The organism is Bifidobacterium pseudolongum subsp. pseudolongum DSM 20099, assembly GCF_000771225.1.
GTDB classification, from domain to species: Bacteria; Actinomycetota; Actinomycetes; order Actinomycetales; family Bifidobacteriaceae; genus Bifidobacterium; species Bifidobacterium pseudolongum.
Genome location: NZ_JDTZ01000010.1, coordinates 1 through 115,343, shown reverse-complemented (window position 1 = coordinate 115,343; position 115,343 = coordinate 1). Strand labels below are relative to the sequence as shown.

Annotated in this window: 92 protein-coding genes, 3 tRNA genes and 1 pseudogene (1 of these 96 running past the window's edge); 25 read left to right on the top strand and 71 right to left on the bottom strand. The window is 61.5% G+C overall.

The genetic code is table 11. From position 1 onward, the window contains the following. Window positions 1–488: the beginning of a sugar transferase gene (locus OU02_RS06950; RefSeq protein WP_033489530.1), read on the bottom strand. The gene continues 1,048 nt to the left of window position 1, outside the view; the window shows 488 of its 1,536 coding nt (coding positions 1–488); it begins with the start codon at window positions 486–488; its stop codon lies off the left edge, out of view. A gap of 476 nt (window positions 489–964) precedes the next feature. On the opposite strand from OU02_RS06950, the gene OU02_RS06945 reads away from it, so the two are divergent. Together OU02_RS06945 and OU02_RS06940 are read left to right on the top strand one after the other, a co-directional pair. After that, a complete protein-coding gene (locus OU02_RS06945) occupies window positions 965–1,312 on the top strand; it encodes a hypothetical protein (RefSeq protein WP_238552139.1) in 348 nt (115 codons plus the stop codon). A gap of 116 nt (window positions 1,313–1,428) precedes the next feature. Continuing rightward, entirely contained in the window at window positions 1,429–2,940 is a 1,512-nt protein-coding gene (locus OU02_RS06940; protein WP_051918311.1) for an MDR family MFS transporter, read from the top strand. Between the two features lie 37 nt (window positions 2,941–2,977). On the opposite strand, the gene OU02_RS06935 is transcribed toward OU02_RS06940, so the two are convergent. Both OU02_RS06935 and OU02_RS06930 read right to left on the bottom strand, forming a co-directional pair. Next, complete coding sequence (locus OU02_RS06935) at window positions 2,978–4,309, bottom strand: Nramp family divalent metal transporter (protein WP_152593165.1); 1,332 nt, start codon at window positions 4,307–4,309, stop codon at window positions 2,978–2,980. A gap of 75 nt (window positions 4,310–4,384) precedes the next feature. Then, on the bottom strand, window positions 4,385–5,131 hold the full coding sequence (locus OU02_RS06930) for an HNH endonuclease family protein (protein WP_033489529.1): 747 nt from the start codon (window positions 5,129–5,131) through the stop codon (window positions 4,385–4,387). Window positions 5,132–5,528: 397 nt separating this feature from the next. On the opposite strand from OU02_RS06930, the gene OU02_RS08405 reads away from it, so the two are divergent. The 3 genes from OU02_RS08405 (at window position 5,529) to pdxT (ending at window position 8,314) form a co-directional block, all read left to right on the top strand. Further along, window positions 5,529–6,416: a hypothetical protein gene (locus OU02_RS08405; protein WP_130095561.1), complete on the top strand. Its 888-nt coding sequence runs from the start codon at window positions 5,529–5,531 to the stop codon at window positions 6,414–6,416. A gap of 368 nt (window positions 6,417–6,784) precedes the next feature. Then, entirely contained in the window at window positions 6,785–7,660 is an 876-nt protein-coding gene (gene pdxS, locus OU02_RS06920) for a pyridoxal 5'-phosphate synthase lyase subunit PdxS (protein WP_033489528.1), read from the top strand. A gap of 3 nt (window positions 7,661–7,663) precedes the next feature. Next, window positions 7,664–8,314, top strand: a complete 651-nt coding sequence (gene pdxT, locus OU02_RS06915) for a pyridoxal 5'-phosphate synthase glutaminase subunit PdxT (protein WP_033489527.1) — start codon at window positions 7,664–7,666, stop codon at window positions 8,312–8,314. 72 nt (window positions 8,315–8,386) lie between these two features. Here pdxT and OU02_RS06910 read toward each other — a convergent pair whose 3' ends face one another. After that, window positions 8,387–11,938, bottom strand: a complete 3,552-nt coding sequence (locus tag OU02_RS06910; RefSeq protein ID WP_033489526.1) for a thiol reductant ABC exporter subunit CydD/CydC — start codon at window positions 11,936–11,938, stop codon at window positions 8,387–8,389. Window positions 11,939–12,199: 261 nt separating this feature from the next. Here OU02_RS06910 and OU02_RS06905 point away from each other — a divergent pair, with 261 nt between their 5' ends. Next, a complete protein-coding gene (locus tag OU02_RS06905) occupies window positions 12,200–14,014 on the top strand; it encodes an AMP-dependent synthetase/ligase (RefSeq protein WP_033489525.1) in 1,815 nt (604 codons plus the stop codon). A 31-nt stretch (window positions 14,015–14,045) separates the two neighbouring features. Here OU02_RS06905 and OU02_RS06900 read toward each other — a convergent pair whose 3' ends face one another. Continuing rightward, entirely contained in the window at window positions 14,046–15,455 is a 1,410-nt protein-coding gene (locus OU02_RS06900) for a Maf family protein (protein WP_033489524.1), read from the bottom strand. 188 nt (window positions 15,456–15,643) lie between these two features. Between OU02_RS06900 and OU02_RS06895 the strand changes: the two genes are divergently transcribed. The 4 genes from OU02_RS06895 (at window position 15,644) to OU02_RS06880 (ending at window position 19,843) form a co-directional block, all read left to right on the top strand. After that, complete coding sequence (locus OU02_RS06895) at window positions 15,644–16,207, top strand: arsenate reductase/protein-tyrosine-phosphatase family protein (RefSeq protein WP_033489523.1); 564 nt, start codon at window positions 15,644–15,646, stop codon at window positions 16,205–16,207. Between the two features lie 137 nt (window positions 16,208–16,344). After that, a complete protein-coding gene (locus tag OU02_RS06890; protein ID WP_033489522.1) occupies window positions 16,345–17,163 on the top strand; it encodes a DUF4422 domain-containing protein in 819 nt (272 codons plus the stop codon). Between the two features lie 160 nt (window positions 17,164–17,323). Continuing rightward, window positions 17,324–18,367 carry a glycosyltransferase gene (locus OU02_RS08400; RefSeq protein ID WP_051918313.1) on the top strand — a complete coding sequence of 348 codons (1,044 nt, stop codon included), beginning with the start codon at window positions 17,324–17,326 and terminating at the stop codon, window positions 18,365–18,367. A 186-nt stretch (window positions 18,368–18,553) separates the two neighbouring features. Further along, the gene (locus OU02_RS06880; protein ID WP_033489521.1) at window positions 18,554–19,843 is read left to right on the top strand and encodes an O-antigen ligase family protein; all 1,290 of its coding nucleotides are present in this window, start codon (window positions 18,554–18,556) and stop codon (window positions 19,841–19,843) included. Here the strand turns inward: OU02_RS06880 and OU02_RS06875 are convergent. The 10 genes from OU02_RS06875 to OU02_RS06820 form a co-directional block, all read right to left on the bottom strand. Further along, window positions 19,819–20,835, bottom strand: a complete 1,017-nt coding sequence (locus tag OU02_RS06875; RefSeq protein WP_160248857.1) for a glycosyltransferase family 2 protein — start codon at window positions 20,833–20,835, stop codon at window positions 19,819–19,821. The two genes, OU02_RS06880 and OU02_RS06875, sit on opposite strands and share 25 nt — an antisense overlap. 38 nt (window positions 20,836–20,873) lie before the next feature. Further along, on the bottom strand, window positions 20,874–22,298 hold the full coding sequence (locus tag OU02_RS06870; protein WP_033489519.1) for a lipopolysaccharide biosynthesis protein: 1,425 nt from the start codon (window positions 22,296–22,298) through the stop codon (window positions 20,874–20,876). Window positions 22,299–22,358: 60 nt separating this feature from the next. After that, on the bottom strand, window positions 22,359–23,402 hold the full coding sequence (locus OU02_RS06865; RefSeq protein ID WP_033489518.1) for a polysaccharide pyruvyl transferase family protein: 1,044 nt from the start codon (window positions 23,400–23,402) through the stop codon (window positions 22,359–22,361). Window positions 23,403–23,428: 26 nt separating this feature from the next. Then, entirely contained in the window at window positions 23,429–24,409 is a 981-nt protein-coding gene (locus OU02_RS06860) for a capsular polysaccharide synthesis protein (protein ID WP_033489516.1), read from the bottom strand. After that, window positions 24,396–25,274, bottom strand: a complete 879-nt coding sequence (locus OU02_RS06855) for a beta-1,6-N-acetylglucosaminyltransferase (protein ID WP_033489515.1) — start codon at window positions 25,272–25,274, stop codon at window positions 24,396–24,398. Before OU02_RS06855 ends, OU02_RS06860 begins: the two co-directional genes overlap by 14 nt. Then, window positions 25,271–26,290, bottom strand: a complete 1,020-nt coding sequence (locus OU02_RS06850) for a capsular polysaccharide synthesis protein (RefSeq protein WP_033489514.1) — start codon at window positions 26,288–26,290, stop codon at window positions 25,271–25,273. The genes OU02_RS06855 and OU02_RS06850 overlap by 4 nt, the downstream gene beginning before the upstream one ends. A gap of 19 nt (window positions 26,291–26,309) precedes the next feature. After that, a complete protein-coding gene (locus OU02_RS08395) occupies window positions 26,310–27,248 on the bottom strand; it encodes a glycosyltransferase family 2 protein (protein WP_051918314.1) in 939 nt (312 codons plus the stop codon). Between the two features lie 51 nt (window positions 27,249–27,299). Next, window positions 27,300–28,496, bottom strand: a complete 1,197-nt coding sequence (locus OU02_RS08390; RefSeq protein ID WP_152593164.1) for an acyltransferase family protein — start codon at window positions 28,494–28,496, stop codon at window positions 27,300–27,302. Between the two features lie 227 nt (window positions 28,497–28,723). Next, window positions 28,724–32,914 carry an Ig-like domain-containing protein gene (locus OU02_RS08385; protein WP_051918316.1) on the bottom strand — a complete coding sequence of 1,397 codons (4,191 nt, stop codon included), beginning with the start codon at window positions 32,912–32,914 and terminating at the stop codon, window positions 28,724–28,726. A 415-nt stretch (window positions 32,915–33,329) separates the two neighbouring features. Beyond that, on the bottom strand, window positions 33,330–34,802 hold the full coding sequence (locus OU02_RS06820; RefSeq protein WP_238552009.1) for a DUF4012 domain-containing protein: 1,473 nt from the start codon (window positions 34,800–34,802) through the stop codon (window positions 33,330–33,332). A gap of 66 nt (window positions 34,803–34,868) precedes the next feature. Between OU02_RS06820 and OU02_RS09070 the strand changes: the two genes are divergently transcribed. Further along, window positions 34,869–35,174 (top strand): hypothetical protein, encoded by a 306-nt coding sequence (locus OU02_RS09070; protein ID WP_238552012.1) that lies wholly within the window; start codon window positions 34,869–34,871, stop codon window positions 35,172–35,174. 60 nt (window positions 35,175–35,234) lie between these two features. Here the strand turns inward: OU02_RS09070 and OU02_RS06815 are convergent, their stop codons facing one another. The 7 genes from OU02_RS06815 to OU02_RS06785 form a co-directional block, all read right to left on the bottom strand. After that, window positions 35,235–36,719 (bottom strand): tyrosine-protein kinase domain-containing protein, encoded by a 1,485-nt coding sequence (locus OU02_RS06815; RefSeq protein ID WP_051918317.1) that lies wholly within the window; start codon window positions 36,717–36,719, stop codon window positions 35,235–35,237. 130 nt (window positions 36,720–36,849) lie between these two features. After that, window positions 36,850–37,836 (bottom strand): homoserine kinase, encoded by a 987-nt coding sequence (gene thrB, locus OU02_RS06810; RefSeq protein WP_033489513.1) that lies wholly within the window; start codon window positions 37,834–37,836, stop codon window positions 36,850–36,852. A gap of 64 nt (window positions 37,837–37,900) precedes the next feature. Beyond that, a complete protein-coding gene (locus tag OU02_RS06805) occupies window positions 37,901–39,211 on the bottom strand; it encodes a homoserine dehydrogenase (RefSeq protein ID WP_033489512.1) in 1,311 nt (436 codons plus the stop codon). A 102-nt stretch (window positions 39,212–39,313) separates the two neighbouring features. Next, complete coding sequence (locus OU02_RS06800) at window positions 39,314–40,885, bottom strand: diaminopimelate decarboxylase family protein (RefSeq protein ID WP_033489511.1); 1,572 nt, start codon at window positions 40,883–40,885, stop codon at window positions 39,314–39,316. Window positions 40,886–40,897: 12 nt separating this feature from the next. After that, window positions 40,898–42,694 carry an arginine--tRNA ligase gene (argS, locus tag OU02_RS06795; RefSeq protein WP_033489510.1) on the bottom strand — a complete coding sequence of 599 codons (1,797 nt, stop codon included), beginning with the start codon at window positions 42,692–42,694 and terminating at the stop codon, window positions 40,898–40,900. Window positions 42,695–42,770: 76 nt separating this feature from the next. Beyond that, complete coding sequence (locus OU02_RS06790; RefSeq protein ID WP_033489509.1) at window positions 42,771–43,172, bottom strand: Rid family detoxifying hydrolase; 402 nt, start codon at window positions 43,170–43,172, stop codon at window positions 42,771–42,773. 138 nt (window positions 43,173–43,310) lie between these two features. Then, window positions 43,311–43,386: transfer RNA gene (locus OU02_RS06785), tRNA-Arg, on the bottom strand. Window positions 43,387–43,490: 104 nt separating this feature from the next. Here OU02_RS06785 and OU02_RS06780 point away from each other — a divergent pair. Beyond that, window positions 43,491–44,135 carry a CYTH domain-containing protein gene (locus OU02_RS06780; protein WP_129898912.1) on the top strand — a complete coding sequence of 215 codons (645 nt, stop codon included), beginning with the start codon at window positions 43,491–43,493 and terminating at the stop codon, window positions 44,133–44,135. Between the two features lie 6 nt (window positions 44,136–44,141). Here OU02_RS06780 and OU02_RS06775 read toward each other — a convergent pair whose 3' ends face one another. From OU02_RS06775 to OU02_RS06765, 3 genes are all read right to left on the bottom strand, one after another. Further along, on the bottom strand, window positions 44,142–45,092 hold the full coding sequence (locus tag OU02_RS06775) for a tetratricopeptide repeat protein (RefSeq protein ID WP_033489507.1): 951 nt from the start codon (window positions 45,090–45,092) through the stop codon (window positions 44,142–44,144). Window positions 45,093–45,180: 88 nt separating this feature from the next. Then, window positions 45,181–46,185: a DUF8094 domain-containing protein gene (locus OU02_RS06770; RefSeq protein ID WP_033489506.1), complete on the bottom strand. Its 1,005-nt coding sequence runs from the start codon at window positions 46,183–46,185 to the stop codon at window positions 45,181–45,183. Continuing rightward, window positions 46,185–47,381, bottom strand: a complete 1,197-nt coding sequence (locus tag OU02_RS06765) for a hypothetical protein (RefSeq protein ID WP_051918318.1) — start codon at window positions 47,379–47,381, stop codon at window positions 46,185–46,187. Before OU02_RS06765 ends, OU02_RS06770 begins: the two co-directional genes overlap by 1 nt. A 124-nt stretch (window positions 47,382–47,505) precedes the next feature. On the opposite strand from OU02_RS06765, the gene OU02_RS06760 reads away from it, so the two are divergent. Next, window positions 47,506–48,441 (top strand): FKBP-type peptidyl-prolyl cis-trans isomerase, encoded by a 936-nt coding sequence (locus tag OU02_RS06760; RefSeq protein WP_033489505.1) that lies wholly within the window; start codon window positions 47,506–47,508, stop codon window positions 48,439–48,441. A 39-nt stretch (window positions 48,442–48,480) separates the two neighbouring features. On the opposite strand, the gene nucS is transcribed toward OU02_RS06760, so the two are convergent. The 10 genes from nucS to OU02_RS06710 form a co-directional block, all read right to left on the bottom strand. Then, complete coding sequence (gene nucS / locus OU02_RS06755; RefSeq protein ID WP_033489504.1) at window positions 48,481–49,185, bottom strand: endonuclease NucS; 705 nt, start codon at window positions 49,183–49,185, stop codon at window positions 48,481–48,483. 101 nt (window positions 49,186–49,286) lie between these two features. Beyond that, on the bottom strand, window positions 49,287–49,586 hold the full coding sequence (locus OU02_RS06750; protein ID WP_033489503.1) for a F0F1 ATP synthase subunit epsilon: 300 nt from the start codon (window positions 49,584–49,586) through the stop codon (window positions 49,287–49,289). A 2-nt stretch (window positions 49,587–49,588) separates the two neighbouring features. After that, entirely contained in the window at window positions 49,589–51,076 is a 1,488-nt protein-coding gene (atpD, locus tag OU02_RS06745) for a F0F1 ATP synthase subunit beta (RefSeq protein ID WP_033489502.1), read from the bottom strand. A 9-nt stretch (window positions 51,077–51,085) separates the two neighbouring features. Beyond that, window positions 51,086–52,006 carry a F0F1 ATP synthase subunit gamma gene (locus OU02_RS06740; RefSeq protein WP_033489501.1) on the bottom strand — a complete coding sequence of 307 codons (921 nt, stop codon included), beginning with the start codon at window positions 52,004–52,006 and terminating at the stop codon, window positions 51,086–51,088. 3 nt (window positions 52,007–52,009) lie between these two features. After that, a complete protein-coding gene (gene atpA / locus OU02_RS06735; protein ID WP_033489500.1) occupies window positions 52,010–53,671 on the bottom strand; it encodes a F0F1 ATP synthase subunit alpha in 1,662 nt (553 codons plus the stop codon). A 76-nt stretch (window positions 53,672–53,747) separates the two neighbouring features. Continuing rightward, window positions 53,748–54,581 carry a F0F1 ATP synthase subunit delta gene (locus OU02_RS06730; protein WP_033489499.1) on the bottom strand — a complete coding sequence of 278 codons (834 nt, stop codon included), beginning with the start codon at window positions 54,579–54,581 and terminating at the stop codon, window positions 53,748–53,750. A gap of 30 nt (window positions 54,582–54,611) precedes the next feature. Further along, on the bottom strand, window positions 54,612–55,136 hold the full coding sequence (locus OU02_RS06725; protein ID WP_180326990.1) for a F0F1 ATP synthase subunit B: 525 nt from the start codon (window positions 55,134–55,136) through the stop codon (window positions 54,612–54,614). A 61-nt stretch (window positions 55,137–55,197) separates the two neighbouring features. After that, window positions 55,198–55,428 carry an ATP synthase F0 subunit C gene (atpE, locus tag OU02_RS06720; RefSeq protein WP_004219171.1) on the bottom strand — a complete coding sequence of 77 codons (231 nt, stop codon included), beginning with the start codon at window positions 55,426–55,428 and terminating at the stop codon, window positions 55,198–55,200. Between the two features lie 56 nt (window positions 55,429–55,484). Next, the gene (atpB, locus tag OU02_RS06715; RefSeq protein ID WP_033489497.1) at window positions 55,485–56,297 is read right to left on the bottom strand and encodes a F0F1 ATP synthase subunit A; all 813 of its coding nucleotides are present in this window, start codon (window positions 56,295–56,297) and stop codon (window positions 55,485–55,487) included. A 221-nt stretch (window positions 56,298–56,518) separates the two neighbouring features. Continuing rightward, window positions 56,519–57,553 carry a homoserine O-succinyltransferase gene (locus tag OU02_RS06710; RefSeq protein WP_033489496.1) on the bottom strand — a complete coding sequence of 345 codons (1,035 nt, stop codon included), beginning with the start codon at window positions 57,551–57,553 and terminating at the stop codon, window positions 56,519–56,521. 144 nt (window positions 57,554–57,697) lie between these two features. Here OU02_RS06710 and OU02_RS06705 point away from each other — a divergent pair. Both OU02_RS06705 and frc read left to right on the top strand, forming a co-directional pair. Then, window positions 57,698–57,771 (top strand) — tRNA-Met (locus OU02_RS06705). A gap of 451 nt (window positions 57,772–58,222) precedes the next feature. After that, window positions 58,223–59,557, top strand: a complete 1,335-nt coding sequence (gene frc / locus OU02_RS06700; protein ID WP_033489495.1) for a formyl-CoA transferase — start codon at window positions 58,223–58,225, stop codon at window positions 59,555–59,557. 557 nt (window positions 59,558–60,114) lie between these two features. Here the strand turns inward: frc and OU02_RS06695 are convergent. From OU02_RS06695 to OU02_RS06680, 4 genes are all read right to left on the bottom strand, one after another. Beyond that, entirely contained in the window at window positions 60,115–61,218 is a 1,104-nt protein-coding gene (locus OU02_RS06695) for an AEC family transporter (protein WP_033489494.1), read from the bottom strand. A gap of 108 nt (window positions 61,219–61,326) precedes the next feature. Continuing rightward, the gene (gene oxc / locus OU02_RS06690) at window positions 61,327–63,099 is read right to left on the bottom strand and encodes an oxalyl-CoA decarboxylase (protein ID WP_033489493.1); all 1,773 of its coding nucleotides are present in this window, start codon (window positions 63,097–63,099) and stop codon (window positions 61,327–61,329) included. Window positions 63,100–63,173: 74 nt separating this feature from the next. Further along, window positions 63,174–64,682 (bottom strand): chloride channel protein, encoded by a 1,509-nt coding sequence (locus OU02_RS06685; protein WP_238552015.1) that lies wholly within the window; start codon window positions 64,680–64,682, stop codon window positions 63,174–63,176. Between the two features lie 106 nt (window positions 64,683–64,788). Then, window positions 64,789–66,756 (bottom strand): hypothetical protein, encoded by a 1,968-nt coding sequence (locus OU02_RS06680; RefSeq protein ID WP_152593163.1) that lies wholly within the window; start codon window positions 66,754–66,756, stop codon window positions 64,789–64,791. 300 nt (window positions 66,757–67,056) lie between these two features. Between OU02_RS06680 and OU02_RS06675 the strand changes: the two genes are divergently transcribed. Further along, window positions 67,057–69,222, top strand: a complete 2,166-nt coding sequence (locus tag OU02_RS06675; protein ID WP_033489492.1) for a maltotransferase domain-containing protein — start codon at window positions 67,057–67,059, stop codon at window positions 69,220–69,222. An 87-nt stretch (window positions 69,223–69,309) separates the two neighbouring features. Continuing rightward, complete coding sequence (locus tag OU02_RS06670; protein ID WP_033489491.1) at window positions 69,310–69,831, top strand: inorganic diphosphatase; 522 nt, start codon at window positions 69,310–69,312, stop codon at window positions 69,829–69,831. A gap of 119 nt (window positions 69,832–69,950) precedes the next feature. Here the strand turns inward: OU02_RS06670 and OU02_RS06665 are convergent, their stop codons facing one another. Continuing rightward, the gene (locus OU02_RS06665) at window positions 69,951–70,682 is read right to left on the bottom strand and encodes a hypothetical protein (protein ID WP_033489490.1); all 732 of its coding nucleotides are present in this window, start codon (window positions 70,680–70,682) and stop codon (window positions 69,951–69,953) included. A gap of 267 nt (window positions 70,683–70,949) precedes the next feature. Here OU02_RS06665 and OU02_RS06660 point away from each other — a divergent pair, with 267 nt between their 5' ends. The 4 genes from OU02_RS06660 to valS all read left to right on the top strand — a co-directional run bounded on the left by OU02_RS06660 (window position 70,950) and on the right by valS (window position 76,899). Next, a complete protein-coding gene (locus tag OU02_RS06660; protein WP_338069889.1) occupies window positions 70,950–71,714 on the top strand; it encodes a response regulator transcription factor in 765 nt (254 codons plus the stop codon). Between the two features lie 75 nt (window positions 71,715–71,789). After that, window positions 71,790–72,533 carry an endonuclease III gene (nth, locus tag OU02_RS06655; protein WP_033489488.1) on the top strand — a complete coding sequence of 248 codons (744 nt, stop codon included), beginning with the start codon at window positions 71,790–71,792 and terminating at the stop codon, window positions 72,531–72,533. Between the two features lie 11 nt (window positions 72,534–72,544). Further along, window positions 72,545–74,065, top strand: a complete 1,521-nt coding sequence (locus OU02_RS06650) for an ABC transporter substrate-binding protein (RefSeq protein WP_033489487.1) — start codon at window positions 72,545–72,547, stop codon at window positions 74,063–74,065. A gap of 71 nt (window positions 74,066–74,136) precedes the next feature. Beyond that, window positions 74,137–76,899: a valine--tRNA ligase gene (gene valS / locus OU02_RS06645; protein WP_033489486.1), complete on the top strand. Its 2,763-nt coding sequence runs from the start codon at window positions 74,137–74,139 to the stop codon at window positions 76,897–76,899. Window positions 76,900–76,987: 88 nt separating this feature from the next. On the opposite strand, the gene OU02_RS06640 is transcribed toward valS, so the two are convergent. The 14 genes and pseudogenes from OU02_RS06640 to OU02_RS06580 all read right to left on the bottom strand — a co-directional run bounded on the left by OU02_RS06640 (window position 76,988) and on the right by OU02_RS06580 (window position 91,135). After that, a complete protein-coding gene (locus OU02_RS06640) occupies window positions 76,988–78,985 on the bottom strand; it encodes a tubuliform spidroin (protein ID WP_130095576.1) in 1,998 nt (665 codons plus the stop codon). A gap of 42 nt (window positions 78,986–79,027) precedes the next feature. Then, a complete protein-coding gene (locus tag OU02_RS06635) occupies window positions 79,028–79,426 on the bottom strand; it encodes a chorismate mutase (protein ID WP_026643856.1) in 399 nt (132 codons plus the stop codon). A 25-nt stretch (window positions 79,427–79,451) separates the two neighbouring features. Next, window positions 79,452–79,907, bottom strand: coding sequence for an Lrp/AsnC family transcriptional regulator (locus OU02_RS06630; RefSeq protein ID WP_033489485.1), 456 nt, complete (start codon window positions 79,905–79,907; stop codon window positions 79,452–79,454). Window positions 79,908–80,112: 205 nt separating this feature from the next. Next, a complete protein-coding gene (gene rho, locus OU02_RS06625) occupies window positions 80,113–82,011 on the bottom strand; it encodes a transcription termination factor Rho (RefSeq protein WP_033489484.1) in 1,899 nt (632 codons plus the stop codon). Between the two features lie 240 nt (window positions 82,012–82,251). Further along, window positions 82,252–83,841: an NAD(P)/FAD-dependent oxidoreductase gene (locus OU02_RS06620; RefSeq protein WP_033489483.1), complete on the bottom strand. Its 1,590-nt coding sequence runs from the start codon at window positions 83,839–83,841 to the stop codon at window positions 82,252–82,254. A gap of 193 nt (window positions 83,842–84,034) precedes the next feature. Further along, window positions 84,035–84,346, bottom strand: a complete 312-nt coding sequence (locus OU02_RS06615) for a DUF2469 domain-containing protein (RefSeq protein ID WP_022858892.1) — start codon at window positions 84,344–84,346, stop codon at window positions 84,035–84,037. Between the two features lie 24 nt (window positions 84,347–84,370). Continuing rightward, a complete protein-coding gene (locus OU02_RS06610; protein ID WP_120359761.1) occupies window positions 84,371–85,408 on the bottom strand; it encodes a GNAT family N-acetyltransferase in 1,038 nt (345 codons plus the stop codon). Window positions 85,409–85,579: 171 nt separating this feature from the next. Then, window positions 85,580–87,079 (bottom strand): Asp-tRNA(Asn)/Glu-tRNA(Gln) amidotransferase subunit GatB, encoded by a 1,500-nt coding sequence (gene gatB, locus OU02_RS06605; RefSeq protein WP_033489482.1) that lies wholly within the window; start codon window positions 87,077–87,079, stop codon window positions 85,580–85,582. A gap of 19 nt (window positions 87,080–87,098) precedes the next feature. Then, complete coding sequence (gatA, locus tag OU02_RS06600) at window positions 87,099–88,637, bottom strand: Asp-tRNA(Asn)/Glu-tRNA(Gln) amidotransferase subunit GatA (RefSeq protein ID WP_033489481.1); 1,539 nt, start codon at window positions 88,635–88,637, stop codon at window positions 87,099–87,101. Window position 88,638: 1 nt separating this feature from the next. Then, window positions 88,639–88,935, bottom strand: a complete 297-nt coding sequence (gene gatC / locus OU02_RS06595) for an Asp-tRNA(Asn)/Glu-tRNA(Gln) amidotransferase subunit GatC (protein ID WP_033489480.1) — start codon at window positions 88,933–88,935, stop codon at window positions 88,639–88,641. A gap of 96 nt (window positions 88,936–89,031) precedes the next feature. Continuing rightward, window positions 89,032–89,424, bottom strand: a complete 393-nt coding sequence (locus tag OU02_RS06590; RefSeq protein WP_033489479.1) for a hypothetical protein — start codon at window positions 89,422–89,424, stop codon at window positions 89,032–89,034. A 143-nt stretch (window positions 89,425–89,567) separates the two neighbouring features. After that, entirely contained in the window at window positions 89,568–90,011 is a 444-nt protein-coding gene (locus tag OU02_RS09145) for an ATP-binding cassette domain-containing protein (protein ID WP_274518169.1), read from the bottom strand. Window positions 90,012–90,159: 148 nt separating this feature from the next. Continuing rightward, window positions 90,160–90,321 (bottom strand): annotated as a pseudogene (locus OU02_RS09140) (ATP-binding cassette domain-containing protein); the annotation flags it as partial. Between the two features lie 43 nt (window positions 90,322–90,364). Then, entirely contained in the window at window positions 90,365–91,135 is a 771-nt protein-coding gene (locus tag OU02_RS06580; RefSeq protein WP_033489478.1) for a TrmH family RNA methyltransferase, read from the bottom strand. A 208-nt stretch (window positions 91,136–91,343) separates the two neighbouring features. Between OU02_RS06580 and OU02_RS06575 the strand changes: the two genes are divergently transcribed. Beyond that, window positions 91,344–92,159, top strand: coding sequence for a PDDEXK family nuclease (locus OU02_RS06575; RefSeq protein ID WP_051918322.1), 816 nt, complete (start codon window positions 91,344–91,346; stop codon window positions 92,157–92,159). A gap of 118 nt (window positions 92,160–92,277) precedes the next feature. Here the strand turns inward: OU02_RS06575 and OU02_RS06570 are convergent, their stop codons facing one another. The 17 genes from OU02_RS06570 to rpsF all read right to left on the bottom strand — a co-directional run bounded on the left by OU02_RS06570 (window position 92,278) and on the right by rpsF (window position 111,582). Beyond that, complete coding sequence (locus OU02_RS06570) at window positions 92,278–92,898, bottom strand: type I phosphoribosyltransferase (RefSeq protein WP_033489559.1); 621 nt, start codon at window positions 92,896–92,898, stop codon at window positions 92,278–92,280. A 33-nt stretch (window positions 92,899–92,931) separates the two neighbouring features. Next, window positions 92,932–94,317, bottom strand: a complete 1,386-nt coding sequence (locus OU02_RS06565; RefSeq protein WP_033489477.1) for an HAD family hydrolase — start codon at window positions 94,315–94,317, stop codon at window positions 92,932–92,934. 118 nt (window positions 94,318–94,435) lie between these two features. Continuing rightward, window positions 94,436–97,117: an ATP-dependent chaperone ClpB gene (gene clpB, locus OU02_RS06560; protein WP_033489476.1), complete on the bottom strand. Its 2,682-nt coding sequence runs from the start codon at window positions 97,115–97,117 to the stop codon at window positions 94,436–94,438. A gap of 474 nt (window positions 97,118–97,591) precedes the next feature. After that, complete coding sequence (locus OU02_RS06555) at window positions 97,592–98,410, bottom strand: fumarylacetoacetate hydrolase family protein (RefSeq protein ID WP_033489475.1); 819 nt, start codon at window positions 98,408–98,410, stop codon at window positions 97,592–97,594. Window positions 98,411–98,420: 10 nt separating this feature from the next. Next, on the bottom strand, window positions 98,421–98,975 hold the full coding sequence (locus OU02_RS06550) for a transposase (protein WP_238552019.1): 555 nt from the start codon (window positions 98,973–98,975) through the stop codon (window positions 98,421–98,423). A 397-nt stretch (window positions 98,976–99,372) separates the two neighbouring features. Next, window positions 99,373–100,848: a SpaA isopeptide-forming pilin-related protein gene (locus OU02_RS06545; RefSeq protein ID WP_033489474.1), complete on the bottom strand. Its 1,476-nt coding sequence runs from the start codon at window positions 100,846–100,848 to the stop codon at window positions 99,373–99,375. A gap of 198 nt (window positions 100,849–101,046) precedes the next feature. Beyond that, window positions 101,047–103,788 (bottom strand): DUF7604 domain-containing protein, encoded by a 2,742-nt coding sequence (locus OU02_RS06540; RefSeq protein WP_080720537.1) that lies wholly within the window; start codon window positions 103,786–103,788, stop codon window positions 101,047–101,049. Between the two features lie 377 nt (window positions 103,789–104,165). After that, the gene (locus OU02_RS06535) at window positions 104,166–105,176 is read right to left on the bottom strand and encodes a class C sortase (RefSeq protein ID WP_033489472.1); all 1,011 of its coding nucleotides are present in this window, start codon (window positions 105,174–105,176) and stop codon (window positions 104,166–104,168) included. Between the two features lie 219 nt (window positions 105,177–105,395). Beyond that, entirely contained in the window at window positions 105,396–106,241 is an 846-nt protein-coding gene (locus OU02_RS06530) for a YggS family pyridoxal phosphate-dependent enzyme (RefSeq protein ID WP_033489471.1), read from the bottom strand. 155 nt (window positions 106,242–106,396) lie between these two features. Then, window positions 106,397–107,473 carry a tRNA glutamyl-Q(34) synthetase GluQRS gene (gene gluQRS / locus OU02_RS06525; RefSeq protein WP_033489470.1) on the bottom strand — a complete coding sequence of 359 codons (1,077 nt, stop codon included), beginning with the start codon at window positions 107,471–107,473 and terminating at the stop codon, window positions 106,397–106,399. Further along, window positions 107,474–108,355, bottom strand: a complete 882-nt coding sequence (locus OU02_RS06520; protein ID WP_080720538.1) for a DUF3152 domain-containing protein — start codon at window positions 108,353–108,355, stop codon at window positions 107,474–107,476. It lies immediately after the preceding gene. Between the two features lie 115 nt (window positions 108,356–108,470). Further along, a complete protein-coding gene (locus OU02_RS06515; RefSeq protein ID WP_033489469.1) occupies window positions 108,471–109,205 on the bottom strand; it encodes an MIP/aquaporin family protein in 735 nt (244 codons plus the stop codon). A gap of 230 nt (window positions 109,206–109,435) precedes the next feature. After that, window positions 109,436–109,509, bottom strand: a tRNA-Lys gene (locus OU02_RS06510). A gap of 356 nt (window positions 109,510–109,865) precedes the next feature. Next, entirely contained in the window at window positions 109,866–110,312 is a 447-nt protein-coding gene (rplI, locus tag OU02_RS06505; protein ID WP_022858967.1) for a 50S ribosomal protein L9, read from the bottom strand. Window positions 110,313–110,331: 19 nt separating this feature from the next. After that, on the bottom strand, window positions 110,332–110,580 hold the full coding sequence (rpsR, locus tag OU02_RS06500; protein WP_022858968.1) for a 30S ribosomal protein S18: 249 nt from the start codon (window positions 110,578–110,580) through the stop codon (window positions 110,332–110,334). Between the two features lie 67 nt (window positions 110,581–110,647). Then, window positions 110,648–111,253 carry a single-stranded DNA-binding protein gene (locus OU02_RS06495; protein WP_033489468.1) on the bottom strand — a complete coding sequence of 202 codons (606 nt, stop codon included), beginning with the start codon at window positions 111,251–111,253 and terminating at the stop codon, window positions 110,648–110,650. Window positions 111,254–111,294: 41 nt separating this feature from the next. Beyond that, complete coding sequence (rpsF, locus tag OU02_RS06490) at window positions 111,295–111,582, bottom strand: 30S ribosomal protein S6 (protein ID WP_033489467.1); 288 nt, start codon at window positions 111,580–111,582, stop codon at window positions 111,295–111,297. Window positions 111,583–111,803: 221 nt separating this feature from the next. On the opposite strand from rpsF, the gene OU02_RS06485 reads away from it, so the two are divergent. The 3 genes from OU02_RS06485 to OU02_RS06475 all read left to right on the top strand — a co-directional run bounded on the left by OU02_RS06485 (window position 111,804) and on the right by OU02_RS06475 (window position 115,117). Next, window positions 111,804–112,817 (top strand): ribose-phosphate diphosphokinase, encoded by a 1,014-nt coding sequence (locus tag OU02_RS06485; RefSeq protein WP_033489466.1) that lies wholly within the window; start codon window positions 111,804–111,806, stop codon window positions 112,815–112,817. 164 nt (window positions 112,818–112,981) lie between these two features. Beyond that, window positions 112,982–113,647, top strand: coding sequence for a signal peptidase I (lepB, locus tag OU02_RS06480; RefSeq protein WP_152593162.1), 666 nt, complete (start codon window positions 112,982–112,984; stop codon window positions 113,645–113,647). A 129-nt stretch (window positions 113,648–113,776) separates the two neighbouring features. After that, window positions 113,777–115,117, top strand: coding sequence for an ISL3 family transposase (locus OU02_RS06475; protein ID WP_481170238.1), 1,341 nt, complete (start codon window positions 113,777–113,779; stop codon window positions 115,115–115,117). Window positions 115,118–115,343: the final 226 nt, after the last annotated feature.

Below are 115,343 nucleotides of genomic sequence, written 5' to 3'. Positions count from 1 at the left end.
TAGTCACCTTTGCGGTGACGGTAGGTAAGAAAGCGGCGAGCCACAAAACGCACAATCATTTCGGCCACCCATACGCACAACGATGTCATGCATACCGAGAAGAACGAGACATTCGTCTGCACAATGAAATTGAGCGCGCATACCGCCACCCAGCTGAACGCCGTCGCCTTAAGCAGCAGGATATTGAGCTGATACCCGTCTGCGAACACATGCCTATGGTAGACGCCGGAGGAATGAGCACAGAACACCCAGATGATTGCGCACACCGCGACATACAGGTACACACTGATGGGGAGGTTGAGCTGCAGTCGTGTGGTGAACAAATCCATCTCTTTGCGCAGGAACATCACCAAAAGCCCTACGCAGAAATACACCACTGCGTCGAAGACCATGAGTGCAAGATTCAATACAAGTCGCCAATGCAGCACTTTGGCGGACTGACGCTCCACTTTCCGTGCGAGCTGTGCGTCGCTTTTCTCTTGTGTCATATCTCCTCCTCGCCTGCTCGCACAGCACTCAGGCCTTTTCCGTTGTCGCACATGGCAGCACCCGCTTTGCGCATAACAAGCCAATACTACCGTGCCCCCCTGCCTTAAATTGCACACCTTTGCACATTCCGCATGTTCATTACGGTTTCTCAGTAGGTGAAGCAGCGTGTACGCCGTTTACAATACGAATTGGGCGAAGTATAGGTTCATGACCATCGTATGTACAACGTGGCACTTTCCAAAGGAGATCCGTGATGGAACAGACACAAGGCAACACTGGTTCGTTCAATGCCGTGGAATACGGCCCGGGCCAAGCCGCCCGCGACGCCGAGCATGACGCGCTCAAGACCAACGAGCTTGCGGAACCCCAGGCGCTCACTACGGATCCACTGACCGCCGCGGCCACACCAGACAGCGCCGTGATGCCCGAACCATCGTCCGATGACACCGTCACCGGCGAGTTCGCTGCGACCGAAATGGAGAGCACCGAAGACGACGAAGCAATCGCCGACGAAGAACTGCGCCAGTTCGAAAAGCGCATCGACGACATCCTCTCGACTGGAGAACTCGACGAAACATTGCGCGTGATCGATGCCGAGGGTGTGGCGCAAGTGCTCCCCGTGCTCGATTCCGAACCGATTTCGCATCTGCTCGAAGGCATCGAGGAAATCGGCGGACGAGCCAATGTGTTCGTCCGCACCGCGGACGGCATCGCCGTGCTCAACGTGGTGGAATACAGTCCGGAAGACCAAGGCGCACAGCAGGCGGATGATACTCCAACCGGTGAAACACCGGCAGTGAACGCCGAGGCTGCAACAGAGTGAGTCTTCCACAACCGCCGAAACCAGGACGTCCTTACACCCGTGACGTGCACCACGACCCTGAGCCGAAGAGGCACGAAGGTCGCATAGCAGGCCTCTCCACCGTACTCACTGGTGAGATGTCCTACCGCAATGGCCACTTGACCAAGCCGGCGTTCATCTCGCTCGCCGTCCTTACCTTCATCACCTTCGTTGGCAACTTCACGCAGCTGCAGCTCAGCGCCGCACTGCCGACGATTGTGGATGAGTTCAACATCACCGTGACGACCGGCCAGTGGCTCACCTCAATCTTCCAGCTCACGATGGGCGTGATGGTGCCGCTCACCGCGTTCTTCACACGCCGCTTCTCCACAAGGCAGATCGTCATCGCCTCCATGGTGATTTTCACGCTCGGTTCGCTGCTTGCCTGGGTCGGCACGAGTTTCGTGCTCGTGCTGCTGGGCCGTCTTCTGGAAGCCATCGGCACCGGCGTCATGTGGCCGGTGCTGCAGATCTCCGTGTTCACGATCTTCCCGCTCGACCGTCGTGGCATGGCCATGGGTACCGTGGGCATGGCAATGAGTGTGGCTCCAGCAATCGGTCCCACCTTGGGCGGTCTGCAGACCGATGCCAACGGATGGCGCTCGATCTTCTTCACGCTCACTGTCATTGGCGTGGTCTCACTGGCGTTGTGCATCTTTGGGCTACGCAATTTCGGGGCGAGCGACAAGGCCGCCAAGGCGGACTTCTTTTCGGTCGCGCTCTCCATCTTCGGCTTCGGTGGCCTCATGTTCGGCTTCACGAACATCCAGGCGTATCCGTTCACACATCCAATCGTCTGGCTCCCCATGCTCATCGGCATCGTGGGCATCATCTGGTTCGTTCTGCGCCAGAGCCGCAGTTCCAAACGTTTCATGGAAGGCAAGCAGTCGCAGCCGGCGCTCCTCGACCTGCGTGTGTTGCGCAATGCGAGCTTCAGCATGGGCACGGCGATCGCGGCCATGAGCTTCTTCGCATTCAGCTCCATCGTGGTGCTCATGCCGCTGTACATCCAGAACTGCCGCGGGTATTCCGCCACCGTCAGTGGTCTCGTCATGCTGCCCGGCGCGTTGGGGCAGGCGATCTCGCAGTTCTTTGGCGGCAAGGCGCTCGACCGCTTTGGTGCACGCCCAGTCGCGCTGATGGGCACCATCACCCTGTTCATCGGCACCGCCATGATGAGCACGGTATCGATCACTTCATGGATCTGGTGGGTCTCCATCTGTCAGTTCATCCGGCAGATCGGCATGGGTTTTGTGATGATGCCGCTGACCACTTGGTCGCTCAACTGCTTGGAACCCGACCAGGTGTCCGCGGGTTCGGCTGTGACCAACACCGTGCGGCAGATCGCCGGTGCCATCGGCGCGCCGGTGCTCATCCTGCTCATGTCGGTCATCGCGGCCGCCAAGATGGAGACGATGGGCGCAACCGGTCAGGGAGCCATCCTCGCGAACATTATCGGTATTCAGTGGGCATTGCGCATCAGCGCATTGATCTGCCTAACCATGGTGTTCATGGTGCTGTTCGGCGTGCATGGCAACGGCGCCGGATCAGCACACGATGTGGCGCGCCGCGCAATCGGCCGTGTACGTCACCATCACGCCGCCAACTGATTTCAGTCAAAGCCCCTGCCACGGCAGGGGTTTTGTGTCACGCTTTGCCCATCAGTGTGAGCACGATGAGCACGGCGTTGAGCGCGATAATCAGCGCCACGACCGCCAGACAGACGATGTGCTTGATACGCCCATCCGCGTATTGACCCATCAACGTGCGGTCGTGCGTGTAGCGCATCAGTGGAATGATTGCGAACGGAATGCCGATGGACAGCACCACCTGGCCCACAATCAGCGCTTCGGTCGGATTGTTGGCGAGCGCAAGCACCACAAGCGCCGGCACGAGCGTGGCCACGCGGCACGCCCACATCGGCACGTCCACGCGCAGCAGTCCCTTCATGATCTCCGAGCCAGCGTAGGTGCCGACGGATGTGGATGAGAGCGACGACGCGAGCAGACCGATAGAGAAAATGGTGCCGACAACAGGCCCCAGCACCTGCGCAATCGCGTGTTGCGCGCCCTCGATCGTGTCGGTGCCCGTCATACCGTAGAGCGAATTCGCGGCGAGCACAAGCAGCGCGATGTTCACCGTGCCGGCGATCGCGAGCGCCCACACGACGTCGATGCGGCTGCCGTGTATCATCTCGCGCACGCTCGGCCTGTCTGTGCCTGCGCCGAAGTGGTCGTTCACGAGTGTGGAATGCAGATAGATCGCGTGCGGCATCACGGTCGCGCCCAGCATCGATGTGGCCATCAGCACCGACGACCCGTCGGAGAACCGCGGAATCAATCCCTCCGCCACGGCAAGCGGATTGGGCGGGTCGATGAACAGGCCGGCGATGAACCCAAAGGTGATCACGAGCAGCAGGCCGATGACAAGCCGTTCGAAGATCTTGTGCGTCTCACCGCCCTGGAACAGCAGCAGCACCGTGGAGACGGCGCCGATGATGCACCCGCCCAGCAGCATGGGTATGCCGAATAGCAGATTCAACGCAATGGCACCGCCGATGACTTCGGCGAGGTCGGTGGCGATGGCAATGACCTCGGCCTGCATGAAGAACAGGAAACGCCCGGCCGTGCCCATGCGCTGCCCGAGGATCTGCGGCAGGCTCTTGCCGGTGACGATGCCGAGTTTCGCCGCCTGATATTGGATCAGCACGCTCATGCAGTTGGCCACAACGAGCACCCACACCAACAGGTAGCCATATTTCGCGCCGGAGGTGAGATTTGCTGCCACGTTGCCTGGGTCCACGTAGGCCACCGCCGCCACAAACGCCGGCCCAAGCATGCTGGCGAGCGCGTGCGCCGGTTTCTCCGGCTTGCCGTTCGCTTTGCGCTCGATCGCAATGTCTTGGTCCGCCTCGGCTTGCAATGCGAGCGCGTCGATGTCCGCCGGTGGTGTGCTCTGTTGCTTGCTTTCGCTCATCATGCATCACGACTCCTCGACTACCGCAGCCTATCTTCGGATTCCATTGTGACGAATCATCGTGGTTTCGCGCGCCGCTCAATCATTGGGAATCGCCTGCCCCGGGCATGAGTGCAGCACGCTGAGCATCGCACGCTTCTCCTGCGTCGTCACGCTCAGGCCATACTTGTCTTTCACACCGATCTGCCGCGCCACGTAATCGCACCGGTAGTCGCCGTTCGTCGGCAGCCAGTATGCGGCTGAGGCGGCGCCTTTCTCTTGGTTCGCCGGTCCGTCCACCGCGAGCAAATTGTAGAGGTCGTTGCCGAACCGGAACCGCTTCTGCTGGCTCCAGTCGCGCGCACCGGACTGCCACGCGTTCTGCAGCGCCACCACATGGTCGATCTGCACGGCCGAGCTGGTGGTCTGCCCACGCTGGAAGTGGATCGTCTTGCCTGTATACGGGTCCGCGAGCACGCCCGACTTGACTTTGCACCCGCCGAGCTTCGTGTATTTCACGCCGGTCAGGTCGCGTGCGAGCACGTCTTCGCGCACGTCGCAGCCATTGCCGTCGTCGTCCGTTTCGCGGTATCCGAACAGTTCGCGGTCATAGCCTGCCGTGGAGACGTTGTCATCCACCGGCAGTTTCTGCAGCGTCTCCGCCGCTGTGCCCGTGGCATGGTATTGCCCGGTCAGTTCCGCGAATTTCGGGCTGATGCGCGGCAGAATCACCCCAATCGTCACACCGATCACTATGGCGATCACGAGCAGGATCAACACGCGCTCAGCCACACTGGAACTGTTGAAGTAGTTGCGGCCGAAATGCTTGGAACGTCTACGAGTCATGCGCTCTACTGTCGCGCGAATCGTGCGGAAAATCAAGCTGCGTGGCGCGGGTCCGCGATGCGCGCACACGTGGGCATGCACAATGCGCGTACAACCGCGGGATAGCAGCGTCAATTCCCACCCATGCGGTAAGAAAGTGCGCACAGGTGCGAAATACCCTTCTTTCTGCCCCATTGATGCCCGGCGCTGCGCACACAACTGAATACTGGTGTCGTTATCTGCCGGCTATGCACCTCCGTGCAACGTGCCAAGTGGACACTATTGGCGCATGATGTGGATTGGTTGTGCATCCGGGCGATTCTTTCCACAATCATCAGGGTGATTCGACCGTCCAACCACAACGCATGCTCGTGCTTGCACATGGTGGAAGAACTTTCTAGGTTCATCAACCATGAACATGACAAGAACACAGACGCAACTCAACGATATACGCACACGTACTATCCGCCAATGCAAAGAGGCGCATATCACGCAGCCGTTGTGCGGGGCAACCGCCCTCAAAATATACGGATCCGAGTTCCCCTTTACCGACGAGCCGGATACGTTCCATGTGCCGGATAAGTTCCATGTAATGGTTCGCGACGCCTCACACCGTCGGCGGGCTCCCCATGTGAAAGCCCATACATGGAAGCAATTGGAGCCGACGGACATTCTATACACCGAGGGACTGCAGGTCCTGTCACCGGAAGCCACTGCGGTGACCTTGGCCGGCACACTCAACATCATGCAGCAGGTGATGCTTCTGGAGGCCATGGTCCGCAATCAGTTGTTCACTTTCCCCATGTTTGCCGATTATGCGCATAAGCGAACATTCCATGGGAAAAAGCGGACATTGGCAGCATTGAAACTCTATCAAGATGGCAGTGCCTCCATGACTGAGACTGCATTGCGCCTGGAACTGAACAGACGTGGCGTACCAAGATTGGTTTTGAATTATGTGGTACCAAATGTCTGGTATCCCAATGGTGCTCCTATCACATTCGACCTTGCCCTCCCTGAAATGAAGATCGCATGGGAATACCAAGGAGACCATCACCGCACTGATAAAGCTCAATACCGTCGGGATGCGTACAAAGGCAACTTGGCCCGGTCGAAAAACTGGACCTTATTCGACGTCACCTATGATGATCTACGCAATCAGCAACGGCTCAACGAGCTTGCCCTGCAGGCAGCCGTGATCATCGCCCAGCGCACTGGCACCGTCCCACGTATGGATATCCTCACGCTGCAACAATTGGCGGACAGGCGACGCGTATTTTGGAAACGCTCATCTTCTGGGACCTGACCATGCGGAGAACGTGAAATTGGGAGCATACGGATTTGCGCATGCCTGTCAGATAGCAGTTCTTGTTCCCCTCCATGTGCAAGGAGAGTCTGAGCAACGCGGCAGAAAGAGTGCCAGTTCGCGGTTGTGCGCGTTTTGCAAGCACACAACCGCGAACTAAGCCCCGTATCTACAACTTATGCACCCGCACTCCCCCGACGCGTCCCCACGGTCTTATCGGTCATGGTGTGCCGACATTCCCCGTTCAGTATCAGAACACGCAGCACACGGAGACCGCGCCGGTGTGGTATTTCTCGAAACAGTGCCACGCACCGCGCGCGGCATGCAAGTTCACATAGGCGCATAGAAGGAACCAGAGAGAAAAGCTCATGGAGACTACCCGTAACGAACTCAACAAGAATCTCGCCCAGATGCTCAAGGGCGGCGTCATCATGGATGTCACCACGCCCGAGCAGGCGCGCATCGCGGAAGACGCGGGCGCTTGCGCCGTCATGGCGCTCGAGCGCATTCCCGCAGACATCCGCGCGGCCGGCGGCGTGAGCCGCATGAGCGACCCCGCCATGATCCGCGGCATCCAGGAAGCCGTCTCCATCCCGGTCATGGCGAAGGTGCGCATCGGCCACATTGCCGAAGCGCGCATCCTGCAGGCGATCGAGATCGATTACATCGACGAGTCCGAGGTGCTCTCCCCCGCCGATGACGTCTACCACATCGACAAAACCCAGTTCGACGTGCCGTTCGTCTGCGGTGCGAAGAACCTGGGCGAAGCGCTGCGCCGCATCGAAGAGGGCGCGTCGATGATCCGCACGAAAGGCGAGCCCGGCACTGGCGACGTGATCCAGGCCGTGCGTCACATGCGCACGATGAACCGCCAGATCCGCGAACTCGTCTCCCTGCGCGACGACGAGGTGTACGAGGCAGCGAAGCAGCTCGCCGTGCCGTATGATCTCGCGAAGTATGTGCACGACAAAGGCCGTCTGCCGGTCGTCAACTTCGCCGCCGGCGGCGTCGCCACGCCCGCCGACGCGGCGCTCATGATGGAACTCGGTGCCGAAGGCGTGTTCGTCGGCTCGGGCATCTTCAAGTCCGGCGATCCGGCTAAGCGCGCCGCCGCAATCGTGCAGGCGACCGCCAACTGGCAGGACGCCGACCTGCTCGCCCGTCTGTCCGCCGACCTCGGCGAGGCGATGGTGGGCATCAATGAGGAAGAGATTGACATCATCATGGCCCAGCGCGGCGAGTGACCCATGGTTGTTGACGTTGCATATATCTCGAAAGAGCATTCCGACGACCTGAGGCACGCCCCCGGCTCAGTCACCGGCATCCTCGCCGTGCAGGGCGCATTCGCCGAACACGCCGCGATGCTCGACCAGCTCGGCGCCCCATGGCGCCTGTTGCGCGCGGCCGAGGATTTCGACGAGTCGATCGGCCGCGTGATTCTGCCCGGTGGGGAAAGCACGACGCAAGGAAAACTGCTGCGCTCCACCGGCCTATTCGAGCCGATTGCCGCGCACATCGCCGCCGGCAAACCGGTCTTCGGCACGTGCGCGGGCATGATCCTGCTCGCCCGCAGACTTGAGAACGACGACAATGTGTATTTCGGCGCGCTTGACGCCACCGTGCGCCGCAATGCGTACGGCCGTCAGCTCGGGTCGTTCGCCGCGGAAGAAACCGTACGCACGTTCGATACGCAGGGAGAGCCGAGCGGTGAGATCGCCGATTTCCCGCTCGTGTTCATCCGCGGCCCGTTTGTGGCCGAGGTCGGTCTAAACGCGCGTGTGATGGCCTCGACCCGCGGCAACGCTGTCGCCCTGCAACAGGGCAATATCATCGCCACGGCGTTCCATCCAGAAATCACCGACGACCCGCGCATCCACGAGTATTTCCTCAGTCTGTAGACAGCGCACGCAGGCATAAAGGGTGGGGGTTGTACGCAGCTGCGTACAACCCCCACCCTTTATGCTACATGACTACATATGCAGCACCTCGTCGGCGATTTTCATTGTGGAGGCACGATGCGAGACAAGCACGACGGCGGCATCGCGCTCCGATACAAGCTCATTGATCGACTGCAGGATATACGCCTCGTTGAGCGCGTCCAGGCGGCTCGTCGGCTCATCGAACAGATACAGGTCCGCATGCCGCAGGAACATGCGCGCCAAACCGATGCGCTGGCGCTCGCCTTCCGAAAGACGGCCGCCGAGCTCGCCGACCGGCGTCTCGATGCCCTGCGGCAGGCTCTCGACAAGCGGCAGGATCGACGCCTTGCGTAGGGCCTCACGCAGCTCGTCGTCGCCCGCCTGCGCGTCGGCGATGCGCAGGTTGCTCGCAATGGTGCCGTCGAACAGGTAGGTCTCCTGGCTCATCATCGTCTGCAGGCGGCGGCGTGCGCGTGCGTCCACGCCCGGCAGCGCGTCCCCGGATATCGTCACCGCGCCCTGCTGCGGGTCCCAGTACCGCATGAGCAGCTTGAGCAGCGTCGATTTGCCGCGGCCCGACGGCCCCTGCAGACCGAGGATTCCCGAAACGGGCACGTCGAGCGTCATATTGCGCAGCACGGGCGTGCGCGCGCCGTACGCGAATGTGACCTGCTCCATGCGCATGCCGTTGTATTCCGGTTCGAGCGCGCCGAGTTCCTCGACCGCGGGCTCTTCGTCCATCAGCGCGAAGAGGCGCCGCGCCGACGCGAATGTCTGCGTCAGGCTCGCCGGCAGTGCGCTCAGCGCGAGCGTGGGGCCGAATGAACTGACGACGAGCACCATCGCCGTCACATTGCGCGCGGCCATCGCCATATCGTCGCGGCTCGCGAGCACGGCGAGCAACGCCGCGCACACCGTGACCAGCACGATGATCACATGGTCGAATCCACCGAACACGCCGTTGCGCTCACTCAGCTCCACCCGCTGGCCCCACAGCGCGCGCGACCGCCGGTCGATGCGTGCAAGACGCGCACGGCCCTGTCCAAATCGGATGATCTGCTCAAGGCCGCGCATGTCATCGAGCACGTCGTCGTCAAGGCTTGCACTCTGCTTGCGGATGCGCGCGCCAACCCCGTGCAACGCCCGCGCGAACCACGCCGGCACAGCCACGCCGATCAGCAGATGCGCCACCACGAGCAGCACCGCGAACCAGGGGCTCAGGAACAGCAGGGCGAGGGCGTACACGACTGTAGTGGCCAGCGCGATCACGGTCGGCGAGATGGTGTGCGCGAAGAAGATCTCGAGCAGTTCCACGTCTGTGGTGACCATGGAGATGAGGTCTCCCTTGCCTTTGCCGGTCAGTTTAGCGGGGGCGAGCCGGCGCAATGCGGCGAACATCTGCCCGCGGAACAACGCGAGCAAACGGAACGCCAGATTGTGGTTCATGTACTGTTCGCAATACCGCATGGCACCGCGGATCAGCGCGCACACCACCATGAACGCGACGGCCCAGCCCACGGACAGACCCCAGACGGGCCGCTCAGCCGCCGCGCACAGCGCCATGACACCGAACACCGGCAGGAAGGTCGCGGCAAGATGCCCGAGTGTGCCGAAGCAGCACGCCAGCACCATGAGCGGCCGCAGATCGCCCACCTGCCCCAGCAGCCGGCGCACGAGCTGGAAGGTCGTCATCGGCGTGCACTGTGTGTGCGCACTCTCTGGTTGTTTCACATTGTGTTCCACAGTGTTTGATGCAGGTGCCGCCGCATACGCAATGCCGCAGTTGCGCGCACGCTGCCCCACCTGCTCCACCGACGCCTGCGCGCGGAACATCGTGGCGTATTGGCCGCCTTGGGCCATGAGTTCGGCGTGCGTGCCGGTTTCCGCGCACGCGCCATGGTCGAACACGGCGATGGCATCGGCGTCCACGGCGTCGGCGAGCCGGTGCGTCACGAGGATGACGGTTTTGTGCTCGGCCAGCTCGTGCACGGTGCGCATGATGAGCCGTTCGCTTTCGGCATCCACACTGCTCGTGGCCTCGTCGAAGATCATGATAGGCGCGTCATGCAACAACGCGCGCGCCACGGCGACGCGCTGGCGCTGGCCGCCGGAAAGATTCGCCGCATCCTGTTCGATGCGCATGTCGAGTCCTTGCGGATGGGCATCCACCATATCGAGCACATGGGCGCGTGCGAGCGCATCGCGCAATTCGCTCTCCAAGGCGCCGGGGCACGCCATCAGCAGATTCTCGCGCAACGTGCCGGCGAAGAGGTGGCTGCGCGCGCCGACAATCGAGACGGCGCCGGTCAGCGCGCGTTCGCTCAACTCGCGCAGTTCTACATTCTCGATGCGCAGCGCGCCGGAATACCCCTCAAGTTCGCCTGCGATGAGCGCGGCAAGCGTGGATTTGCCCGACCCGGATTCACCGACGACCGCGGTGAGCGAACGCGCGGGCATCGACAGCGTGACGTCGCGCAACGCCGGCGTGTCGGATCCGGCATAGGTGAATCCCAGGCCGCGCGCCGTCACATCGAGCACACTCTGCGGCAGCTGACGGTCGCCATATGCACGGTCCGGCTCATCCAGCAGCGCGAAGATGCGTTTGGTGGAGGTCATGCCGTTCATCGCCACATGGAAATACGAGCCAAGCTGGCGCAGTGGCAGGAAGAAGTCTACAGAGACAAGGATCACGAACAGTACACCCGCCATGCCGAGCACAGGGCCGTTGAACACGTGCAGGAACGGCATCGACGAGGCGAATGCGGTATGCCCCTCGTGTACGAACTGCCAGAGCGCGGTGCCGATGCCGGCCGCGGCACCGCCGTACGCCACCATGTCCATCGCGGTGAGCGAACGCAGTTGGATCTGCAGCACGCGCATCGTCATCACGCGGAAGTCCTCGGCGTTCCTGTCCATCTGTTCAGCGGCGCGTGCGTCGGCGTCAAAGGTCTTCAGCGTTTCGAGCCCCTGCAGGTTGTCGAGGAACACCGACCCCATGTCGGTGTACTTGCCCCAGTACTTTTTGAACGTCTTCGCCGTGGTCATAGCGATGGCGCCCACGATCACGATGATGAGCGGCGCACAGACGAGCAGCACCACAGCGGTGGGCATGTTGAGCGGGGCGATCGCCGCAAACAGTGTGAGCGGCGCGAGAATCGCAAAACCGAGCTGCGGCAGGAACAACTCGAAGAAACTCTGGATCTGGTCCACGCCTTCGCCGGTGAGCTGTACCACGTCGGCGGTGCGCTGCGCATACGACGGGCCGAGGCGCAGCATCTTGCGGTAGAGCTCCGAACGCAGCCCGAGCTTCACACGTTCGGCGGCTTCGGTGCCGAGTCTGGTGGCGAAGTGGTGCGCGAGGAACCGCACCGTGGCAATGGCGAGCGTCGCAATGGCGATCAACATGAACCCGGAAGGCCCGGAGATGCCGATGGACTGCAGCGCGCTGTGTACGCTCGTCTGCGGGAAGAGTGATGCGACGAGCACGGTCACAGTGCCGGCGAGCGCGATGTCCGCCACAAGCCCAATCCACAGGCAGATGATCTTGCCCGCCACGAGCCCGCGTACACCGGGCACGAGCGAGAACAGCCGTTTGTCTACCATTGCGCCTCTTTCCATCCCTACAGTCCACATACTGGACCTGTCAATGAGCATGAATCCAGCGGCCAATCTAGCAGGAATCCGGCGCGGGCAACAGACCCCTGTGGGGAAAACCACAGCATTGGACACAAAGGGGACATCTTGTTGTATGGAACTACAAAGCGCGCTTCGAGTGTCTTGTTTCTTTGTACAACGCGGTGCACGGCGCACACGGTTACGATGGCGTAGGCTACGCACCCGTATACATCGACAGGACACCCGCTCATGCTCACTGAATTCACCACGCCCGGCCCCGCACTCACCGTGGACGATGACGCCACCATCTACTCGCTGCTCACCACACGTCTGGAAACCAGCGCAGAGAACGCGCCGCTCGCACAGAACAAGGAGGCCGACGGGTCGTGGAGCACGATGACCGCCGTGGAGTTCAACGACCACGTGCGCGCGATCGCCAAAGGCCTCATCCAGTTCGGCATCGGCAAGGGAGACGCCGTCAGCATCTTCTCGGCGACGCGCATCGAATGGGGGCTGCTCGACTTCGCGCTGGCGGCCATCGGCGCGGTGTCCGTGCCGATCTACGACACCGATTCCGCGGCACAGGCCCAGCGCATCCTCAATGATTCGGCGGTCAAACTGGCGATCGCCGACAATCAGGAGCGCTTCGACCGTCTTGATTCCGTGCTCGACGCGTGCCCGGCGCTCGAGCGCATCCTCATGCTCGACGCGCACGCCGTCAACGCGCTCGAAGGGCTCGGCGTCATGGTCTCGGACGAAGAGCTCGACGAGCGGATTGGCTCCGTACACGCCGATGACCTGGCGACGATCGTCTACACATCCGGCTCGACCGGCACACCGAAGGGCGCCGAACTCACCCACCGCAACTTCACGAGCATCACGCGCGCGGCCCAGAACTGTGTGCCGGAAGTGATCACCGGCGAAGCGCGCCTGCTGCTGTTCCTGCCGCTCGCCCACTGCTTCGCGCGCATGATCCAGTACTTCACGATCGGCTCCGCAGAAGGCGTGGTGGGCTATCTGCCCAATACGAAGACACTGCCGCGCGACATGCAGGTGTTCCAGCCGACGTTCCTGCTCGGTGTGCCCCGCGTGTTCGAGAAAGTGTACAACGCGGCCTCCCGCAAAGCCGGCACCGGATGGAAGGGCCGCATGTTCGCCAAGGCGGCACAGGCGGCGATCGAATGGTCGACGATGCAGCAGGCGGGAGAACGCCCGAGCGCGAAGCAGCGCGCCGAACACGCCATGTATGAGACGAGCGTGTACCGCACGATCCGCAGCGCGTTCGGTCCGAAGATCAAGTACCTCGCTTCGGGTGGCGCGCCGATCACGCTCGACCTGCTGCATTTCTTCAACGGCATTGGATTGACGATGATCCAGGGCTACGGCTTGACGGAAACGGCGGCACCGTTCACGTTCACGCGCGTGGCCGACAACAAGATCGGCACGGTGGGGCAGCCAGTTCCGGGTGCATCAGTGCGCATCGCGCCAAGCGGCGAGCTCGAGGTGCGCGGGCAGAACGTGTTCGTGGGCTACCATCACCTGCCCGAGAAAACCGCCGAGGTGTTCACCGCAGACGGCTGGCTGCGCACCGGCGATCTGGCGTCGATCGACGACGAAGGGCATATCACGCTCACCGGTCGCGCCAAGGACATCATCATCACGGCAGGTGGCAAGAACGTGGCGCCGATCCCGATGGAACAGGAAATCGCGAAATGCCCGATTGTGGAGCATGCGGTTGTCGTCGGCGACAACCGGCCATTTGTGGCGGCCGTGGTGACGCTCGATCCCGAAGGGCTGGCGCAGTGGTTGCCGACGCAGAAACTCGCCGCGGACCTCAGCCTCGAAGAGGCCGCCGCGCTGCCTGAAGTGCACGCCGAGATCCAGCGGTACGTGGACCGCGCCAACGCCGACGTCTCCCGCGCGGAATCAGTGCGCAAATTCATCGTGCTACCCGTACAGTTCACACAAGACAACAAGTGCCTCACGCCTTCGATGAAGGTTGTGCGGCCGAAGGCGAATGAGGTGTTCGCTAGGGAGATCGATAAGGAGATCTACGGGCGGTGAACCGCTGATTGGGCGAGTGAAGTCAAAGGGCTCACTCGCCCTTATGCTCAGCGGCCAATGCGCGCAGGCGCCGCGCGAAACTTGGCCAGTCGGTGCGCATCGCGGTGAGCAGCTTGCGGTCGGGCACCTCATCGATCGGCACCCATACAATCTCCATGCTCTCGTCGTCGTTCGCCTTGGGGTGCACCTTGTGAACCGGCTTCTCGAACGCGAACACCGTGGTATAGCTCCACGGGCCATGATCCTCGCAATATGAGCCGACCACTTCGATGTCTTCGGGCGTGATGTTCGCTTCCTCAAACGATTCACGTAGCGCGCCCTCGATAGTGTTCTCACCATCGGCGATGGCACCGCCGGGAATCCCCCATGTGCCACCCTCCGCGCTCCACGCCGCGCGGTGTTGCATCACGATGTGTGTTACCTCGCCGGTCTGTGCATCCCTGCGTGCGAGCAATACACCAGCAGCACCGTTGGTGCCCCAGTGCTTGCGGCCGCACGCACACTCAACCCAGCCATCGCCGGGCTGGCGCACATTCTCTTTCGGGGGCAGCTTGCCACCGTTGTCCGGCGCAGCCTCTTCAAAACGCTCATCACGCGTCACATTCCACAGGTCAGTCCACTCGACGCCCAACTGTTCGGTCAACTGGCGGGCAAGCGGCAGGCTTAGGCCGATGATGCCGCTGGGGTCGCCTTCAATGCCCTCGATGAATGCGCCACCGAAACCATCGAGCGTGAATGATCCGGCCACTTCAAGGGGTTCGCCGGTGGCGATGTACCGCTCGATCATCGCGTCCGAGAACTCGCTGAAGTGCAACGTCGCTTTGCTTGCGCCCTTCGCCACACGGCCGGTCGCGAAATCAATCAGGCAATGGCCGGTCCACAGCTCTCCGGCCGCACCGCTCATCCGGCGCAGGCGTTCGCGCGCGACTTCTGGCGTATGCGGTTTGCCATACGCTTTGCCATCGAGCAAAAACATCGAATCGCAACCCAAAATGAGCGGTCCCACCCCGGCAGCGGTCAGCCCGCGCCCTTCAGCGGCGAGCGCCTGCTGCAGTGGTTCCTCGGTGCGCGGAATCCGCACACGGGAAAAATCGCGGGTCTGCGTTTCGGCACGAGCATTGTCGGCGAGCGCCGCGGCCGGATCGTCCGCAGCCACGGCGTCAAGCGGACGGCCGGTCACGCGCTCCCCCGTCGCTTCGCGCGCGGTCTTGGCGACCGCAAGATAGGCCTCGTATACGGCGAGCGCCTTGGCCTCGGCAAGCAGCATCACCTTAGTATCGATCGGCAGCTCGTCCACAGAGATGCCCTGTTTGTCGGCCGCTCTGGCGAGCACGGCGTCTTCGTCCACATGCGACACGCGAATGGTGGGGCAGATGCCGGCATGGAACAGGATGTCGCGGCGCGGCTTGGATTTCGAAGCGAGAATCAGCGGTATGGTCATGGTTTACAGACTACTGTGATGGGCATATGTACGCACATGGGCCGACAGACGGTTCCAAAAGATTATTTTGACACCAACAGTTTTCACCTGTCTTCTGCTGTCAGCTCGTCTTTTCATATCCACTTTGTTCGCTAATGTTGACTCAGTCATCAATGACGACCACTGCCCCATCTTGCGAAAGGACCCACATGAAAGTGCTGTTCGTGTGCACCGGCAACATCTGTCGTTCACCGATGGGCGAGCTCATGTTCCCACTGTTCTTTCATGATGATTCAGTCACTGCGGACAGTGCCGGCGTCCTGGGACTCGTCAACAGCCCGATCGATCCATCGAGCGAACGTCTTATGAATCAGGACGGCATCGACGCCTCTGTCTTTCGTTCAAAACGTATAACGCCGCAGATTGCGATGAGCAGCGATCTCATCCTGTGCTTCACAGAGCATCAACGCAAAAAGATCGTTGAGCTTGCGCCACGCAGTCGCAGTCGCACATTCTTGCTGACCGATTTTGCCGATTTGTGCACGTATTGCCGCGACAACAACATGATTCACGGAGACACCCTTGAAGCCCGTCTCGACTCGGTGCTGACGAACGCCTCCTTGGTACGCCCTATGCTGCCGAAGGCGCGCGAGATTGATGATCCATACCAGCGGGACTTCCCTGCGTTCGAAACCGCCCATGAACAGATCGGCGAGGCCTTCGCAAGTATCGCCAGCGCACTTGAACCCGCACGAGGCGCACACGCGCACTGAAAGAGTCCTATATGCGAACGTTCGCACCAATGAGCGGTTGTGATACCTTTCCCAGACGTATAAACATACATAGTCCGCTGCTCGCCGGCATGGGCAAACAGCCTTTTACGTCTTAAGCATCCACTACCGTTACATACATGGCATATTCGTCTGAGAGCAGCGGAGGGGGCATCACCATTGGCATTGCGATGCATAAGCCATACCCTATTCCCCAGGGCGACATCTATCTTCCGATTCATGTCGGCGCCGCACTGCACCCAGATGTTCTGACTGCCGAGCAAGGTGACAACACAGGTGACAACATTTCCACACTGAACCCTTATTTCTGCGAACTCACCGCCCTGTACTGGCTATGGAAGAACAACACCAGCGACTATAAGGGGCTGGTGCATTACCGCCGCTACTTCGCCATCCCCAGCTTCCTCAAACGGCATGCCGGGAATCGGTATGACCGCATCATCCAGGGACCTGAGCTGGAGCAGATCCTTGCCTCCAACCCAGTTGTGCTGCCCAAGAAGCGCCATTATTTCATTGAGACGATCTATTCGCATTACGCACATACGATGTACTCCGACCACCTCGATATCGCACAGTCGGTGTTGCAGGACATGGCCCCAGAATACCTCGATGAGTGGCGTGAGCTCATGGGCAGGCGCAGCGCCCACATCTTCAACATGATGATCATGGACCGTGAGCACTTTGACGCTTACTGTGCATGGGTGTTCCCGATCCTCTTCGAAATCACGACGAGGCTCTCCCCCGAGCAGTACGATTCATTCCATGCCCGTTATCCGGGACGCATCAGCGAAAACCTGCTCAACGTATGGATCATGCACAACCACATTCAGTTCAAGGAACTGCCCACGACCTTTACCGAACCCGTCAACTGGTGGAAGAAAGGCACAAGCTTCCTCAAAGCGAAGTTCTTCAAGAAACGCTATACCGGCAGTTTCTGACGCCGATGTTTGATGCCTATGCACAACATACACAGTTTGCCTGATGGGGCCAGCAAATTCAGCACATCCATCAATTTGGCAGTACCCATACTGCTGGCACACTTCCCGGCATCTGCGATAAGGCAACTGTTCAATCGCAAAGCAATGACAAGGATTTGATATGACTGTTTTTTTCATCTGCGAACAATCCATCAGCACCCATGACGCCGGCGAAAAAGCACGAGACGATCTTACGACAGTCCTGCAATCAATGAACGCCAAGCCCCTCACCATCCATCGGTGTCGGGAAAAAGGCAAAATCGATCGGTTGTTGTCCATTCCGATGGTCCGTCATGATTGGTCTTCCGTCGCCGCCCATGTGCAGAAAGGCGACACACTTGTCATACAGTATCCACCACAAATGTATCCGAAAGTGTCACTCGCCGCGCTGCCATCACTCCGGGCAATGAAGAACAATGGCGCCAAGTTATGTTTTTTCATACATGACATCGATTGTCTTCGCGGGAACTCCGCAGAGGGCCCCGATGCGCAATGGCTGGCGAATGCCGATGTCATCATCGCACATAACCAAGTCATGATAGATCGCCTCCGTACACTCAATCTCTCATGCCCTATGGTTGATTTGCAGATATTCGACTATTTGGCCGATGACAACATTCCAAATGATTCCATCAACCGTGTTCCCGGAATCGCCATAGCAGGTAATCTCAATCGCAATAAATCTGGTTATATCTATCATCTCGCCCACGACTTCCCATCTGCGAACTTCCAACTGTTTGGACCTAATTTCGATGGGGATGCCATAGAGCGGCAATGGTATCATGGCTCAGTGAGCCCGGAAGAGCTGCCAAAAGCAATGAACGCCCAGTTCGGGCTGGTTTGGGATGGAGACAGCCTACAAACGTGCACAGGTCGTTTTGGGGAATACCTTCGTTTCAACAATCCACATAAACTCTCCCTGTATCTAGCTTCAGGCATGCCAGTATTCATCTGGGACCAAGCAGCCGAAGCGCAATTCGTGGAGCGCAACCATCTCGGTTTTGCGATATCCTCAATCGCTGACGCTGTATATATGGCCGAGAACATTGATGCCGATATTTACAAGACATATCAAAAAAACGTGAGTGCTATGCAAAAACGACTACATCGGGGATTCTACACAACACATGCACTACAGCAAGCATTCGCAACACTGCGACCATAATAGAATATATCGCGACCATCTAATACTGATCCGCATCAATGGCAAAGGAACGAGGCGAGCATGGCATCACGAACCCCCTGGGCATGCAAGCGCAAACCGGCTTTCACAAGAGTACTCAGACGAGCATTCGCCTTCGGCACCATTCCATCTCCGCGTTGACTGCGATACGAGTATCGATAGATTGACATGAACTTACCACACCAGAACACATCTCGAGAGAGCACCGTCGGCGGCTTCCGCACCATGCAAGCCGTGCAAACAAAAGGACGCGGCGCATTCAACACACTCTGCAACTACCTTATTCTTTTCTTCGTTTTTTTGTACCAATATGTATCTAAAGGCGACTATTCTGATTCGTTAGCTGATTTAGTCGCAGTTATAGCAATAATCCTTGCGTTGATTCAAATAACCGCAATGTTAATTGGCGGGACTTTTTATATCAACAATACATATCAAAATACGTCTCATTATTATCTATTCCTGCTGATTCTTTTTATATTCTCATTTTTCTATTTCTTCTGTCAACGCAGATTTGATTTAGTGGTAGGTCTTCTGGTTTGCGTGGCTTTGCACAATTGGGACATCGATTCCTTTTTCAAGGCAACGGGCATCCTATCCAGCATCATGTATGGATCGCATCTATTGCTGTACCGGCTAGGCTATATTCAAGAACATGCGAGGATTATGGATCGGGCCACTGACAACGGAACGATATACCGGTACGCGATTGGATTCGATCATCCAAACTTTACCGCACCATTTATCCTGCTTATCCTCGCTTCCGCCATTGGTTGCCGCCGAACTTCTCAACGCCTCATCTTCGGGGCGATTGGATTCCTGTACTCCATCATCAGTTACGAATATACCAACTCGCGGACAGCGCTGGCAGCGACCCTGTTTGCCATTGTCATACTACTATTCAGCTTCTTCATCAAGAGCCCGCATCTGTACGTTTTATTCCCAGTCACCACAATCGCCTCAGTCGGGCTCATGCTCTATCTTGCATTCGCATACCACGATGACCCAACGGTGAACTTCCGCTGGTCACAGCGCCCCTCAATCATTTACAATTTATTCCAAGACTATGGACTATCGCTATACGGAAACGAAGAACTTAATACGATAAATCGTGAAACCGGAGGTTCAATAGATAATTATTGGTTTAATCTATTATTCTCATATGGTATTATAATTACAATCGTAGTATTTGTTCTTCTATACATTCTGTGCAAAACATCATGTCGTCACAATTCACCCAACATGGTTTGGGTTGTAGTGATGTATATGGTATATGGCATGTCAGAGCATCATGTATTTGACTACGGGTTTAGCATACTATCGATTCTCATTTTCATGCCGATAGTATATCCACTCTTCTTCGCTCAAACCGGAGACAATCGCAAGATAGCCAAACGCATGCCCCGAAGCAGACGCCAAAACCGGCAAAGACGTCAGCAATCTCCAAGCTGGCGATGACGAAGACCACATATCACGCGCATCATTGTGTAGCTCTTCATCCGCAGTGCGATGATTGAAAGACGCTTCGACCACGTGAACGCATGCAGCGAAATGTTGCGCAGCGCCTTTGAGTACATCGGATCTTCCAGCAATTGACGGAATTGATGCCGCCTCTCAGTTTCATTGGCAGGGTTCATCGGATTGAACACATAATGCAACATCAGAAGAAGTAAATAGAAAGCGACATACTCATCAAACAATGTACTCAACGAGTGATCATGCGCATCACGAATGACACATGAGAAATAATCTAGATATGTACTTATTTTTTTAGAATAATCTGGTTTATATGCTGTGACCAGTGATTGTGCATTTCTGTCATACCGATAGCAAATCGCGTCAACAAATCCGACACTTCGACTGTAGCGTACGGCATCAAACATGAACATCGTATCCTCGATGAACAGGGTTTCATCAAAGCACACCCGTTCATCGTTCAGAAAAGCCCGAAGGAATATTTTCCCCCATGCCGTCCCCGTTCCAAGATCGACCCGCAATGTGCTATACAGGTAATCCCTGGTATCTTTCCCCGCATACACACGGTCCTGCGCAGCAAGATGACAACGCTCGGTCCCATTATGCATGACTTTTTCATAGGCGCCTTGCACAATCTGATTCCCATGCAGATTCCCGAAACGCACCAGCTTTTCCATGCCGTCGGCAACAAGTTCATCATCGGCATCCAAGAACGTGGTCCACTTTCCTACCGCATTACGGATTCCGGCATTACGTGCAGCGGCAAGGCCAGCATGGTCAATGACTTCGGACCGGACATGGTTGTGCGCATAGCTCCGAACTACATCGTGGAGTTCCGATGCGGGCTCTCCATCAAATATGACGACGGTCTCATGCGAAATCCGTATATTCACCGTACTATCCAATGCCCTACGTAGCACCTCTTCCGGAGTATGCCAGACAGGTATCACGATGCTCAGCTCAATGGTATTCATGCTGCTGTTTTCCTTCTCTCCGTATTCCTCAATCCACATCAAGCTCGACGCCTCCTGTACCGACGCCATATGTCCTTTCCTATGGGGACGAGCTGCGCCGCCTGTAGACCACATATCGCGATGCATGTCGCAGCCAGAATAAACGGCAGCGCCGGGATGTCCATCGTTCGCAACACCGCTTGCACAAGTAGGATGATCTCCGTGCAAAGCACATTAAGCCAGTCGATGGAAAAAGCCATGATCTTACGCGAATCCTTGACGCGCAGAATCAATACCACCAAATTTCCTAGCAGCATTGCAATGGTCGTTCCAGGCAATCCCATCCACTTGATCAGCAATGGGGTGGCGATCATCGTGACCAATGCACCTGCCGCTGTCGTAATGAACAAAAACATGGTCTTCATGTTTGAGGTATACAGCGACGCGAAAAACGAGCTCAGAATATTATACAACACTGCAATAATCATTATTGGGACCAGTGTCCAAGCGGCGTAAAATTCTTTTTGCAACATAAACGAAGCAATCCACGGAACCACAAGAATGAGAGCCGAAGCCAATACAACACCCATTGCATGGAAAATCTTAAATACCACGCTGAAGAACTTGTCGACTCCTTCTTTTTTGAACTCCTGAAATGCGGAAAGTGTCCATGCAGAAAGGAACACTTGGCTCAGCAGATTGATGATGTTCGGGATTTTGCTTGCTGCCGCAAACAGTCCGGATAGCCCAATACCGAGCATGCCGATAATGAAATACCGGTTGACATTGCTGTTGATCCACCAAGAGAGGGCATTCGGAACTAAAGGGATTGAATACGACAACATTCGACGGATATATACACGATTCAGATCTTGACGCTCAAATCGAATGTACCGGTATTCCCTTCCACCAATGACGAATACCAGTATGCCCAACGAGGCGCCGGCGATCACCGCATAGAAATATCCATGTACCCCGAGATTGGCCGGGCCGATGAAGACCCATGCCAACAATCCCGAAGTGAGCGAAGACGCCGCCGATGAAATAGGAATGAGCTTGATTTGATTGAGTCCTCGCGCCACGTAGCCAAAGAAGCCTTGAAAAGCGCTCGCCACATAAGTCAAAAAGAACAGCCAACGATAATCATCAAGACCGCCGAAAATATTGAGGGAAAGCGTCGGCAACAGCGCCCCCACAATAACGCAGCTCATCACGGTCACCCCAAAGCCGATGGTGACATATTCCCGCTGATGCTTGCTGTCATCAATGGCATAGCGGAGCACCGCTTCCGAAATCTGCAACGTCGCCAATGGCAACAGCAGGTTCACTGTTGTCGAAGCCACATCGGTTATGCCGAATTCCGATGAGGTCATGTAGAACGTATACAGCGGAACCAACAGAAATGTAATCAGTTTCGTTGCTACGGTATTGCATGCGAAGAGCAGTATATTGACAAGCAGATTCTTGTACTTTCCTACTGCCATCCCTGCACCCTTCCGGTATGATCCATCATTCTCATTTCATGTGCCGCCGCATCCGCATCCTCACACACCACGTCGCGACAACGCTTCCGCCAATCTCAACAGACCAGCATACGATGCTTCTACAACCTCCTCAACGGATTCCCTCGTACCATATTCATTGCGGAATACGGCAAGTTTTTCACGGTAAGGGATTGGGTTGATTTCACATCCGTATACGAGCCCGAGAATGCATGCATGCATTCGAGCCGACACGATGTAGTCAGTGTGCCGCAGAGCCTGAACAAAGTCAGCTAGATCCACACCGGTCCGCGCATAGGCTTCAATACCGTAGCGCGCGCTCAATGCCTCAGCCACATGTTCCGGATACGCCTTGTCACCCATGATGGTCGACGTGACCGTCACAGGAAGGCCGGACTTCCGTACGAGGAATTGTTTCGCCAAATATCCAATATATTCATCCTCGTCACGCAAATTGAGATCACGGAAACGCCTCGTGTCATATGCGACCGGTACGCACATAGATTGAACGCGTTTGCTTGCGCTATCTTGGGTGGGATGCACTTTGGCATAGGAAAAAACCACATCCGGCGCATAGTCAACGCGCAAACCACATATTTGACGTAGTTGAGTTTCCGTCGCATGATCACGGACAGACACATATTCGCACGTGCGCAACGCATCGCCGTAACGCCGAGAACTTATCCCCCCAATCAAATCCCCACTGACACCAGTGACGAATACGGGAATCCCCGTTTCCTCCAATGCATGCACCCATGACACGAATGCAGAATTGAAGCCCCAATGGCTTGCCAGCAGTTCTCCGCCGCCGATCACTGCCGCATCGATACGCCCAACACTTCCAAGTATGTTGGTGATGCGTTTCCTGTTCTCATGATCCATCAACCGCGGTATACGCATGGCTATTCGTGGGACGATGTTCTTGGGGTCAACCGACCAGCTCCACCGATCCTCCACCCGTTCCTCATAGGGGGCTTGTGCAACTTCGAACCCTTGGCCGCGCAAGAAGTTCACCAAGACGGACTCAATGGCCTGATCGCCGATATTATCCGTCTGGCCTTGGTTGATCACCAGTATTCTGCTCATCGTACCGACTCCTTACCTAAGGCCGCTCATGGCAGCAACACCGAAGCTAACGTCGGAGTTCCATCCTTAGCAATCTTTGGATATTCGCCCTTCCATGTCAACTTATAGACAAAGGTGGAACCCTCTTCGATACGCCGCAACACTGTGGAATCAAACGGCAAACCCTGCATAAGGTAATCACTCAGCTGTTCACAGCATGCATTGTTAGCCGGTACACTCGCGTATTCCTGCATGCCGCCGATTAAGTCTTCACGCGCTATCTTCGCAAGATAGGAAAAAAGGAAATAATCAATAAGTGTATCGTAGTGCTCCCAATAATATAGGAAACATTCATATATAAATGAGTACGTTACCGATTCTCGCTGCGAGCCAAGGAAATATGCCTGCCATTCCGTGCAATCGCATGCGACTGCATCCCGAATGGCATTTGGCTTTATCCCTTTGACATTATAAATCGGTAGCGTAAACACCTCTTCTGGGATATCATGCACGACAAGCATGGATACGTCAATCCACAATCCGCCCTGCTGTGCCAGCAAACCTGCCCGCAAGACGTCCGCGAACTGTTGTTGCGGCATCTCTCCATTTTCGTATCGTTCGATAAAATGCTGCGGAAGGTCACAGTATTTCTTATAATTCTTAAGTGTGACCAATCGGATTTCATGGCCGTTGGCATGCTGCCCAATGCGTTCAATCATCCCCTTGACGAATGACGGCGCTTGATCGATTCCCTGAAGCCAACATAACCAAATCACGCCTACATCTTTATGGTTGGCGTTCACCGGTGGCCGATTTCGATATTGCTGTATTTGCTTTACAAAAAAACGTCGCGCCCATTTCATGATATATCGCTCTTTGAGGCTCAGTATATGACGAGAAAATGGTTTATGAAGACGTAATGAAATAGGCCGATCGACAACAGCACATAGCTCAAGCACCGCATAATACGGAGAGAACACGCGCGCATGCCGGAGAAAACGCGCCATCAACTCGTTACCGCGCCCCATCACCACTCACCCGCTCTTCCAATGCCGTATAGACTTCTTTGGACTGAGGAAGCATGAACTTGCGCGCGAACAATATATGAGGCTGCCGCAATGCACCCCAGTCCTCCATCCCAATCGCCCTTGGGGACGAGTCATGCTTTGAGAACCACTGCCATTCCATGAATCGCAGATTCCCGACTTTAGAAATCGTATTCTTAAGCGGCGAATCCCGTAGCTCAGCGAGCACGAACACCTCATCGCAGCAGTATGTCCAACGGTATCGTTTGAGGATACTTTCCTTTCGACTTACCAAAACCGCCACAGCTTCATCGGTCAGACTCACCCAATTGATATGTTTCTGCAGTTGTTCCTTGTCTGAAAAGCGACGAACTCCAAACATTTTTTGGACATAACATGAGGCGAAATCAATGTACTTCCATAGATTTCTTTTTTTCCCGACTACGGTATTCTGCAAAAGATGATACTGATCAAAGCGCATGCGGAAACGAGGAGGCTCTTCCTCGATGGAAATATAATTCTCACCGTTATGGCTTTCCAGAAATCTATTTATATAATCATTACTTTTTACCGGATAATCTACTCCAGATAATAGATGATAATAATCATATTGCCCGGGATGCCTGTATGCCGCTTCAAAAAGTCGCATCTCGACTTCAATTTGGCTGCTTCCACCCCAGACGACTTTCTGGGACGGCAGTATCGTCAGCGTACTTTTCTCGACGACATGGTTGATATCCTCATCTTGAAGTGGGAATCGGCTATCAATGTGCAAGAAAATATCATTGCGTCTATCATCAAGGGCACGAAGCAACCTACGCAGTTCCTGGGGACGATCGTGAGCCATGATCAGATATGCCTGCTTCACCGCACATCTCCTTCCACGTCGCTGGATGCCTCATACCCTGATTTCATGGCATCACACGCCGACAGCAATCGCAGGAGCTCACGACACTTGTCACGTTGCCGCTCATCTAGATGCCGGCTCCCCTTATAGATCCATGTATCTTCGGCCCACAACTGTTTGCGGACAGCCTCCTCATTCAAAGCGACCTGTTGATCAACCATGATCATAAGCTGTTCACATTTTGTGTTGTTGCTGGGTACTCGCTTGTAAGATTGCGAAACAGCGGGTATATCTCTTGCGATAGATGCAAGATAATACGAAGCGAAGTAATTGACTAGAGTTTCATATCTCCGCATGTAATCTTCGAGCAAATCAAGCATAGCTTTACAGAACAATGCATGCGGCTGTGCAGCCATGAAGTACGCTTGCCATTGTCTTCCATCCGGGATAAGGGCATCATAAGGGAATGGCTCCAAGTTCTTCACCGACCACATCGGATATTCCAAGATATCTTCACCGGCGAGGCGAAGCTGATACACAGTGGCATCCACCCAGATGCCCCCATAACGCTCCAATAACGCGAATTTGATATAGTCAGTCAGCAACGCGGCATTCACTGTGCCAGCTTCATATCTATGCAATATGAACTCTGGGATATCAACATATTGTCGCACTGTTGCCAGATCAACGATCTCGAGAGGTCTATTCGGATTGTGCTTACGTACAGAATCAATGTACATGCGGCAATCCTCAGGCATCTCATCAGCGCCCTGCAACCATACCGTCCAAATCACCGCTTCATCCGGATTCCGGAATGGACGAGCGGTCTCGGACATGTCCTGCCAGCGACGCAGAACCGGAGTGAATTCCCGGAGGAACCAAGATCTGAGCCGCGCGGTCTGTTTCTCATTGATATGACGCACAAACGGATGGCCCAATCCAAGCATCTTCCTTCCGACGCGTGCGATACCATCCGAGAAAAGATAGGCACCTCCCACACGGGCGTTGATGATGATACGGCGCAAACTGTTGTTCATATGTTCTCCTCCTCCCACATCATCTATCGCGTACACCGGCCAGGATGCTCATCATCGCCAGTGGCGCGTACAGGCCTTTCTTAGCCCATGTGCTCCAGGTACCCGAATGGAAGAAGAACCGTCTGCCCAATTTCCTAACCTCACGAGTTCGGATATGCCTGTCCGGAAGCGCCAATCCATTCCGGATTGCCAATAATAAGTACCGATCGATACATGAATACATGATGCCGCAGATATTCCGTCGAACACTTTTCGGAGCGCCATGCAACGCCGTGAGCAACTCGGCGTATACGCATGCTTTTGTATACAGCAAGCGCTCCGGATCCCACGTGTGTACGTTGCTGTTCGGATTGTCACGATGCACAAGAAAAGCGGGGGTGTGCTGGGTGCGTATGCGGTTGGTTCGATTGAATGCGAGCATACGGAACGCCGTTTCCACATCCTGTTCACGATACTCGGGGAAGCGTATATCGGCACGCTTGAGATACTCGGTGCGGTAAAGTGACGACCAGAATTCAAGTTCCGGCAGACCATCTTTGATTGGAGATTCCGGCTGCACGACCCGTGCATCGGCGCCTTCCATATCGGTCATGGTCTTCGGCAGATAGAAGATGTCGACCCCCTCTGCCCCAGGGGCCGCGATCAGCGTCCTGATGTCTGCGATTGCGGTATCGGTGAAATAATCATCGGCATCAAGAAACGCAATCCATTCTCCATGCGCTTCATGGATACCGGTATTGCGCGCTGCCCCCGCGCCACGGTTCGGGGTATGGATGATGCGGATCCGCGGATGCACGGCGGAGATTTCGTCGAGGTATGCACCGCTTCCATCCGTCGAACCATCATCCACGATGATCCATTCGGCGTCGGCGTCCATCTGCGGCACGATTGCATCCACGGCACGGTCGATGACCTTTCCCGCGTTATATGCGGGCGTGATGATGGAAATCAAAGGCATATGCGTACTCTTCACTGTATTTGACATGTATCCGTATGTGCGTAGGGATGGCTAGCGATTCTCCGCCGCTTGCCGTTGGGAGCGCCTATGCGCAATCGCAACCCATGCAGCACGTATTCGCTCATACCCCCTCCCCTTATGCCTATCTATCGTCAATGCAAATAGCAACTGCCGAACCATATCAAGTAGAAGACACGCGAAAAACACACCCACGATGGTAAGCGCACCCATGAGAATAGGCATTGATGATGTATACATCTTTGGCACACCAAGATAGTGGGTCCAAGCTTGATAAATGGCCGGTTGAAAATGAATCAGGTAGACACCGAATGCGGACGCCGCCATCACATTGATGATGCGATTATGGAATTCCCTACGCTCCACAAGCAGGAACAGACCGAAACCAATCATCATCATAGGCAGTTTCCAGTGATCGAATATGAAAGACTGCATCTTCGCCATTTTCCCTGTCATCATGAACAGTGTATTCGTTACGGCCCAATACAGCAGTACGACGGCGAAACCCACACCGATCAGCTGCCAGCACCTTCGTGTAGTAAATGGTTCCATATACCAGCGATAGTATGCAATCAGCACAAACCAATAGATAAATACAAAAACACTTGATTCCGTCAAATCAAAGGCAAATTTGGGAATGAGCGAGAGTACACCCCACAATACCAAGCATGCGATGGCAAGCTTTTTGTGGGCGTTTTCGCCAAGCGCGCGCACTCCCTGAATCAGGAAAGGCATGAAGAGAAGGAACAGCGCATAACTTGTCGGATACCACCACATATTGAGGCTGATAGGGAAAATGGATTTCGCAGTAATCGAGAGCATACTCCCGGTGTACAACCCTTGTTTATGCAAGAAATAGGTCACCACGAGCAATGTCAGACTCCAGAACAACAGTTCGCGTTCGAGCAGCCATATTCGTTTCAGCGAATCGTTCAACGTCTCGCACCGATCAAGCAAAAACCATACCGAAATGGTGAAGAATATGAAGTTTCCAATCCATCCACCACTCATATATATCATCTGATACACAAATTTATTGAATGATATAGGTTGAGAAGCAATCCATAATCCTTGGTTCCCGCCGCGGACATAATGGAAACCGACGATCATCAGCATGGAAACCAATCGCAGCAATTCGATGCTTGAATTCCGTTGTCTCTTCGGCGCCACCCCCGTATGTTTCCCTGAAACCACACGCCCTCCTTTGATATCTGTTGGAATATTCGCCAACTCGTTCCATGAATCTCTACGAATATAGGATTACACGGAGTATCTGACCCATTCGTCTCAATCGGTGCCAGTGCAAGTTGTTGCAGCTGTATTACGCGAATACAGCATATGGGGCATCAAATATCCGCCCTATATGCTGTATTTACGAGTCAGGCTGCACATCTTCCCCACAATGCAGGGAAGACCATCAAGCCGGTCTTCCCTGTATTGCGTGGTGTTGGTTGGGTTTAGTTGAGGTGGTTGTGCATGCGGTACAGGAACGCGGCGGTCTGCTCACGGTTGACCGGCTTGTCCGGCGAGAACCCGCCAGCACCATCACCAGCCGTGATACCCACCGACGCGGCCCACAACACACCATTGGCCGCCCAATGCCCCTCGCCCACATCCTTGAACCTACGGTAATCCGCAGCCGACGGACGATACGAGGACGCATCCACGTCACCATGACCCGCAGCGAACCGCTGCAGGAACGCAGCCATCTCCGCACGCGAGCACACACGGTCCGGCGAGAACCCACCGGCGCCATCACCCGACGTGATACCCACCGACGCGGCCCACAGGATCGCCTGCGCCGCCCAATGCGACGCATCCACATCCTTGAACCTACGGTAATCCGCAGCCGACGGACGATACGACGCCGTCGCCGCATTGCCCTCCGACACCGACAAGCGATACAGGAACGCCGCCATCTCCGCACGCGTCAACTCACCCGACGGATAGAACATCCCGTTATTGCCCGAAGCCACACCAGCGGACGCGGCCCACTCAATACCCTCAAAGAACGGATGAGACACCGGCACATCCTTAAACGACGCATCAGACTTCACAACCGTCAACACGATCGAAGCCGACTTGCCGCCTGCGGTAACCGTGATGGCCGTCGTTCCGGGATTCTTCGCCGTGACGACGCCGGAACCAGACACCGTCGCAACAGACGTATCGGAAGAGCTCCAAGCCAACGTACCAACTGTTGCGTTCGCAGGAGAGACCTGCGCCTTGAGCTGGAGGGTCTCATTACTTTGGATAGACGCTTCATTGTTGGAGATGCCGTTGCCGGTGATCGCCACGGACTGAACCGCGACACCATCCGGCTGGACCGTCACGATGATCGACGCGGACTTGCCACCAGCGGTCGCCGTGATACCGGCATTGCCCGCAGCCACACCACGCACATTGCCATCCGCATCCACCGTCGCCACAGCCGAATTCGTCGACTTCCACGACACCGCACGATCCGTCGCATCCGCCGGCAACACCGTCGCCGACAACGCCAGACCAGCACCGACCTTGATCGACGCACGGTTACCCGACACACCAGTACCAGAAATCGACACCGACGACACCGGGACAATAACCGGCTCATCCTTGATCACCGTCACCGACACCGAAGCGGACTTGCCGCCCGCGGTCGCCGTGACCGTGGCCATGCCGGCCTGGACAGCCGTGACCTTGCCCGAAGCATCCACCGTCGCCACCGACGTGTCCGAAGACTTCCACGACACCGCACGATCCGTCGCATTCGCAGGGGCAACAGTCGCCGAAAGCTGCTTCGAAGCACTCTCCTTGAGCTCAAAATCACCACCGGCAATCGACACCGACGACACCGGAACAACCGTCACACACGGCGCGACAGAACCGACCGTACCGTTCTCGACGATGACATTCGCGCCGCTCGCGGTGTAGTTCTTCTTGCCGTTGTTGTCCCAATTGCCTGCACCATTGTTGAACACAAACTCAACCTGGCCGCCTTCGGTGCCTTCGATCGTGTACTTGACATAGCCATCGCAAGCCGCTTCCATCTTCACACCCGGAGCAGTCGTCCAGGTGCCGGTGCCGATGCGGTAATGCAGATAGGTCGAGTTCGCGCCGAAGTTGCTCGCCGGGTAGTAGATGGTCGTGTCATGGACAACCGGCGCTTCACCGGTCACATTCACGGTCACGGAGTCCGACTTACCGCCAACGGCGGCGGTGATTGTCGCGGTTCCCTTCGCAAGGCCCTGCACAACACCGTTCTTGACAACGGCGACCTTCTCGTTCGAAGAGGTCCACTTGACCGGCTTGTTCGCCGCCGAGGCTGGGGCCACAGTGGCGGTGAGCTGGGTCGTCGCGCCATTGGCGAGGTCAAGGTTGACCGTACCGCTCGGGCTGATCTTCACGGAGTCGACGGTCACGGCGAGGCAGGACGCTTCTTCCCACTTGCCGTTCGTGATGTTGCCATCCCAGACATAGGAGCCGTCGATCAGCAGACCCGCGGCATCCACGTGGTCGCCCGGATTTTCGGTCGCCGTATCACCGGGGAACTTGTTGCCGGGGATTTCACCTGCGCCGCCGTTGTTGAAGATGACACGGATCGGGTCGTCTCCGGCCTTGTCGATGATCTCTTCCGGAATCTCGTAGACCTGATCGGCGGTGCCGTCGCATGCCCCGGATTCGGCCGTCATCAGTTCGCCCGGCCACGCCGCGTTCTGGATGACGGAGCCAGCAGGAGCGTTGTTGTCGACGTACACGTATGCATAGATCTTGTTCCATGCCGCCGGCTTCTTCGCATAGGCCGTGTAGCTGACAGTGGCGTTCGGGTCCTTCTTGGTGAAGGTCTCGGAAGCGGTGATCTGCTTGCCGTCGGCATCAGTACCCGTAAGAGTCACGATGATCTGCGTGTTGACGGCGCTCTTCGCGCCGATGGTGATCTTCTGGCCATCGGTGAACGAACCGGAATCGCCTTCGGAGGTGCTGTAACGCGCGTTGTTGACGTTGCGTGCGGTCAGTGTCACCTGCGTGGTGTCGGTCTTGAAGGACTTCGCACCGGTCACGGCGAGCGAGGCGCGCGGCGAGTTCGACGCGTTGTAGAACACGTGCACCTTGCCGCTCTTGACCTCACCGGAGGTGATCTTCTTGTTGTTGACGACGAGCTTGCCGCCATAGACCTGATCGACGTATTCGCCGTTGTCGAGCGTCGTGTCCATGCCGACGAGGCTCTTGTCGCCGTCCATGTTGACGACGGTCATGCCATCGTTGTTCGGGTTGCCGTCGGTCTTGTAACGCTCGATCATCAGGCAGTTGTTGTTGCCCTGGCAGTTGCGCAGATATTCGGCGTTGCCTTCCATCGCGTTACGGAACTTGTTGACGTTCACGACTTCGGGATGCTTCCACTCGTCGTCACCAGCGTCACCGAGTGATGAAACCTCAGCGAAGCGTGGATTCGACCCGCCCGACCCCTGCGGACGGTTGAAGAACAGCGGGGCTCCGCCCTTGCGGGAACCGACGATACCCCAGCCCATGCGAATCTGCCATGCGGACAGCTGCGATGAATACTCATTCGTATTCGCATAGGTATCGTGCGATTCGACCCAGGTCACGAGCTGGTTATCACGCACGCCGGTGCCTTGCAGACTGCCGAGACGCCCGGAGCTGATGTTCTTGTCCTGCATCGCGGCACGGATCTCATTGCCGTAATGCGATGCAGTGTTACCGCCGCCATTCGTCGAGTACTTGTCGAACAACGCCGGGTAGGCCGGGGCATTGAGCCCTTGGTCGCCCTGGAGCACCTCGCCGTACTGGTACTGCGCGCCATTCGGCAGAATCGTGTCATAATACGGCGAATACCTGTCGAACTCGTTCGGGAGCTCGATGTGCTTCGCGGCGTCATAGCGAAAACCATCGATGCCATCGGCTACCGCGCGAGTCAGGTAGTCCTTCATGCGGTTGGCGACTTCCTGGTTCTCGGTGTTGAGATCCCACAGGCTCAGCAGATGGCAGTGTGTGACCTGCCAGCGGTTGCTGTAGTTGATGGCAGTGCCGTTGTCACCGCAACCGCCCTCCTGCCGCGTGTGGAAGAAGCTCGAATTCTTCCAGTCACCTTGAATGGCGTTCCAATCGGCGGTGAAGTGGTTGATGACGGCGTCGGCGATGACACGGATGCCATGCTTGTGCGCCTCCGCGGTCATCTCCTTGATTTCCTGTTCGGTGCCGATGACCTTGTTGCCGATGCCTGTGCCGGAGGGCTGGTACACGTAATACCAGTTCTCGGTGAATTGCATACCCTCCACAGGACCCTTGATCGTGCTGATCGGGACCGTCTGGATTGAAGTGTAGCCGGCGTCTGCGATTTCATCCATATGCGCCTTGATCGTATTCGCCGACCACATCCACGCATGCAAAATCGCACCGTAATCCATTTCCTTCGACAGGCCATTGGATTCACGGGCCGCTTCGAACTGCGCATTGCCGAGTGTACGGTCATAGCTCGTCGTCGGCCCATTCGCGGCAAATGCCGCAGGGGCCGTAACCGCGCCGAGCGCCATGCCGCCGGCGAGCGTTGCAAGCGCAGAAATGCTCGCGACCGCCTTGGCCATGAACCTGCGCCCTCCCGAATGCTTGCTCTTCCCGAGATTCTTCTCGGTCTCAGACAGAGGTGTCATGCCACTGTCTCCTTTTCTTCTCTAGAAATAAGGGACTGTTCTTTCCTTATCGCCAACCGTCCACATAGCCGGCCGGCAATGCACATGCTCGCCCGCCATGAACAATATGCATGTTCCGTAAGCGACCAAACACTTCAGTTGACACAATCATTGTGCAACCATTCGCATATTGCTCATTATAGACATATCAACCACTAATTCCAAGCAGAGGATTCACATATCGCAAACGATGTCATTACATGAGCACAGCGTTATACAGGCAAATGGCGAGGCATAGACCATTTCTCAACGACGTAAGCGTTTACCCTTCCCGTAGGCGCTGACGCGTTCCAACATGCCCCTATACGAAGAGGTGCAGGGCTACACACGCATGTAGCCCTGCACCTCTCGTCATCTGCGACGAAACCCTAGGTGGTCATTTGGTGTCGCATTTTGGATCAAGATAGGTGATGCCGTCATCCACCCATCCCATTGGTGTCTGATCGATTGTCAAGGGGGCAGTCGCTTTTGTTGAGACACGCACGTCAAAGGTGAACGTTGCGATCTGCCCGGGATTGACCTGCACATACGTCTCATAGGCGTTCACACCGTCGATTGTCGTTTCCTTGACCGCGTCGACTTTGCCGCCGAGCTGCATGAGATTGCTGATCGAACCGCCTTGAGGAGCGTAGAACAGGATTTTCTCCATGGCCTTGCCGGTGTTGTCGCTGTTGTTACCGGTGATGTACCAAGGCAGTGATTTCGCTTCTTCCTCGGTCATCGTGTTGTGCACCATGAACTCGACGTGGTACAGATCACCATCATCGCAGTTCACACGCTGGATCTTCGCCTCGCGCTTGATGTACCAACCCATCTTGGAGGGGTTCTGCTCAGTCAAGTAGATGCCAACGGATGGATTGGTCTCGCTGCTCGGGATCTGTCCGGTGAACCCAGCGGCCTGAATGCCTTGCTCGGCGCGCTCATCGAACGCATACATCGTGAAATGGCGGCCTTTCGCCATGGTTCCCAGCATTTCGCCGGTTTTGTACAGTTTGCCCATATCCATGTGCGAGAACATCGATTTCATCGCCTGACCGGCTACAACGCCGAACAATACGTCGGTCTCATTCTCCGGGTACTTCTGGTACACGGTGTTCATCAGGAATTCCGCGGTGTTTTCACCGGTCAGCACAGTGCCATCTGGCAACGTCACATTACCATTGATTGCAATGAGCTGCTGCAAAAAGACCGGATCGACCATGATCACGCCGTCAAGGGGCACACTCTGTCCCCACGGTGTACGGTTCCATACGGATTGCATGGCGACCGCTGAATCCGCGGTGTTCGGGAAGACGGCCAAATCACGGATATCAAATGACATGTGCAATGGCCCCTCGTCGGTGAACACCCGCTTCATGTCTTCGGAATGATCACCAATGCCATACGGCAGATAGTCGCCATTCGACCGGAAATCACCGATATGCACCGTGCCATTCGATGTGGTCAGGTCGCCAACGGAACCGATGAGGCCACCCGAGGAGCGCATTTCGGAAGGCGTCATCGCCATGACGGCATACGTGCGCTGCTGTCCATCACCCAAAAGCGTGGGCAGGATCTGGAATGTGTTCGACAGCGCATTCACCCGGTCGGCGAGGTCGTTGAGCTGCGTCTCCCCTTTGCTGTATGCGGAGCGAATCATGCCGATACCCGGTGTGGGGAGCGCGTCATAGTCACGCACCTGACGTTGGAACGATGCGTTGGCTTGCTTCAATGGCTCCACTGCGTCGATGATCGGCTGCAGGTTCACACCGTCGTCCCCATTGGCGATCTGTGCATCGCTCAATGTCTTCAACACATCCACAAACTGTGGGATCGAATCCTGGACGATGCCGTCGATGGTGGTTGTCATGCCTTGGACAGTGGCGATGTCAGTGCCAATGAACGGCATCTTCGCCGCCGCATTCCATAATCCACCATGGGCGATGTCCACGGCCTGCCGGGTTTCATGGGCGATTTGCGGAAGCGCATCACCCGCATTGGCCAGTGTCTCGGCATCTCCGGAAGAGAGTTTCGAAAGCATGGCAATCGCATTGTTTTCGTGGGCCTGCACCTGCTTCGCCTGCTTGCCCAACTGGAGTCCCACCACTCCCGCGATGGCCAGTATGAGCACGACAACGGTGAGGACACCCACAACCCACGGCCACACACGGCGGCGGTGATGGTGGCGATGGCGACGGTGGTGCTGTTGCTGCGTGTGCGCTTGCGACATGCTGCTCCTTAGGCATTACAAAAACCGCGGATTTCCTGAACCACAAGAAATCCGCGGGAAAACATGGCCCTACTACTTCAGCGAGAAGCGGCGCTTCTTGCGGTGGTCCACGGTACGGTTCGAGTAATAGTAGTAATAGTTGCTGTGTTCGAGTGACTTCTTCGATTCACGAGCGCAGTTGAAGATGACGCCATTCACTGGCAGATCAAGCGTGGTGAGTTCGTCGGAAATCTCGCGCAGATCACGTTTGAGTGTCTGGTCACGGCGACAGACCATGACCAGGGAACCGCCACGACGCACGAAGATGACGGCGTCGTTCGCCACAACCATAGGTGCGGTGTCAACAAGCACGTAATCGTAGCGCTCCAAGGCATTGTTGAGCAGCTCGACCATGATTGGGGAGTTGAGCAATGTCGAGGCATTCGGCGGTTTCGGACCGGCCGGCATGATATGCAGGTTCGGCTTCCAATAGCGCTGCACAACGTCTTTGACTGATGCCTGACCGGAAAGCACGTGGGTCAGTCCGGCAGCGCCGTCAAGGTCAAGCTTTTTGGACACGGAAGGATGACGCAAATCGGCATCGATGAGCAGTACCTTCGCGCCGTTTTCGGCAAGGGCGGCGGCGACATTGACCGACATTGTAGTCTTACCTTCGCTCGCACCAGTGGACGTGACAACAATAAGGCGGCAGTTCGTGTCTTCCACTGGTGCCATGAACGACAGATTTGTGCGGATACGGCGGAAATCCTCAGCGACCGGGCTGCCGGGTTCACTGACCACGACGGGCTTCGTGCTGTTGAGCACTTCCTCTTCGGCGATGCGGCCGATAATCGGTGCATCGATGAACTCACCGACCTCATCGCCATCCTGGATGCGCTTGGACAGCACATCCTTGAGCAAGGCGGCAAACACGCCAAGAACCAGTCCGCCAACAATGCCAATGAGGATATTGAGCTTCCACTTCGGTGAACTCGGCGAACTCGGTACGGTCGCCGGCTGGACGACCGACAATTTGACGGACGAACGCGAACCAGAGGCATACAGTGTATTCTCAACGACCGAGCTCAACGACTTTGCGACACCATTTGCGATGTTCGCCGCTTGAGCCGGATCACTGTCCGTCACCGAGATGTTGACGAATGCGGTGTTGGTGGGGTTGGTGACGCTGATCTGCCCCTTGAGTTGCCCCACCGTCGTATGGAGGCCAAGGTCATCGATGACGGGCTGAAGCACCGATTGTGTTGTGGTGAGTGCCGGATACGACTTGATCTGGCTCATGATGTATGAGCTGCCGCTGTTCTGCTCGGACGAATTCGCAGTGCCGTCCGACGAATCGTTGTATGTCGCGAACAACTGGGTGGTTGTCGAGTATTGCACCGGCGATATTGCAGTTAGTGCGATTACCGCACCAAGCACAACAAAAAAGGTGATGATAATCGTAATGACGTGCTTGCGTAGAATGCCGAAGAGCCCGGATAGCGTCATGCCGTCACTTTCCGGCTTGGCGCCAACACCGGCTTGGCCGGAGGCTTGCTGCTCCATCATGTTTTCAGCCATCGAGGTGTATTCCCATCTGAGCGGTGAGACCCTACCGCACCGAGCGCCCTTCACAGCGCGGAACGCGGTTGCCGGTCCTGTCTCTTGAATTCAGCTTTTTTATACTAGCTTTTACGCTCGACGCAATTGATTACAGCCGTGCGACCTGCACGCCCTGCGTGTCGGTGGCGAGGTGCAGCACCTTCCAGTGCCCGGATTCGAGCTGTTCGTGGGCCACGGCGTCGATTGCGCTGTTGGCGTCGCCGTTGTGCAGCACGAGCACGCAAGGGCCGGCGCCAGAGACCATCGCGGCGAACCCGTTCGCGCGCATCAGCGTGATCAGGCGCGCCGAAGGCTCCATGAGCGGGCCGCGGTACGCCTGGTGCAGCTTGTCTTCGGTGGCTTCCATCAGCAGGTCGTTCGGATCGCGCGGGCTCGTCAGCACAGCCGGGTTCATCGCGCCGATCAGCAGCGCGGCGCGCGAGACGTTGAACACGGCGTCGGCGAACGGCACAATCGTCGGCAGCGCCTCGCGCGCCTTGCTCGTGGAGAGTTCGAAATCGGGGATGAACACCGAGGCCGTGACATCAGGGCCCACCAAGTAGTTCACCGACCGGAAGAGCGCGGGGGGCGTGGTGCCGTCCGGCTGAGCCACGCCATCACCCGGCTGCGTCCACGAGACCGTCATACCGCCGTAGACCGCGGGCGCCACGTTGTCCGGGTGCCCTTCAAGCTGCGCCGCGTAATCGAAGATCACATCGCGGTCAAGTTCGCCCTCGTGACTGAAGGCATAGGCCGCCGCGATGCCGGCTACAATCGCCTCGGCCGAGGACCCCATGCCGCGTGCCTGCGGAATGCGGTTGTGCGCCTCCAGGATGAATCCGGTCTTGCTCAGGCCGAAGCGCGAGCATGCACGGCGGAACGTGGAGACGACCAAATGCGACTCGTCGCGCGGCAGCGTGTCCGCGCCCTCGCCGTCAATGATCACTTGCGCGGCCATGTTGAGCGGGTCGGAGCTCAGCGTGAACTCCAGCTCGTCGTGGTAGTCCAACGCGAGTCCCACGGTGTCGAATCCAGAGCCGAGGTTAGCGCTGGTCGCGGGCACACGCACGTGCACCTTGCGGGTAACCGGATCCATCGGGAAAATCCTGCCTTACTAGTCAGTCTGTGATTGGGTCAATCGCCGGTGGGCGGCTGCGCGGTCAGTCGAGCACGCGCAGGATCGACGGCTCGCCGGTCACGCAGTCGAGTTCGCAGACCTCGGCCACGGTGGCGCGCAGCGTGTTCTCGTCGGTCATGTGCGTCACGAGGCGCAGCTGCTGGATCTCGCCGTCGTAGCCCGGGTCCTTGAGCGTGGGCTTGAGGTCCTGGTTCACGCCGTTGATCGAGACGCCGTTCTTCGCGAAGACGGCGGAGATCTTGGCGAGCACGCCGGGGTTGTCGTGGATCAGGAAGCGCACGGCGAACGCGGCCTTCGACGCGCTCAGCGGCGCGATCGGATAGTCGTTGTACATGCGGATCGCCGGGCCGGTGCAACCGGCGGCAATGTGGCGCGCGACGGTCACGATGTCACCCACGACGGCGGAGGCGGTCGGCGCACCGCCGGCGCCGCGGCCGTAGAACATCAGGTCGTCGGCGTATTCGGCGCGCAGGAACACGGCGTTGAACGAGCCGCGCACCGAGGCAAGCGGGTGCTCCTGCTTGATGAGTGCCGGGTAGACGCGCGCGGAGACGCCATCGTCGGTCTTGTCGACAACGGCGAGCAGCTTGATGACGCGCCCTTCGGCGGTGGCCGCGGCGATGTCGTCCGCGGTGATGCGCGTGATACCCTCGACGGTCACGTCGTCAATGCCGACGTTTGTGTGGAAGCCGAGCGTGGCCATGATCGCGGCCTTGTTGGCGGCGTCGTAGCCTTCGATGTCGCCGGTCGGGTCGGCCTCGGCGTAGCCCTTGGCCTGCGCGTCCTTGAGCGCCACGTCGAAATCGAGGCCCTTCGTGGTCATCTCGTCGAGGATGTAGTTCGTGGTGCCGTTGACGATGCCGAGCATGTCTTTGACCTGGTCGCCGACGAGCGATTCGCGCAAGGGGCGCACAATCGGGATCGCGCCGCCCACGGCCGCTTCGAAGTAGATGTCGACGTTGTTGTCTTCGGCCGTCTTGTACAGTTCCGGTCCGTACTTGGCAAGCAGCGCCTTGTTGGCGGTCACAACGGACGCGCCGTTCTTCATCGCCTCAAGCACGAACGTGCGGGCCACGCCCGTGCCGCCGATCAGCTCGACGACGATGTCCGCGTTCTTGACGACGGACATCGTGTCGGAAGTCAGCAGCGACTTCTCGATCCACGGAAAATCGACTTCCTCCGGGTCGAGGCACGCCACGCCGGACAGTTCGATTGGGCGCCCGATGCGCTTCGCGAGCTCGTCCTTCTGCTCCACGAGCAGACGCGCGGTCTGCGAGCCGACGGTCCCTGCCCCAAGCAGGCCCACTCGAATCGGTGCATTGTTCTGTGCCACTGTCCGTTCCTTTCGTGCGGCGGTTGATGCTGGTGCTCATTGTACGGGCAACGCGCGAGGATGCGCGCCGCCCGTCCATAATGATTGGTCTGCCTGTCTGGATCACTCGCTCACGTCGAGGTCGAGCAGGTCCTCCACGGTCTGCCGGCGCATCATCAGATGCGCGCCGGTGGAATCGACGCCGACGACCGCGGGGATGAGCGCCTGGTTGTAATTGCTGGCCATCGTGCGGCCGTACGCGCCGGTCACCGGCATAGCGAGCACATCGCCGCGGCGGATGTCGCTCGGCAGTTGCGCGTTCTTCACCACGATGTCCCCCGACTCGCAGTGCATGCCGACGACGCGCGAAAGCCGCGTGCCACCGCGCGGGTCACGGTTCGCCACGACCGCCGTGTAATCCGCGCCGTACAGCGCGGGGCGGATGTTGTCGCTCATGCCGCCGTCGACGGAGACGTACGTGCGTTCGGTGATCGGCGCGCCGGTTTCGTCCGTGGAGTCGCCGCTGAGTTCGACCGTCTTGACGGTGCCGACGCGGTAGAGCGTCACGCCGGCCGGCGCCACGATCCAACGGCCCGGTTCGAACGAGATGACGGGCATGGGCATGCCGAGCAGGCGGTTCGTCTGTGCCACAGCCGTGGCCAAGCGGTCGAGTTCCTGCTCGATGTCCATCGAATCCTCGCCGTCGGTGTAGGCCACCGAGTAGCCGCCGCCCAAGTCCACTTCGGGCAGCGTGTAGCCGTTGGTGGCGTAGAAGGTCTTGCGCAGCAGCATCATGCGGCGCGCGGCGTGGATGAACGCGTCGGCGTCGTGGATGTTCGAGCCGATGTGCGAGTGGATGCCCACGAGCTCGAGTTCGCTGTCGTGTTTCGCGATCTCGCGCAGCACCGCGACGGCCGGCCCGTTCGCCACGAGTTCCATCGCGGCGGCGAGCATCCTGTCGCCTTCGGTCACGCTTGCGGCGTTGAGGTCGTATGGGTAGCGGATGTCGTGGCGCAGCTCCTTGCCGTCCTCCTGAGCGCGCGTTTGGGAGACAATCGCGTTCGCGGCGGCCGGCGAGACGTCTTCGAGCGAACTGATGCCGTCCACAATCGTCGTATCGGCGCCCGCTGGCAACAGTGCGATGCCGAACTTCTGGTCTTCATGCGCGGTCGAGATGAACTCGTGGCCTCCCGCGTGGATGCCGGTCGTGACGCGCAGCATGACCCGCGCGCGCTTGCCCAGCCGGCGCGCGATCGCGGCGATGCGCGCCGGTTCATCCGGCTCGTCGATCACGATCTTCGCGAAGCCTTCGGTGATCGCGAGCTCGATCTCCGCGTCCGACTTGTTGTTGCCATGCAGCACAAGACGGCGCCCCGGCACGCCGGCGGCGAGCGCGATGCGCATCTCCCCCATCGTGCATGTGTCGACATACAGCCCGGCTTCGGTGACGATGCGCGCCATCTCTTTGGAGAGGAACGCCTTGCCCGCATAGCTCACGTGCGTCGTCGTCGTGCTGAATGCGTGCGCGGTGGCTTCGGTGAAACGCCGTGCGCGCGCACGCACTTCGTCGAGGTCGAGCACGTAGAGCGGCGAACCGAAGTCGTCAAGCAGTTGCGTGGCGGTGATGCCGTGGAATTCGATGGCGCCCTGCGCGTTGCGCGCGGTGGCCGCGGGCCAGATCGGGGTGATGCCCATGGTGTTCCTCTCTCACATCTTGTCTGGCGCGGACACGCCGAGCAGGTCGAGTCCTGCGGCGATGACGGTCTGCACGGCGTCGTTGAGTCGCAGGCGCGCGGCGGAGCGTGCGGGCTCCGGGCATTTGGCGATGCGCGTGGCTTCGCGTGTCGCTTCGTCGGCGCGCTCCTCCGGTTCGGTGAGCGCCACGGGCACGACGCGCTCCACGTTGTACCACTTGTGGTAGGCGGCGGCCAGATCTTCCAGATAGTGCGCGATGCGGTGCGGGGCGCGCATGTCGCCGGCCTGCGTGAGCGCGGCGGGCCATTGCGCGAGCAGTGCGAGAACCTCGCCGTCGGCCTCGGTGTCGAGGAGCGCGAGGTCGGCGCCTTCGCGCGTGATGTTCGCGGCGGCCGCGTTGCGGTCCACGTTGCAGGAGCGCGCGTGCGCGTACTGCACGTAGTAGACCGGGTTGTCGTTGGAGTGCGAGGCGAGCAGGTCGAGGTCGATGTCGACGGGCGAGTTGTAGTCGGTGCGCGCGAGCGAATAGCGTGACGCGTCAACGCCGATCGCGTCGATGAGGTCGTCGATCGTGACGACGTTGCCGGCGCGCTTGCTCATGCGCACGGCCTTGCCGTCCTTCATGACGTTGACGAGCTGGCCTATGAGGATCTGCATGTTCTCGCCCGGCTTGTCACCGAACGCGGCGCACATGGCCATCATGCGGCCGATGTAACCGTGGTGGTCGGCGCCGAGCATGTAGATCGCCACGTCCGCCGGATGGTCCTTGCGGTGGCGCTTGTTGCGGTAGTAGGCGATGTCGGCGGCGAAATACGCGTAATTGCCGTCGGATTTGATGATGACGCGGTCCTTGTCGTCGCCGTGTTTCGTCGATGCGAACCATGTGGCGCCGTCCTGTTCGTAGATGTCGCCGCGTGCGCGCAGGTCGGCGATCGCCTTCTCGACCTCGCCGTCTTCGTACAGGCTGTTCTCGTGGAACCAGACGTCAAACTTGACGCGGAACTCCTGCATCGAATGGCGGATTTCGTCGAACATCATCGGCACGGCGCGCTTGCGGAACTCTTCGCGCTGCGCGGAGTCGCCTTCGCCGAGCGGCTCGCCTTTCTCGTCGGTGCCACCGTCGACGCGCGGCAGATTGAGGATGTCTACGCCGTCGGCGTTCGCTTCGACAATCACGCGGCGCGCGATCTCGTCGATGTAGGCGCCCTTGTAGCCGTCGACGGGCGTGGGTTCGCCGTGGGCGGCGGCGACGAGCGACTTGGCGAAGCGGTTGATCTGCTCGCCGTGGTCGTTGAAATAGTATTCGCGCACGACTTCGGCGCCGTTCGCCTCAAGTACGCGGGCCATCGAATCACCGACGGCCGCCCAACGCGTGCCGCCGATGTGGATCGGGCCGGTCGGGTTGGCGGAAACGAATTCGAGATTGAGTGTTTTGCCGCTCAAGTGCTCGTTCCTGCCGAAGTTCGCGCCATCGGCGAGCACTTGATCCACCACGGCTGCGGCGGACGCGGAGTCAAGGGTGATGTTAATGAAGCCAGGACCTGCGACTTCCACTGCAGCGATGCCGTCGGCGTCGTTCATCAGTGTCTGGAACGCCTCGGCGAGCTCGCGCGGTTTCATGCCGGCCTTCTTGGCGAGCTGCATGGCGGCGTTGGAAGCCCAATCGCCGTGCGCGCGGTCTTTTGGTCGCATCACTGCGAACTTGGCGGGTTCCGGGATTTGGTCGGCGGTCAGATTGCCTGCTTTTCCGCTTGCAACAAGCTCTTGGGCAACACCGTATATCAGGTCACTTAATGCTTCTGGACTCATGGTGACAAGTCTAGCGGGAGAGCAGACAGGAAACGGCGGCCGCACGCGGCCATGGACAACCGCGTGCGGCGTGCGGTCACTCCTCGTCGGGGCTCACCGCGATTACGTCGATTTCGACGAGTGCGCCCTTGGGGATCATATTGTTGCCGAACGCGACGCGCGCGGGCTTGACGGTGGCGGTGAACGCCTTGGCGTACACGGCGTCCACGTCGGCGAAATCCTCCACGTTGCGCAGATAGATCGTGGCGCGGCACACATGTTCGAAGCCACAGCCGGCGGCGTCGAGGATGTGCTTGATGTTCTTGAGCGCGCGGTCGGCCTGTTCGGCGGCGGTCACGCCGTCGAGTTCGCCGGTGGCCGGGTCGATGCCGAGCTGGCCCGAGACGAACACGAAACCGTTCGCTTTCACGGCCTGGCTGTATGCGCCGAGCGCGGCCGGCGCTTCGGAAGTGGCGATTGCCTGGAGTTTTTCGTACATTGCGGTTCCTTTCGTAAGGCTCATGCAGTCGGCATTGTACGGTCCGCATTGTTGCGTGCAAGTGGCATCGGCCACGTTGTGGGCATCCCTTCACCACAGGCAGCGCCCCATTGCAGCAGGTGGTGTGTTGATCCAAGATGGTGGGCTCGATGGGATTCGAACCCACGACCTTTCGCTCCGGAGGCGAACGCTCTATCCACTGAGCTACGAGCCCGCACCACTGCCCTACTTTACACGAACGGCGGACGTGCATGGCGCACCGTGTTCACTTCGTGCATGGATTGCGGCGGTTTTCGTCTTGGACATTACACTGGGATTATGGCAATGGATATGGGCGACATCAGTGGAACGAGTGACTTTCAGTTTGCACGGCGTTTCTTTTGCCGCGAACTGCCGGCCGAGTTCGACGACGGCGACGCCCCCACACTGATCGTGCAAAGCTATTTTGTGCACACAGGCGACTATGCGCTGCGCATACGGCTCCAGACGCACTCGGTGCGTGTGCCGATGAGCGCGCAACTCGACCCGAAAGAGGTGCTTGAACAGTACCGCGACGATTTCCGCGAAGCCACACTCACCGTCAAGGGCCCGTCGCGCGGCGGCACGCGCTATGAGGCCCAGCGCAGCATCGATTCGCGCATCGGTGCGGAAATCATGCTGCGCGGAGGTGACCTCATCATCAAAAACCGTACAACCGCATGGATCGGCGCCGACGGATGGAACATCGACGTGTTCGGGGGCGCGAACGCCCCGCTTGTGATCGCCGAAGCGGAGCGCAGCACACCGGTGACGAATCTGATCATCCCGCGCTTTTGCATCACCGAGATCACGGACCAGTCGCGCTTCAGCAACGACAGTCTCTCGTGGAGGCCGTTCAGTCAGTGGAGCAGCGGGTTCGAGCGTGAATTGCGCGAGACGGGCCCGCAGTTCCAGCAGGTCTTCGGCACCAACACCCTCGAATAGTCGCGCTCAGTACATGAGGGTGGCGAGGCGGCGGCGTGCGGCGGTCAGGCGCTCGTCGGACGGCTCGGGGATCAGGAAGTACTCGAGCAGGCGCTGGCGCACCGGCTCGAGGTCGGCGCGGTGCGTGCCGGCGAAGTCGAGCAGACGGCTGAACGCATCCTGGATCTGCCCGCCGATCATGTCCACGTCGGCGACCGCAAGCTGTGCCTGCACATCGTCGGGATGCGCGGCGGCGGCCTCGCGCACCTCGCGCACGTCCGCGTTGGCGGAACGCGCGAGCAGCAGCGCCTTGGCACGCTCGCGCTGGGCAAGCGTATCGGACGGGTCCGCTTCGAGCACCTGCTCGTATGCGGCCGCGGCACCGGCATAGTCGCCGGACTGCGCCAAGCGGTGCGCTTCGGCGTGCGCGGCCGGCACTTGCGGTTCGGTCTGCTGCGCGGAGGCATCGCCGTCGGAAGGCTCGATGTACGGCGCCGTGCCGGTCACGCCAGCCTGCGCAGCCACCTGCACGAGCTGCGGTAGCACCTGCGAGGTGATCTGCGTGAGCTCCTCGTTGGAAGGCACGCCCTGCAGGATCGGCATGGGGCGGCCGCCGATGAGCGCGAACAGCGCCGGTGCGCCTTGCACGCCGAAGGCTTGGGCGATCGCCGGATTCTTGGCCATGTCGACGCGCGCGAGCTGCAGCTGGCCGTTCATCGAGTTGACAGCGTCGCCGAGCGCCTGCGCCATGGGGAACAGGCGGTCGTCGGTCGGCACCCACATGAGCATCACAATCGGGAAGGTGGCGGACGATTGCACCACCGATTCGAAGTTGGTTTCGGAGACGTCGATCACATAGCCGCCGGCAGCCGGTGCTCCCCCGGCCTGCCCAGGCTCCGCCTTGACCTGATGCTGGAGCGCCGTCAGATCGACCGCGCCTGCGAGCGAAATGCCCGGTTTGAATTCCTTGTCTGCCATATTGCCTCTTTTCTGCGCGGCGAAGCGTTCGCCGCCTGATTGCACATGTGCCTCAAGTCTACTGGCCGGCCAGCTCAGCCGGCGTGGCTCAGACGGCCTCCACCTTGACCGGCTGGCGTTCGGCGCCCACCGTGGTGATCTGCGCGCCCGATTTGGCCGGTGGAATGTACATGGCGATCACGTTCACGTACGTCACCTTCATCGTGCTCGTGGCCTTGCCGTCACCGAACAGCGCGCGCTCCGAATCCGAGGCGGGCAGGGACTCACGCCCCTCGCCCGCGGCGCGCGTCCACACCGAGTTGATCTGCGCCACGACCAGATCGCCGCCTTCCGAGGAACGCATGATCTGCATCTGGCCGTCCACCGGCGTGAACGTCTGCTCCTGCGACCCCTTGTTGCGTTCCATGCCCTGCTGCACGGTCTGCGAAAGGTTCTGCAGATCCTGCCGGAAGTAATCGTCGGCGAAATCGCCCGCATATTGGCTCTTCGTGCCGTTCTGCAGCACGTCCGCGTACCGCTGCACGGCCTGTTCGGGGGTCATCACCAGGTTCTCGTCGGTGGGGTGCCCCATCTGCGAGCCGATGCTCGGCACGGTGAACTTGGGCATCTCCACGCCTTGGAACAGGCGGGCCACGCCCCACAGTTTGTAGTTTTCGCGCGCGTCGCCCTGCGTGAAGACGAGCAGGCGCTTGGACTGCTGGTCTTCGGTGGTCGTGGTGATCGAGAACACGCTGCGCGGCCAGCCGTTGTCGGTGGGGATCACGGTCTGCGTGATGTCGGTGGGGATCGTGGTCTTGGGGTCGAGCTTGCCGGTTTTCTGCGCCACCTGCAGTTCGCTCGTGCGGATCTCCAGTTCGGGGCCCGACATCGCCTGCCCAAGGTTCGCTGGGTTCTTCCGCTCGTTGCAATCCTCGATTGTCTTGAGCAGCGCCGCGCGCATCTCCTTCTCCTGGTCTTCGGTCAGGTCGGGGTTCGCGCTTGCGGATTCGGTCGGCGCGCTCACCGTGGGGAGCTGCCCTTCGCACGCCGCCAGCGAGACGGTCATACCCAATGCGATCACCGCGGCTGCAACAGCCAGTGGACTACGTTTCATCACTCGTTCTCCTTGCCCTCGGACTGGTCCGCGCTGGGCTGCTGTTCGTCTCCGGCCGCCGGTTCGGCGCCCACTTCCTGCGCGAGGCGCGCGAAGTACGCCTGCAGCTCGTCGGCCGAAATGACCGACGTCGTCTCACCTTCGGCTTCGTGCTCCACCGTCTCGTCGCCGGCGGCCAGGTTCGCGTGCTCGGCCACGATGTTGCGCGCGCCGGGGTCGACCACGGTGGGCGCGCCCTGCTGCCCGGACTCGTCTTTGGCGGCGCTGGCATGGCGGCCGTGGCGGGCCGAGCCCTTCGCCCCCGCCTTCTTCGGGCGCGGCTTGAGCGCCGCGAACGTGCCGACGAGCGCCGCGCCGATCGTCGGCTCATCGGCGGACTTCGCCGCCTTGGGCTTGGCTTGCGCAGACTCCGCCTGCTTCTTGCGACGGGTGTGCGGCTCCATCGCGAAGACGGATGCGGAGAGCACCGCGAGCACCGCGCACAGGCCACCGCCGAAATACCACGGCAGTGCGAAGTCAGGCACGCGTTGGCGCACCCACTGCATGCTCAGATCCGCGCTCGGTGCCTTGGTGCCGAAGTCGATGAGCATGACCTGCGCCGGCTGCGCGTTGTTAAGGTGCATGGTTGTGGATGTGCTGCCGCATTCGACCTGCGACCACATGTCGGAATCAGCGAACGCGACCTGGTTCTGCGAAGTGGATGCGGTGCCTTTGGCCTGTTCCTCGCTTGTGGAGAGCGTCTGCCACGTGTCCAGGCCGGTCACGCGCACGTATGGTTCGCCGGCGAGCCACCCGGACACGTCTTTCGCCGACCCGACAGCCATGCACACCTGTGGTTCGGTTTGGGCCTGTTGGTCTTGCGAAGTTTGCTGATTTTGTGAATCTTCTGCCGCGTCTGCGCCGGCTTCGGTGCCACTTGACGACGCGGTTTTGCCATTGTCCGCGCTCACGGTGACGGCTGTGTCAACGAGGTCGAGCACGCCCGGGTCGATGACGACGTATTGTGTGCTGTGCGCCTGCGCGGTGGCGGTGATGTTGCGGCTGGGCTTCCAAACCGTTGAATTCAGTACGCCAAACACAATGCATGCCACGGCGAGCAATCCGAAGATGGGAGTGACGACGCCACGCATGATCCATGCGCGCCGTGTCGGCTTGGTGTGTTTGCGCGGCTGTTCCTGCGCCTCTTGGTCTGTCATCACGTGTCCCATTCTACAAAGTCGGCCCGGTGCCGGTCCGCGGTATGGCGGTGCACGCAAATCATGCCGGGACGATACTGTTATGGCTATGCATTCAACTTCTTCTTCCATAGTAACTGTTCTCATGCGCACCGCCGCGGCCGTATGCACCGCCGCGATGTGTATTTCGCTCGCGGCGTGTGGCGGCGATGACGCGAAGACCTCCGCCGGTCCGCAGAAACTGCCGCAGCTCACGGGCGTGACCGCCAAGGGCACGCCGGGAAAGAAGCCGGAAATCTCGTTCAAGACTCCGCTCTCGGTGGAAAACAATGCGACCGCCGTGTTGCAGGAGGGCGATGGCGAGGCGCTCAAGAATGGCGACCGCCTGTGCCTGCAGCTCACGCAGTACAGCCTCAAGACCGGCGAAGAGATCGCCACCACATGGGATTCCAATGTGCCGGAGTGCTCGCTCGTGTTCAATGAAGCGGATGAGCCGGGCAGCGCTGAAAGCGCCACGCTCGCGCAGATCGCGAACGCCACGCTCAAGGGCAAGAAGCTCAATACCACGTTTGGCGTCGGCATCAACGACGGCAGTGGCGACGCCCAGAACTATCTGCTTGTGGCCACGCCGGTCTCGCAGTCGACGGACCTGACCAAGGCCGAAGGCAAGAAGGTCAAGGACGTGCCCGCCGACCTGCCGAAGGTCACCACCGCCGCAGACGGCAAGCCGTCGATCGACATGAACGGCTACAAGGGCAGCGACAAGCTCGTGGCGCAGACCCTCATCGAAGGCGATGGCCCGGAGATCACCAGCAGCACGTATGCCGCCGTGGTCAAGTACACCGGCTGGCTGCTTGACGGCAAGCAGTTCGATTCGTCATGGGACCGCGGCGACACCTTCACTGCCACGCTCAACGGCGGTGTGATCCAGGGATGGACCGAAGGCCTGCGCGGCAAGAAGGTCGGCTCCCAGGTGCTGCTCGTCGTGCCGCCGGACCTCGGCTACGGAGACAAGGAGCAGGGTGAGATTCCCGCGAACTCGACGCTCGTCTTCGTCGTCGACATCCTCGCGAAGTACTGATCCTCACCGGTCCTCTCCCCTCACGGCTCCCTGCGTTTGTCAGAACAGACGCAGGGAGCCGTCTTCTACGCCACGCATGTCGTCGTAATCGAGCAGCAGGCATTCGAAGCCGCGGTCCGTGGCGAGCGTGCGCGCCTGCGGTGTGATCGTCTGGGCGGCGAAGATGCCGCGCACCGGCGCGAGCAGCGGATCCCTGTTGAGCAGTTCGCAGTACCGCGTGAGCTGTTCGACCCCGTCGATGCCGCCGTGGCGTTTGATCTCGATCGCCACATGCACGCCGTTGCCGTCGATCGCCATGATGTCGACCGGCCCGATCGCCGTCGGGTATTCGCGGCGCACCAGTGTGGCGCCTTCGCCGATGCGCTCGATCTGTTCGGCGAGGTAACGCTGCAGGTGGTCTTCCACGCCGTCTTTGATCAGTCCCGGGTCTTCCCCCAAGTCATACGTCTCGTCGGAATAGATGTGCTGCAGCGTCACTTCAAGAATGTCGGTGGATTTGGTCGCTGCCGCGCGGATCACCTTCTGCGGCACTTCGGTGGAGGGGTCGTCGTCGGCGTGGTCGGGTGTGATGTCGGTGATCGTGCACGGCGACGCCATCCAGTTGAGCGGCTTGTACGAGCCGAGTTCCGAGAAGATGAGCAGACTGTTGTCCGCTTTGATCAGCAGCACGCGGCGTGCCATGGGGAGTGTGGCTTGCAGCCGGCCGGTGTATTCGGCGCTGCAGTCGGCAACAATGATTCGCATGAGGCACCACCATAGTGGAAAAGCCGCACATGCAAAAGGCGGGCGTTGGATTCCGTGGGGAATCCAACGCCCGCCTCACATCATGCCCAGCGGTGTGTGCGTCACTGGATGCCGGTCTCGTCGACCGGGATGTTCTGCATCGGCCGCCCCTGCTCCACGACCACGGTCAGCTTGTTCGAATCGAACGAGATGAACCCGTCGGTCACTTCGAACGAATGCTTCGCGCCGTTCGGTTCGGTGACGACGAGCGGGCCTTCCTGGATGACCGAAAGCACCGGTTCGTGGCCGGGCAGAATACCGAGCCCGCCCGCATAGGCGGGCACGAGCACCGCCTTCGCCGTGCCGCTCCAAATGGGGTGCTCAGCGGAGACGATGTTCACGTCCATCGTTGTGCCGGCCATGATCAGTCACCGTATTCCTTCTGCATCTTGTGCCACTTCTTCTCGAGGTCGTCGATGCCGCCGATGCCGGAGAACGCCTGCTCGGGCACGTTGTCATACACACCGTCGCAGATGCGCGTGAACGCCTCGATCGTCTCTTCCGCGGGCACATACGAGCCGGGCACACCGGTGAACTTCTCGGCCACGTAGAAGTTCTGGCCGAGGAACTGCTCGATCTTGCGGGCGCGGTTGACGATCGTCTTGTCTTCCTCGCCGAGCTCGTCGATGCCGATGAGGGCGATGATGTCCTGCAGTTCCTTGTTGCGCTGCAGGATCGCCTTCACGCGGTTCGCGCAGTCGTAGTGCGCCTGGCCCACGTAGCGCGGATCGAGGATGCGCGAGGTGGAGGCCAGCGGGTCGACGGCCGGGTAGATGCCCTTCGACGCGATGTCACGCGAAAGCTCGGTCGTCGCGTCCAAGTGGGCAAAGGTCGTGGCCGGGGCCGGGTCGGTGTAATCGTCGGCGGGCACGTAGATCGCCTGCAGCGAAGTGATTGAGTGGCCACGCGTCGAGGTGATGCGCTCCTGGAGCGAACCCATCTCGTCGGCGAGGTTCGGCTGGTAGCCCACGGCGGAAGGCATGCGGCCCAGCAGCGTGGAGACCTCGGAACCGGCCTGCGTGAAGCGGAAGATGTTGTCGATGAACAACAGCACGTCCTGATTCTCCACGTCGCGGAAGTACTCGGCCATCGTCAGTGCGGTCAACGGCACGCGCAGACGGGTGCCCGGCTGTTCGTCCATCTGGCCGAACACAAGCGCGGTCTTCTCGAGCACGCCCGCCTCGTCCATTTCGCCGATGAGGTCGTTGCCTTCACGCGTGCGTTCGCCGACGCCGGCGAACACGGAGACGCCGCCATGGTTCTGCGCCACACGCTGGATCATCTCCTGGATGAGCACGGTCTTGCCCACGCCTGCGCCGCCGAACAGACCGATCTTGCCGCCCTGCACGTACGGGGTGAGCAAATCGATGACCTTGATGCCCGTTTCGAACATCTGGGTCTTCGATTCGAGCTGGTCGAACGCCGGCGGGTTGCGGTGGATGGGCCACCGCTCCTTGATCTCGATCTTCTCGTTGGGCTTCTTGTTGAGGATGTGGCCGGCCACGTCGAACACATGGCCCTTCGTCACGTCACCGACCGGCACCTCGATCGGGCCGCCGGTGTCGTGCACCGCGGCGCCACGCACCAGGCCGTCTGTCGATTTGAGCGCCACGCAGCGCGCGGTCGAATCGCCCATATGCTGCTCGACCTCGAGCATGATCGTGACGTGGCTCTGCTCGCCTTCCTCCTGCTGGCCCATCTGGTTGATCTCCACGGTCAGCGCATTGTAGATATCCGGCATGTGACCGACAGGGAACTCCACGTCGATGACCGATCCCTGGATACGCGTCACGTGACCGACGATGGGCTCGACGGCCTCGTCGGAAGTCGCTGTAGTCTGCTTCTCAGCCATTTCGCGTTCCTACTCTTCCTTTTTGTTCAACGCATCGGCGCTGCCGATGATTTCGGTAAGTTCCTGGGTGATCGATGCCTGGCGCGAAGCATTGAGCTTGCGGGTCAGGTCGTTGATCAGATCACGCGCGTTCTCTGTTGCGGTATGCATGGCGTTCTGCCGGCAGGCCACTTCGGAAGCCGCGGCTTCCAGCAGGCATTCGTGGATGCGTGAACGCACATACTTAGGCAGCACCGCGTCGAGCACCTCATCGAGGCTCGGCTCGAACGAATACAGCGGCATCACATGCTGTGACTCCAGCATGTCCGGACCGCCCGCCGCATGCTCATCGGATTTGATGATCTCCACGGGCAGCATGCGCAGCACGCGCACCTTCTGCACCACCATGTTGATGAACTCGGTGTACACGATGTAGAGCTCACAGACGCCGCCGTTGTCGGCGGGTGTCATGTACGCGTCCAGCAGGGCGCGCGAGATTGCGTCTGCGACTTCGACGCCAGGCTTCTCGGTATCGCCTTCCCACGTCTGTGCCAAGGGGCGGTTGCGGTACTTGTAGTACGACACACCGCGGCGCCCATAGACGAACAGTTCCGGCTCCTTGCCTGCCCCCTCCAGTCGGTTGAGCAGATCTTCGGTCTCGCGAATGATCGACGAAGTGTACGCGCCGGCCATACCGCGGTCCGCCGTCAGGGCAAGCACGGCAACACGAGGGTTGTCTTCTTCCTTCCTGACGATCGGATGCGCGATATGGGAGTGAGATACCAGTGTCTGGACGGCATCGAAAATCGCATCAGTGTACGGCTTCGCGTTGAGCGCCACCTCACGGGCCTGCGCGATGTGCGAAGCCGCGATCATCTCCTGGGCATTGAAGATCTTCTCCAATGAACCCGTGGAAACGATTCTGCTCTTTAATGCGAGTTGCGATGCCATAGGTTACTTCTTTTCTGCGCTCTTGGCCGCAGGCGCCTTGCGGCTCTGGGCCTTGATCTGCTCCTGGTCGACCGGCGTGGCGCCCTTCGGCACCGGCTTCTTGTCGACGAGCGGCTTGCCGGCCTTGGTGACGTACGTCTCACGGAAGGCGTTCACGGCCTTGTCGAGGGCCGCTTCGGTCTCCTTGGTGAAATCGCCGGTGTCGCGAATGGTCTTGAGGATGTCGGTGTTGCTGCTCACGTATTCGAGCAGGCCGCGTTCGAACGGCAGCACGTCGACGATCTCCAGATCGTCGAGCTTGCCGTTCGTGCCGGCCCACACCGAAACGACTTCCTGCTCCATCGAGTATGGCGAGAACTGCGGCTGCTTGAGCAGCTCGGTCAGGCGCGCGCCCCGGTTGAGCTGGGCCTTCGACGCTGCATCCAGGTCGGACGCGAACATGGCGAAGGATTCAAGCGAGCGGTACCGTGCCAGCGAGATCTTCAGCGTGCCGGAGACCTTCTTCAGCGCCTTCGTCTGCGCGGCGCCACCAACTCGGGAAACCGAGATGCCCACGTCCACTGCGGGGCGCTGGCCGGCGTTGAACAGGTCGGACTGCAGGAAGATCTGTCCGTCGGTGATCGAGATCACGTTCGTCGGGATGTACGCGGAGACGTCGTTCGCCTTCGTCTCGACGATCGGCAGGCCGGTCATCGAACCGCCGCCCAGATCGTCGGAGACACGCGCGCAGCGTTCCAGCAGGCGCGAATGCAGGTAGAAGACGTCGCCCGGGTACGCTTCACGCCCCGGCGGGCGGCGCAGCAGCAGCGAGATCGAACGGTACGCTTCAGCCTGCTTCGACAGGTCGTCGAACACGATGAGCACGTCTTTGCCGTGGTACATCCAGTGCTGGCCGATGGCCGAGCCGGTGTACGGGGCGATGTATTTGAAGCCTGCGGAATCGGACGCCGGGGAGGCCACGATTGTGGTGTATTCCATGGCGCCGGCCTCTTCGAGGCTCTGCTTGACTGAGGCGATCGTGGAGCCCTTCTGGCCGATGGCCACGTAGATGCAACGCACCTGCTTCTTCGGGTCGCCGGACTCCCAGTTCGTCTTCTGGTTGATGATTGTGTCGATCGCGATGGCGGTCTTGCCCGTCTGGCGGTCGCCGATGATGAGCTGGCGCTGGCCGCGGCCGATCGGCGTCATCGCGTCGATCGCCTTGAGGCCGGTGGACATTGGCTCATCGACCGGGTGGCGGTGCATCACGTCGGGCGCCTGCGCCTCGAGGATACGGCGGCCTTCGCTCTTGATCTCGCCAAGGCCATCGATCGGGTTGCCCAGTGGGTCGACGACACGGCCCAGGAACCCGTCACCGACCGGCACCGAAAGCACTTCGCCGGTGCGGCGCACTTCCTGCCCCTCTTCGATGCCGACGAAATCGCCGAGGATAACCACGCCGATTTCGCGGGCGTCCAGATTGAACGCCAGGCCAAGGGTGCCGTCCTCGAAGGTCAGCAGCTCGTTAGCCATGCAACCAGGCAGTCCCGTCACGTGCGCAATGCCGTCACCAGCGGTGGCGACGTGGCCCACTTCCTGGGTCGGCGTGTCGGATGGCTTGTACGAATCGACAAAGTCATCGAGCGCCTTGCGTATCGTGGCGGGATCAATGGTCAATTCTGCCATGATCACTCCTTAGTGTTGTGTATACATTCGCTTGCGGTCCGCGCGCGGCGCGGGGCCTGCATGACGCGCTGCGGCGTCAGTCGTTGGTTCCGGCTTTCACCTTACGCTTGAGATTCTGCAATTGCGCGATCACCGTGTTGTCGGTGACTTCATCGCCCACCTGAATGCGCATGCCGCCCATGACCGTCTCGTCGACGACAGAGTGGATGTGCACGGGGCGCCCGACCTTCTTCGAATAGATCTGCGCGAGTCGTTCGGACTGCGCGTCGGTCAGCGGCGCCGCGGTGGTCACCGTGACCATCGATTCGCCCATATGCCGGGAGAATTTGTTGATGAGCCACTGGATCGTCTCGAGATAACGGCGGTTGCGCGGGTTGCGCGTGCTGTGCGTGGCGAGCCTGACCGTGATCTTGTTGAAGTTCCCGTTGCCGATGAGCGCGTGCAGCAGGTCGTACCGGGCCTGAATCGGACTGTCCGCGTTGGACAGGTCCGCGCGGACGACCGGCAGGTTGAGCAGCGCGGATTGCAGTTCGGCAAGTTCGATGGACACACGCAGCGTGACACCGTCCTTGTCTGCCTGGTACATCATCGCGTCCACCGCGAAGTCCTCCACGGCGTTGTCGATGTCGTACGCACGGCTCCAGCTGCGCGAGACGAGATCGGTCATGATTTCCATCGTCATCGGCTGCACTCTGCCGCCGATGAGCTCGTCGAGCAGCTTCACCTTGTCCGCCACGGGCCGGCCGGGATCGGTCAGCGCGCGCTGCAGACGCGGATTATGGTCGAGCGTGCAGGTGATGCCGAACAGTTCGTCGCCGATCTGCCAGGCGTCGTCACCGGATGCGCGCAGTTTCGCGGCAAACGAATCACGCGATTCGCGATCGGCCACTCGTGATGCCTCTCCTCGCATCTGGTCACCTCCCTTCCTTGCGGATTGGCGCTACTTGTTCTCGCCCTGCTCCATGTCGGAGATCATCTGGTCGATCATGTCCGACTGCATGGCGCTGTCTTTGAGTTCGGAACCAAGAATCTTCTCAGCGAGCGAAGTCGCCAGCGTGCCGACTTCACCCTTGAGACTCACCATGGCCTTCTGCTGCTGCGATTCCAGCGAACGCTGGGCGTTCGCCGTGATCTGCGCGGCCTCGGTCTCGGCGCGCGAACGCGCGTCGGCGATGATGTGCGACGCCTCGGCGCGCGCATCGTCACGGATCTTGGAAGCCTCCACGCGGGCGGTGCTCAGCTGGGCCTGGTACTTCTTCTTCGCTTCGTCCGCGTCTTTCTGGGCCTGCTCCGCCTTGGCGATGCCACCCTCGATCTTCGCGGCGCGTTCATCGAATATGGACTGGAACTTCGGCAGGAAGAACTTGTAGAAGAACGCGGCCACGATCAACAGGATGATCAGCGACCACACGATGTCATAGACCTTGGGGATGAACAAATCAACGCCTTCGGCGGCCATGGTCACCATGATGCCCTCCTCCTTTCATGTCCTGGTTGGAATTGCTTCGTGTCTCAGATCCGTTCGATCACTGGAAGATGAACGCGGCGACGAAGCCGAGCAGTGCCAGAACCTCGACGAACGCGAGACCGAGGAACATCAGCGTCTGCAGACGGCCGCCAAGTTCAGGCTGGCGCGCCGTGCTTTCGATCGTCTTGCCGATCAGGATGCCCAGACCGATGCCAGGACCAATGGCTGCGAGACCATAGCCGACGACGTTCAGGTTGCCCGCAACCTCAGCGAGGGTAACGATATCCATGGTTGTTTCCTTTCTGGTTATTGCCTTGTGGCAACACATTTGTTATTGGCCGGCGGTCAGTCGATCTCCGGATAGCTCATGTTGATGTACGCGGTGGTCAGGATCGCGAAGATGTAGGCCTGCAGGCACGCCACAAGCACCTCGAACAGGTACATGAACAGACCCGCTGCGAAGGTGACGACGCCGAACGGCATCATGACCTTGTTCACCACGTCGATCAGGAAATACTGCGTGGCCGAAAGGCACAGCGCAAGAATCAAATGGCCCGAAACCATGTTGGCGAACAGTCGGATCGTCAGCGAGAACGGGCGGATCACCAGCAGCTCAAGCAGCTGGATCGGGCTCAGCAGAATGTAGATCGGCCACGGCACGCCCTTCGGGAAGAGCTCGTCGCGCAGGAAGTGCCCGAGGCCCTTTTCGCGGATGCCGGCAATCCAATACTGCACAAAGCACCACATGGCGAACACGAGCGGCAAGGTGATCGTCGCGCTCGCCGCGATGTTCATGCCGGGGACCTCGCCGCACAGGTTGAAAACGAGCAGCGTGAGGAACACGGTGGTGATCATCGGCACATAGCGCTTGCCGCGCACTTCGCCCATCACCTGGTACACGATGTCGTTCTTCACGAAATCGATGACCCACTCCACCGCGCTCTGCCAGCGGCCTGGGATCAGCTTCGCGCGCGCCGCGGTGATGCCGAGCACCAACAGCATGATGACCGTGGCGAGGATGCGCACAAAGATGATGCGGTTGATGGCGAACGGGGTGCCCTCGAACAGAATCTCCGGGGGAAGAAAGTCTTCAATGCTTGGCATTTCCATCGATGCCTCTGCAAGCGTGGCTGCGCCCGCGGCGAATACATCAACCATTCATGCCTCCTGAATCCGAATGTTCTGCTGTTAGTCTAATCCAAGTTGTTCCGCGAATGTGACGGCAAGATTTCCATGCAAGACGCAGCCGCGTCTCGCTGCGCGCGTCCGGCGTGTCGTTGTTCATCTTCTCGTCTTCACGGTTCCTTCAGAACTCGTCGCAACGTGATTATTGGCTCGCCAGTGGACATCTGGCGCAACGGGGAGCGTATCGGTCGCTCTTAGCGAACGATGAGCCCGTAGCCGTCGTCGAGGAACGGGCGGAAGCCGTCTTCGCGCGGCGGGCATGGCGCATGGCGCACCACATGGTCGGTGCCGAGCTTGCCCTGCGCGCGCAATCCGGGGACTTCGGTCAGGTCGTACGGCGTCATCTGGTACACCCAGTTGATCCAGTTGCGCCACAGCAGGTTCGCGTGCGCGCGCCACGAGAACAGCGGTGCGATCCGCGGGTCGTCGTGGGGGAAGTAATTGCACGGAAACGGCACGTTTGTCAGTCCGCGCTTCATATCGCGCTCGTATTCTTCTGCGAGCGTATATTTGCCGTACTCCCAGTGGCCGAGCGCGAACACCTCGCTGAAATCGCGCGTGGAGATCAGGCCGGGGCCGGACTCGGGACCCCACGTCAGCACCTGCAGTTCGGGGCGTGCCGCGATGTCGCGTTCGTCGACACCCGCGACGCGCGAATGCGGCTGCAGCGCGATCTCGTCGAAGCCGTTGGTGAGGAAGCAGTATTCGTCCTGCAGGAACTGCGGGAACACGCCGAACAGTTTCTCGTCGAGGTCCACTTTGCGTACGCCATACCGGTGGCGCAGCGCGCCCATCGCGCCCCAGCACAGGTACATCGTGGAAAAGACGTGGCTTGCGGCCCAGTCGAGGATGCGCCGGAACTCGTCCCAGTAGTCCACCTGCTCGAACGGCAGGTGTTCCACCGGTGCGCCGGTCACGATCAGGCCGTCGTAATAATTGTCCGCGAACGACTCAAGCGGTTCGTAGAACTTCACCAGGTGATCCGCGCTCACGTGCGTCGATTCGTGCGTGCTCGTCTTCATGAAGTCGATCTCGACCTGCAGCGGCGATTTCGAGATCAGGCGCAGCAACTGCGTCTCCGTCTCGATCTTCTTGGGCATGAGGTTGAGGATCACCATCTTGAGCGGGCGCACACGCTGGCGTTCCGCCTCGGGCTTTTCGAGCGCGAAGATGCGCTCGGAGTCGAGGATCGCGCGCGCAGGCAGGCCACCGGGAATCTTGATAGGCATGCTCTTCATTATCTGCGCGCGCCTGACGAGCGCCCGGCAAGTGTTCACTGCGCGGACCGAATGGTGGAATATGGCGCGACACGCCGAGTATTGACATAACGCTGCATCTGAGTATGCTTAATAGAGCTGTTCAAAAACAGCCGGCGCGGGGTGGAGCAGCTCGGTAGCTCGCTGGGCTCATAACCCAGAGGTCCAAGGTTCAAATCCTTGCCCCGCTACTAGCACAAGCTGGGAACCATAAGGTTCCCAGCTTTTTTGTTTGCAGCGGATGTCAAAGGCGATTGATGGCTGTTGGGGCTGGCAACAGCCGGCCGCGGCTGGCAGCTAGACACCGACAGTCATCAGCCACACCCCACATGACCGTTGGTGTCTAAGGAGCCGACATCCACAGCCATCAACTGCACTCCATATGGGTGTCCATGTCTGGTGGGCAGACACCGACGAGCATCGATTATGTCCCACGTGACCGTTGGTGTCTAGGGAGCAGAGATCCACAGCCACCTCCATGGCCATCTTCGCAGTCGATATCGCGCACAAACCAGCGCGCACATAACGCATTTATGGCGGCAAGCTGAATAGTTCAGCCCAGTAGCTGAATCGCTTAGGACAATTGGATGAACTGCGTATATTGAAGCTGACTGGCTATATATCTATATTTAAGGAGTTCATATGGCTGACGCTACTAACACCGCCCCTCTTGCGGGCATCAAGGTCATCGACTGGACCCAGGTGCAGTCTGGCCCTTCGTGCACCCAGATGCTGGCTTGGCTGGGCGCAGAAGTCATCAAGCTCGAGAAGGTCAAGGGCGGCGACCCGACCCGTAACGAGATGAATGATGTCGACGGCTCCTATTCGCTGTACTTCCTGCAGCTCAACGCCAACAAGAAGTCGATCACGCTGGATATGAAGGATCCGGAAGGCAAGAAGATCCTGACCGATCTGCTCAAAGACGCCGACGTCTTTGTCGAGAACATCGGCCCTGGCGACGTGGAGAAGCTCGGCTTCGGCTGGGACGAGGTCCACAAGATCAACCCGAAGCTGATCATGGCTTCGCTGAAAGGCTTCAACCGGGGCAGCCGCTTCGAGCATGTCAAGGCCTTCGAGCCGGTCGCGCAGTGCGCGGGCGGCGCGGCCTCCACGACCGGCTGGTGGGAAGGCGACAAGAACATCCCGACCCAGTCCGGCGCGGCGCTCGGTGATTCGAACACCGGCATGCACCTGCTCATCGGCATCCTGACCGCACTGCTGCAGCGTGAGCGCACGGGTGAAGGCGTCTTCGTCTACCAGTCCATGCAAAACGCGGTGCTCAACCTGTGCCGTATCAAGCTGCGTGATCAGCTCATCCTCGACCATCTGCATCAGCTGTCGTACTACGACTGCTATCCGGGCTACAAGTTCGGCAAGGCGATTCCGCGTGCGGCCAACGCCGAAGGTGGCCTCGTGCTCGGCTGGTGCTACCGTGCGAAGGGCTGGGAGACCGACCCGAACGCGTACGTGTACATCGTGATCCAGCAGTCGCAGAAGGGCTTCGAGAACTTCTGCAACGCTATGGGCTTCCAGGATTGGCTCACCGATCCGAAGTTCAGCACGCCGAACGCGCGCGACGAGCACAAGCAGGAAGTGTACAAGCGCGTTGAGCAGTACACGATGCAGTACGACAAGTACACGCTGACCAAGGAACTCGGTGCGAAGGGCGTCCCGGTCGGCCCGGTGCTCGATTGGAACGAGCTCGAGAACGACCCCGACCTGAACTCCGACGGTACGCTCATCACGATCGACCAGGGCGATGCCCGTGGCACGTTCAAGACGATCGGCATGCCGTTCACGCTGAGCAACTACACGCCTGACTACCAGCGTGCACCGAAGCTCGGCGAGAACAACGAGGAGATCCTGACCTCCCTCGGCTACACCGAGGACCAGATCAAGGAGCTCGCGGAGAAGGGCGTCATCGGCGGCAACGATGGCGTCAAGGCGGACCTTGTGGCCGCCCCGGCCAACGACTGATCCGTCAGTCTGACCGACTCTTCCTATAATGAATGGTGCCTGTGCATCCGTGGTGGTGCACAGGCACCATTCATATATATAGTCATAAGGATTAGCCACGGCAATGCCGCCGTTCACTCGGGATGGCTGTGCATGTCTAAGGTCAACCATGGTTTGTCGCCGGAATTGCTCTGCACAGCTGTAGGTGTCTAAGGTCAACCATGGAAGTCCATCGCAGCGGCTTGAGATGGACGTAGATTGCTGAGCCTAGACACCGAGTGCCGTCAATCGAGGGTGATATGGCTGTTGGTGGCTGGACATCGATGTCCGCGTCCATGGCGGTGGCATAAACGGCGAATTCAGCGTACGCATCAGCCCCGCCGCTACGGGTAGTGTTCTTTCTGCTACGGGTAGTGCCTCCTTGGGTAACAACCACGTACAATCGTTGAAAAACCAAGGTTTTTAGTGATGTAGAAATTGGCAGAGCACTACCCGTAGCAAAGAGGCTCCCAGCACAAAAGGGCTCCCCGCCAATGTGGCGGGGAGCCCCAAGATGATGGATACCGTTTAGCGCACCATCAGTGGACACACAGCGGCACGAGCCAGATCCACAGCAGGCAGGTGACGGCGAACACAACGGTCGAAACCGCTGTCGTGGAGGCGCCTTCCTTGACGTAGATGTTGTAACGGCTCGAGATGATGATGCCGGAGAACGCCGGCGGGAGCGCGACGGCCATGACAAGCATCGAGAGCTTGTTGACGTCGTGGCCCATGCCGCACAGCAGGCCAATGCCGAGGAACGCGGCAGGGGTCAGGATCAGGCGGTAGAAGGTGTTCCAAATCGTCTCCCAACCGAGCGAGAACTTGACGGTCGAAAGCGCCAGACCAGCGGCGAGCACGGCCACGCCGGAGTTCGCCTTGGCGATCAGGTCGAAGGTCGGGGCCACCTGGTCAGGTACACGCACGCCGATGAGCACGAGCACGATGGCGAGCAACGGGGCCCAGCAGACCGGCTGCTTCAACGCGTTGACGAGCGCGGCGAGGTTGCTGTTCTTCTTCTTGCCCATGTTGGAGGACTTGGAGACCATGACTTCGGCGTTCTTGTCTTTCGTGGCGTCTTTGGTAGGGTCGACGGCCACGTCGGCCTTCGGCTCCTTGACCGTCACTTCGCCCTTGGCGGTCGTGGTGACTGCGGCGGAGAGCTTGGCGCGGTCCTTGGCCTGGCCGAGGTTGATCAGATACATGCCGATCGGGATGGTCACGGCGTTCACCACGATCGAGATGATCGCGATGACGAGGTTGGTGCTCACGGTGTCGCCATAGATAGGATCAAGCACGGCGAAGCCGAGGAAGCCGATCGTCGGCGAACCGGCGATCAGGGCGCACACGGCCGCTTCCTGGATGCTGTGCTTGAACATGAGGCGACACAGGTAGTAGCTGAGCATGAACATGACGATGATGCCGACGAATCCGAGGATCGTCAGTGTGGTGTCTTGGGCGAGCTCCTCACGGGTCGCCTTGACGATGGAGATGAACAATGCGGCCGGCAGTGCGATGTTGAGCACGACCTTGTTGAGGCCCTGTCGCTGATCGTCGTCGAAATAGCTGAGCTTGCCGCAGACATATCCCAACGCCATGATGACGATGATCGGGATGATGTCGTTAACCAAAATCTGTACCATGATGAAAACTTTCTTCTCTTCGATGGCGGATGCCCAGGGCGATGGGGCGCCGCGGCCATGACGTCAGTAGGGCCGCGGCGTACCCTGCCGCCCCATATCAGGCATCGATCACATATGTGCGCCTTCGATGTATGGGTCAGAGGTCACCTCGGAGGTCGCGAGCGGACCCACGACCGGCTTCGGATTGAGGTTGCTGATGTGGCCGGATTCCTTGCCGGCGTAGTCAGCGAGCTGCACATGCACGAAGCTCGGCTTGCCGGAGGCGACCGCCTCGCCGACCATCTGCTCGACTTCATCCGGCGTGGTGGCGTAATAGCCCTTGCCGCCGAACGCCTCGATCATCTTCTCATAATGGGCGTCGTAGGTCAGGGTGAGCGGCGAGGGGTCGCCGTCCTTGCCGAGGTTCTCGAAATCACCACGGTAGATGCCGCCGTTGTTGAGCACCACGAAGGTGATCGGCAGGTTGTAGCGGCATGCCACTTCGACTTCCATGCCGTCGAATCCGAAACCGGAGTCGCCGCCGATGTACAGCACCTTTTTGCCGGTCGCCACAGCGGCGCCGATCGAATAGCCGACGGCGCAGCCCATGACGCCCCACGTGCCGCAGTCAAGGCGGTGACGGGGCTGGTAGATGTCGATGATGTTGCGGCAGTCATCGAGCGTGTTGGCGCCTTCGTTGGTGAGGATGACGTCCTTGTTCTGGTCGTAGACCTTCTTGATCGCGCCGAGCGCGTCGTAATGACCCATCGGCACCTTGCCGGAGTTGAGGCGCGCGGCAAACTTCTCGTCGTTCTTCTGGGAGTCGGCCTGAATGGCGCCGAGCCACTCCTGGGATGCCTTGAACGGGGTCTTCTCAAGGCCGGCGTTGAGCATCGTCATGGCGGACTTGATGTCGCCGACGACCGGGCACGCGATCGGACGTGCGTTCTCGATCTCGTTCGGGTCAATCTCAATCTGGATGAACTTGACGTTCGGATTCCATTCCTTGCCTTCGCCGAAGTTCAGCATCCAGTTGAGGCGGGCGCCCACGAGCAGCACCACGTCGGCGGTGCGCAGCGCGAGACCACGGGCGCTGGCGGTGCAATGCGGGTCGTCGTCCGGGATGAGGCCCTTGGCCATCGACATGGGCTGGAACGGGATGTCGGTCTTCGAGACGAACTCCTGCAGCTCGTCTTCGGCCTGCGCGAGCGCGGCGCCCTTGCCCACGAGCATGAGCGGGTTCTTGGCTTCGCTCAGCAGCTTGAGTGCCTCGTCGATCGACGCCTGCGCCGGAGGCATGACCGGGTTCGGCTGGTTCGCGGTCCACAGCTTGGCCGCGGCCTCATCCTTGTCCATCGTCTGTGCCACGGCGTCATCCGGGAAGTCGATGTAGACGGCGCCCGGGCGGCCGGAGCATGCGATGTGCATGGCGCGGGCCACGGCGAGCGGGATGTCCTCGATCTTGTCGATGCGGAAGGATTCCTTGCAGAAGGCCTTCGCGTAGTTCATCTGGTCGAGGCCCTCGTATTCGCCTTCGTGCATGTCGACGACGTTGCGGGTCGAGGAACCGCCGATCATGATGACCGGGAAACCATTGGTGGTGGCCTCGAGCATGGCGGCGAGCCCATTGAGGAAGCCTGGGGCGGAGACGGTCAATGCCACGGCCGGCTTGCCGGTCAGGAAGCCCTCGGCCGCGGCTGCGTTGACCGCGTCCTCCTCGTGGCGCATGCCGATGTAGCGCATGCCCATGCCCTGCGCGATACGCGCGAAATCGGTCACCGGGATGCCGACGACACCGTACATGTTCTTGATGCCGTTCGCCATGAGCGTCTGGGCCAGGTAGTGCGGCGAATCGGTGAGATTCTGCTCCGGAGCCTGGGTGGTTGTTGTTTCGTCAGTCATGAACTTTCCTCCTATCGGAACGTTGCTACCCCGATTCTAAGGTTGTTCACGCTGGTTCGATTCAAGGAAAGCGCTTAGCGTATTTTATGCTCAGCGCTATGTTGTTCCTCGTTGTGGCGCGTGCGGCGGCGCTGTTCGCGAATCGCCTCGCTTTGCGCGGCCAGCTCAGCCGAACCGGCGACATGATGCAACGCCGTGGCGGCGGCCATCACGAAATCGGTGAATCCGGCATCATCATGCACTTCATTGCTCGCCACGGCGGCGCGGACATTGGAGAAGAATCGATGCCAGCCCGACCGTGCGAGCACATCGATGCTCGCCCCATACATGCCCACCGGGTAGCCGAAGAGGAATGCAATGGCCACACCCACTGCGAGGAACGGGAACATGCCCCATCCGAAAATCTCACAGCCCAGCAGCACCGCCGACATCGGGCAGCGGTTGAACGCCGCGAGGAAGCAGATCGAACCGAGTGCCGCGCCGAACAGCGGTTCGATGCCGGTCATGGCGAAGCAGGCCGAGCCCAGCAGGCCGCCGATGCAGAACGACGGCATGATCTCGCCGCCTTTGAACCACATGCCGAGGCACAGCACGGTCAGCAGCATCTTGATGGCGAAGTCGAACGACAGGTCGGGCATGTTGAGCACATCGTTGAGCATCATGCCGCCCGAACCGGTGAAACGCCACCAGCCGAACATGCTGACGAGCGCCGCGAACAACAGGCCACCCGCGATCACCCATACATAATAATTGCGCCGGATGCGCATGGTGAGCGCCTGCAGCAGGCGTATGGCGATGGCGAACACACTGCCCGCCACGGCCGCGGCGATGCCGACGACGATGCACGCGCCGATGACGCGCCATGAGACCGACGGCACAGGCACGGTGCTGATGACGTCCCCGATGCCGAAATGATTGGAGATGAGGAAGGCGATGAAGCATGCGATGAGCATGGAGACCACATACTGCAGCTGCGTGAACCGCATGAGCTCGAGCACGAGCATGCACGAACCCAACGGGGCGAAGAACAGTGCCGAAAACGCCGCGGCCATGCCGGTCGACGCGATGTAACGGTTGATTTCGTAGGTGTCGTCGTGGTTCTCGCGGCGCAGGATGTTGTGCAGGCGGAACGGCCTGGCGATCGTTGAGCCCAGGCTTGCGCCGATCTGCAAGGCGCCGGCCTCCTTGCCCACCGAACCTCCGGCCATGATCGTCATGCCCGTGGAGAACAGGATGCCCGGCGCGAGCAGTGCGCTCAGATGGTCGCCTGCGCGCATCTTCTCGATGACCGCGTCCGTCGTCAGGTTGAGCGGCAGTTTCCACCATTTGTACATGAGCAATTGCATGACGCCCATCACCGGCAGCAGCCAGATGAGCCACGGAGCGCGTTCGAAGAGGTGGCGCGCCGCGCCCACGAACAGGCACAGCACGATCGACGCGAACCCGCATGCCACACCGCACAGGCACGCGAACAGGACGTGCCGCGCCACCTGCGCCCAGTCGAACCGGGCAGGCAGCTGAACGTCCTGCCGCGTGGAGCCGGCCTGCTGGGCGGTGCGCGGTGCTTGTGTCTTCGTGCTCATGTCATCCTCTGTTTGCGCCATGCGGGCGCGTGTGTTCCTAGCTACCACGTATCTTACTGTCGCGCGCTCAGCCGCGGCCCCGCTCCCTCTGACAGCGTGACACGGCTCAATCCCCGTCTTCGAGCTCCCGCTTGTGCCGGATCACGAGGATCACCGCCGCGAGCAATGTGAGCAGCCCCAAGGTGATGGGCCATGCATTGCTCACGCCGGTTGCGGCGAGCGCCGGCGCCTGCGAGCGCGGCGCCTCGGCTTCGGGCTTCCGCTCTGGCTCCGGCGTGGCTTCGGGGACGCTCTGTGGCACGGGTTCCATCTGCACCCGCACGCGTTCCTGCGGGTCGGCGTATGAGCTGGTGGCGTCCTGGACACGGCCGTCTCCGGCGAATTCCCAGACGAACACGTACCAGCCGGGCCTTTCTGCGAGGATCTCCACAGGCTCGCCATATGCGTCCGGCGCCCCTGCCCCGACATGGATTTCACCGTTGACGGCCTCGTATTCCCATGTGCCGATGAGTGTGTGGTGGTCGTCTTCTTCCGGCTCCTGCGCGTCGGCGGGTTCGTATGCGCTGTCGGCCCACCACACGCGCACCTGTGCAAATGGCGCGTCGGTGTCTATGCCGTGCTCGTCGCTGCCGGCCCAGTCGCCGTGCTCGTCCGGGAATCCACTGACGTGTATCACGTCGGCGATCTGCGCGCCCGGCTGCACGGTGGATTCCACGACGCGCGACGCCACGGTGAGCGGTGCGCGCACGGCGTGCGTTTCGTTCGGCTCCATGAATGGGGTGATCACGTCGCCCGTGAGCAATGCGCGCACGTCACTGCTCTGCCGTTCGCGTTCGATCGCCCAGACCCATGTGCCGAATCCGCCATGTTCGGCGAGGTAGGGTTCGTCCGAACCCGGCTCGCGCATGCCCTGCACATGCACTGTCTGCCCGCTGGAATCGAATGTGGCTTCGGCGAACGCGCACGGCTCGTAGCCGGTGCGCGCCAGCTGCTCGAGGAATTCGGGCGCGGCGGCGTGCGCGTTGGGCACATACCGCTCCCCCAACGCGTGTATGGGCAGACCGCCGAAATACCAGCCGCGTGCGTGGATTTGCGCGCCGCGTGGCCATGCGCCGCTGCCAGACAATGCGCTGACCTGCACGTCGTCGGTCACCGGCGCGCCGGTGTCGATTGATTTGGGTGAGGTCCGCGTGGTGATTGTGGGGTTGAATGAATAGCGCACCGGTATGGTGACCTCGTCGATCGCCTGCATATGGCCGCCGCCGAGCGTGACCATGTCTTGGGTGCTGATGATGCGGTCGATGGACGGCACGGTCGCGCTGCCGGTCACGGTCACCGGGCCATCGCCGGTGGCGTGCCATGTGATGACGGTCGTATAGTCACCCGATGTGCCGGTGACCGTGGTCGACCCGTTGCCGAAGCGCGCCGGTCCGTCGATGGTGAGGGTGAATGGCACGCCGGCCACTGTCCCTCCATTGCCGTTGCGGATATGCAGGCGGACATTGCCGGTGCGCGTGACGGGGTCGTACTCCAGTTCCGCCGTCATCGTCTCCGGTACGAGCTGCGGCGCTTCGGCGAGCAGTTCGTCCACCCGCTCGAACAACCGCGGGTATTGCCGCAGTGTCTCGCGGTTCGCGCCCCACCCCGCGCTGCCGGTCGTGTCATCGAACGCGTCGTGCACGATGATTGCGAGCGCCGTCTGTGTGTAGTCGCTGTTGTGCACATGCTGGTATTTGCGCAGCAGTGCCGCGATCCGCCGGTTTTGCGGCGAATCGGGCAGTGGCGAGACCGCGTTGACCCGCAGGCTCGTGGGTCTGGTTTGCTCGATGCAGTAGTATCGTCCGCCTGCCGAATCGTAACCGATCGGGCCGATCCAATAGGTGGAACCGTTGTGTGTATAGAGGAAATAGTCCTCGGATTTGGCCGTGGCCAATGTTTCGCCCGGCGCGGCCACCGCCGCACTCCATGGTGCCGCCAAGGCCAATGCCACCGCCACGCAGGCCGCCAATGCCGCGAGGAACCGCCTGTGCAACGGTTCCGCTGGCCGGGGTTGTTGTGTGCCATATGCCGTCATGATAATCCTTTCCGTAGCTCCATTGCCAAATCCATGGGCGGCCCGCTCCGTTGCGGGGCCCGATGCATGTGCCATCGAGCATGGCGCCGCAGCCCTTGGGACGAAAGCGGGAAGGGGTGGTGTGGTCGGACGGCCGAAGGAATCCCGAAATGTGGATACAGTGTGGTGTGGAGGAGCAAACAACCCATCCACATAGCGCCTAATTACTGCACGGATTATCCACATTCGTTCCATATAAAAGCCCAAATAGCGGAACCGTTTACACCTCTGTAACGCCATTCATTCGTTCATGCTCCTACAATGGCAGCCATGAGAGAAACCACCAGCGCCGAAGAGCGCACTCAGGACCAATCCACCACAGCAACCCGCACCGCGCGCAAACCGCGCACCGCCGCCAAGAGCCGTACCAAGACTTCCGCGAAGGCTTCGGGCGCCATGCCGCCCACACCCATCGCCGCCAAGGAGCCGAACCTGTTCGGCCGCGTCAACATCCTTGATGTGCGCCCCGACGCGCAGGATGCCGTGTTCCCCGCCCGCGTGGAGCTCGGCGAACCTTTCACCGTGAGCGCACAGGTGTTCCTCGAAGGCCGCGCCACCGTGCGCGCGACCGCCGTACTGAAGAACCCGCGCGGCCGCGTGATGGCCCGCGTGCCGATGACCCAAGCCAATGCCGGCCTTGACATCTGGACCGCCATGCTGCAGGCCGGTTCCCCCACCGACCTGGCGCCGTGGGACGACGGCTTCGCCGACGTGCTCGGCCAGCTCGGCAACTGGAAGGTCGCCATTGAAGGCTGGGCCGACACCTACACCGATTGGGTGCGTGACGCCACCGCCCGAGTGAACGCCGACGCCGGCAGTGCCGACGCCGAAGGCGCGATCGTGCGCGGCTCCGAGATCCTCACGCGCTGGGCCGCCACGCGCGACGCCGGCTTGGACGCCACACAGCGCAAGATGCTGCGCGAGACCGCCAAGCAGATGCTCGACGCGACGATCCCCGCCGCCGAACGCCTCGCCATCGCGCAGATCGATGAGATCGAGGCCCTGCACACCACCAATCCGCTGCGCGACGGACTGACCGCGGGCCGCGACCGCGTGTTCCACGTGGAACGCCCCAAGTCGAGCTGCAGCGCGTGGTACCAGTTCTCCCCCCGCTCCGAAGGCGCCACCGTCAACGAACGCGGCGAAACAGTGCCCGGCACGCTGCGCACCGCCATCAGCGGACTTGAGCGCGCCAAAAGCGAAGGCTTCACCATCGCTTACCTGCCCGCCGTCTTCCCCATCGACCACAGCGCGCCGGACGCGCGCCTGTTCGCGGTCGGCACCGCGGCCGGCGGCCACGACACCGTGGACCCCGAGCTTGGTTCGATGGACGATTTCAAGGCCTTCTGCGCACGCGCGCATGAGCTCGGGCTCGAAGTGGCCCTCGGCCTACCGCTGCGCTGCGCACCCGCCCACCCGTGGGTGGCCGCGCACCCCGAATGGTTCCGCCGAAACGCCGACGGCTCGTTCGTGCACGCACTCGACGAGCACGGCAATCCCGAACCATTCTACGAACTCGACTTCGACAACGACCTGACCGGCCTTGAACGCGAGGTCGAACGCATCATCGACGTGTGGATCGGGGCCGGCGTGACCGCGTTCCAGATCGACGAGCCGCAGACCGAACCGGCGCGCTTCTGGCAGGACGTGCTAGCGGCGGTCACGAAGAAGCACCCCGAAGCACTGTTCCTCGCCGAGGCGTTCAGCCGCCCGGCGCTCGTGCGCGCGCTCGCCTACGCCGGTTTCACGCAGAACCACAGCTATTTCCCGTGGCGCAACACGAAGGAGGAGCTCGAGGCGTTCCTCACGGAGACCAACGGCGAAGGCGGCTTCTACCAGCACAACACGTTCTGGCCCGCCACACCCGACGTGCCCAGCGATTACCTGCGCGACAACGGCGTGGCCGGCCACGCCGTGCGCGCGGTGCTCGCCGCGATGGGCTCGCCGAGCTGGGGCATCACCAGCGGCTACGAGCTGATGGATACCAACGTGGCCGCGGACGGCGCTTCCACGCCCGGCGCCGAAGTCCGGATCCGAGACTGGAGCAGCGCCGTGGATTACGGCATCGCCGAACTGCTCACCGCACTCAACCGCATCCGCGCCGGACACCCGGCCACGCACAGCTACCACACGCTGACCGTTCTGCCCAGCGCCAACCCGGCGATCGTCGCCTTCGCACGCCAGACACCGGCTCAGTACACGGCGGACGGCAAGCCCGACACACTGCTCATCGTGGTCAATCTCGACTGCTACCACGAGCAGCAGTCGTCGATCCATGTGGACCTCAACGCGCTTGGGCTGCCGGTCGACCGCACGTACCGCGTGCGCGACCTGCTGACCGACCGCACGTTCGACTGGAGCTGGGACAACTTCGTCTCGCTGGCCCCGTGGGCCGACGTGGCGCACATCCTGAGCGTTGAAGACTGAGCTCGACCGGGCGCATACCATACACCTCGCGGCGTATGCGCGGTGTATGGTTGTAGGGGTATCAACTCAACCCTAAGGAGAATTACCATGGCAGAGACCTTCAACGTCGTTGTGGAGATTCCGCGCGGATCGAAGAACAAGTACGAAGTGGACCAGGCTTCAGGCCGCGTGTTCCTGGACCGCACGCTGTTCACCGCGATGGGCTATCCGGATGACTACGGCTACATCGACGGCACCCTGGGCGAAGACGGCGATCCGCTCGACGCACTCGTGATGCTTCCGGATTCGGTGTTCCCGGGCTGCATCGTAGAATGCCGCGCCGTGGGCCTGTACCACATGGTCGACGAAGAGGGTGGCGACGACAAGGTGCTGTGCGTGCCGGCCGATGTGCGCTACGACAACATCAAGGACATCGCCGACGTCTCCGAGTTCCACAAAGCCGAGATCAAGCACTTCTTCGAGCAGTACAAGGCCCTTGAACCGGGCAAGGAGGTCATGCCCGGCGATTACTGGGCGGATGCCGCCACCGCGGAGAAGGAAATCAAGGAATCCCGCGAACGCCTCGCCCAGAAGCAGGCCGCCGAGCACGACGCGGACGTGAACGACTGAGGCACATGGTGTGGTCCGGCGGACCACACCCCCCTATGCGGTGGGCCCCGCCGGACCATGTGGTTCGACGGGGCCCATTAGTTCCTTATCTCGAGAGGCAATCGGCCATCGCTGAACGATTACACGAGCCACATTACCAAAGCGGCGATACCAACCAAAGCGCCCGTCAGCATTACGGGCAGCAATCCGAATCCGACCCACGCCGCGCGCGCGCCCGGCAGCGGCTGGGCCTCGCGGTACCACAGGCGTGACACCACGGCGAGCGCCACCGCCCCAACCACCACAACGGCCACGCAGACGATGCGCCACACGTCGGGCGCAGAGGCCTCATGGAAGAGCATCGGCAGGAAGCACCAGCCGGACGCGGCGATCGACGCCACGCCGTCGGTGACCATGTGCGCAAGCTGCACGATCATATCGGTGCGTTTCGGACGCGCCATCTGGCGGATGAACGCCGCGACGACGAGCACCACGAGCAGGCCGGCCACGCCCGCGCACCAAGCGGCAGCGCTGATATACTGCGCGTCATGCCGTGCGAACACGAACTGCCCCAAAAACGGCGTGGACGCGCACACCATGGCCACGAATCCGAGCACTATGGCAGTCACACGCCCGGGCACGCCGTCGCGCAACGGGCAGAAGAACGCGAAAATCATGATGATCGCCGCCACCGCGAACCCAGTGACCGAGAATGTGGACGACGAGACGGCGCCACTGCCGGGCAGGCAAGCGAGCCCGACGAGCACCACATATGCGGCCACCTGCACGGCGAGGGGCCACGCGAAGGGGCGCTGCGGCGCCTGGGCGCGCATGTCGCTGTGCGGCTGGGGAACGGATTGGGTTTCGGTCATGATCGTCACCTTCGAACCTTGGGGGTGTTGCCTGCAGCGCTGGGCGCGGCGGCGTCCATATGCGCACCACACTAGTCTCGCCCCATCACAACGCCGCCGCCCCACACATGCAGGCCGCCACCGCCAATCATCTCACCCGCGCGTTCTCATCGCGAAATACGGCTGCGCCGTTAGACTGGAACCCACTACACTATGGCCGAAGCGGTGTGACGTGCATGCCGCCGAGCGCCGCCGCGGGACCGACGCCGAACCGAAAACCAAAGGGGTATGAGCGTGATGGATCTGACCTTGATGACCACTTCCCCCGATCCGGCGACCGTGTTGCCGTCGCTCGCGCTGTTGTCGCACCGTGTGCGCGTGCTGCCTATGGATGCCGCGAGCCTGGTGAAGATGCCCGAGCAGACGATCCTGCTGCTCGACGGCCGCGACGACTTGGCGAACGCGAAAACGCTGTGCCGTATGATCCACGCATCGGGCCTGACCATGCCGATCCTGCTCATCCTGACCGAGGGCGGGTTCACCGTAGTCAATGCGGAGTGGGGTGTAAGCGACGTGATTGTGGCGAGCGCCTCCCCCGCCGAGGTGGAGGGCCGCCTGCGCCTTGTTTCGGAGCGCCGCAACACCTATACTGTGGCCACAAATGGCACGGCGCAGCAGGCCGACGCGCAGGAGGACGGCCTGATTCGCTCGGGCGAGCTCATTGTGGACACCAACGGCTACACCGCGAATCTGCGCGGTATCCCCATCGACTTGGCCTACAAGGAATTCGAACTGCTCAAGTACTTGGTGCAGCATCCTGGCCGCGTGTTCACACGCGCGCAGCTGCTGCAGGAGGTGTGGGGCTACGACTACTACGGCGGCACGCGCACGGTCGACGTGCACATCCGCCGTCTGCGCGCCAAGCTCGGCGGCGAATACGAGCATGTGATCGGCACCGTGCGCAACGTGGGCTACCGCTTCGACCCGCCGGAAGACGACGAGGCGCAGGAGCAGGCCAAAGAGGCCGCCGAACATTCCCCCGCCGAGAAATAACAGGCCCCACGGTTGCCGTCCACGGCACGGCGAGTACGCTTGCAGGCAGTGGCGGAAGCCGCGGGAAGGATCATGATGGCAACCGAATCGAAACGCGCGCGCACCGCGCGCATGCACCGCGAATATGCGGCATTGTGCGAGCTCATCCCCGTTGTCGAATGCCAGCTTGACTTCGGTTCGCCGTTCCAGCTGCTTGTGGCCACCGTGTTGAGCGCGCAGACGACCGACAAGCGCGTCAACCAGGTCACCCCGGAGCTCTTCGCCGCGTACGGGACACCGCAGGAACTCGCCGCCGCCAACATCACCGACGTGGAGCGCATCATCCGCCCGCTGGGCTTCTACCGCATGAAGAGCAAGCACATCATCGAACTGGCGCAGGCGCTCGTGGCCACCAACAACGGGCAGGTCGCGGAATCGATGGATGCGCTGACCGCTCTGCCCGGCGTGGGGCGCAAAACCGCGAACGTGGTGCTCGGCAACGCGTTCGGCGAGCCATCGTTCCCCGTCGACACCCACGTGATCCGCGTGACCGCACGCCTGCACTGGCGCGACGACTGGATGAAACCGAACGCTTCGCCCACAGACATCGAACGCGAGATCACCGCGTGCTTCCCGCCCGACACATGGACCGACCTGTCCCACCGGCTGATCATCTTCGGCCGTAACATCTGCATGGCGCGCCGGCCCGACTGCACACGCTGCCCGCTGCGGCGCAGCTGCCCGAGCGCCGCGCACTTTCTGGAACTCGAAGCCGAACGCGAGGCCGTGGCCATGCGCAAACGCCGCCGGCCGCGCGCGGCAGGCCGCCGGGCCCGCTAGACTCGGGGACCATGACCGATTGCAACCGTTCATCTGCCCGCCCATGGATCGTCTTCACCGTGGTGCTCGCCGTGCTTGCGCTCGCCGCGGGTGGCGCGTTCCTGCTGCTGCGCCCGCACGGCGGCTCGCCGTTCGGCGGCCGCCCGGGCGCGCACATCACCGTCGGCTTGCGTGACAAGCCGACATCGCTCGACATCTGCACGAACAGTGAACGCGCGGTGGAGCAGGCGCTCATCGACAACGTGTACCAGACGCTCGTCACGATGGACGGTGAACGCGCGATCAGCGCGAACGTGGCCGCACGCTGGAGCGAGTCGACCGACGGCCTGCGCTACTCGTTCCAATTGCGCGCAGGCGCCACATTCGCCGATGGCAGCCCGCTCGACGCGAGCGCCGTCGTCGCCTCGCTGCAGCGCACGATCCAGAACAAGCAGGTGGGCGCGGACGGGCTGGCGCATGTGGCGAGCGTGGAGAACCCCGACGGGACGACCGTCGTGATCACACTGCACGAGCCGAACCCGCGCCTGCTCGAGGCGCTCGCCGGGCGCGCGGGCGTCATCGTCAACCCGAACGCGCAGAACGCCGATTTTACGCGGCAATCGTACGGTTCGGGACCGTTCGCCGTCTCCGCGTTCACCGATGACGCAATCGAACTGACACGCAACGAGCACTATTGGCAGGACAAGCCGGCGTTGGCGCGCGTGACGCTGCGGTACATGCCGAGCGACGAGGCGCTCGTGAACGGCATGCGCGACGGTTCGCTCGACGTGGCGCTTCCGCAGGGCGCGCAGGCAGCCGGCGAGCTCGCGAAACTCGACGGCGTGCAGGTGCGCGACGGCGTCAGCACGCGCAAGACGCTCGTGGCGTTCAACAACGCCGGCAGCAGCCCGTTCTCCGACGAGCAGGTACGCCGGTTCACGCGCTTCGCAATCGACGCGGCACAGATCGCGCGCACGCAGCCGGACGCGAAAGAACAGTTGAGCGGGCCGATTTCGCAACTGCAGCCCGGGTATGAGGACCTCAACGCGCTGTTCCCCTTCGACCTGGCGCGCGCGCAGTCGATGCGCTCGTATTTCGCGGCCGGCTATTTCACGCCGTTCACACTGCTCGCAGACGACGCGCACCGCGATTTGGCGCAGCAAATCGTGGACGAGATGGCGGCGATCCCCCTGCCGGTCTCGCTCGAAGTGGTGAATGCAGCGACACTCGCCTCGCGCGTGGAGACCGGCGACTATACGTGCGCCCTGATCGAGATGGATGACCCGCACGACTACACGCGGTTCGTGGACGGCAGCGCGATGTTCGGCTACCAGAACGGCGCGGCGCAGGAACAGTACGCGAAGGCGCTCGCGCAGACCGACTTCGCGTCGTACCGCGAGCAGCTGCGCGCATTCGACCGGATCGTGGGCCAGGACGCGGCGAGTGCGTGGCTGTACACGGGCAAGGACGTGGTGGCGGCCCAGTCGCATGTGCAGGGACTGCCGGTGGATCTGACCGGGTGGCGCCTGCCGCTCGCGCACGTGCGCGCGTAGGCGGTTCCGCGGTTTTTCTAGAGCGGAACGCACGCGCGGTGATGTCACAGTAGCTTTTTAGACTGACGGGTATGACTGATAGCGAAGACATCTCCATCAGCGCCAATCTCACCCCCCTGCCCGACCGTGTGGGCGTGGACGGGCTTGAATCCAAGTGGCGCGACATCTGGGACACCGACGGCACCTATACATTCGACAATCCCGGCGAGCGCAGCGCCGTCTACTCGATCGACACTCCGCCGCCGACCGTGTCCGGTTCGCTGCACGTGGGCCATGTGTTCTCGTACACGCATACCGACATCATCGCGCGCTTCAAGCGCATGAACGGCTTCCACGTCTTCTACCCGATGGGTTGGGACGACAACGGCCTACCCACCGAGCGCCGCGTGCAGAACTACTACGGCGTGCGCGTGGACACCTCGCTCAAGTACGACCCCGACTTCAAGCCGCCGTTCGAAGGCACCGAGGGCAAGAAGATCCAGGCGAAGGATCAGGTGCCGATCTCGCGGCGCAACTTCATCGAACTGTGCGAAAAGCTCACCGCGCAGGACGAGGAGCGTTTCGAGGAACTCTGGCGCGAGCTCGGCCTGTCGATCGACTGGTCGCGCACCTACCACACGATCGGTGACCACGCGCAGCGCGTGGCGCAGAAGGCGTTCCTGCACAATCTGGAGCGCGGCGAGGCATACCAGCAGGATGCGCCGGGCCTGTGGGACGTGACGTTCCAGACGGCCGTGGCGCAGGCGGAGCTCGAATCGCGTGAATACCCAGGCTTCTACCACCGCATCGCGTTCAGTTTCGAAGACGGTTCACCGATCTACATCGAGACGACGCGACCCGAACTGCTGCCCGCGTGCGTGGCGCTGATCGCGCACCCCGACGACGAGCGGTACAAGCCGTATTTCGGCAAGATGGTCACGTCGCCGCTGTTCAACGTGAAGGTGCCGATCCTGGCCCATCCGGCGGCCGAGATGGACAAGGGCGCCGGCATCGCTATGTGCTGTACGTTCGGCGACCAAACCGACGTGGAGTGGTGGCGCGACCTGCACCTGCCGCTGCGTTCGATCATCCAGCGCAACGGCCGCATCGTCATGGACATGCCCGACTGGATCACCGACGCCGCCGGCAAGGCGCTCTTCGAGCAGATCGAAGGCAAGACAACGTTCTCCGCGCGCAAGATCGTGGTGGACGCGCTGCGTGAATCCGGCGACATGGACGGCGAGCCGAAGCCGACGACGCGTATGACGAACTTCTACGAGAAGGGCGACAAGCCGCTCGAAATCGTCACGTCACGCCAGTGGTACCTGCAGAACGGCGGCACCAACAAGGTGCTCAACGCCAAGCTCATCGAGCGCGGCAAGGAGCTGAACTTCCACCCCGACTTCATGCGCGTGCGCTACGAGAACTGGGTGCACGGCCTCAACGGCGACTGGCTCATCTCGCGCCAGCGCTTCTTTGGCGTGCCGTTCCCGCTGTGGTACCCGCTCAACGCGGATGGCGAGCCGGATTACGAGAACCCGATCACGCCGAGCGAAGACGTGCTGCCGATCGACCCGACGACCGACGTGCCGGCCGGCTACACCGAGGAACAGCGCAACCAGCCTGGCGGCTTCATGGCCGAACCCGACATCATGGACACCTGGGCCACGTCGTCGCTGACCCCGCAGATTGTGACCGGCTGGGGTGAGCCGGGCGACGACAACGAGGCGCTGTTTGCCTCCACGTTCCCGATGGACCTGCGCCCGCAGGGCCAGGACATCATCCGCACCTGGCTGTTCAGCACGATCGACCGCGCACAGCTCGAAAACAACTGCCTGCCGTGGGCCAACGCCACGCTCTCCGGTTGGATCCTCGACCCGGACCACAAGAAGATGTCGAAGTCCAAGGGCAACGTCGTGGTACCGAACGAGCCGATCGAGAAATACGGCGCCGACGCGGTGCGCTATTGGGCCGCGTCCGCACGACTGGGCCTCGACGCCACCTACGACGAAGGCCAGATGAAGATCGGCCGCAGGCTCGCGATCAAACTGCTCAACGCCACCAAGTTCGCGCTCGCGATTGGCCGTGAGGACGAGCAGCACCATGTGACGCAGGGCGCGACGGCCACGTGGCGCCCCCAGGACGTGACCGAGCCGCTCGACCGCGCGGCGATGGCCAAGATGTCGCTCGTGGTCAAGCAGGCCACCGATTACCTGAACAATTATGAGCACTCGAAGGCGCTCGAAGTCATCGAGAATTACTTCTGGCAGTTCTGCGACGACTACATCGAGCTCGTCAAGAACCGCGCCTACGGCACGGCCGACGCCACCGGCAATACGCCGAGCGAGGCGGCGGTGCTCTCGGCGCGCACCACGCTCGGCATGGGCCTCGACGCGTTCGCACGCCTGCTCGCCCCGTACCTGCCGTATTCCACGGAAGAGGTGTGGAGCTGGATGCACGCCGGCGAAGGCTCGGTGCACACCGCGCCATGGCCGAAGCCGCTCGCGTACGCCACGGCCGCGTTCAACGTCTCGCCCGACATTCTGGCGCATGCGGGCGCGACACTCGCCGCGCTGCGCGGCATCAAATCGAAGGCCAAGGTCTCGATGAAGACGCCGATCAAACGTGTGCGCCTCGCGGTGAGCGACGATGTGCGCGCCTCGATTCGCGCCGCGCTGAGCGACATCGCCGAAGCCGGCCGCGTGATCGGCGACTTCTCGCTCGAACGCGCGATCGAAGTGGTCAACAAGCTGCAGTCCAACGTCGAAGAGCCCGAAGGCGACGAATCCGAGACAATCGTCGTCGCCGAAAGCGAGCTCGGCGAGCCGCCGGCCAAGAAGCCGAAGGCGAAGTAAGCCGCAAGCCCGGTCCAGATGCATGAGGGGCGGGGTGGTGCCGTGTGCACCACCCCGCCCCTCATCGATATGCGATGGACGACTGCAGTCAGCGCAATGGGTTCGTGACGATCACCATGCGCGAGTCCAACAACGAGGCCTCCCCGCCGGATGCGGCCACTTGCCGCCCCAACGCGCCATTGGCGCCCATCGCGTCGGCCGCGGCAGAAAGCGCCGGCGCCATCGCCCCAATCTGCACGGTCTCGTCGATGAGGTATTGCGCGCTGGGCACGATCAGCTGGTGGTTCGCCAATCCGGAATACCCCAGCTGGGTGGCGAGCCGTTCACTTTCGGGAATCGCCCCGTCACTGTTCGTGTGCGTGTCGCTACCGCTTCCCTGCGTGGTCGCGGCTGTGCCACCGCCGAGCGATGTCGTGACGGAACCCGCGTATTTCGCCACATCGGCCGAGGCGTCGTCGTTCGAAGCGCTGACGAGCGTCGACATGTCATCGCCGCCGTTCGCCGAGCGCGCCTGCCGTTCCGCGGCGCGCGCGTCGGCGATGCGTTTCGCGCGCAGCATCTCCGCGCGGCCGCCGATCGAATGCGCGTACCAGTCGCGGTACGCCTGCTGGGCGAGCGGCGAATGCCGCAACGCCGGCTGCAGCTTGTTGATCGGCTCCACGCCGTCCGCGCCGGCCGAATCGCCGCCGAACCGCCCCGAGAACCGCAGCATGATCTGCCGTGCGGCACTGCCGGCGCCGGTGTGCTCGCGCGCGGCGGCGAGCGTATCCATCGCCGCGTTCACGTTCTGCATATTCCCACTGAGATTCGGGTCGGTGGTGTTGTCGGCGTTCGTCTGTTCGATCGCCTGCTGCTGGAACTGCGCGGCGGCGCCGACATCGCCGCCGGCAAGCGTGTCAAGATGCGCGGTGTAGGCGTCGGTGTACGCCATGGAATACGGAATCATGGCCTGCGAAAGCTGCGATTGGCCCGCGCTGTACTCTTTGGCGCCGAGGCGCGTCTGCTCGCCAGCGGTTTTCTTGAGCTCCTCGGAGAGCCCCTGCGTGCCCTGCTGGCGGATCCGTTGGATGATCCGGTCGACTTCGTCCGCGGCTCCGGTGTGCTGGTGCGCGTCGCTCAGCGCGTTGACGGCGGTGGCCAAACCGGTCACCGCGTGCGCGAGCGGCGTATCCCCCTTGAGTTCGCCGGCGGTGCCCATAAGTGCGCCGAGCTGCGTCTTCGTGCCGATCGAACCGGACAGATGGGTCGTGTACGAGCCGACGTAGGCGGCCATGTACTCGTGGAACGCGCGGCTGTGTTGTGTGGTCTGCTCGGCGATCGCCGATTTGGCGAGCGCACGCTCCTGGTCACGCAGCGTGGTGAGTGTGGCGATCAGTTCGGCGTGTGCGCCGTCGGCGCCCTGCGCGGCCGTATCATTGTTGACCGACGCGGTCAGGCGCCCGGATTGCGCGGCGAGCGTGCGCAGCACATCGGCATAGTGGTCGGGCGAATCGGCGGATAGCGCGGCGAGCACGACTGGGCTCATCGAGAACCGCGCGACTTCCGCGTATACGCGGAAGTCGACGGCTTCACCGGGGTCCGCAGTGGCCGCCACCACGGTGCGCTGCCCCGACTGGCTGAGTGAGACACCATTGTCGGCGCTGATGTCGGCGCAGTCGCGCGTGGGGAGCGTGAACACGACGACAGGGCGCAGTTGGCGTGCGAACCGCTGCATGTCGCCCTGCGCTGCGGCGTTGGGCTGCACGTGCACATGCACGCCAACGAGGCCACGCGCACCGCGCACCTGTGCGCCGCTGGCGCTCGGCCCGTCGAGCGTGTAGTCCACGCTCACGGTCCACGGCAGCGGCGTGTCGGTGGAGATGTGCTCGATCGCGCCTTCGCTGCCGCGTGGGGCGATGTAGAAGCGGCGCGCGTCGATGACCTCGGCCGTGGTGAACACGTCGTGCCCGGTGAAGCTCGCTGCGGCGTCCTGGGCCTCGAGCTGCCGGCCGGGCAGCGGTGTGGCGGTTGCCGACACCGCGGGCACTGCAGCCGCGAGCGCCACGCTCAGGGTGGCGCCGCAGATGCGTCGCAGATTCCTGTGCACGGTGTGGTCTCCGTTCGTGTCTCTTGATATCGATGGGTGAGTTCAGGCGAAGATGTCGAGCACACCTGGGTCGTCGCCGGCGTCCGCGATGCGCTTGTGGCGTTTCTTGGCTTCGGTCACCACGAATTCCTTGTACATGAGCGCGATCTGCGGGTCGAGGCCGGCGCCTTGCGCGATCCGCTGCAGGCGGTCGATCTGGTATTCCTCGCGCGTGTAGTCGGCTGGGGCGAACCCGGCTTCGGCCTTGAGCACCCCCACTTGCGTCGTGGCTTTGAACCGTTCGGCGAGCAACGCCACTATGGCCATGTCAATGTTGTCGATGGATTGGCGCAGCACTTCGATGCGCTGCACGATCTGCTTGGTTTCGGCGTCGCGCCAGTCGCCTTCGGAATCGATGACCGTTTCGCCGTCCGCGCATGGTTCATGGTGTTCAGTAGTCATGGTGTTGAGCATACCGCGGCGGGGTTCACTTCGCGAAATAACGGCGTAACACCATCGTCGTGTCGGTGCTGACCGGCACCGCTTCATGGATGGTGTTGAGCAGCGTTTCGAGTTCCCGCGTCGACGCCACGCGCACCATCAGCAGGTAGTTCGATGAGCCGGAGACCGCGTCGCACGAGATGATGCCGTCCACGTCGCGCAGTTTTTCAGGGATCACCGGCGCCTCAGCATAGTCGAGCGGGGTGAGCGAGATATATGCGCTCACCGGCTGTCCACTTTTCTCGTGGTCGAGAATCGCCTTGTAGCCGGTGATGACGCCCTTGTGCTCGAGTTTCTGCACGCGCGACTGTGTGGCTGACACGGAAAGTGAGGTTGCGGCGGCAAGTTGCGCGAGCGTCATGCGGCCATCGTGTTCAAGGGAATCGAGGATGATGCGGTCTTTGCTGTCTAGCACACATGCATCGGTTTCATGGTCCGTCATTGTTCACACGCCTTCCAGAATGACTTCGTCAAGTCTTCTTTCCACAATAGGCGCGTGCGGGCACGCCGCCCTACGCCATGGGCCGATACGCCAATCGCCCAAAAGCGCGCGGCACATGCGCGCGATGTGTCGCACCGACATGCATATGGGGGGCGCTTCCCGTACAGCACGGGAAGCGCCCCCATATGCCGTGCGTGGGTGCGGATCAGTGGTCGGTGTTGCCGTTGATCGCACCGCCGCCCTGCTGGACGAGCGCACTGAAGAAGTCGTGGTTCGTCATCGTCTTCTTGAGGCGCGGCACGAGCGTCTGGTACGCCTGCTCGGGCTCGAGGCCGCCGAGCAGACGGCGCAGGCGGTAGATCACCGGCAGTTCTTGCGGGTCGGTGATCAGCTCTTCGCGGCGCGTACCCGAAGCGTTGATGTCGACAGCCGGGAACATGCGCTTGTCGGCGAGCTCGCGGCTCAGGCGCAGCTCCATGTTGCCGGTGCCCTTGAACTCCTCGAAGATCACTTCGTCCATCTTCGAGCCGGTCTCCACAAGCGCCGACGAGATGATCGTGAGCGAACCGCCGTTTTCGATGTTGCGGGCGGCGCCGAAGAACTTCTTCGGCGGGTAGAGCGCCTGCGCGTCCACACCACCCGAAAGGATACGGCCCGAAGCCGGCGCCGCGATGTTGTAGGCGCGGGCCAGGCGCGTCATCGAATCGAGCAGCACAACCACGTCCTGCCCCAGTTCCACAAGGCGCTTGGCGCGTTCGATCGCGAGTTCGGCCACCGTCGTGTGGTCGGAGGCCGGGCGGTCGAAGGTCGACGAAATGACCTCGCCCTGCACGGTGCGCTCCATGTCGGTGACCTCTTCGGGGCGTTCGTCCACGAGCACGACCATCAGATACACTTCGGGGTTGTTCGTGGCGATCGCGTTCGCGATGTTCTGCAAAGTGATCGTCTTGCCTGCCTTCGGTGGCGAGACGATCAGACCACGCTGTCCTTTGCCGATCGGCGCGACGATGTCGATCAGGCGGCCGGTCAGACGGTTCGGCGTCGTTTCCTGGCGCAGGCGCTCATTCGGGTAGAGCGGCGTGAGCTTGCTGAACTGCGGGCGGCGCGAAGCCTCCTCAACGCTCATGCCGTTGATCGAGTCGATCGACTGCAGCGGCACGAACTTCTGGCGCTGGTTGCGGCGGTCGCCTTCGTGCGGCGTGCGGATCGAGCCTTTGACGGCGTCGCCCTTGCGCAGGCCGTACTTCTTGATCTGCCCCATCGAGACATACACGTCGTTGGGGCCGGGCAGATAGCCGGATGTGCGGATGAACGCGTACGAATCGAGCACGTCGACGATGCCGGCCACAGGCACCAGGTCCGCGGGCTGTTCGTCGCGCTTGTCGTTGTCACGGTTCTTGTTGCGGCGATTGTTGTCGCGCTCGTTGCCGCGCTCGTTGCGCTCGTTGTTCGCACGGTTGCGGCCGCGGCGCTGCGCCTCGCCACGCGTGTTCGAGGATTCGTGGTCGGCGTGCTTGTGCACGGGCAGCGAGTCGAGGATCTCGTCGAGGTCCTGCGGCACCTCGCGCTGTTCGGCACGGCGGTGGCGCGGCTGCTCGTCCACGTCGGCGGCGTGGCGGCCGCGGCGCAGGCGGGCGTCGGTGTTGCGGCGGTTCGGTTTCTGGGCGTCGCCGTGCAGGTCGAGCGTGCTGAGCAGGTCGTCGGCGGCCTTGTTCGCTGCGGCGTCATCGGCGTGGTCGGCGGCCGGCGCATTCGTGCCGCGGCGCTTGCGCACGCGGCGCGCAGTGACCTTCATCTCCATGTTGCTCTGTGGGGCCGGGGCCTCTTCTTGAGCCGGTTCCGGTGCGGAAGCCTGCTCCTTGGCCTTCTGTGTGGCGGCCGGCGCAGGCTGTTCCTGCTTTGGAGTGGCCGGGGCGGCGGCGCTCGCGGCCTTGGGGGCGCGCACGGTCACTCCGGCCGGGGCTTCGCCGCCACTGCGGGCGGCCTGCAGCGTTGCAATCAAATCGCCCTTGCGCATGGTGGAGACGCCCCGCAGGCCCAGTTGCTTGGCCAGCTCTTTGAGCTCCGGGAGTTTCATCTCGTCTAGGTTTGAGGTTGTTGCCAATTGAGTTGTGCCTTTCTTTGGCCATGCATGGAGATCGCCATGGCTGAGCAAAGAGTTGTACGAACAAGCATCAGACGATGCCGTCGTCAATTTGGGGAATGTCCGGCATTGTTCCGCCGGACATTCCCCTACTGTACAACGGAACGGCGACTGTACGGCGCGCTATGCCCGCCGTGCGAGCGGCGTGCGGGGCCTTCCTCCCCATGGAGGCCCCGCGCCGCCGGCCGCCGAGTCATGAGTTCATTTGGATTCGTGGTAGGACTTTTCAGTGTTGACGGACCACACGTTCCGCTTCGAGGTCCGGTGTTCCTTGATGTTGCCCACCGCTTCGATGGCGGTGGCCATCGAATGGTCCATGTTGTTGTACCGGTGCTGGCCATTGCGGCCCACACAATACAGGTTGCCGAAGGAATCGAGGTACTCCACGAGTTCCGGCATCTGGTCGTAGGTGTCGAAATAGGCCGGGTAGGCCTTCTTGACACGTTCGCGGTGTGCATCGAGCACTTCGTGGGCGCCGTTGATCACACCCATGCGGGTGAGCTCCTTGATGGCGAAGCGCGTGGCCTCCTCGTCGGTCATGTTCCAGAAGTCGTCGCCTTCCTCGCAGAAGTATTCGAGGCCGATCCACACGGTGTCGTCGACGTCCTTGACGAGGTAGGGGCTCCAGTTGTTGAAGATCTGCAGGCGCCCCACCTTGTAGCCCGGGTCCTGCACGTAGATCCAGCAGTCCGGCACGATCGGCGGGTTGCCAAGCGTGGGGATGTCGGTCGTGTTCTTGAGCTTGAGGCGCTTGACGAGGATGCCCACCGTCACGAAGTCGCGGTATGGCAGGCCCTTGGCCACGGCCACCATGTCCCGCGGCGCCGGGTCCTGCTCGGTGTCGAGCGCTTCCACAAGGTCCTTCACCGGCATCGACGAGATGAACTGGTCGGCCTTGAGTGTGGTGCGCTTGCCTTCGGCGTCTTCGTAGTCGACCGAGGAGATCGCGCCGTTCTCGCGGTGGATCGCCACCACCTTGGCGCCGGTGAGCACGGTCACACCCGCGTCCACGCAGTTCTGTTCGACGGTCTCCCACAGCTGGCCGGGGCCGAGCTTGGGGTACCAGAACTCCTCGATGAGCGACGTCTCCACTTCGGCGTTGCTGCGCTTCTTCGGCAGCAGCTTCTGCACGGCGTTCTTCAGCACGCCCATGATGCTCAGGCCCTTGACGCGCTGCGAGCCCCAATCCGCCGAGATCTCGGAGGGGTGGCGTCCCCACAGCTTCTCGGTGTATCCCTCGAAGAACATCGAGTAGAGCTTGCGGCCGAAGCGGTTGATGTAGAAGTTCTCCAAGTTGTCTTCCGGCAGCTTGTGGAACACGGACTTGAGGTACGAGAACCCGGCTTCCACCGTGATGCGCGGGCCCATCGCCTTGAGCGTGGACGCGGAGAGCGAGATCGGATAGTCGAAGAAATGCTTGTTCCAGAAGATGCGCGAGACACGGTGCCGCTTGAGCATCACCTTGTCGGTCTTCTCCGGGTCCGGCCCACCCGGTTCGAGCTCATGGCTGCGTCCCAGTTTCTTGTCGTCGTACGACGGCGCGCCCTGCAGCGGCAGCGTCTGCGCCCACCACTGCATGATGCGGTCGTCTTTCGAGAAGAAACGGTGGCCGCCGATGTCCATGCGGTTGCCGTTGTGGCGTACGGTGCGCGCGATGCCGCCGAACTCCTGGCTTTCCTCGAGCACCGTCACGTCGTAGCGCGCGGCGCCCCCATCCTTGATCAGTTCCCAAGCGGCAGTCAGCCCGGCGGGGCCGCCGCCGATGATGACTACGGATTCCTTCTCAGACACGCTGTTGCACTCCTTTAGGTTCACAGTGGCCGCCGGCGGCCTATGGTCATGGACACCATGGTGATTTGCGGGGATTGCCGGCGAACCTGGCTTGAAAACGCCACACAAGACGGCGCATCGTTGGATTTCACCTTACGATTGTAAGGCGTGGCATGACCATTGGTCCCAGCCAGTTCGGTGTAGGCTGACGGATTCACATTCCTTCGGGAATGTCGATGTCGCTTTTCTGTACTTCCTCCACGTTCACGTCCTTGAACGTGACGATGCGCACGTTCTTGACGAAGCGGCTGGAACGGTACACGTCCCACACCCATGCGTCGGTCAGGCGCACGTCGAAATACACGTCCTGCCCTGCCGAACGCACGTTGAAATCCACTTTGTTCGCCAGATAGAACCGCCGCTCGGTCTCCACGACGTAGGTGAACAGCTTGATCACGTCGCGGTATTCCTTGTACAACGCGAGTTCGGCGTTCGTCTCATAGTTGTCGAGGTCTTCTGCGCTCATGGTGTCCTTTTGGTGTCCTTGCTCTCACTGGTCGTCGGCGTCGGTGTGCGCGCGGCGCTTCATGCGGTCGTGGCCCAACGTGCGCCACCACGCCTTCTTCGACGTGTTGCGCTCCGCCGAATTGTACGGCCACGTGTTCTCCGATTCGACCGCGTCCTGCGCGATGCGCTCGGAATCGGAGCGCATGCGCTCGCCGATCCCCGCCTTGTCTGTTGTGTCGCCCTGCGCGTCCGGCTCCATGACGGCGCCGGATTCGGCGAGCAGCTGCTGCTTGCGGATCGCGAGCGTGTGCTCATGCTGCGAAAGCGCCTTCTCCATGCCCGGGTTCGACGTGATGACGTGCATGCCGAACGCGTCCATCGCGCGCACCGGATCGAATTCGTCGTCGAGCGTGTCGAGCACGTTGAGGTCCTGGTATTTGCCGAGGCGGTTGTCCCACAGTGCGTGGCGCGAGACGCCCGACGGCACGAAGCCGAGCGACTGGTAGACGGAGTATGACCGCGTGTTCTTTTCGGGCACCGCCACCCAGATGCGGTGCAGCCCCAAGCCCTCCGGCGGTTCGGCGAACCCGTACGTCATGACGCGCGGCATCGCGTCGCGCGAATAGCCGCGCCCGCGGTAATCCTTGCCCAGGATCACCTGGATGCGCGCCGAACGCGCCCAGCCGTCAATGTCGATGAGGAAGATCATGCCGAGGAACTCGGTCGCGCTCTGCGCGTCGACCGTCTCGCTTTCGCAGTCGTCGGGCGTGGTCATCAACGACCACGCGATTGTGCGGCGCTGTTCGGGGTCGTCGATGCCGCTGCCGGCGTCGGTGCCGTTGGCCCAGGCCTCCGAACGCAGCACCCACGCGTGCACGGCGGCGCGCTCGGCCACGCGGTCCTTGCCGGTGAGCCCCGAGGCGTTCACGTATGCGTCTATGGCGTCCATCTTCTCCAGGTCCTGCTGCGTGGCAGGGCGCAGATACACCATTTCCCCTCTGATATCGGGTATGTCAATGCGCGCGGGCAGCTCCCGCGGGCGGTCCTGTTCCCCCTGCAGACGGTCGTCTGTCTCAACCATGATCATTCCTTTAATCCTGTCATCAGAGAATCCCACATCCTCCAATCTTTCCATTGTATGCTAAGAGGTCGTCGAACAAACGCCGGATATACGCCAAAAAAAACAGGTGTGCCTGCCCAGGGCGCACGGCCCCGGGCAGGCACACAGTCAGGCGGTCACGCGCACGCGCGCTCAGCCCTTGATCTTCTCCATGACGATCTTCGTGACGGCCTTGGCGTCCGCCTGGCCCTTCGTGGCGCGCATGACCGCGCCGATGATGGCGCCCATCGGCTTCATGTTGCCACCCTTGAGCTTCTCCACCACATCCGGGTTCGCGTCGAGCGCCTCCTGCACGGCGGCCTGCAGCGCCCCATCGTCGGAGACGACCTTGAAGCCATGGGCCTCCACGACCTGCTCCGGCGTGCCTTCGCCCTTGAGCACGAACGCCACGGTCTGCTTGGCCAGCTTGTCGTTGAGCTTGCCTTCCGCGATCAGGCGCTCCACATCGGCCACAGCCTGCGGCGTGATGTCAAGCTCCTCGAGGGCCACGCCCTTCGCGTTGGCTTCGCGCGACAGCTCGCCGAGCCACCATTTCTTGGCGCCGGCCGGCGTGGCGCCGAGCTTGACGGTCTCCTCGATCAGGTCAAGCGCGTCGGCGTTGACCACGTCGCGCATCTCGATGTCGCTGAAGTTCCACTCGCCCTTGAGGCGATTGCGGCGCTCACGCGGCATCTCCGGCATCTGCTTGCGGATCTCGTCCACATGTTCGGGCGTGATGTGCAGCATGACCAGATCCGGATCCGGGAAGTAGCGGTAGTCGTCGGCGTCGGACTTCACACGGCCGCCGGCGGTGGCCTGCGAGGCCTCGTCCCAGTGGCGCGTCTCCTGCAGGATCTCGCCGCCCTTGTCGAGGATCGCGGCCTGACGGCGGATCTCGTACTGGATCGTGCGTTCGATGCCGCGGAACGAGTTGACGTTCTTCGTCTCCGAACGCGTGCCGAACGGATCGGACGGGTTGCGGCGCAGCGAGACATTGACGTCGGCGCGCATGTTGCCCTGTTCCATGCGCGCGTGCGAGATGTTGAGCGCGCGCACGATGTCGCGGATCGCGCGCATGTACGCGCCGGCGATCTCCGGCGCGCGGTCGCCGGCGCCCTCGATCGGCTTCGTCACAATCTCGATGAGCGGCACACCCGCGCGGTTGTAGTCGACGAGCGAATGGTCGGCACCCTCGATGCGGCCGTCGGCGCCGCCGACGTGCGTGTTCTTGCCGGCGTCGTCCTCGATGTGCGCGCGCTCGATCGGCACGCGGAACACGGTGCCGTCCTCAAGCTCCACGTCGAGGTAGCCTTCGCCGTTCGTCGGCTTGTCGTACTGCGAGATCTGGTAATCGCGCGGCATGTCCGGGTAGAAGTAGTTCTTGCGCGAGAACTGGCTCCACTCGTTGATCTGGCAGTGCAGCGCAAGACCGAGCTTGATCGCGTAATCCACCGCAGCCTCGTTGATCACCGGCAGCGACCCCGGCAGGCCGAGGCTGACCGGGGTCAGCTCGGTGTTCGGCTCCGCGCCGAACGAGATCGGGGCCGGACAGAACAGCTTGGTGTTCGTGCTCAGCTCGACATGCGTTTCCAGACCGATGACCGGATCGAACTTCTTGACGGCCTCGGAATACTTCATGAGTTGTTCAGCCATAATTACTTTCCTGCCACCTTCACTTGTTCAGTCCATCGAGCCACGGCGTCTTGAGCGAGCTCCAGATCGGCGCGCCCCAGCGCTCCTCGAGCGCGGCTTCGAGCGCCGCCGCCGGCTTGTACATCACTTCGTCGCGCTGCTGCGGCGCGATGAACTGGAAGCCGACCGGCAGGCCGTCGTCGGACAGGCCTGCGGGGATGCTCATGGCGGGCACGCCGGCGAGGTTGGCTGGAATCGTGGCGATGTCGTTCATGTACATGGCCAGCGGGTCGTCCATCTTCTCGCCGAACTTGAACGCGGTCGTCGGGCTCGTCGGGGAGACGAGCACGTCGGCCTGTTCGAAGGCCTTCTTGAAGTCGTCGATGATCAGTGTGCGCACCTTCTGCGCGGAGCCGTACCATGCGTCGTAATAGCCGGCCGAAAGCGCGTAGGTGCCGAGGATGATGCGGCGCTTGACCTCGTCGCCGAAACCGGCCTCGCGCGTGTACGCCATCATGTTCGCGGCCGTCTGCGCCACGTCTTCCGGCGGCATGACGCGCAGGCCGTAGCGCATGCCGTCATAGCGCGCCAGGTTCGAGCTGACTTCGGACGGCATGATGATGTAGTACGCGCCGAGCGAATACTTGAAGTTCGGGCACGAGACCTCCACGACCTCGGCGCCCATGGCGGTGAGCATGTCGACCGCCTCATGGAAGCGCGCTTCGACACCCGGCTGGAAGCCTTCGCCGTTGAGCTCCTTCACCAGACCCACCTTGAGGCCCTTGAGGTCGCGGCGCTGGCCTTCGCGCGCGGCGGCGACCATCGGGCGCGGGCCTTCGGGGATCGACGTCGAGTCACGCTTGTCATGCCCGCCGATGATCTCCTGCAGCAGCGCGGAATCGAGCACGGTGCGCGTCACAGGGCCGATCTGGTCGAGCGACGAGGCCATGGCGATCGCGCCGAAACGCGAGACACCGCCGTACGTCGGCTTGACGCCGACCGTGCCGGTCAGCGCGCCCGGCTGGCGAATCGAGCCGCCGGTGTCCGTGCCGAGGGCAAGCGGGGCCTCGAAGGCGCTGACAGCCGCGGCCGAACCGCCACCCGAGCCGCCGGGCACACGCTCGACGTCCCACGGGTTGCATGTGTTCTGGTATGCGGAATGCTCGGTCGACGAGCCCTGCGCGAACTCGTCGAGGTTCGTCTTGCCGAGCAGCGGCATGTGCGCGGCCTTGAGCTTTTCGATCACGGTCGCGTCGTAGGGCGGGATCCAGCCTTCAAGGATGCGCGAGGCGGCCGTCGTCTGGATGCCCTTCGTCACGATCATGTCTTTGATCGCGATCGGCACGCCGGCGAGTTCGGGCAGTTCGGCCTTCTCGCTGTCAGGCAGATTGTCAAACGCGTCCGCCTGCTCCAGGGCGGCTTCGCCTGAAACGGTCAGGAACGCCTTGATCGACGGCTCTGCGGCGTCGATCACGTCGAGCTGCGCGGAGACGAGGTCACGGCTCGTGATCTCCTTGGCGCGCAGTTTCTCCGCCATCTGCACGGCGGACAGTTTGACGAGTTCAGTGGTATCGGTCATGTCACTCCTCCCCCAGGATCTGCGGCGCCACGAACATGCCGTCGGCGGTGGCGGGCGCGGCAGCCAGCACTTCGGATTGCGGCAACGGCGTGACCGGCACGTCCGGGCGCAGGTATGTCTCGAGCGGAACGGGGTTGGCAGTCGGCTCCACGTCCGCGGTGGCGGCTTCCTGCACGGAGTCGATGGCGTCGGCGATCACATTGAGCTCGCTCTGCATACGAGTGATTTCCTCGTCGGTGAGCGCAATGCGAGCCAGATCACCCAGATGGATAATTTCTTCGCGTGTGAATGTTGTCATGCCTCTTACTATACGAACCAAATGTGACGAGGCCCGTATGCTACTTGACGTCCCGCTTGGCGGTCACAGCCACGCCGGCCGCCTAGATGGCCATGGTCACGCCATGAGGATCGCACCGACCCAACCCCACGTGGGCTGGAACGGCCGGGTTGACCCGACCATCTCGACAGCAGCCATGTTGTTGGAGAACGATTGCGCGCCGGACGAAAACGCGCCATGCACCATGAGCCACGCGCAGCCCCACGCCACCAGCACGCCTACGAACGAGGCGAGGAAAGTGACCAGGACCAATACAAGCGCCTTCGTGTTCATGAACATCACGCGCCGCGGGTTCACGGTGAGCGATGTGATGATGGATTGACTCGAATATTCGCTCGTCATGGCCATGACGCCCAGGAGCCAGCCGATCATGAGGCTGTTGACGGCGAAGAACACCACCCACAGCACAAGCAGCACATACGTGGACAGGCGCTCCACATCTTGCACCATTCCGAACGCACCGACCCGCCGAAGGTCCATGCATGCACGGCCCGGCGCACGGCATGGCGGCCGGCTGGGTTGCCATCTGCGCAGAGCTCATCGCACACCTCCGTTCCGCGGCTGCGCCGCCACATAGCGCGCATGCCCGTGGGTCAGTTCCATGTACGCCTGTTCGAGCGAGACCTGCTGGCGCACGAATTGGTACGTGTCGATCCGGCGAACATCGCACGCATCTTCTCCGCGTCCGGCGTGGCGACCGACAGCAGGTGGCGCGAATGTTCCTTCACAAAACCAGCCACGGTACCGGTGCGTAGGATGCGGGCTTCGCCGATGATCACCAGATTGTCCGCGGTGAGCGCCACTTCGTTCATCAAGGGCGAGCTGAGCAGCACCGCGCGCCCATCTGCCACGCAGTTGCGGCACAGGTCGCGCACCCACTTCACACCTTCGGCGTCGAGGCCGTTCACCGGCTCGTCGAGCACGAGGTTCCTCGGATTCCCCAACAGCACCGCGGCGATTGCGAGGCGCTGGCCCATGCCGAGCGAGAATTTGCCCGCCTTGGTCTTCTGCACACTGGCGAGTCCGGTCAGGTCCATGACTTCGTCGACACGAACGCGCGCGATGTTGTTCGTGTAGGCGAGCGAGCGCAGGTACGAATAAGCGGAACGGTTGCACAGCGCGCATTTGGCTCATCGGGCTCGCCTGCCGCGTGTACGGCACGCCGTCGATGAGCGCGGTGCCACGGTTGGGCGTGATCAGGCCGAGCAGCACGCGCATCGTGGTGGACTTGCCGGTGCCATTGGACCCCAGGAATCCGGTGACCGTGCCGTTCGCGGCTACGAAGCTCACATCGTCCAGCACGCGGTTGGAGCCGAATGTCTTGGTAACGCCCCGTATCTCAATCATTCAGCAAGGCTACCAGTGGGCGCGGGGCTGTGCATACCCTCGTTCACGCGTGCTGGCTGATCCACGCGTGCATCGAGACGGCGGCCGCGGCCCCCGCGTTGATCGAGCGCACCGAACCGAACTGGCTGATGTACACCACGTCATCCGCTAGGTCGATGGCTTTCTGCGACAGGCCAGGGCCTTCCGCCCCAAAGAGCATGAGGCAGCGTTCGGGAAAATCATAGGTCTCGATCGGCACCGCTCCGGGCACGATGTCGAGCGCGATGATCTTGGCGTGCTGCGCCATGCGCAGCTCGTGCCGGGCCTGTTCGAGCCGGTCGCCCGGCGCCAGTTCAAGCTCGGCGATGCGCCGCTCGGCATCTGCACGCTCGGCGGCGATGCGCGTATGCCAGTCGTCCACGAGGTCCTGGATCGAAGGGTGGTTGACGACGTGCTGGTAGAGCTCGGTCATCAGCGCGCCTTTGCGGTTCCATTTGTGCGGGCCCACGATGTGCACGCGGTTCGCGGTGAACGCGTTCGCCGTGCGCACCATGGAGCCAATGTTGAAGTCATGGGTCCAGTTCTCCACCGCCACCTCGAATGGGTGTCTGCCGCGCGCGTCAAGATCGGCCTTGATCGCCTCGACCGTCCAGTACCGGTAACGGTCGAGCACATTGCGGCGGTCGCCTTCATCGAGCAGGTCTGGATCGAAGCGCGGATCGTCCGGGCGCGGTTCGCCGGGGTGGGCCTGCTCCCATGGCCCTACGCCGACCTCGCGGAATAGGGGCTCACCGGAGGCTTTGGCTGCGATATCGATTGGATTCGGCTCATGCATGGGCCCCAGCTTACCCACTTTTTTCGACGCGCCGAAAAAAGTGGAAGCCCCAGTTCGCACTTTTTGGCCATAGCCCCTCATTGGCCGCGCACTTTTTCGTCAGGGTAGAAAAAGTGCGCGGACCGTCCGACCACATATGCCTGTTCAGATTGCCTCAGCCATGACGGCACCCATACATTGGCCCTTTACCCCTTGGAAGGAGCCCAATATGGAATCGTTCATGAGAGACGACGCACACCGACTGCATTCACACATCCGGAGCAAGATAAAGCTGGTGCTTCCCCACATGAAGCACACCCCGGTCTTTTCACACCGCACCGCCGTCGAGTATTGGGGGAGCCCGGCCCCCAACAGCACGATGGAGCCGCTCTCGCTCCATGTCAGCGCGCAGCAACGTGACGAGAGGCCTCATACACAAGGCGTAAATGCACATCTGTGGAGCGGCCCGCTCCTCACCTATATGGAGGACGGATTTGAGGTTGTGCGGCCGGAAGTGTGCTGGGCGCAGATGGCCCAACACTGCCCACTGACCACCTTGATCATGATTGCCGCCAACTTCACGTGCCGAGACAGAAAACGAAAGGTGAGTACGTTGGACGACATCATCGAATATGCAACAGTCCTCAAGGGGTTTCATGGCAAGAGGAAATGCATGGAGGCCATCCCGTTCCTCATCGAGAACACCGACTCACCTCAGGAGGCCCTGCTTGCGGAGTTCCTCATCCGTCATGGATTCGGAAAACCCGTGGCCAACTTCCGCGTGCAACTCGAGGGTAGGGCGTGCTATCTCGACATCTCATACCCGGATCTCAAAATCGCCTTTGAGTATCAGGGTGCATACCATGCCAACGTGGATCAGATGCGCAGGGACATGAACAAACATAATGAATTAATGAAAAGAGGCTGGCAGATCATCTACGTCACAGTGGAAGATTTCCGAAACCCAGCACAATTACTGGATATTATCCATGGCACTGTTGTGCAGCAACATCATTTGATGGGATTGAAGAAAGTGGTGAGGTAGGGGCTCTTCCACTTTTTTCGACGCGCCGAAAAAAGTGGAAGCCCCAGTTCGCACTTTTGGCCATAGCCCCTCATTGGCCGCGCACTTTTTCGTCAGGGCAGAAAAAGTGCGCGGAGGCCTAGTGTAGGTCCGATTCGTGGAAGACCTCCACGAACGGCGTCTCATGTGCGTCGCCGGTCACAGGGTCGGTGATCTTGAGCGTCGGCTCTTCCATGTCGACGCCGCCAATCAGCGCGGCCACGGCCACCACGGTCGCGCCCTGCGCGTCGACGATGCCGAAGTCGAGGCTCAACTCGTTGCCGTTGCGCAACGTCACGAGCGACGAGGTCTGCACATACGATTTTTCGGAAAGCCATGAATCGACGAGGATCACACGCTTGCCGGCAATCGACGGGCCTTTGATCGCCGGGTACACGAAGTCCATCACAAACCCGTCCAGATCCTCGCCGCGCGAGGCGGCGGCATGTATGAGTGAACACACCATCGGCACAGCGGCCGCCGTCAGCGCCCCCACCGCGTCGAAGTCCTCGATCGAATACCCCTGCTCTTCCAGCGTGTCGAGCATGATGTGCCCGATCAGCGCGGCGCCACGGTGGTCAAAGGTCACCGGCGCGAGCTCCGAGAACGGCTTGTCGTGCATATGCTCGCGCAGCAGCGTCTTGAGCTGGTCGCGCGGTTCCATCATCGCGAAGTTGGGCGCGGCGCTCCCCGTCTTGCGGAATTCTGTGTCCTCACTCATGGTGCCCAGCGTACCGTTGCCGCTTGTCAAAACTCACCATGCGCCGTCGAGCTTGCAGTGGCGCAGACGCACGGCGTTGAGCACCACGCAGATCGATGAGAGAATCATCGCCACGCACGCGAGCATGGGGTTGAGCACCCAGCCCGTGAACGGGTAGAGCACGCCGGCGGCGAGCGGAATGCCCACCAAATTGAAGATGAACGCCCACCACAGGTTTTCGCGGATGTTGCGCACGGTCGCCTTCGACAGGCGAATCAGCTTGAGCGCGCACGCGAAGTCGGTCGGCGCGGCGATCACATCAGCGTGGACCGGCGCGGCTTCCAGGTTGTCGAGCGCGACGCACGCGATGGCGATGTTCGCCGCATCGCGCACGCGCACATCCTCACTGCCATCGCCGACGAACATGACGGTCGCGCCATTGGCACGGCGTTCGACGAGCGCATGCACCGCCTCGTCGGTGCGCCGCGCATCAACCTTAGCGACCGACACGCCGGTGCCGCTCAGCTGCGCGATGGCCTGCTCGGCGCTCGGCGCAAACTCGCGCGCCACGAGCACCGCACTGGTGTCTTTCGCCTGCTGCAGCGCGCTTGTGGTGCGCACGGTCAGGCCGTAGCGCTGCGCGTCGTCGAGCGCCGCGCCCACAGACAGCGGCGCCGCCCAGCCGAGCGCCGCCGGGCATGCGATGATCAGCACGCTGATGCCCATGAGCAGCGCGCGCGTGAACGACGGCTGCGGGCCGAAGATGAGCCAGCAGACGAAGGTCCACAGGGCGATCAGGATCGTGATCGGCACCCATACGCGCGAGACGCGGTCCACGCGCTCCTGCAATGGTGACGCGGGGCGCCGCGGCAGCCACATGTCCACCGCCCAGCGCGCGAACAGCACGAGTGTGACGATTACGCCGGTCACGTCGAAATACGGTTCGCGCATCGCCTGCGGCAGCGCATCCTCAAACAGGCACACAAGTATGCCGTAGGCGTATGCGGCGATGGTGCCGATCGACGCGAGGGAGTTCATGTTCGGCATTCGACGCAGCAGCGCGTCCCAGCCGTCGATATGGATCGGCGCGCCGCCATAGAACATGACCGGCGTGATGATGATCGCCTGCACCCACGGGTCGACCATCCAGTCGGGCACAGCGTTGGGGTACAGCGCGCGCACAAGCGCCGGCAGCAGCACGAGCAACGTCAGTATGGCGCTCACCACCAGCTGGCGAGTCAGCAGCTCGATGCTTTCGCGGTTGTCCGAACGGCGGGTGCGCAGCGTGTCACCGGCGCTCGCGTGCGCGTCGGCCGGCTGGTCTGTGAAGGCGGCCTGCGTCTGCGGCTGCCGCGCGCTGAAGAAGAAGCGGACCGTCGCTACAGTCAGCAGTATTGCCGCGACCCCGCACGCCACTGCGATGAACAGATTCAGACTCATGGGTCTCCCCCAATGTTGATAACGGACAGTGACTACTGTACGCGACCATATGCGAACTGCGCAGGTGCGTGCGGTGACGCGCCTGCGCAGTTCGCGAGGATGGGATCACTCCCGGGGGTTACTTGGTGCCGTTTGCGTCGGCATGGCCGTCAATCTTGACTTCCGTGTCGAGCGGGTTGGTGTCGCCGTCCATCGGGTTGATCTCGTGCACCGAAAGCTCGAGGTGATCGCCGCCTGTATGGTCGACGAGCACGGTCTCGCCGTCCTTGACCTTGCCGGCGAGCAGCATGCGCGCCAGCTGGTCGCCCACCTCGGTCTGCACGAGGCGGCGCAGCGGGCGGGCGCCGTACGCCGGGTCGTAGCCGGTGTCGGCGAGCCATTCGCGCGCTGCTTCGGTCACGTCGAGCGTGATGCGGCGGTCGGTCAGGCGCGAGGCGACCTGCTTGACCTGCAGGTCGACGATCTTGCCAAGCTCCTGCCGGGTGAGCGGGTGGAAGATGACGAGCTCGTCGAGGCGGTTCACGAATTCCGGGCGGAACTGCGTGTGCACCGCGTTCATGACCGCGTCGCGCTTCTCCTGTTCGCTCAGGTCCGGGTTGACCAGATACTGCGAGCCGAGGTTCGACGTCATGATCAGGATCGTGTTCTTGAAGTCCACGGTGCGGCCCTGTCCATCGGTCAGGCGGCCGTCGTCGAGCACCTGCAGCAGGATGTCGAAGACCTCGGGGTTCGCCTTCTCCACCTCGTCGAACAGCACGACCGAGTACGGGCGGCGGCGCACGGCTTCGGTGAGCTGGCCACCCTCCTCATATCCGACGTAGCCGGGCGCGGCGCCGATCAGGCGGGACACGGACGACTTGTCCATGTATTCGCTCATGTCGATGCGCACCATGGCCTTCTCGTCGTCGAACAGGAAGTCGGCGAGCGCCTTGGCGAGCTCGGTCTTGCCCACGCCGGTCGGGCCCATGAACAGGAACGATCCGGTCGGGCGGTTCGGGTCGGAGATGCCGGCGCGCGAACGGCGCACGGCGTCGGAGACCGCCTGCACGGCTTCCGGCTGGCCGATCACACGCTTGTTGAGGTACTCCTCCATGTTGAGCAGCTTCTCGTTCTCGCCCTGCATCAGGCGTCCCACCGGCACGCCGGTCCATTCGGAGACGATGCCGGCCACCGAATCGGCGTCCACATGGTCGGGGACCATCGGTTCGCTTTGGTGCGCGAACTCGGCTTCCTTTTCGGCTTCGCTTTCGGCCGCGGCAAGCTCTTTCTGTATTGCGGGGATCTCACCGTAGAGGATGCGGCTGGCCCGCGCCAGATCGCCCTCGCGGGTGGCCTTGTCGGCTTCCACGCGCTTTTCGTCGAGCTTGGCGCGCAGGTCGCCCACCTTGTTGTGGCCCGCCTTTTCGGCGTCCCAACGGGCCTTGAGGCCCGCGAGCTGCTCACGGCTGTCGGCGAGTTCGGACTGCAGTTTGGCGAGGCGCTCCTTGGAGGCCGGGTCCTCGGCCTTCTTGAGCTGCATCTCCTCCATTTCGAGGCGCGTGACCTTGCGCTGCAGTTCGTCGATCTCCTCAGGCTGCGAATCGAGCTCCATGCGCAGGTGCGCCGCGGCTTCGTCGACGAGGTCGATCGCCTTGTCGGGCAACTGGCGGCCGGTGATGTAGCGGTTCGAGAGAGTCGCGGCCGCGACGAGCGCGTCGTCGCCGATCGTGACCTTGTGGTGTGCTTCGTAGCGCTGCTTGAGGCCGCGCAGGATCGCGATCGTGTCCTCCACGCTCGGTTCGCCCACGAACACCTGCTGGAAGCGGCGTTCGAGCGCCGGGTCCTTTTCAATGTTCTCACGGTATTCGTCGAGCGTCGTCGCGCCGATCAGGCGCAGTTCGCCACGGGCCAGCATCGGCTTGAGCATGTTGCCGGCGTCCATCGAGCCTTCCGCCGCACCGGCGCCCACAATCGTGTGGATCTCGTCGATGAACGTGATGATCTGCCCGTCGGACTTGCGGATCTCGTCGAGCACGCTCTTGAGGCGTTCCTCGAATTCGCCGCGGTACTTGGAGCCGGCCACCATGGACCCCAGGTCGAGGCTGATCAGGCGCTTGTTCTGCAGTGTGCTCGGCACGTCGCCGGCCACGATGCGCTCGGCGAGGCCCTCCACGACGGCGGTCTTGCCCACGCCTGGCTCGCCGATCAGCACCGGGTTGTTCTTGGTACGGCGGCTCAGGATCTGGATCACACGGCGGATCTCCTGGTCACGGCCGATCACCGGGTCGAGTTTGCCGTCGCGCGCACGCGCGGTCAGGTCGGTCGAGAACTTCTCGAGCGCCTTGTACGAGGCCTCGGCGTCTGGGCTTGTCACCTTGGCGCCGCCGCGCACCTGCGGGATCGCCTCGCGGATCTTGTCGGCGGTCACGCCGTTGGTGTTCAGGATCTTCGCGGCCTCGTTCGGTGTGGCTTCGGCGATGCCGAGCAGCAGATGCTCGGTGGAGACGTATTCGTCACCCATCTCTTTCATCGCCTTCTCGGCGGCAGCGATTGCCTGCGTGAGCTGGCGACTTGCCTGCGGCTGCGCGGTCGACGAACCCGAAGCGCTCGGCAGCGCGACGAGGGCGTTGCGCACGGCGGCGCCGATTTGCTGTGCGTTCGCGCCGCATTGCTCGACGAGGCCGCGAATCACACCGTTTTCCTGACGCAGCAGTGCGTCGAGCAGGTGGAGCGGGTCCACCTGCGGGTTACCGGCCGCCGAAGCGCTCTGAATCGCGTCGCCCAAGGCCTCCTGAGCCAGTGTTGTGAATTTTTGTTCCATATCATCCTCCATCAGTGCACGCCGGTCTCGCGCTGCTGCTGCGCACGCGGAGCCGGCGGCTTCGTTTGTCTGATATAGTCAACCAACGATCCAGATCATGTATTCCCAAAACTTGAGTGAATCTCGCTCAAGTTTTGAAAATGATGATGATGTGCTTCGCAATCGACCATCTACAGCCCATTGTGGCGCGCGATGTTGGGAGGAGACTGGTTTTCAGCGCTCAGCCGGAGAGCGGCACAGCACGCGTCAAGGAGGCGTATGGATGCCGGGCACTGTGTTCGCTGTTTTGGTCAGTGTATTCGCTGTTTTGGTCACGAATTAGGCCGATTTGTGACCAAAACAGCGAATACACTGACCAAAACAGCGAATATCGCCGGATGGGCGCCCCGCCTGCAGCGGATAGGGTGCGACGGGCCACCGATATGGCGAATATGGTCGCAGATATGACAATGCCGGCGGGAATGGCGGAATGGCTCAGCCGCGGACGACGACGTTGCGCAAGTCGCCGATGCCTTCCACATGCACCACGGCTTCATCACCGGGCACAAGGTTTCCGGAAGCGTCCGGGGTGCCGGTCAGGATCACGTCGCCGGGCAGCAATGTGGAGAAGCTCGAGATGAACGCGATCTGCGAAGGGATGTCGTGGATCAGGTTCGCGGTTGTGCCGCTCGCCTTGTCGACCACCTCGCCGTTGAGCGAGAACGAGATCGCCGCGTCGCGCCAATCGAACTCATCCTTCGTCACGAGCCATGGGCCGAGCGGGCACGAGGTGTCGAAGCCCTTCGCGCGCGTCCACATCGGATCGCCCTGCTGCAGGTCACGCAGGGTCACGTCGTTGACGCAGGTGAAGCCGAGCACGTAATCCATCGCGCGCTCGACCGGCACGTTCTTGGCGATGCGGCCAATCACCACGGCCACCTCCGGCTCGAAATTCATGTCGCGCGAGCACGGCGGGTACACAATCGGGTCGTCGGGGCCGATCACCGACGTCGAGGGCTTCATGAAGATCACCATCTCTTCAGGCGCGTGCTCCACCGTGGACTGCCCATGCTCATACATGTATTGGGCATGCGCCTCGTAGTTCTTGGCCAGCCCATACACCTTCGAGGGAATCACCGGGGAGAGCAGGCGCACGCCGTCCGCGTCGAGCGGAATGCGCTCGCCGGTCGGGCTGACCTGCCCGGCGAGCGGGTAGCCGTCGAGCACCACGAGATAATCATTGCCGTCCGCCTCGTCGGTCTGCACAAACGCGTATCGGGGCGTGTCATCCTGGGAAAAACGTGCGAGTCTCATGTGCCCCAGTCTACGCTCCGGTTCCGTCAGAAGCGCCCATGGAGTCGGAGCCGCCTGCAGCCGGCACCTCAGCGCCGGGTTCCCCAACGGCATCGTGCTGTGCCGAACAATATTGCAGTCGGCGCGACAGCGCATCCACTTGACGCTCCAGCTCATCGATGCGTCGCACTTGCTGCGCAATCAGCACATCCCGAATATCGCCGCGCGCGTCAACCGGCTGTGTCACAAACGAAGTGGCGCCACCTGCGACACTGAGTGGATTGGCTGCGTCGGCATGGGTACGGCGGGCATGAGTCCGTTTCACGGGTGTCACTGCCACATTCATCTGCCGGCGCCACCGTGCGATGGCACATTCGATGCGCTTGTATCCAATGAGCGATGGGTCCAAACCCGCCTCGCGGAATAGTTGGACCGGCGATTCCCCTTGTGCGTACCTCAGCACACAGTCGACCTTGAATGACTCGGCATAGATGATGCGATTCCGTGTGGCGTCCGCAACCGCCGGCAATGTTTTCAGGTATACGATCTCTTCGGCGCTGAACACCCCACCCCCGCCAGCCGTCATTGTAAGCTCCTTCTCACGAGCACTCGTGGCCTCTTCAGCCATGATGTATATGCACTGCCCCTCAGCGCAGGCACCCAACTACTCTTGCCCACGCCCGCGGCCGTCAGACGCTGACAGCTCACCATTGTATCCCACTATGTCAATCATGATGTTACGAATATCGCGCATCGCACATGTGCGTATACGGCCTGAACCGCGCAACCATGAGAAAAAGGGCCCCGGCGTTGATGCCTGCAGGGAGCCCCCTATCCCGCCTTCGTCCACAGGCGACCGAATCTGACGAGCATGACCGACACGCCGGAGATAAAAGCGTGTGGCGCAGATCGAAAGTCAGTGCCGCGAGGAACGAAGGCGGCAGACGGGCGCGAGCCTGACGACCCGCGCCCAATTACCGGTCTCAGGCGGTCAGCTGACGCTTGAGGCTGTGGGAACGCACGCCGATCAGAGCAGCGGCACCACCAAGCAGGAGGGCCACGACGATGAGCATCGTGATGCCCGCCGCACCGGTGAGCGGCAGCTGGGTGACAGACTTGACGTTCTTGACGACTCCGTCCTTCATCAGACCCCATACGTCCGTACCGAAGGTGACATTGCCTTCCGCGTCGATCGTGACGGTGAATTCGGGCTTCACGTTCTGCAGGAAACCGTTCGGGACCTTGGTTTCCTGGACGGTATATTCGCCGGCCGCAAGGCCCTTGAACGTCACCTTGCCGTCGGTGCCCGACGTGACGGTGGTCACGCCGCCATTGGCGGTGTAATCCTCATCGATGTTATCGCCGGAGATCGTGAACTCAGCGCCTGCAAGCGCGTTGCCGTCGGCATCCTGCTTGGTGAAGTCGAAGGAGTACAGCTTGTTCTCGACAGGGGTTCCTTCTTCGACGTACTGGCCGGTGTACGGATCGTACACATACGCGGTGTTGTTCACCTTATCCACCGCATCCTCATTGACCGTCGCGTTATAGGTGATCGTCACGGTCTGGCCGGCGAATGCCTTCACATCACCGAGGTCGAACTCGGTCGTGGTCTCCTTGGTGTTTGCGTCGATGGTCTGCGTCAGCGTATACGCGTTGTAGACTGCACCGCCGATCCTCACCTCGAAGCCATCCGTGGTCGACGGAAGCGTCAGGCCCTTGGAAGCCACATCCTTGAACTTCATCTTCAGTTCAGTACCACTGGGATTGCCCGGGATCACGCCGGTGATGGTATAGGTCAGCACGTCGCCCAGAGAAACGGTGCCCTGGGTGTCGCCGTCCACTTCCTTGCCGGGCTTGGTGGGCTGGGTGGGCTTCGCGAAGGCGGTTGCCAGCGTTGCGCCGTTCAACGTGGTGTAGACGGTGCCGTCGGCGATGATGTTCGTGCCGACCAAGATGGGCGCACCGTCGCCGTCAGTGACGAGATAGTAACCGGGGGTGAGGCCCGAAATGACGGCCGTTCCATCGGCACCTGTGACGGTGGTGGACGGCGCGGGCTTCGACGTTGCCGCACGCAACGCGTCAGCGAATGCGCGCAGACGCGCGGCGTCGCCGGTCTGGCTCAGCGAAGCGATCCACGCGAGTTCATTGCCCTTGTACTGGTCTGGAATCGTGGTCGCCGGGGCCACCGCGGCCGCGGTCTGCGCGGCTGCCGCGATGGACGGGTTCTTCCAAGCTGTGGACTGATTGAAATCGACCGACGTCACGGCGCTGTTGCTCACGACGGGGTTCGTGTACTCACCGAGCAGGTAAGCGGTGAACTCACGTCCGTTGACGTCACCATTGATGGTGATGGTATTGGCCGTGGCATCCGCCGCGGTGGCGGTTGCGGCGCCGAGGGCCAGGCCGCCGAGCATCGTCGCGGCTGCGGCGACACCTGCGAATACTCGTTTGAGATTCATGGTTGTTTCCTTCTCTATGGTGTGCGCCGGGAGCCGTGTGGGCGGAAAGCCGTGCGGCTCCCGAACATTGCGTGCAACGTCCCTTCACACTGCATTGAGTCATTGCACTACATCTTGTCTCTTCAGTTGTCGCTTCGCCCGTGCGGGCGGAGGGGCCGCGGCCGAGGATGGGACCTCGGCCGCGGAAGGATATGGCGGTCAGATCAGGCGACGCTTGCGCCAGATGGCGGCTCCGCCCGCGGCCAGGAGCGCGAGGGCGCCCAGTCCGCCGCCGATGGCCAGCCAGAGCATCGGGGTCGCCCCGCCCTCACCGGTTAACGGCAGGTTGGACACCGCGACCCAGGTGTTGGTGAAGGGCAGCGCGCCCGTCACCGTACCGGTCTTGACGGCTCCGTTGTCGTCCTTCTCCTGAGTGACGGCCGCCGTAGCGGTTAGGCTGTTGTCAGCAGCCTGTTCCACGGTGACGGTCACGAGATAGGAGGCCTGGGAGTACTGGAATCCGGCGGCGTTGTCCGGCTTCACCTCGGTCACGCGGTAGGTGTAGGTACCCGGCGTGTCGAAGGTGAGTTCATCGAAACCGGCCTGCAGATCCGGACTGTCCGTCGTGACGGTCGTGATCAGAGTCTCGCCGGGAGTGACGGATTCGGGAGCGGAGACCGGAGTCATCTGGAAGCCAAAGCTGTCCCACTTGGCACCGGCGCCGTTCACGGTCTTCTGGACCTTGACGGTGTTGGCGGCCAGCGTGGCCGTGGCTGCCGTGTTGGTGAACTTCAGCGGCATAACGGTTCCAGAGGTACTGCCGTTCGAACCGTCATCCGTCTTCTTCTGGGTCCACTTAACCGACTCGATCTCGAGAGCTCGCGGCGTATCGGAACCGGTCTGAACGACCTTGACCTGCACATCATATTCAGCCTTGGAATACACATAGTGCTTGTTCTGCTCATTGGGCGTTTCCGTCACGGTGTAGTTGTACTCACCAGGCGCGGTGTACTCGATCGTGCCGAACTGCGCCGTCGCCAACGAGCCGGGCTTCGGCTTGCCGATCGTGATAGAGTCATTCGCGGGAAGCGGGGCATTGTCCTGGGCCGCGATCGTGAACCGGAAGGAGTCGCCGTCGCGCCAAGTGCCGTTGCCGTCCACGGTCTTCTCGACGGAAATGGGCGTCTGTTTGGTCGGCGTGTAGTGCACCTGAACCACCGGATGGGGGAATGCACCGATGACCCCAGACTGTTCCACACCATCCACGCGAGGCGTATAGGAGATGTGAGCCTCATTGTTGCTACGGAAGCCTGGTTGACCTGCGGAGCTGTCACCAGTACCGTCGGCACCGATGCCTTCTGGGGCCTTGGGATATCCGTTCGTGGCGTACTCGGTGTAAGCGATATCAGACGGCTTGATCTGGTATTCCAGCGAGTAGGTGAACCCGTCCCTCAGCGCATAACCCGCCGGGAACTCGATGGAAACCGTCTTGCCATCGGACGACGTGATCTGGTATGTTTCTTGGCTCTCGGTAGGCAGTCCGACCTCGGTCAGATCCGTCACTTCTTCGCCGGCAGAGTTACGCACGACGAGTCTGGCGCCATAATTGGAATTGGCCGCATCAGCATTCACGAATTCCACGTACTGCGACAGGGTGTCCGTCATGGAGACGTTCGTGAACACACTGCCCTTCGTGATATCATTGAAGATGCCATCGAAGATGTTGTCAAGGCTTTCGTCACCGGAAACGGCAGTGTAATAGTCACCAGGACCACGATCACCAGGCGTCGCCCAGTTGTTAGTGCTCGGACTGTCAACACCCCTCGCACCGGGATAATTTGATGATACATAGCTCATAAACAGGTCGGTATTGGTAGTACCGGTTGTAGTAGCGTCGGGATCCGCACTGATGGAATAGACGGTAGCCTTATCGTCCGTCTTCAGCGTATGCGCATAATTAATGGCGCTACTAGCCACAGCTGGAGAAAAAGAGTTACTCGTTGTCGGCTGACCATCGCTATAGAAAATCACTACGCGCTGCGAATCAGACCGCGCGCCCGACCCTGTCAACGCCGTATGAGCCAGATTCAGGCCTGCAGCGGCATTAGTTGCACCACCAGCATTCAGCTTCCGAACTGCCGTCTTCACGACACCAACATCAGAGGTCAGAGTCTGATTAATGATACCATCGTTAGCATAAGTGATAAGAGAGACTTGGATCTTCTTACCGGCTTCACTTATTTCTCCATTCTTGGTATTGACCTTAGTCAAAAAATTGTCAATAGAAGACTGAAGAACGGCAAGACGCGTGTCATTGCTGTAAAACTGATCGGTAGCTGGGTCTACGACTCTACCCGACTGCGTCCTCCAGTTTCCGTTCCTGTAGGAGACAGTCACATAAGTATTGTATCTATAAATCTTATAGGTCTCTGATGTGTCAATGGCTGCGCTATCGATCTTCTCCGATGGCCACGCCATGCTTCCCGACACGTCCAGCACGAGCGCGATATCCAGCGGGGTCACAGTCGTACCGGTGGTCTCACCGCCCTTGCCGGACACGTTCATGCTCAGCGTGTAGGTGCCGTCGTCGTTATACTTGACCTTCTTGCTGAAATCAGGCGCGTCTCCATCGGCGGTCGGTGCGGCGTCGCCGACGGCGGCGACCGCCGGGGCGTCGGTGGTGATCGCTTCAGGATGCGCATCCGTCGCGTCGACTTCCGGCTGCGCATCCACGGTGGCGTCCTCGGAGGGCTGGACCTCCGGGGTGGCTTCCACGGTGGTCGTGGCGTCTTCGGCCGGCTGCTGGTCGTCGGCGTAGGCGGACATGCTCACGCCGGCCATGCCGACGCTCATCGCGACGGCGCAAAACGTGGCGACGAGTTTGCGCACCGGCGTCCGGCCGTTCCTTTCTTCATCGGCTTGCGCGCCATGGCGCGCGAGAAGGCGTTTTGGTCCTCTCATGAGTGTGTTCCCCTCCGAATCTCTCCAAACTTTGGCATAGAAAAATCGTTCTTTCCCCGAGCCTACAAGAGCGAAAATCGATTGTCTATACTCCAGAAGAGGGCGATTTCACCCTCAATATACCGACAAGCCTTTGATTGAAGCCAAAGTCACCCCCTTGAAGTATCCCCTTCATCGCACTGTGAATTTTTTGTGAAAATACAACCCCCTCCCGCAAATCGAGCCCATCTGACCATGGCGTTCCCAACGATGCCAAGGGTCCTGTCGCATAATCCCACAATACGGACACGGCCCGCCGGGAATCCCCCGACGGGCCGTCATCATCCGCATCTTCGCGCGTGTAATTACCTATGCATTATTCCGCTTCCGCACGCGCATTATCTTGCGCTCGCATGCCGCATGCGCATCGGGCGTCCGCGTCGCTTCGAGGTCAGCGCGCACAGCAGCAGGCCGAGCAGCAGCGTCGCGATCGCGGCGAGGACACCCCATGTGCGCCCGTCATGCACCTCGGTCGGATTCGGCGCCGGGTAGGGGATCGAGACGCGGTGCCCGGAGACGAGCAGACGCTGCGTGTTCACGCCGTAGGGCGTGCACGTCATGAGCGTGACGCGGTCCTCGCCGGGCACGACGTGCAGCTGCGAGGTGTCGTCCGGGTCGATCACCGTGATGCGGTCGACCATGTACCCCAGCTTCTCCCCCATCACGTCGATGTAGAAGTAGTCGCCGTCCTTCATCTCGTCGAGGCGCGTGAACATCGGCGCGGCCACGAGACCGCGGTGCCCCGTGATCACCGACAGCGTCGAATCGCCGCCCACCGGCAGGCTCGAGCCGTACAGATGCCCGGCGCCCGAGGCGAGCGCCTGTTCCGAGGTGCCGTGGTGGATCGGCAGGTCCACGCTGATCTTCGGGATGATGATCGAGCCCATGACGCCGCCGCCCGTGTCGAGCAGCGACTGGTACTCCTCGTCCTGGCTCGCGGCGGACGTGTCCTTGTCCGTGACGTGCGAGCTGCCGGCCACGCTCGCGAAGGGGTCGACGGCCTCGCCCAGGATCGGCTGGCCGCTCGCGGCGAGGCGCTCGTTGTACGCGTGGGCGTCCTTGAGGCGGTTCTCCGCCTGCGGGTAGGGCCAGCCGAGCACGCGCCGTTCGACCGTGCGGCTTTGCGAGGACAGGACGCGCGCCGTGTTCCATTGGAGCACGAAAGGCGTGGCGCCGACGATGACGGCCGCGGTGATGAGCACGACCGTGAGCACGCGCATCGCGATCATGCGCCGGCGCAGCGAACGGCGCAGGCGCACGACGTCCTCGATGTCCGTCGCCTCCCGGAAGGTCGGCGGCGTCCATGGGCCCTGCGGCTCCTGCGTGATGGTCCTACGGTTCCTGCGCATGCTCGTCCTCACCCCGATGATTGCGGTCCCCATTGCCGTGTGAGACACGACGAAAAAACGTCCGCGGGGCGCGCGGATGGGCGCCCCTCGCCATGGGAGCTTACCAGACGGGGGGCCGAGCGCAAGCATTCCATCCCCTCGAGGGGATGGAATCCGCACGAAATCGCCATACACCGCAACGCGCCCCCATCGCGCGCACGGGACGAGCCGGACGCGGGGTCAGACGAAGTCGCGCGGGCCGAAGATCGCGGTGCCGATGCGCACGATCGTCGCGCCCTCGTCGATCGCGAGCGCCATGTCGCCGCTCATGCCCATCGACAGTTCGCGGCACGAGGCGGTGCCTTCGGCGCCGGAGTCGCGCACGCGGTCGCGCATGTCGCGCAGATGCGCGAAGCCGGCGCGGATGCGGCGTTCGTCGTCGACATGCGCGCCGACGGTCATGAGCCCCTGCAGTTCGAGCCCCTCGAGTGAGGCGAGTTCGAGGGCCAGTTCGAAGGCCTCGTCGGGCGCGCAGCCGGATTTCGTCTCCTCGCCGGATTCGTTGACCTCGAGGAGCACGCCGACGGCGCGTCCGCGCGCGGCGGCGCGGCGGGCGATCTTCTCTCCGAGGGCGAGCGTGTCGACGGATTCGATCGTGTTCACGTCGGGCAGCATCTTGCCGATCTTGTTGCTCTGCAGCTGGCCGATGAGATGCACGGGCAGGCGCGTGAGGGCCTCGGGGTCGTCGGTCTGCGCGAGGCTTTCGACGGTTTCGACGTCGCTCGCGCCGAGCACGACGCCGCGTTGGGCGCATGCGTAGCGCAGGCCGTCGATTTTGGCGACGATCTCCTGGGGGCGGTTCTCGCCGATCATGGGCACGCCGGCGTCGATCGCGGCCATGATCTCGCCCACGTCGCGCGTCTTCGTGGCGGCCAGAAGCGTGACGGATCCCTCCTGGCGTCCGCTCGCCGCCTCCTGGGCGGCGATGCGGTCGAGCACGCGGTGCACGTTGTCCGCGATGTCACGGGCGCGCCCCTCCTCGATCGTCTCGTTCGCCAAGTCCTTGTGGTCCATGTACGCGGTCATGACGGATCCCACCTTTCCACTTCCTCACCTATGGGCTTACGATACCGCACGGCGCGCGTCGCGTCACATATGTCGCACGATGCGGACCCGCTCCATAGAAATCGGACGTATGAGCGACCGATTTCTATTCTATGCAGGAGAGGGAGGAACTCGGGCTAGAGGCGCAGGAGGAGGGAGGGCAGGTCGTCGGGCACGCGCACGTCGGCGCGGCCGTCGGACCGGTCGTCATCCCCGACGCGGCCGCCGGTCCCGTCGGCGTCGCTCCGAGCGTCGGTCGCGTCGACGTGGGCGCGCACGGCGTCCCACGAGAAGAGCGCGAGCGCGTCGGCGGCCTCCATCGCCCGCGGATGGTCGGTCAGGCCGAGCGCCCAAGCGCAGTAGCCGATGATTTGCTCGGGGCGAACGCCTTGCGCGCGCAGCGCGCCCAGATCGGGCGCATGTTCGCGCTTGGCGAGACGCACGCCGGCAGCGTCGTCGAGGAGGGGCAGATGCGCATAGGCGGGGCGCGCGGCCGGGCGATTCCGGTTGGCGAGCCCCATGTCGAGCAGGAGGGCGCGCACGTGTTCCTGCAGCGCGGTCGAGCGCAGCAGGTCGCGGCCGCGCACGATGTCGTCCACGCCCATGAGCAGGTCGTCGACGGTGACGACGAACTGGTAGGCGAACAGCCCGTCGGAGCGGCGCATGACGACGTCGCCCAGGTCGGCGCCCAAGTCGAAGCGCCGTGGACCGTACACGCGGTCCGTGAAGGACACGAGGCCGTCGGGCGCGCCGGCGGGGGGCACGGCGAAACGCCACGAATGGCGGGCGCCATCGGTCAGACGCCGGGCGACCCCGTCCGGGTCGGACCGCCCGAGCCGGCGGCATGCGCCGGGGTAGACGATGAAGCGGTCGCCCTCCTGCGGGGCGCTTGCGGCGCGGATCTCGGCGCGCGAGCAGAAGCACGGGTACAGCGGGCCCGCCGGCATGTCGCGCAGGCGCGCGAAGACCTCCTCGTACAGGTCGAGCCGTTGCGACTGGTAGACCGGCTCGCCGTCCCAATCCAGGCCGAGCCATGCCAAATCATCCATGATCCAGCGGTCGGCGTCGGGGACCGCGCGCGGGGCGTCAATGTCTTCGATGCGCAACAGGATCCGTTCGTGCCGGGCGCGCGCGGACAGCCACGCGGCGAGCATGGCGTACGCGTTGCCCATGTGCATGCGGCCCGACGGGGTGGGCGCGAAACGACCGGTCATTTACGGCTCCGACCCCACGAATGTGCTCCACAGTTCGCTGTCGAGCGGCCAAGGGTTCGGCGAGCATTCCTTGAGGAACATCGATTGTTCCTGCATGAGCGGCGCGGCCTGTTTGTTGCCGCCGCACGGCGTTTCGTTGTCGATGTGTCCGAGCGCATGGCCCACTTCGTGGTTGATGACCATCGTGCGGTACTGCGCGAGGGTGGCGCCCGCGTCGAACCAGTGCTGCACAGCGCCGTCCCAGCGGGTCTTGTTGATGATGACGTCAGCGCCCACACGGCAGCTGTATTCCTCGGAACAGCCGGCGGCGAACGAGGGCAGCTCCTTCGTCTCGGCGAGTGTGATCGTCACATCGCACTGGCCGTCTTGCCCTTGCGCGAACACGACGCCCGCGCGGGGCCAGCCGCGCACGTCGTTGAGCACGCGGTAGACGGTGTTGGCGAAACTGTCGACCGGGCCGACGTCGCCGCGCGACGCGATGCAGTATGTCATGCGCGTCGGCAACGCGCCGCTCGAGACCGCGGTCTGCTTGGCTTTCGCGTATATCTCGGCGCGCGCGTCGTCGGTCAGCGGCGCCTCGAGCGCGGCGACCTCCTGCTGCTGCCGCTGTGCGCGCTCGTCGCCGGCCGGCGACTGCGCCTCCTCCGACGGCGAGGGTCTCGCATTGCGCGCCGGCGCGCGGTAGGGGCTCATCGCCGACGACCATATGCCCGAGCCGGCTTGCGCGTGGAGCGCGTTCAGCGCGCGCAACGAACCGCGCGTGCTGAGCGTGACACCGAGCACGAGCAGCAGGCACGCGCAGGCCACCACGGCGCGGCGGATGCGGTAGATTCGCCGGCGGCGTGCGCGCGCATGACGTCGCGGACTGCGGGTAGTGCTCACCGGATATCCTCACTCAAGCTGGCAAATTGGTGCAGTACGGCGAGTATATCCAATTACCCTTATAAACGACAATCTCCGGCGTGCAGGCCGGGGATTGTGGGTGCAATAACGGAAATCAGATAGCGAACAGCACGTTGAACAGCCAGCAGCCGAGCATGCCGCCGAAGATTGGAGCCACGACCGGAATCCACGCTTCGTTCCAACGCGACGACCCCTTGTGCGGGATCGGCAGGATCTGATGGAGCAGACGGGGCATGAGGTCGCGTGCCGGGTTGAGGCCGGGGCCGGTCGGACCACCGAGCGAGCAGACAAGACCCCAGACGATGAAGCCGACGACGATCGATGCGGCCGCGTAGTTCGTCCTACCCCACTGCAGTTCGAGGCAGCACAACGCGCCAAGGACGAGGAGCATCGTGCCGATGAATTCGTTGATGAAGTAGTTGCGCCGCGTCGCATAGGCATCGGTCGTGCAGAACGTGCCCAGAATCGCCTCCGCGCTCTCCGTCTCCTTGTAGTGCGGGTAATAGCAGATGTAAACGATGAGCTGGCCGACCGCCGCGCCGAGGATCTGCGCGCAGATGTACGGCAGGACCTCACTCCAGGGGAACATGCCGTTGACGGCCTGCGCGAGCGTCATCGCCGGGTTGATGTGCGCGCCGGAGACACCGCCGAACATCAGCACGGGGAACATGACGCCAAAGCCGTAGCCCATGGCGATGTTGATCCAGCCGGCGTTATGCCCCTTCGTATTCTTCAATTCGACATTGGCCACTGCGCCATTGCCGAAGATCATCAGCACCGCGGTGCCGACGAACTCCGCCGCCAACCGCGTAAACAACGAGTATTCCACTGCTCTTCAGCCTTTTCTATGCGTATGCAAGATGGTTTGAATAATCTTCTCTGATGGATGGATTGCATGGTTCACCCCGTATGGGAATGCGTGGGAACCGGTATGAGTGTAGCGCCCACCATGGGCAATGGCGGGTCGTCCACTCGAAAGAAAGGGCATGGAGGCATAGGGCTCCGCGGGCGAAATACGAGAGAAGCCCCGGCCGATACACGACCGAGGCTTCTCGCGGGTGCCCCCTCAGGGATTCGAACCCTGGACACGCTGATTAAGAGTCAGCTGCTCTAACCAACTGAGCTAAAGGGGCGTTGGTTTTGCGAACCGAGTGATAAATATACTCAGATTCTGCATCTTCGCAACCTTCGGCGTGTCGCAAATGGGAAATCGTTGCGATTCCAACGATTTTGGGCATTTTGTGCCACTAGGCCACATGTGCCCCAAACGCGCCCAGCACAGACATGATCGCGCGGATAATCCACCACAACGGCCATTATCTTCACAAACGACACGCCGAAGCATGCAATCCGGCCACCGTACGGCCCCAATCCATGCATACAGAAGGCCCCTGCAGCGCGAACTGCAGGGGCCTTCCAAATGCTTAAGCTCAGACTGGTAATCGGTCTGATGGGAAGATCATACGGTCATACGATCTTCAACGCGGGGTCACTCAGCGACGACCTTCACGAAGAAGTTCGCGGAGATCTCCGGGTGGAGCGCCACGGTGGCGGGGAACTCGCCGAGGGTCTGGATCTTCTCGACGGTGATTGCGCGCGGATCCACGGCAACCTTGTCGGCGAGGGCCTTGGCAATCTGGTCGTTGGAAATGCCACCGAACAGCTTGCCGGACTCAGACACCTTGGCCGGGATCTCGACGGCGATGCCCTCGATGATGCCCTTGGCTTCGACAGCGCCTTCACGGGTCGCCACAGCCTTGGCCAGGCGAGCGCGCTTCATGGCTTCCGCCTGGGCGGCGGCACCCTTGGACCATGCGAATGCGAGGCCCTGCGGGATCAGGTAGTTGCGGGCGTAGCCGTTCTTGACCTCGACGATGTCGCCTGCGTGGCCCAAATCGGTGACGGACTTCTTGAGAATAACCTTGGTATTAGCCATTTCGTCTCCTCCTCAGAACTCAGCGGCCGGTAGTCGCATACGGCAGCAGAGCCATCTCACGGGCGTTCTTGATCGCCTTGGCGATCTCGCGCTGCTCCTGCACGGTCACACCGGTGATGCGACGGGAGCGGATCTTGCCGCGATCGGAGATGAACTTGCGCAGCAGCGCGACGTCCTTGTAATCGATCTCGGTGACCTTGGCGGCCTTGAGCGGGTTCGGCTTCTTCTTAAACGGCTTGACCGGCGGCTGCGGCCTCTTGCGTGACATCTATTTGTCTCCTTAACGAATACTGTTCAATATGTTGTGGGGTGCGGCGTTACGCGCGCGATACGTCTTAGAATTCCGGCTCGTCGGATTCACCGCCGAATTCGGAGGTGCCGAAGGAGCCGAAGCTGGATCCGGAGGGTTCGGCGCTGTTCCATGGGTCGGAGACCGGTGCCTGTGCCTGCTGCTGCGGCGCGCCCTGCGCACCGAAGCCACTGGCACCGCCGGCATAGCCTGCTCCGCCTTGGTAACCGCCGTTGAACCCGCCCTGCTGCTGGTTGCCCACGAAACCGGAGCTCGACGACTGTCGATTCACCTGGGCCGTGGCGCGGCGCAGCGATGGGCCAATGTCGTCCACTCGCAGCTCCACAACGGTTCGCTGAGAACCGTCCTGTGCCTGGTAGGAACGCTGGGTGAGCCGGCCCTGTGCAATGACCGTCATGCCTTTGGACAGCGAGTTCGCGATGTTCGACGCCAGCGAGTTGCGGGCCGAATCCCACGCCGAGCAGTTGAGGAACAGCGTGTCGCCGTCCTCCCACTGGTTCGTGTTGCGGTTGAACTGCCTGGACGATGACGCGATCGTGAAGTTGACGACCGTGGAGCCACTGCCCACGGTACGTAGTTCCGGGTCGCGGGTCAGATTGCCCACGATGGTGATAATCGTTTCACCTGCCATAACGTTCCTTCCAACGTATGCGTGCCAATGCCGCAGTGGTCTTACTTGCGAAGAATCTTGGTGCGAACGATGGATTCGTTCAGGTTGAGCACACGGTCGAGCTCGTCGCTCGTGGCCGGCTCGCAGGAATACGTCACCACAACGTAGTTGCCTTCGGTCTTGCCGTCAATCTCGTATGCGAGCTTGCGGCGACCCCAAATATCGATGTTGTTGACGGAACCGCCTTCCTTGGTGACGATTTCCATGTGCTGATCGGTCAGCTTCTTGAGGCCGTTGTCATCCATCTCAGGATCGGCAATGAACATCAGTTCGTAGTTATGCGCAGACATCACCCACCTCCTTCGGACTGTTGGCCGCGGACTTTCCGCGACAGGAGTGTGTATGCGTTGTGCCCCTACATTCACACGGACTGCGGGTGCAGCCGGAGTACGCGGGCAACTGTGCCAGTGTACCCGCCGGAATGGACACGCAAGGCCCGCACATACACGCACATTGCTATAGTGAATATGCTCGATTCACGGGCATCCGAACGCAGTTTGAAAGGCGAACAATGTCTGCAGTTCTCGAAGGCACACCCGATAAACGTCTTGCACTTGTCACGGGCCGCGCCTACCCCGAGCAGGCTGAGGAGACCGCCCATTATCTCGGGACCGAAGTACTGCCAACGACGGCGTACGACTTTGCCAACGGAGAGATGTATGTGCGGTTCACCGAGCCCGTGCGCGGCGCCGACGTGTTCATCATGCAGGCGCACACGACTCCGATCAACAAGGCGATCATGGAACAGCTCATCATGATCGATGCCGCCAAGCGCGCGTCGGCACGCTCAATCACGGTTGTGGCGCCGTTCCTGGGATATTCACGTCAGGACAAGAAACATCTGGGCCGTGAGCCGATCACCGCGAAACTCATGTTCACGCTGTTCGCGGCGGCCGGCGCGGACCGCATCATGACCGTCGACCTGCACGCCGCACAGGAGCAGGGCTTTTTCAACGGCCCCGTGGACCATCTGACCGCGCTGCCCGTGCTGCTCGACTATATGCGCAGCCGTCTGCCGCTTGACAACACGACGATTGTCTCGCCTGACGCAGGCCGTATCAAAGTCTCCGAACAGTGGGCCGCAAAGCTGGGTGGACTGCCGCTTGCGTTCATCCACAAGACGCGCGACACAACGCGCCCCAACCATGCGGTCGCACACGGCATCATCGGCGATGTCGAGGGCCGCGACTGCGTGGTGATTGACGACATGATCGACACGGCGGGCACAATCACCGAGGCGGTGCGCACGCTGCATGAGCACGGCGCCAAGTCGGTCACGCTCGTCGCCACGCATGGCCTGCTCTCCGGACCCGCCGTCGAGCGCCTGCGTGACTGCGGCGCCAAGGAGATCGTGCTGATGGACACGGTGCCGATCCCCGAAGAGAAGCGTCTGCCGAACATGACGGTGCTGTCCGCGGCGCCGCTGCTCGCCGCCGGCATCCGTTCGGTGTTCGAGGCGCGTTCCGTTTCAAATCTGCTCAACGGACTGCCCGAAGACATGCGCACACGCAATATCTACGCGTAAGCACGCTGGTATTCGCCGCGACGCGCGGGCGCACCTGTGAATGTTGTGCGCCCGCGCGTTGCCATATCTATGGCCGGCGGCGCAGGGCTGCTACCATGTTGTGTCAGTATGCAAACGTCGAATATCCCGTTCCCGCTGGGGGTCTGGGCCTGAGGGGCGCACCAATGACTTCTTCCGATTCGCACAATAACGAACCGCACACCAAGACCGATGCTGCGGGTACTGATGGTGCCATGCAGACCGCCCCGGAACCACACCACAGCGTCGGCAGGATGATTCTGGAGTATCTCCCGTGGATTGTCGTGCCGATTGTGGTGGTTGTGTTGCTGCGCATGTTCGTGTTCACGATGTACGAGATCCCGTCGAGCAGCATGGAGAACACGCTCAGGGTCGGCGACCGTGTGATGGTGGTCAAACCGACGATTGCAAAACCGGAACGCGGTGACATCATCACGTTCAAGGATCCCGGCGGATGGCTGCCTTCGAATGAGAAGAAGCGTTCAGACATCCTAATCAAACGGCTGATCGGCATGCCTGGCGACACAGTGGAGTGCGCGGGCCATGGCGCGCCGATTATGGTCAATGGCGAGCCACTTGATGAATCCGCGTATCTGCAGGAGGGCATGGCGCCCAGTGAGATTCCGTTTTCTGTGACCGTGCCGGAAGGACGTGTATTCGTGCTCGGCGACAACCGCTCCAATTCCGCAGATTCGCGCTACCACCTCAACGATGTGGGTACTGACGGCACCGGAACCGTGCCGATGGACAACATCACCGGTGTGAGCAAGCTGATCTACTGGCCGTTCTCACACTGGTCCGTCACCCGCTGAACAGGATCTGCTCCTATATATTCGGGACATATATGAAGGGCGCTGTCTGTAGCGTATATCTACAGGCAACGCCCTTTTAGTGGCTCTTCCCTTTTTAGTGTGTAAGGGCCGTGCTCCATCATTTGTTGTGTGAATGATAAAAAGAATGGGGCACGGCCTGTCCCTGATTTTAGCGTGTTCGATGGTCAGCGCCTGTTGGGGCTGGATCGGTTGGGTCTTCGCGCCCGGTCCATGCGTTTTCTTGGTCGCGGGGACGGTTCGGGCGTGTGGCAGATCCGCTGCGACACGGGGGACGAATCGGCGCGGACGTGTGTCTCGTGCGGCTGCATGTGCCGGGTGCGCACCTCGCGTGAACGCACCGTCGTGCACGTGCCCCTGGGATCGGACGCGATCCATCTGAAGGTGCGGGTGCGCTCCTATGAGTGCGTCGCGTGCGCGCGTATGTGGCACGACGACCTGGGGGCGCTGGCGTCGGGACGCACGCTGCTGTCGCGGGCCGCGGTGGACTGGGCGCTTCGCCGCGTCGCGTTGGAGTCGGCGTCGGTGGCGGCGTGCGCGCGCACGCTGGGCTGCTCGTGGAACGCGCTGGACCGGGCGGTGCGCGCGGCCGGCATGCGGATCCTGTCCGAATCCGACCCGTACGGGGCGGTGACGCGCATCGGCGTGGACGAGCACGTGTGGCGCCACGGCGCATCCGGCGACCGGTACGTGACCGTGATCGTCGACCTGACCCCGCGCGCCGACGGCAGACCGGCCAGACTGCTGGACATGGTGCCGGGCCGTTCGGCGCAAGCGTTCGCGAACTGGCTCGAAGCGCGGGGCGCACGCTTCCGCGACCGCGTCGAGGTCGTGGCCATGGACGCGTTCTCCGGATGGAAGCAGGCCGCCGCCCGCATGCTGCGCACGGCGGTCGAGGTCATCGACCCGTTCCATGTCGTGCATCTGGCTGCCGGCAGGCTCACCATGGTGCGCTGCCGCCTGCAACGCGAGGCCACGGGCCGGCGCGGCGTCAAGGGCGAACGCCTCTACGACTGCCGGCGCGCCCTGCTCAAGACCGCCTCGCTGCGCACCCCACGCCAGAGGGAACGCGTCGACGCACTGCTCGTCGGCCCCGTCAACGACGCGCTGAGGCTGGCGCACGGCGCCTACCAGCGCATCATCGCCTGCTACCGGCACAAGGACCCGCGCCGGGGCCGACGCATGATGGGCGCGCTCATCGACGCGCTGGCCGAACCGACAGCCACACGCCGCTGCCCCGAGCTGCGATCCCTGGGGCGCACGTTGAAACGACGCCGCGCCGACATCCTGGCCTACTTCACGCACCGACACTCGTCCAACGGACCCACCGAAGCCATCAACGGCCGACTCGAGACCCTGCGCGGCATCGCCATGGGATTCGACAACTTCGAACACTACCGCCAACGAAGCCTCATCCACTCCGGAAGAATCAAAGACATCCTTACACACTAAAAAGGGAAGAGCCCTTTTAGTTCTCTGGTTCTCTGACGAAGGTCATGCATAACACCGCTTGGCATGACAAACCTCTGTTGGTGCGTCAATGATTCGGGGAGGTGTTTCTGTGGTGTGGGGATACCTTATATATGGTGTGTGTATGCGAAGGGCCCCGGTTGGTTGCCTTCCGGGTCTTTATATGTATGGTGTGGGTATGGCAAAGCCCACCGGTTGGGGTGGGCTT

Bases quoted from the DNA above. Each gene is read 5' to 3' on its own strand.
- OU02_RS06945 (WP_238552139.1), top strand. From the start codon at position 965: ATGGAGAGCACCGAAGACGACGAAGCAATCGCCGACGAAGAACTGCGC.
- OU02_RS06940 (WP_051918311.1), top strand. From the start codon at position 1,429: ATGTCCTACCGCAATGGCCACTTGACCAAGCCGGCGTTCATCTCGCTC.
- OU02_RS06935 (WP_152593165.1), bottom strand. From the start codon at position 4,309: ATGATGAGCGAAAGCAAGCAACAGAGCACACCACCGGCGGACATCGAC.
- OU02_RS06930 (WP_033489529.1), bottom strand. From the start codon at position 5,131: ATGACTCGTAGACGTTCCAAGCATTTCGGCCGCAACTACTTCAACAGT.
- OU02_RS08405 (WP_130095561.1), top strand. From the start codon at position 5,529: ATGACAAGAACACAGACGCAACTCAACGATATACGCACACGTACTATC.
- pdxS (WP_033489528.1), top strand. From the start codon at position 6,785: ATGGAGACTACCCGTAACGAACTCAACAAGAATCTCGCCCAGATGCTC.
- pdxT (WP_033489527.1), top strand. From the start codon at position 7,664: ATGGTTGTTGACGTTGCATATATCTCGAAAGAGCATTCCGACGACCTG.
- OU02_RS06910 (WP_033489526.1), bottom strand. From the start codon at position 11,938: ATGGTAGACAAACGGCTGTTCTCGCTCGTGCCCGGTGTACGCGGGCTC.
- OU02_RS06905 (WP_033489525.1), top strand. From the start codon at position 12,200: ATGCTCACTGAATTCACCACGCCCGGCCCCGCACTCACCGTGGACGAT.
- OU02_RS06900 (WP_033489524.1), bottom strand. From the start codon at position 15,455: ATGACCATACCGCTGATTCTCGCTTCGAAATCCAAGCCGCGCCGCGAC.
- OU02_RS06895 (WP_033489523.1), top strand. From the start codon at position 15,644: ATGAAAGTGCTGTTCGTGTGCACCGGCAACATCTGTCGTTCACCGATG.
- OU02_RS06890 (WP_033489522.1), top strand. From the start codon at position 16,345: ATGGCATATTCGTCTGAGAGCAGCGGAGGGGGCATCACCATTGGCATT.
- OU02_RS08400 (WP_051918313.1), top strand. From the start codon at position 17,324: ATGACTGTTTTTTTCATCTGCGAACAATCCATCAGCACCCATGACGCC.
- OU02_RS06880 (WP_033489521.1), top strand. From the start codon at position 18,554: ATGAACTTACCACACCAGAACACATCTCGAGAGAGCACCGTCGGCGGC.
- OU02_RS06875 (WP_160248857.1), bottom strand. From the start codon at position 20,835: ATGAATACCATTGAGCTGAGCATCGTGATACCTGTCTGGCATACTCCG.
- OU02_RS06870 (WP_033489519.1), bottom strand. From the start codon at position 22,298: ATGGCAGTAGGAAAGTACAAGAATCTGCTTGTCAATATACTGCTCTTC.
- OU02_RS06865 (WP_033489518.1), bottom strand. From the start codon at position 23,402: ATGAGCAGAATACTGGTGATCAACCAAGGCCAGACGGATAATATCGGC.
- OU02_RS06860 (WP_033489516.1), bottom strand. From the start codon at position 24,409: ATGGGGCGCGGTAACGAGTTGATGGCGCGTTTTCTCCGGCATGCGCGC.
- OU02_RS06850 (WP_033489514.1), bottom strand. From the start codon at position 26,290: ATGAACAACAGTTTGCGCCGTATCATCATCAACGCCCGTGTGGGAGGT.
- OU02_RS08395 (WP_051918314.1), bottom strand. From the start codon at position 27,248: ATGCCTTTGATTTCCATCATCACGCCCGCATATAACGCGGGAAAGGTC.
- OU02_RS08385 (WP_051918316.1), bottom strand. From the start codon at position 32,914: ATGACACCTCTGTCTGAGACCGAGAAGAATCTCGGGAAGAGCAAGCAT.
- OU02_RS06820 (WP_238552009.1), bottom strand. From the start codon at position 34,802: ATGACAACCACCATCGACGGCATCGTCCAGGATTCGATCCCACAGTTT.
- OU02_RS09070 (WP_238552012.1), top strand. From the start codon at position 34,869: ATGGGCGATGTCCACGGCCTGCCGGGTTTCATGGGCGATTTGCGGAAG.
- OU02_RS06815 (WP_051918317.1), bottom strand. From the start codon at position 36,719: ATGGCTGAAAACATGATGGAGCAGCAAGCCTCCGGCCAAGCCGGTGTT.
- thrB (WP_033489513.1), bottom strand. From the start codon at position 37,836: ATGGATCCGGTTACCCGCAAGGTGCACGTGCGTGTGCCCGCGACCAGC.
- OU02_RS06800 (WP_033489511.1), bottom strand. From the start codon at position 40,885: ATGGGCATCACCCCGATCTGGCCCGCGGCCACCGCGCGCAACGCGCAG.
- argS (WP_033489510.1), bottom strand. From the start codon at position 42,694: ATGAGTCCAGAAGCATTAAGTGACCTGATATACGGTGTTGCCCAAGAG.
- OU02_RS06790 (WP_033489509.1), bottom strand. From the start codon at position 43,172: ATGTACGAAAAACTCCAGGCAATCGCCACTTCCGAAGCGCCGGCCGCG.
- OU02_RS06780 (WP_129898912.1), top strand. From the start codon at position 43,491: ATGGCAATGGATATGGGCGACATCAGTGGAACGAGTGACTTTCAGTTT.
- OU02_RS06775 (WP_033489507.1), bottom strand. From the start codon at position 45,092: ATGGCAGACAAGGAATTCAAACCGGGCATTTCGCTCGCAGGCGCGGTC.
- OU02_RS06770 (WP_033489506.1), bottom strand. From the start codon at position 46,185: ATGAAACGTAGTCCACTGGCTGTTGCAGCCGCGGTGATCGCATTGGGT.
- OU02_RS06765 (WP_051918318.1), bottom strand. From the start codon at position 47,381: ATGACAGACCAAGAGGCGCAGGAACAGCCGCGCAAACACACCAAGCCG.
- OU02_RS06760 (WP_033489505.1), top strand. From the start codon at position 47,506: ATGCGCACCGCCGCGGCCGTATGCACCGCCGCGATGTGTATTTCGCTC.
- nucS (WP_033489504.1), bottom strand. From the start codon at position 49,185: ATGCGAATCATTGTTGCCGACTGCAGCGCCGAATACACCGGCCGGCTG.
- OU02_RS06750 (WP_033489503.1), bottom strand. From the start codon at position 49,586: ATGGCCGGCACAACGATGGACGTGAACATCGTCTCCGCTGAGCACCCC.
- atpD (WP_033489502.1), bottom strand. From the start codon at position 51,076: ATGGCTGAGAAGCAGACTACAGCGACTTCCGACGAGGCCGTCGAGCCC.
- OU02_RS06740 (WP_033489501.1), bottom strand. From the start codon at position 52,006: ATGGCATCGCAACTCGCATTAAAGAGCAGAATCGTTTCCACGGGTTCA.
- atpA (WP_033489500.1), bottom strand. From the start codon at position 53,671: ATGGCAGAATTGACCATTGATCCCGCCACGATACGCAAGGCGCTCGAT.
- OU02_RS06730 (WP_033489499.1), bottom strand. From the start codon at position 54,581: ATGCGAGGAGAGGCATCACGAGTGGCCGATCGCGAATCGCGTGATTCG.
- atpE (WP_004219171.1), bottom strand. From the start codon at position 55,428: ATGGATATCGTTACCCTCGCTGAGGTTGCGGGCAACCTGAACGTCGTC.
- atpB (WP_033489497.1), bottom strand. From the start codon at position 56,297: ATGGTTGATGTATTCGCCGCGGGCGCAGCCACGCTTGCAGAGGCATCG.
- OU02_RS06710 (WP_033489496.1), bottom strand. From the start codon at position 57,553: ATGCCTATCAAGATTCCCGGTGGCCTGCCTGCGCGCGCGATCCTCGAC.
- frc (WP_033489495.1), top strand. From the start codon at position 58,223: ATGGCTGACGCTACTAACACCGCCCCTCTTGCGGGCATCAAGGTCATC.
- OU02_RS06695 (WP_033489494.1), bottom strand. From the start codon at position 61,218: ATGGTACAGATTTTGGTTAACGACATCATCCCGATCATCGTCATCATG.
- oxc (WP_033489493.1), bottom strand. From the start codon at position 63,099: ATGACTGACGAAACAACAACCACCCAGGCTCCGGAGCAGAATCTCACC.
- OU02_RS06685 (WP_238552015.1), bottom strand. From the start codon at position 64,682: ATGAGCACGAAGACACAAGCACCGCGCACCGCCCAGCAGGCCGGCTCC.
- OU02_RS06680 (WP_152593163.1), bottom strand. From the start codon at position 66,756: ATGACGGCATATGGCACACAACAACCCCGGCCAGCGGAACCGTTGCAC.
- OU02_RS06675 (WP_033489492.1), top strand. From the start codon at position 67,057: ATGGCAGCCATGAGAGAAACCACCAGCGCCGAAGAGCGCACTCAGGAC.
- OU02_RS06670 (WP_033489491.1), top strand. From the start codon at position 69,310: ATGGCAGAGACCTTCAACGTCGTTGTGGAGATTCCGCGCGGATCGAAG.
- OU02_RS06665 (WP_033489490.1), bottom strand. From the start codon at position 70,682: ATGACCGAAACCCAATCCGTTCCCCAGCCGCACAGCGACATGCGCGCC.
- OU02_RS06660 (WP_338069889.1), top strand. From the start codon at position 70,950: ATGAGCGTGATGGATCTGACCTTGATGACCACTTCCCCCGATCCGGCG.
- nth (WP_033489488.1), top strand. From the start codon at position 71,790: ATGGCAACCGAATCGAAACGCGCGCGCACCGCGCGCATGCACCGCGAA.
- OU02_RS06650 (WP_033489487.1), top strand. From the start codon at position 72,545: ATGACCGATTGCAACCGTTCATCTGCCCGCCCATGGATCGTCTTCACC.
- valS (WP_033489486.1), top strand. From the start codon at position 74,137: ATGACTGATAGCGAAGACATCTCCATCAGCGCCAATCTCACCCCCCTG.
- OU02_RS06635 (WP_026643856.1), bottom strand. From the start codon at position 79,426: ATGACTACTGAACACCATGAACCATGCGCGGACGGCGAAACGGTCATC.
- OU02_RS06630 (WP_033489485.1), bottom strand. From the start codon at position 79,907: ATGACGGACCATGAAACCGATGCATGTGTGCTAGACAGCAAAGACCGC.
- OU02_RS06615 (WP_022858892.1), bottom strand. From the start codon at position 84,346: ATGAGCGCAGAAGACCTCGACAACTATGAGACGAACGCCGAACTCGCG.
- OU02_RS06610 (WP_120359761.1), bottom strand. From the start codon at position 85,408: ATGGTTGAGACAGACGACCGTCTGCAGGGGGAACAGGACCGCCCGCGG.
- gatB (WP_033489482.1), bottom strand. From the start codon at position 87,079: ATGGCTGAACAACTCATGAAGTATTCCGAGGCCGTCAAGAAGTTCGAT.
- gatA (WP_033489481.1), bottom strand. From the start codon at position 88,637: ATGACCGATACCACTGAACTCGTCAAACTGTCCGCCGTGCAGATGGCG.
- gatC (WP_033489480.1), bottom strand. From the start codon at position 88,935: ATGACAACATTCACACGCGAAGAAATTATCCATCTGGGTGATCTGGCT.
- OU02_RS06590 (WP_033489479.1), bottom strand. From the start codon at position 89,424: ATGGTGCAAGATGTGGAGCGCCTGTCCACGTATGTGCTGCTTGTGCTG.
- OU02_RS09145 (WP_274518169.1), bottom strand. From the start codon at position 90,011: ATGGACCTGACCGGACTCGCCAGTGTGCAGAAGACCAAGGCGGGCAAA.
- OU02_RS06580 (WP_033489478.1), bottom strand. From the start codon at position 91,135: ATGCATGAGCCGAATCCAATCGATATCGCAGCCAAAGCCTCCGGTGAG.
- OU02_RS06575 (WP_051918322.1), top strand. From the start codon at position 91,344: ATGGAATCGTTCATGAGAGACGACGCACACCGACTGCATTCACACATC.
- OU02_RS06570 (WP_033489559.1), bottom strand. From the start codon at position 92,898: ATGAGTGAGGACACAGAATTCCGCAAGACGGGGAGCGCCGCGCCCAAC.
- OU02_RS06565 (WP_033489477.1), bottom strand. From the start codon at position 94,317: ATGAGTCTGAATCTGTTCATCGCAGTGGCGTGCGGGGTCGCGGCAATA.
- clpB (WP_033489476.1), bottom strand. From the start codon at position 97,117: ATGGAACAAAAATTCACAACACTGGCTCAGGAGGCCTTGGGCGACGCG.
- OU02_RS06555 (WP_033489475.1), bottom strand. From the start codon at position 98,410: ATGAGACTCGCACGTTTTTCCCAGGATGACACGCCCCGATACGCGTTT.
- OU02_RS06550 (WP_238552019.1), bottom strand. From the start codon at position 98,975: ATGACGGCTGGCGGGGGTGGGGTGTTCAGCGCCGAAGAGATCGTATAC.
- OU02_RS06545 (WP_033489474.1), bottom strand. From the start codon at position 100,848: ATGAATCTCAAACGAGTATTCGCAGGTGTCGCCGCAGCCGCGACGATG.
- OU02_RS06540 (WP_080720537.1), bottom strand. From the start codon at position 103,788: ATGAGAGGACCAAAACGCCTTCTCGCGCGCCATGGCGCGCAAGCCGAT.
- OU02_RS06535 (WP_033489472.1), bottom strand. From the start codon at position 105,176: ATGCGCAGGAACCGTAGGACCATCACGCAGGAGCCGCAGGGCCCATGG.
- OU02_RS06530 (WP_033489471.1), bottom strand. From the start codon at position 106,241: ATGACCGCGTACATGGACCACAAGGACTTGGCGAACGAGACGATCGAG.
- gluQRS (WP_033489470.1), bottom strand. From the start codon at position 107,473: ATGACCGGTCGTTTCGCGCCCACCCCGTCGGGCCGCATGCACATGGGC.
- rplI (WP_022858967.1), bottom strand. From the start codon at position 110,312: ATGGCTAATACCAAGGTTATTCTCAAGAAGTCCGTCACCGATTTGGGC.
- rpsR (WP_022858968.1), bottom strand. From the start codon at position 110,580: ATGTCACGCAAGAGGCCGCAGCCGCCGGTCAAGCCGTTTAAGAAGAAG.
- OU02_RS06495 (WP_033489468.1), bottom strand. From the start codon at position 111,253: ATGGCAGGTGAAACGATTATCACCATCGTGGGCAATCTGACCCGCGAC.
- rpsF (WP_033489467.1), bottom strand. From the start codon at position 111,582: ATGTCTGCGCATAACTACGAACTGATGTTCATTGCCGATCCTGAGATG.
- OU02_RS06485 (WP_033489466.1), top strand. From the start codon at position 111,804: ATGTCTGCAGTTCTCGAAGGCACACCCGATAAACGTCTTGCACTTGTC.
- lepB (WP_152593162.1), top strand. From the start codon at position 112,982: ATGACTTCTTCCGATTCGCACAATAACGAACCGCACACCAAGACCGAT.